Raw genomic sequence first — 112,721 nt, 5'->3', positions numbered from 1 at the left:
GTTTTCCGCCTCACGCGCCGCAGCCGTCGCCAGCACATAGAGCTTCTGCGCCTGCGCCTGCTCGGAAAGGACATGGAAACGCCGAAGCGCCATCAGCGCCCGGCTGACGCCTTCCTCATGCATGCGGCCCGTCAGCGCCAGTCCCTTGCCAAGGCCGCACAGGACCTTTTCATTGAACAGCACCGCAGGCGCGCGGGAAAGACCTTCATATACGACGAGACGAACGGAGTTCGAACCAATATCTATGACGGAAACGGGGGCAAGGCCGGTCAGCCGCCCCTGTGCTTCTGATCGAGTCATTCAGCCTGTTTCTTGCGGGACGAAATCAACCCGGCAATCAATTTGGGCGCACTGGATTTCAAGGCTTCACCACGTCCGGAAAGGCTGGGATTGGTCATGAAATAGTGCTGCGCGTTGAACGGTTCTTCGCCTTTACGCACCTCGATGCGCCTCGACGTTCCGTCCGCAAGTATCTCGTAGCTCTGCTGGTTGTCAATGAGATTGCCCAGCATAATCTGTGAAAGAACCTGCTCATGCACGGTGGGATTGGTGAGCGGAACCAGCGTTTCCACGCGCCGATCAAGGTTGCGCGGCATCATGTCGGCCGAGCCGATATAGACCAGCGCCTTGTCCGACGGCAGGCCGAAACCATTGCCGAAGCAGAAGATGCGGCTGTGTTCGAGGAAGCGTCCGACGATGGATTTGACGCGGATATTGTCGGACAGGCCCGGCACCTGCGGGCGCAGGCAGCAGATGCCGCGCACAACGAGATCGACCTCCACGCCCGCAGCACTTGCGCGGTAAAGAGAATCGATGATTTCAGGGTCGACCAGCGAATTCATCTTCATCCAGATCGCCGCCGGCGCACCGCGCTTGGCGTGCTCGATCTCTTCATTGATGTGCTTTACGATGCGTGCGCGCAGCGTATAGGGCGAAATGGCGAGCTTCATGCCCTCTTCCGGCTCGCCGTAACCCGTGATGAAGTTGAAGATATTCGCCATGTCATGGGCGATCTTCGGGTTGCAGGTGAAGAAGGACAGGTCGGTATAGATCTTGGCGGTGATCGGGTGATAGTTGCCAGTGCCGAGGTGACAATAGGTTCTGAGCTTGCCGTCCTCGCGGCGCACTACCATCGACATCTTGGCGTGGGTCTTGAGTTCGATGAAGCCGAAGACGACCTGCACGCCGGCCCGCTCCAGATCGCGCGCCCAGCGGATATTCGCCTCTTCATCGAAACGCGCTTTAAGTTCCACCAGCGCGGTGACGGATTTACCGGCTTCCGCCGCATCGATCAGCGCGCGAACGATCGGGCTGTCATTGGAGGTGCGGTAAAGCGTCTGCTTGATGGCGAGTACTTCGGGATCGCGCGCGGCCTGCAGCAGGAACTGCACGACCACGTCGAAGCTTTCATAGGGGTGGTGAACCACCATGTCCTTTTCGCGGATGGCGGCGAGGCAATCGCCGGCATGTTCGCGCACGCGCTCGGGGAAACGGGCGTTGTATGGTTCGAATTTCAGGTCGTCGCGCGGCGCGCGGACGATTTCCGAGATGGTGTTGAGCGCGAGAAGGCCGGGCAGAACGGCGACGCGATTATCAGGCACGCCAAGCTCATGCACCACGAATTGCCTGAGCGACTGCGGCATTTCGCTGTCGGTCTCGATGCGGATAACGGAACCGCGGCGGCGGCGCTTCAGCGCGCTTTCGAAGAAACGGACCAGATCTTCCGCCTCTTCTTCGACTTCGATATCGCTGTCGCGGATGATGCGGAACGTGCCGAATCCCTTGACGCTATATCCGGGATAAAGCCGGTGAATGAACAGGCCGACCACATCTTCCAGCGTGATGTAACGGATGGCGTTCTTGTCATCCGGTAGGCGCACGAAACGGTCGAGCGCCGGCGGCAGGCGCAGGAGCGCCGTCATCGGCTCGCGGCCGTTGACGCTGTCGAGCTGCAGGCCCATCGAGAAACCGAGGTTCGGAATGAAGGGGAACGGATGCGCCGGGTCGATGGACAGCGGCGTCAGCACCGGGAAAATGCGTTCCTCGAATTCGGTGCCGAGCCAGGTGCGATCCGCATCCGAAAGTGCGGCCGGCCGCACGATGAAGATTTCTTCCTTGGCGAGATATTGCTGCAGAACGGCAAGCGAGGCCTGCTGCTCCATCTGCAGATTGTCGATTTCCTTCAGAATATCTTCGAGCTGCTCGGCCGGCGTCTTGCCGTCCGGCGTCTTGACGGTGATCTTCTGGCGCACCTGCCCTTCGAGGCCGGCAACGCGGACCATGAAGAATTCATCGAGGTTGGCGGCCGAGATGGAGAGGAAACGCAGCCGCTCCAGCAGCGGATGATCCGTGTTCAGCGTTTCTTCGAGAACGCGGCGGTTGAACTGGAGCCAGGAGAATTCGCGGTTGATGAAACGCGCCGGGCTGTCCCACAGGCTCTCGCCTTCGGTCACCGGCTGAACCTTGTTGAAGTCTTCCTGCGCGATAGCGTCCATTCCCTGTTCCATCCCCTGACCGATTTCCGTCCCGTGATCCTGCTGCATCGCGCGATCGTCCTTCTTGCCCGTATAACAGTTTGACGACGGAACTGTGACAGTCAATCGATGTCCAGTCCGCTGCCCGCTGCTGCGTTGTCCATCGCGTTGAGGACCTCCGCCACCAGCGGCCGTGTAATTCTCGTTCCACGCGAAAGCGCCAGCCGGTCGATCCGGTCCACGATCGTCTGCGCCGTATCGAGCGAACGCTCCATTCTATTGACGATGTAACCTATGAGTTTGTCATCCATGTAAAGCTGCCGGTCGGCGAAGAGTTTCACCAGCACCTGCGCCAACAGCCCCTCGTCCGGCTCGCCGGTTTCCACCACCGTTACGGCTTTGAGGCGCGAGCGCAGGTCGGGCAGCGTCACCGGCCATGCGGCCGGCCATTGCCGGCTCGTCATCAAAAGCGTGGTGCCGTGCTGGCGTACGCTGTTGATGACATGGAAGAGTTCGGTTTCGTTAAAACCGCGCCGGTCGGCGTCCTCGAAAAGAACCGGTCCCGTTTCGGCAGCACGCGCGGCATCGGAGCCCGTCTCGGGGTGAATGTCGCGCGCATCGCTGATATTTTTCCAGATATTGGCGAGATGCGATTTTCCCGAACCCGGCGGCCCGGCCAGCACAACGACGGGCGAGCGCCAGTTCGGCCATTCATCGATGAGGCTGACGGCAGCCGCAAGCGAGGCGGAAACGAGGAGATCATCCCTGCCGGAAGCGGACTGGTGCGAGAATGCGAGCGGCAGCTGCTCGGCCTTCGACCGGGCGTTGTCGGTTTTGATTTGGTCAGTCATCGTCAGCTCTGAGAGTCAACCTTGCCGGAGGACGTTTCCCCTTCTTCCAGGGCAGAATTTGTGTCCCAGGGAAGGTTGGCGGCGTGTCCGTGGTAAAGATCGCTTTCAAGATACCGCGACAAGGCGAAGCGGACAAGCACGCCGACCGCCGCCGCAGCCGGCACCGCGACGAGAAGCCCAACGAAACCGAAAAGCGCACCGAAGGCGAAAAGGGCGAACATCAGCCATACCGGATGCAGGCCGACGCTTTTGCCGACAAGCTTCGGCTGCAGGATGTTGCCTTCGATGAACTGGCCGGAAAAGAACACAACGAGCGTCAGAAACACATAGATGTAATCCGGCCAGAACTGCACGATGGCGACGCCGACGGCGAGGATGAGGCCGACCATGGAGCCGATATAGGGAATGAAGCTGATGAGGCCTGAGAAGAGGCCGATCAGCAGGCCGAAATTCAAACCCACCAGCGACAGGCCGACGGCGTAATAAACGCCGAGAATGATGCAGAGCGACCCCTGCCCGCGCACGAAACCGGCAATGGTCTTATCCATGTCGCGGGCGATCTGGCGGACGGTATGGACATAATCGCGCGGTATCCAGCTATCGACCTTGTCGATCATCCGGTCCCAGTCGAGCAGCAGATAGAAGGCGACCACGGGCGTGACGACCAGCAGCGACATGACATCGACCAGCGATTTGCCGGAATTCCATATCTGCGTCAAAAGCGTACCGATGAAACCCGCGCCTTCGGTCAAAAGCTTCGAAAAATTCTCCTTCACGGCGTCGATCTGGCTGCTGACCCAATCCGGCAGGAGATTGGTGTCGGCGCCGGCAATCAGCTGCTGCAATGACGAGATATATTGCGGGATGCGCGTGATGAATTCCGAGGCCTGGGCGACGATCAGCGGAATGATAATGATGAGCGACAGCGCGAAGAGCAGCACGAAGGAGACGAGGATGACGACGGTGGCCATCAACCGGCTGAGGCCACGCCGTTCCAGCCAGTCGGCAACCGGGTCGAGAAAATAGGCAAGCGCCATGCCCGCCACGAAAGGCAGGAGAATGGAGCTGAAGACCATCAGGAAAAGGACAAAGACGGCAAGCACGCCGATCCAGAAAAACACCTGCCGGCGCAGGCTCGTACCGCTTACATGGGGTTGCATCCGTTCATCCTTTATCGCCGCACCGTCACCGCCCATGATGGAGATAGGATGCGCATATGCACATGGTCAAGACCGGCGCTTTCGCGCGTGGGCAGAAGGAGACTGCCCGCACAGCGGTAAAATCCCTCATTTCCGGCCAACCCATCGCAACGGCAGGTTGACCGTAGATAAATATTAGACAACTATCAAATATTGCCGGGCGGGCCAGCGGCGCTCCTTCATGTCCGGCGGCCGGGGGGCACGATGCAGAGCACCAGTGAAAATGGCATCGCGGAATATAATGCCGGTCTCTTCGATAATCCCGAAGTTGCCGAATGGTATGACAACCAGCAGCTTTACCCGGCCGAACGCATCATTCTCGATCAGTTCCGCCACGCCTATGCGGGCAAGCGGCTGCTTGACCTCGGCGTCGGCACCGGCCGAACGACGAAGCCGCTTCTGCCGCTGGTGGGAGACTATATCGGCATTGACCGTTCGCAGCCGATGCTTGCGCTGGCGCGGCGCAATTTTCCAGCCGCCACGTTTCTCGATATGGATGTACGGGCGATCGGCCAGTTCGGTGCGGAGCGTTTCGATTGCGTGCTCGGCGCGCTCGCGATTCTAAGCGCCTTCGACCATGAGGACCGGCTTGCCATCATCCATGCCGTGCGAAGCATTCTCGCACCCGGCGGATATTTCATCTTTTCGTTTCACAATCGCCAATGGAAGCGGGCGGGCGGCATGCCGCTGCACCGACGCTCCTGGCACCCGCGCGAGGTGGTGAATTCGCTGCATCCGCAAAGCTGGATCAACTATCTGCGCCTGCAACCTTCGACACGGCGAACGCCGGAATATGCCATTCTCGCGGATCAGGCGCATCGCTGGAGCGGCCTGTTTTATTTCATCGACCTTGCCGCCCAGACCCGCCAGCTGGAAGCGGCGGGCTTTGAGATCGCCGCACGTTATGGCGAGAACGGACGGCCGATAGAGGAAAATTCCGATACGTCCAATGACGGCCTGCTCAATCTCGTCTGTCGCGCCGCGTCGCAGCCATGGTGAGCACCCAATCCGGCTAGCCCCGCCAAAGCCGTTAAAAACCGGAGCTTTTGCCACTCAAACCCTTGCATCAGGCCCCGTCCCGTGCGAATGGCGACGCCAAAGGAACCAGCGGAGACGAGAGCCATGAGCCAGTCGGGCAAGAACGGTCTTACCTATAGTGATGCAGGTGTGGATATCGACGCCGGCAACCTGATGGTCGAAAAGATCAAACCGGCGGTGCGTTCGACGCGGCGTCCCGGTGCGGACGGCGAAATCGGCGGCTTCGGCGGCCTGTTCGATCTGAAAGCCGCGGGCTTCACCGATCCGGTTCTGGTGGCCGCCAATGACGGCGTCGGTACCAAGCTGAAGATCGCCATCGATGCTGACTATCACGACACCGTCGGTATCGATCTCGTCGCCATGTGCGTCAACGATCTCGTCGTCCAGGGCGCAGAACCGCTGTTCTTCCTCGACTATTTCGCGACCGGCAAGCTGGACCCGGACCAGGGTGCGGCCATCGTTTCCGGCATCGCCGCCGGCTGCCGCGAATCCGGCTGTGCGCTGATCGGCGGCGAAACCGCTGAAATGCCCGGCATGTATTCCGATGGCGACTATGATCTCGCGGGCTTTGCCGTGGGTGCGGCCGAACGCGGCCAGCTTCTGCCGGCCGGCGACATTGCCGAAGGCGACGTCATTCTCGGCCTCTCCTCCTCCGGCGTTCACTCCAACGGCTTTTCGCTGGTGCGCAAGATCGTATCGGTCTCCGGCCTCGACTGGGACGCGCCTGCCCCCTTCGCCGAGGGCAAGAAACTTGGCGAAGCGCTGCTGACACCGACCCGCATCTATGTGAAGCCGCTTTTGAAGGCGATCCGCGAGACCGGCGCGCTGAAGGCGCTGGCGCATATTACCGGTGGCGGTTTCCCGGAGAATATTCCGCGCGTTCTGCCAAAGCATCTCGCTGCCGAAATCGATCTCGATGCGATCAAGGTTCCCGCCGTCTTCTCATGGCTGGCGAAAACCGGCGGCGTTGAAGCGAAGGAAATGCTGCGCACCTTCAACTGCGGCGTCGGCATGATCGTGGTCGTTTCGGCTGAAAATGCCGGCAAGGTCACCGATGCGCTGACGGCGGAAGGCGAAACGGTTTTCCCGCTCGGCCGCATGGTCGCCCGTGAAGAAGGCGCGCATGGCACGATCTACAAGGGCGCGCTTGGCCTATGATGCGCGCCGCCCTGTCGTCCGGCCGCAAGCGTGTCGTCGTTTTCATCTCCGGCGGCGGCTCCAACATGGTGTCGCTGGCCAAGGCCTGTCAGGCGGCGGATTTTCCGGCTGAAATCGCCTGTGTGATCTCGGACAAGGCTTCTGCGGGCGGGCTGGAAAAAGCCCGTGAACTCGGCATTCCGACGCTCGTCTTCGAGCGCAAGACCTATGCCAGCAAGGCCGAGCATGAGGGCGCCATTCTGGCCGCACTTGGCGAAATCGCGCCGGATATCATCTGCCTTGCCGGTTACATGCGGTTGATATCGGGGGATTTCATCGCCCCCTATGAAGGCCGCATCATCAATATCCACCCTTCCCTGCTGCCGCTTTTCCCCGGCCTGCACACCCATCAGCGCGCCATTGACAGCGGCATGAAGATTTCCGGCTGCACCGTGCATTTCGTCACCGAAGGCATGGATGAAGGCCCGACCATCGCCCAGGGTGCGGTGCCGGTCGTTTCCGGCGATACGGCCGACACTCTGGCGGCGCGAATACTGACAGTCGAGCACCAGCTCTACCCGCTCACCCTGAAGCGGCTTGCCGAAGGCAAGGTTCGAATGGAAGACGGCAAGGCGGTCTCCACGGATGGCGAAAGTAATACTGAGTATTCCAACCTCATATCCGCTTCCTGATAAAGCTATAACTAAAGTACAAAAAGCACCCATAATGGTATTTTTGGGAAAATAAACCGATCGTTTACCATAATCATCTTTAATGCCCGCAACGGCCCTTATTTCGGGCCCTCCGGTCATTCAGGAGCGATTATGCCATTTTCGAGATTTTCCCTGCCGCTTTCGGTTGTCCTGATGGCGGGCGCCAGCCTGCCCGTCGCGGCTGAGCAAAGCGGCATTACGGCCTCAGTGGATGCCGGCTTTCTCAATCTCCGCGCGACGGAAACCGTCCATATCGGTGGGCGCAAGCTGAGCGAACTCGAATGGGAAACCAAAAACGCCGTGGCATTGCGCGGCTCGCTCGGACTTGAACTTGCGTCCGGCTGGCGCGTGAAGGCGGAAGGCCGCGTCGGTTTCGAGGGCGACGGCTACATGACCGACTATGACTGGGTTTGGCCTTTTTCCAGAGATAGCTCGAAGGACAATTGGAGCCACCGTTCCCAGCATGACGACACGCGGCTCGACCATTATTTTTCGGGAAGCCTCGAACTCAATCGCATGTTGCTGGACGATCCGCAGCAATATCTCAGCGCCGGCGTCGGTTTTCGTTATACGGATGTTCAATGGTCGGCTTATGGCGGCAACGCCGTTTACAGCGTTTTCTCCCCCCGCGATTTCTCGGGCAAATTCAAGGATGGCCTCAAGGGGATCACCTATCGCCAGCAAATCCCGGTTTTCTACGGCAACCTGACGGGCGGCCAGAGGTTTGGCAACTGGTCGCTCAATCTGGGCCTCGAAGGCGGCGCCATGGTCTACGGTAAGGCGACCGACGATCACTGGCTGCGCGACATGCGCTTCACCGACAAATTCGACGTCGCCGGCATGTTCGGGGTGAAGGCCGGCGTCGCCTATGACCTGACCGAGAATGCCTCGATCTATCTCGACGGCGCATATGACTATACCAGCCTCGGGCGCGGAGACACCCACTACAGCGGCGCAGGCGCCGGAAACCTGTCATCGGAAAAGAATGCCGGAGGCGGCGATTTGCAGTCGATTTTCGTGGGGATGGGTGTGAGAGGACGCTTCTAGTATCGACAGTTTCACTCGAATTACGAGTTTACCAGATGCGCTCGAATAACCCTGCCCTCAAAGCCGGGCGCGATTTAACATCGCCCATTGCAGCAGAATGATCGTCTTGGAATCGGTGATTTCACCCGATACGATCATCGCGAAGGCTTCATCCAGCCGGTAGGTCAGAACCTCGATATCCTCACCCTCGTCCTCCAGTCCGCCACCGCTGCCGGCCTGCACGTCAAGATCGATGCGGGCGACGAAGAGGCTGACCTTTTCCGTCAGCGTGCCGGGGCTGGCATACATATCGAACAGATAATCGACCTTTTCGACCGCGTAGCCGGATTCTTCCATCGCCTCACGGCGGATGGCGACAGCCGCGTCGTCGTCGTCGAGAAGCCCCGCCGGCACCTCGATCATGAAGCTTTGATCGCCGTTCACGAAGGCGGCGGGGCGGAACTGGCGCACCATTACCACGCTGTCGCGCTTCGGGTCATAAAGGAGAATGGCGGCGGCGCTGCCATGGTCGTGGACTTCCCGGACGATACGGATGGTTTTGCCATCCGGCATGCGCTGGTCGAAAACGAGCTTCTGCATATGCACGAAGCCCTTCCAGACGGTTTCTTTTTCCACCAGCCGGATCCTGCCCGCATCCGTGTCGGCGGGAATGTTTTTCGCCTGCGTCTGTGTCACCGGATATGTCCTTGCCTGTCGTGGAATTTCAGCCTGCCCGTGTTGCGGCGCAATATCAAGCCTCGCGGGCCTCGTCATCGCGGCGGAGCCACACCTTGTTGTCGTGAAAAGCCGCACCGCCATAGGGGGCGACGGCATCGGCGCCGGTCAGCACATTGATGCCCTCGCCATCCAGATGCGCCCTGTTTGGCCATAGCCCTTCGGCGATCAGCACACCCGGTCTTGCACCCTCCACGATTTTCGCATGGAGGCGCACTTCGCCGCGCGCATTGCCGATGCGGACGATGTCGCCATCGGCAATGCCGTTGCCGCTCGCGTCCTCGGGACAGATCATCAGTTCCGGACGGCCTTCCTTCTGCACGGAGGTCTTGGTTTCCGCGAAGGTGGAGTTCAGGAAGTTGCGCGCCGGCGATGTCGCCAGCCGGAAGGGATGGTCACCGTCCACGGTTTCGATAACGTCGACCTGATCGGGGAATTTCGGAAATTGCACAACAGGCCCCATCACACCGATATTTTTCGGCGGCTTGTTCGGAGACGGTCCAGTCGCCCATTCGGGGCTGAAACGAAATTTGCCATCACCGTAACCGAATCCTTCGAGATAATGCGCCACCTCGAAGGAGGGTTGCGCATCGATCCATTTCTCTTCAGCCAGCGTGTCGAAATCGCCCCAGCCGCTGACTTTGAGCATATGGTCGACATGATCGCGGGCCGAAAGGCCGAAGCCCGGCATATGGTCGACGCCGAGGCGTTTTGCCAGTTCCTCGATGACGAAGAGATTGGTGCGCACCGTTTCCGGCGGCTCCACCAGTTTGGGCCCAAGCAGAATGTGGTTCTGGCCGCCGGCGCGGTAGATGTCGTCATGTTCGAGGAACATGGTGGCGGGCAGCACGATATCGGCCACATCAGCCGTCTCGGTCATGAACTGCTCATGCACGGCGACGAAGAGATCGTCGCGCAGGAAACCCTGTTTCACCAGCCGCTGTTCGGGCGCGACATTGACGGGATTGGTGTTCTGGATGAGCAGCGCCGTCACCGGGCCGCCATGGCGCAGCGCCTCCGCGTCCCCCGTCAGCACGCGGCCGATCTGCGACTGGTCGAGCTGGCGCACCTCGGGGTCGGCGTAAGAACTGCCCATCAGCTCCGCCTTGTTGAGCCGGAAGATGTCGCCATTGTTGTGGAACGCGCCGCCGCCCTCATATTGCCAGGAGCCGAGAACCGCGGCGATGGAAAGCGCCGCATGCATGGCGACCGCGCCGTTGCGCTGGCGGGCAAAACCATATCCGAGCCGGAAGAAGGTCTTCTTGGTGGCACCGACCAGCCTTGCGAAATCCTCGATTTCGTCGACGGAAAGGCCGGTGATTTCGGATGCCCATTGCGGCGTTTTCGTCTTCAGATGCGCCTCGAGCCCGGCCGGATCGTCGGCGAAGCGCGCCATATAATCACGGTCGGCGTAACCGTCGCGGAAAGCGATGTGCATGACGGCGCAGGCAAGTGCGGCATCCGTGCCGGGGCGGACGATGAGGCGCATATCCGCCTGCTTCATGGTCGGATTGTCGTAGATATCGACGACGACGATCTTCGCACCGCGTTCCTTGCGGGCTTTCACCGCATGGGTCATGACATTGACCTGGGTGGCGACCGCATTGGTGCCCCAGATGACGACGACATCGGCCTTGGCGATCTCGCGCGGATCCGGGCCGCGCAGTGCGCCGGTGCCCATCACATAACCGGTCCAGGCCATGTTGGTGCAGATCGAACCGAAAAAGCCGGAATATTTCTTGGCGTGGCGCAGGCGCTCAATGGAGTCCCGCTGCACCTGCCCCATGGTGCCAGCGTAGAAATAGGGCCAGATGGCCTCAGTACCATGCCGCGCTTCGGCCTTGACGAAAGCGTCCGCCACCTCGTCCAAAGCCGCTTCCCAGGAAATCTCCTGCCAGTCGCCGGCGCCCTTCGCACCCTTGCGGCGCTTCGGGGTCAGAAGACGGCCGGGATGATAGATGCGCTCGGAGTAACGCGCCACCTTGGCGCAGATCACGCCGGCGGTGTAAGTATTGGCATTCGCACCGCGCACGCGGCCAATGCGGCCATCGGCATTGATATCGACCTCGAGCGCACAGGCGCTCGGACAGTCATGCGGACAGACCGTGTGTCCGATACGGACTTCGGACTTCGGGGCGGCTTTTTCAGCGGAAATCGGGGTCGCAACGTTCATGTCTTTTGTATATTGCATCAACGATGCGGCAAAAAGGCCGAAGTGACGTCCATCAAGAATATTCATCCTGACCATTCATCCGGATAAACGGCAAGCGAGACACATCCATGAACTACCGCCACATCTATCACGCCGGCAATTTCGCGGATGTCCTCAAACATGCCGTTCTCGCCCGCCTCGTGCGCTACCTGCAGAACAAGGACAAGGCCTTTCGCGTGCTGGACACCCATGCCGGCATCGGGCTTTACGACCTGACCTCGGAAGAGGCGCAGAAGACCGGCGAATGGCAGACCGGTATCGGCAAGCTGATGGAGGCCGATCTGCCTGCCCCCATCACCGAACTGCTGGAGCCCTATCTTGACGCCGTGAAGGAACTCAATCCGGAAGGTGGCGTGAAATTCTATCCCGGCTCACCGAAACTCGCGCGCATGCTGTTTCGCCCGCAGGACCGGCTTTCGGCCATGGAACTGCACCCGGATGACAGCCGGGCGCTCGCGCGCCTGTTCGAAGGGGATTACCAGGTGCGTGTCACCGAGCTGGATGGCTGGCTGTCGCTCGGCGCGCATCTGCCGCCGAAGGAAAAGCGCGGCCTCATCCTCGTCGATCCGCCTTTCGAGCTTGAGAATGAATATCAGCGTCTGGCCGATGGCTTGAACAAGGCCTATCGGCGTTTTTCCACCGGCACCTATTGCCTTTGGTATCCGTTGAAGAAAGGCGCTCCGATCAAGGACTTCCACGAGCGGCTGCAATCCTTCGATATTCCGAAGATGCTGTGCGCGGAGCTTTCCGTCAGAAGCGACCGGCTGGATGGCCTGAGCGGCTCCGGCCTCATCATCGTCAATCCGCCCTATACGCTGAAGGACGAGTTGCACACGCTGCTGCTCTACCTGAAGACAACGCTGGCACAGGACAGGTTCGCCTCGCAGCGCGCCTTCTGGCTGCGCGGCGAGGAAAAATCGGAAGATAATTGAGGGGCTATCTCAGCCCTTCCCGCCTCTGCGCCTGCGCAAGCTGTGACCGTTCGAAGAACAGGATCACGAATAGGGCCATGATGAAGGGAATGATGAGGTAGAACAGCCTGAAGACCAGAAGCGCCGCGATGACATCCGCCGGGTTCATATCCGGCAGGCCGGTGACGAAGACCAGTTCCAGCACCCCCAGGCCGCCCGGCGCGTGCGAGATGAGCGCCGCTGAGAAGGAAACCAGAAATATGCCGAGAATGACCATATAACCGGGATTTCCGGCTTCCGGCAGCGCGAAATAGATGATGCCCGCCGCGCCGATCAGCTCGATCGGGCCGATGACGAGTTGCTGCGCAACAAGCTTCGGCGCGGGATACGGTAGCACGAAGGAGCCGATTTTCAGGGGTTTCAGCCTGAGCAGGCTGCCAAGAATATAAAGGCCGACGAAAAGGAGCAGCAGCACGCCTGTGGTGGTGGAGGCTTCGACGGGCAGAATGCCGGTAAACCGTTCGGTGATGTCAGGCTCGTAAAGCAGCACCAGCCCGATCAGCATGATCGTGCCGATGAGGAAGGTGAAGGAGCACAGGCCGACGAGGACGCCCACTTCCGCCACACTCAGCCCCTTGGACGTATAGGCCCGATATCGCACCACGGCGCCGGAGAATACCGAGGCCCCGACATTGTGGGACAGCGCATAGGTGGTGAAAGAGGTGAGCGTGATGAAGAACCAGTTCACTTTGCGGCCAAGATGCTGCAACGCGATGCGGTCGTAACCGGCGAGCGCGGCATAGGCCAGCAGGGTTGCAAGGCCCGAACACAGCCAGTCCCGCACGCGAATGGCTTTCAGACTGTCCCAGAGATCATCGAGCGACAGGCCGCGCAGTTCGTGAAAGAGCAACCATGCGGAAAAACCGATCGTCGCGAAGCCAACGACGGGCCAGATATATTTCTTGAATTTCATGCGGTCATGCCCGCCTATTTCCTCCAGCCTCACCCCAGCCCTGTTCCGTCTTTGCGGAAGATTCGTTCGACTTTATTCGTTATGCGGCAAAGCTTTCAACCTTTTCATCAAAGATTGGCGGTTTGCCCCGTTCACAAGTTGATGTAAGACCGGATCGTCGCCCGCCGGCGATGTGAGGTCGTCCACTTTCCGGAGAACGTACACGGAATGAAGCGTTATGCCGGTTTCATCGCCCTGGGCCTTCTGTCGCTCGGCGCATTGTGGTTCGCGCGGGAAAATCCGGCTCCGACCGACCCCGCCGGCAACCGGCAGACACAATCCCAATCGCAGACCGCCGGCAACTCCCGGCCGGACGCCCCAGGGCGCGACGCTTCCCGACAGGAGACGGGCAAGAACCCTGCGCCCCGCGGAAACGGGTTCGATTTTTACGTGCTGTCGCTCTCCTGGTCACCGGCATTCTGCGCCAGTTCCGAAGGCTCGGGCAACCGCCAGCAATGCGGCAGCGACAGGCGTTACGGTTTCGTGGTGCATGGGCTGTGGCCGCAGAACGAAAACGGCTATCCCGAATTCTGCCAAAGCGGCGAGCCCGACCGTGTTCCGGACTCAATCGGCCGCACCATGTTCGATATCATGCCCTCCATGGGCCTGATCGGCCACCAGTGGCGCAAGCACGGCTCCTGCTCCGGCCTGTCACAGAGGGACTATTTCTCGGCGACACGCGCCGCCTTCGAAGCCATCCGGCTGCCGGGAAAGATCGCCTCGGGCGCCGAAGCCGCCACTCTTTCCGCCGACGCCATAGAAACCGCCTTCACCGACGCCAATCCCGGCCTGTCGAAACGCGGCATCTCCATCAGCTGCGACGGCAGGCGCCTTGAGGAAGTGCGCATCTGCCTCAACAGGGACATGACATTCCGCGACTGCCCCGAGCTTGACCGCAAGGGCTGCCGCGCCAACGCCACGGAAATCATCCCCATTCGCTAGAGCGCATCGAATGTTCCCATTTGCGTTCTTCTACACATTTTCCAGACATAAAACCGCTATGCAGTTTTATTGACTATTCCAGTCCCCAGACGACAACCCACAGGACCCGACCATGGAACTGCTCTACTCGCCCGCCTCCCCCTACTCCGCCAAGGTACGTATGGCCGCGCGCCATCTCGGCATCGACATTACCTCCGTGCGTGTCGATACCAGTGCCGAGCCCGCAACGCTGATGGACAACAATCCGCTCGGCAAAATTCCGGTCCTGCTTCTGGATGAAGGCGGATCGGTCTATGACAGCGTGGCGATCATGCATTATCTCGACCGTCTTTCGGGCGGCAAGCTCTACCCGAAAAAGAACGGCAAGCGCACGGATGTGGAAATTCTCGAAGCGCTGTGCGACGGCATCATGGATTGCCTGCTCGCCATCGTTTACGAGCGTCGTTTTCGCCCGGAAGACAAGATCCACCAGCCATGGATCGACAAGCAGTGGAGCAAGGTGGTCCGCGGGCTTGATTATCTCAACACCAACCTGCCGAAAACCGGCAAGAAGCTGCATGGCGGCCATTTCGCCCTTGCCGCGATGATCGGTTATCTCGACCTGCGTTTCGCCGGCGAATGGGCCGAAGGGCGCGATGCGCTGGCCGGCTGGCCGGAAACCTTCGGCAAGCGTTTCGAAGCCTATGCGGAAATGAAGGCCGCCGCCTGAGGCGGATGCAGAAGGACGCCTGGCCGGAAGGCCGGGCATTCATGCCGACACATAAGAGCGAAAAACAAAAAAGCCGGGGCGAAAACCCCGGCTTTTCCAATAGCGATCCTTGAGGGATCAGAACTTGACGCCGATACCGGCCTTGACGGAGTGATCGTCGAAACCACGCGAGAACGCGCCGGAGTCGAGACCGTAGTCCTTCTTCTGGTAATCGCTGTAGCGATATTCCAGACGAGCGGTGATGTTGTCGGTCACCATGGCTTCTACACCGGCACCGACGGTGTAACCGAGGGCGGTGGCGCTGTCCTTGGAGGTCGCGTCACGTACCTTGTTGTCGGAGACAGCAAGACCGGCCGTACCATAGAGCAGGAACGGGTTCATGTCGTAACCGACGCGGCCACGCAGCGAGCCGTTGACGCCCTGCTTGCCTTCGATGGCGTTACCTGCAACCGTACCGGCAGAACCGCGCTCGTCGCCGAGGTTGACGTCTGCTTCCGCACCGTAAACCAGCTGGCCGTTCTGCCAGTTGTAACCGCCGTAGAGACCGCCGCCAGCGCCCTTGGCGTCACGACCGTCGTTGCTGGAGCTGAAACGGCCCCAATCGTAGTTGACCGTACCACCGAGGTAGGCACCGGACCAATCCTTGACCGGCGCGGGCTGGTCGTAGGAAACCGGTGCCTGCGGCACTTCATTTACGGCGTCAGCGGCGTGAGCAGCCGAAAAGCCGGCGGCTGCCATGGTCGAAGCCATAAGGGTTGCTACGAAAATACGCATGCTATTCTCCTTTCAGGACCGCTCTGTACTCAAAACTATTGTTCTCAGACGCGGTGTAAACTCGTCGGGTTAATCGCCCCTCTGGAAACTGAATTTGATAGGAGAATGCGGAGATCAAAGAGCCAAAATGTGAATTGTTTGGGGCAGCGACGTGACTAGAATTAGACGTTGCCTAATTGCCACAAGGGGTTTATTAACCCTAACAGAAGCCTAACCAGCAATAGATCGCCTTTAAACTTAGTTATATTCAAATTAAACCGAAATTGCATTGTGAATAAAAAATCGCCCAATTCTTTTGGGGTCGATGGACAGCTTGCGATTTGCATTTATATCCAGCAAATAGGGCTGAGATGAGCAAATGCAGGTCCGCCGTGAAAGAAAATATACCGAAGACAGTCTTGATAACGGGGGCCGCCCGCCGGCTCGGGCGGGCAATCGCCACCGATCTGGCCGCCCATGGCTTCGCGATCGCCGTCCATGCCAATGAATCTATGGCGCAGGCCGAGGAATTCGCTAACGAAATAAGGCAAAAAGGCGGCAAAGCCGTTGCCGTCCAGGCGGACCTGACACAATCCGGCCCCACCTCTGGGCTCATCGAACAGGCTGCGTCAGTGCTGGGGCCTATCGGCGTCGTTATCAACAATGCGTCGGTTTTTCTCGACGACTCGGCGGACAAGCCCGATCCGGCGATCTTCGACGCGCATTTCGCCGTGCATGTGCGCGCGCCCTCCCTCATCGCCGCCGCCTTTGTCGAGCAACTGCCCGCGGATAAATCCGGGCTGATCGTCAATATCATCGACCAGCGCGTGCTTGCGCTCACGCCACGGTTTTATTCCTATACGCTTTCGAAATCGGCGCTCTGGACGGCCACGCGGACGATGGCGCAGAGCTTTGCGCCGCGTGTGCGGGTCAACGCCATCGGGCCGGGTCCCACCTTCAAAAGCGAAAGACAGGCGCCCGAGGACTTTCAGGCGCAGATCGACGGCCTTATATTAAAGCGTGGTCCCGCACCGGACGAGTTCGGGCGGACGATTCGCTTTCTTTTCGACACGCCGTCGGTCACCGGACAAATGATCGCGCTCGACGGCGGCCAGCATCTTGGCTGGGAAACCCCTGACGTGGCGGAGATAAATGAATGAACGGAAAGAAGCTGCCTGATGGCGGTATTCTCTTCGATGAAACCGACGACGAAGACGACGATGCAAGCCTTGCCGCGACCGATGCGGCCGAGGCATCGAGCGACGTTGCCGGCATGGACTGGAATGCGGGCTGGAAGAACGAATCCGGCCTGAAGGGCATGGATCTGATCGGCGAATTCGTCAAACACCTGCCGAATGCGCCGGGCGTCTATCGCATGTTCAACGAGGCGAACGACGTTCTTTATGTCGGCAAGGCGCGCTCGCTGAAGAAGCGTGTCGGCAATTACGCGCAGGGCCGCGTGCATTCCAACCGCATTGCCCAGATGGTGCGGCTGACCGCCCATATGGAATTCGTCACCACCCGCACGGAGACCGAAGCGCTTCTTCTGGAAGCGAATCTCATCAAGCGCTTGCGGCCGCGCTTTAATGTGCTTTTGCGCGACGACAAGTCTTTTCCCTATATTCTCATTACCGCAGACAACCGCGCGCCGGCGATTTTCAAACACCGTGGAGCGCGGGCGCGCAAGGGCGATTATTTCGGCCCCTTTGCGTCGGCCGGCGCGGTCGGGCGCACGATCAATTCTCTGCAACGCGCCTTTTTGATCCGCACCTGCACCGACAGCGTGTTCGAAACCCGCACGCGTCCCTGTCTTCTTTACCAGATCAAGCGCTGTTCTGGCCCCTGCACGCATGAGATCAGCGATCAGGGGTATGAAGAACTCGTCAAGGAAGCCAAGGATTTCCTGTCCGGCAAGAGCCAGAGCGTCAAGACCGCGATTGCGCGGCAGATGAACGAGGCGGCCGAGGACCTCGATTTCGAGCGCGCCGCCGTCTATCGCGACCGGCTGGCCGCACTTTCGCATGTCCAGAGCCATCAGGGCATCAATCCTGCCGGCATCGAGGAGGCGGATGTCTTCGCCATCCACCATGAAGGCGGCATCTCCTGCATTCAGGTGTTCTTTTTCCGCACCGGCCAGAACTGGGGCAACCGCGCCTATTTCCCCAAGGCCGACCCTTCCCTGCCCGGTTCGGAAATCCTCAATGCATTCCTGGCGCAGTTTTACGACGACAAGCCGGTGCCGAAGCAAATACTGCTTTCCGAAACGGTGGAGGAGCAGGAACTGCTGGCCGCAGCACTCGGCGAAAAGGCCGGGCACAAGGTTACCATCAGCGTGCCGCAGCGCGGCGAGAAGAAGGACATCACCGACCATGTGCTTGCCAATGCCCGCGAGGCGCATGGCCGCAAGCTGGCGGAAACCTCGTCTCAGGCGCGGCTGCTGAAGGGTTTTGCGGAAACCTTCGGTCTTTCTTATGTGCCGCGCCGGATCGAGATTTACGATAACTCCCATATCATGGGCACCAATGCCGTGGGCGGCATGGTGGTGGCGGGGCCGGAAGGTTTCGTGAAGAACCAATACCGCAAGTTCAACATCAAATCGACCGACATCACCCCCGGTGACGACTTCGGCATGATGCGCGAGGTGATGACCCGTCGCTTCTCGCGCCTGTTGAAGGAAGAGGGAAAGCCCGACCGTGGGCAGACGCAGACGCCGACGCCGGAGGAAGCCGCCGATATGCCCTTCCCCGCCTGGCCCGATGTGATCCTGATCGATGGCGGTCAGGGCCAGATGACGGCGGTACGGGCAATTCTCGACGAACTCGGCATTCGCGACTGTGTGACCGCCATCGGCGTCGCCAAGGGCGTGGACCGCGAGGCGGGTCGCGAGCGGTTCTTTGCGGATGGGCGCAGCGATTTTTCGCTGCCGCCGCGCGATCCCGTGCTCTATTTCATTCAGCGCATGCGCGACGAAGCGCACCGCTTCGCCATCGGCTCGCACCGGGCGCGGCGCAAGAAGGAAATGGTGCGCAATCCGCTCGACGAAATCTCGGGAATCGGTCCGGGCCGCAAGCGCTCCCTGCTGCAGCATTTCGGCACGGCCAAAGCGGTTTCCCGCGCCGGTCTCAACGATCTGATGGCCGTCAGCGGCATTTCGGAGACGGTTGCGCGGCAAATCTACAATCACTTCCACGAGAGCGGCAGCGATTGATGCCGCGCCGTCGTGGCGAACTGCTAAAAAAACATAATCACATGTTGACGCTATGCCCTGGCGGCGGCATCAAGGCAGCTAATCTTAGACTGACAGGTTTCCCATGGCTTCGCGCGCATACAGCATTCCCAACCTACTCACCTATGGCCGCATCCTCGCGGTTCCTGTCATCGTTTTGTGCTTTTTCATCGAAGGGAAACTGGAAAGCTCGGATTTCGCGCGCTGGACGGCATTGTGGCTGTTCATCATCGCCTCGCTGACCGATTTCCTCGATGGTTATCTCGCACGTATCTGGAACCAGACGTCGAATATCGGCCGCATGCTGGACCCGATCGCCGACAAGCTGCTGGTCGCCTCTGTCCTGCTTTTGATGGCTGCGGATGGCACCATTGCCGGCTGGTCGCTCTGGGCGGCCATCACCATTCTCTGTCGCGAAATTCTGGTTTCGGGCCTGCGCGAATATCTGGCGGCGCTGAAGGTCAGCGTTCCCGTCACCCGCATCGCCAAGTGGAAGACCACCATCCAGATGGTCGCCATCGCCTTCCTGCTTGCGGGTCCTGCGGGCGACAAGGTTCTGCCCTACACGACCGAAATGGGCATTACCCTGCTGTGGATCGCGGCGGCGCTGACCATGTATACCGGTTATGATTACTTCAAGGCCGGCCTGAAGCACATCGTGGACGAAGACTGATGACACGGATCGTTTATTTCGCCTGGGTTCGCGAGAAGATCGGCACCGACGAGGAAGAGCTGGACATCCCCTCCTCCGTCACCACCGCCGGCGAGTTGATCGCCTGGCTTGCGACGCGCGGTGAAAATTACGAAGCCGCCTTCGAATTCCCCAATGTGATCCGCGTCGCCGTCAATCAGGAACATGTCGAGCATGATGAAAGCATCGTCGGCGCGCGCGAGATCGGCATCTTCCCGCCGATGACGGGGGGATGAGCGGATGCAGCCGACGGTCCGCGTGCAGGCAGAGGATTTCGACGCTGCGGAAGAAACCCGCCGGCTGACGGAAGGTGACAGGAGCATCGGCGCGGTCGTGGCCTTCACCGGGCTCTGCCGGGATGATGGCGGCACGCTTGCGGCGCTGGAGCTTGAACACTATCCCGGCATGGCGGAGGCGGAAATAACCCGCATCGCCAAACTCGCCATGGAGCGTTTCGGCCTTCTCGGCCTCACCGCCATCCACCGCCACGGCAAGATCGCCACCGGCGAAAATATCGTCCTCGTCATCGCAGCTTCATCGCATCGACAGGCCGCCTTCGATGGCGCCAATTTCGTGATGGATTATCTTAAGACATCCGCTCCGTTCTGGAAAAAGGAACATGGCAAGGATGGCTCGGCGGGCGACTGGGTTGCGGCGAAGACGACCGATGACACGGCGAAGGACAAGTGGCGATAGAGCATTTCCAGGAAAAGTGGAGCCCGGTTTTCCGTCCGGAAATGCGACGAAACAAAGAGTTAGAGCGCTTTCGCGATTCGAAGAAACGCGAAAGCGCTCTAGGGGCCAGACTCAGGGCGCTTCCACCCTGCTGCGCATGACAATCAGCCAGCCGACCAGCATCGCCAGAACCACCGCATCGCGCCAGGCGGCCGGTCCGTAACCGACCCAGAAAGTTTCCGCAAAGCCGACGGCGGCGGCCCCAAGGCCGCAGATGAGCGGACTGGCATAACCGCCCGCCGCCGAAATCAGCACCACCTTCAGCCCAAAGACCAGACCGGCGCCGAAATCCATGGTGCCGTAATAGAATGTGGCCAGCACGCCGGCGATGGCAGCAACGAGGCCCGCCGCGCAATAGGAGACGAGAAATATCCGACCGGCATTCACCCCGCATAAAGCGGCGGCGAAAGCATCGTCCGAGACCGCCTTCCAGCGCCTGCCGAAAGCGGAACGGCCAAGATAAAGCGAGCCTGCGAGAATGAGCAGGCAGAAGGCCGCCGTGTTCAGCATCTGCATCGGCGTCAGGGTCACAGCAAAGCCGCCAGCGGCCCAGAAGCGCACCGGCTGAGATAGAAGCGGCGGCAGCCATAGTTGCCTTGTGTCGGCGGCCAGCCTCGCACTTTCGGTCAGCGCGATCAGCACGCCGACGGAGGCGACGGTCACGGCATTGGGAGAGGCTTTCGCCAGCGGCCGCATCACCGCCCTGCCGACAAAACCCGCCGCCCACAGCCCACCCAACAGGCCCGCCCCTGCCCCGAGCGCCAATGTTGCCGGCAGAACCAGCCACAGCCGGTTCCAGCCGAAATCGGCAAATAACAGGCAGGTCTGGCCGGCAAAGGCGAATATGGCGCCATAGGTGACATCGGCGCGTTTGGTGACCGAAAAAGCGATGGCATAACCAAAGGCCAGAACCGCATAAAGCGACGCGACCGGCACGGCATTCAGCAATTGTTGCAGGAAATAGGCCAAGCGCGTCCTCCCGCCATGATTATAACTGTTAAAACCCATTTTGACAGTTATAATGTGCAGCATGACCTTTCGCTGGACAGAACATCGTTTCGCAGGCGGCGCATTGGCGCTGGATGTCGCCAATAGCGTGATCCTGCGCTCGGATGCGGCAAAATCAGTCGACCGTTTTGCCGCGCCGGCGCAGATCGCGGCCTTTGCCGAAGCGGCCACGAGGCTCGGTGCGGAACGTGACAGGTTTCCCGCGCTCATCGCGCCCGAGGCGGAAAAGCAGGCGGTTTTTCTCGATCTTCGCGAGGCTGTCGACGATTATTTCCGCGCCGCCATTACCGGCGACGACGATGACGACAAGAGGCTGGCCGGGCTTCTCTTCGCTTGCGGCACGGCACTGCGGACGTTTCCGATTGCCGAAAGCCTCGGCAACGCCACCGCCCATTCCGCCCTCTCGCTACTTGCCGGCGAGACACGGGAGCGGCTGCGGATCTGCGGCAATTGCGGCTGGCTTTTCATCGACCGCAGCAAGAACAGAAGCCGTATCTGGTGCGATATGGCGGTGTGCGGCAACCGGCAGAAAGCCAGCCGGCACTATCACCGGAAGAAGGACGTGCGATCATGAGAAGAATTGCCCTTCCCTTGCTGGCGATTGCGGGGATGCTCGCTCTTTCCGGCTGCCAGCGGGACGAGCCGCGCGAAGTGGCGAAGGTTTCCGGCCGGATGTTCGTTTTCAACTATCGCGTCGCCATCGCCACCTATCTGGTGACGCTTCAGCGCATCGCGCCGGTTCGCGATGGCAGCACGGTGGAAGCGACATTCGAAAACCCGCGCGGCGGTCCAGACCTCACCAGCCGCGAGAAGATTTTCCCGAAAGACGAAAAGATCACGGTTCAGAGCCCACCGGTGGAATGTGTGAAGCAGGACCGGCCCTATAAGGTCACCATCCGCATCAAGGGGCCGGAAGGCGACATCCTTCAGACCATCGAAACCACGATCCGCTCCGACACCGACCAGTCGCTTCTTCCCGCCAAGCCGCTGGTGGTCGGCCCGCTTTATACGCCCAATCCGGAGGTGTTCAAACCGGATGGCACGACGGATATGCGACCGGTTCAGGGGTGTCCGGCGTTGTGAAAAAAAAACGGAGCCTTTCGGCTCCGTTTCTTCGAGTCTTTTCAGCAGCTTCACACAATCGCTTGCAACAGCGATTCAAGCCGTTGAGATTTTGAATCAGCCGACGATTTCGGTTTCGGCGAACCAGTAAGCGATTTCCTGTGCGGCGGTTTCCGGGGCGTCGGAGCCGTGAACGGAGTTTTCGCCGATGGAGAGCGCGAAGGTCTTGCGGATGGTGCCTTCAGCGGCCTGGGCCGGGTTGGTGGCGCCCATGATTTCGCGGTTCTTGAGGATGGCGTTTTCACCTTCCAGAACCTGAACGATGGTCGGGCCGGAGGTCATGCCTTCAACGAGTTCGCCGAAGAAGGGACGCTCTTTGTGAACGGCGTAGAAGCCTTCGGCTTCGCGCTTGCTCATCCAGACGCGCTTGGAGGCGACGACGCGCAGGCCGTTGTCTTCAAATACCTTGGTGATCGCGCCCGTCAGGTTACGCTTGGTTGCGTCCGGCTTGATCATCGAAAATGTGCGTTCAATCGCCATATGTCCGTTTCCTTTTCCTTCAGAGAAAGTGGGCGGTCTTTACCCGCCCAAAGGCCCGAAAACAAGGGGGATCGACGAGATTGCGACGATGATGCCAGACATTTCACGCCGCTGTCACACTGCGGCCTCTCGCATCGTAGAGATCGAGGCAGCCTTCGAACCAGTCCCGCACGGGGTCGTTATCGGCGAACAAATCCGCCCCGGTGGTGATCCGCGCCCATTGCAGCGCGCCGAACACGATGTAATCCGCAAAAAGCGGCGATGTGCCGCCGATGAAAGGCTGAAAGCTCAACATACGCCGGATCGGCGCAAGCAATGCCGGAAAGGCTGCGATTTCCGCCTCGCGGTTCGCCACCACATCCTCGAGCGGGCGGCCGAGCGCTTTCGTGCGGCTATCGCGAAAATAACGGCGGTCCGGCTCGTCCAGCATATTATGGATATCGAGCACGGCGATGCGGACGATGGCCGGGTGAAGCACCGTCTGCGACCAGCTTTCGACGAAACGGGCCATGGCCTTGCCGCCCTCGCCGTTAAACAGCGACGGGCGCTCGGGGTAAGCCTCGTCCAGGTAAAGCGCGATTTCAAAACTGTCGCTCACCAGCTCGTCACCGTCGCGCAGGATCGGCACGGTCTTCGAAAACCCGTCCTCCACCGTCGGGATCACCGTGAAGGGTAAAGGCCGCTCCTCGAAATCCAGCCCCTTATGCGCCAGCGAAAGCACGGTTTTCCAGCAATGGGGAGAAAATGGCCGGGAAGTATCGCTTCCGCATAGCGAATAGAGCGTTCTGGAAGTCGTCATGGGCTGCCCCTCTTCTGCAACATCGATGGAGCGATATAAAAACGGTCGCCGCCCGAAATCAAATCAGGATTTGTCATATTATCGATCAAGGAACGCTTGGGGGGACACCCGCCTTCTGCAACGCGGAATTTATGCTTCGTGACGGCAAAATTCTTTGTGGATTTATTCTATTTTAAACCGTCGCTTGTAAGAATAACGTCGTTCAACAATCGGTTATCGCCGGTCTATTCATAATAATCCATTGCTATTGGGGCTGTCAGTGACGACATCGGCGGGCGATAAAAAACGCGAACAGGCAAGAAGCGCTCTTGTCGTTACCAAGATCACGCAGTTCATCGCCAAGATGAATATTGCACCTTTACCGCGCAATTATGAATTGATCTATGAAATATTGTCCGGACACAATCCGGCCATGGGCCGTGACATTCTCGCGCTCGGCAATGCGCCGCAGCAGCATGAAATCGACCTCATCGGCCAGCGGCACAATCTGCCCGGCTTTTCGCGCATCGAAGCCGAACAGATGGCAAGCGAGGCCTTCGATACACTGACGCAGATTTCCGCGCGGCTGGATGCGAGCCTTCAGCGCACCGAAACTTTCCTGGCCAGCCTTGAGCAGGATGAGGATGGCGAGCCGCCCGCAATGGAGCGCTTCGTCGATTTGCTGGGCGATATCCACGAAGAACAGACGAGCCTTCGGCATTTCATCGCCATGGGGCTGGTGAAAATCCGCGAGGTTGAAAGAAACCGGGGGGAGCTTCAGGCCGCCTCGCTGCGCGATGCGCTAACCGCGCTTCCCAATCGGGCTGCCTTTCTTGAAAAACTCGGCGGCCTGTTTTCAAAGGACCGCGCCGCCTCCGCCACCACGCTCGCGCTGCTGGATATCGACCATTTCCGGGAAATCAACGGCAAATACGGCTCCGCCGCCGGCAACAAGGCACTCAGAAGGCTTGCCGCCCTGTTTCGCAAAACCATCAAGAAGGACGATTTCGTCGCCCGTATCGGTGGCGATGAATTCGCCTTCCTGTTTGCCGGCGTGCCGCAGAACACGGCCGAGGCCATTGCCGAGCGGTTGCGGCAAAGCGTGGAGGCGCTGCGTTTCGTGACGCAGGAAGGAGACGGCGAACATCTGACCGTTTCAATCGGCGTCGCCGCGGTGGATGGAACCGCAACGCCCGCCGAATTTTTCAGCCATGCCGAACTCGCTCTGCTTTCGGCCCGCTGCGGCACGCGCAACTGCGTCGTCGGTTATTCGCGGGAGGTGGCGCAGCATAGCCGCAGCAGCTATCTGGCGCAGCTCGGCGATTGACACTTTAATCTCGCCCGATGTGGCGCAGGCGCTCTTGCCTTGGCCAAACAGTTCGGCCAAAACGGCGCCATGATTACGATTACCGATCTTTCCGCCCGTATAGCCGGGCGTCTGCTTCTCGACCATGCCAGCGTGACGCTTCCCGCCGGTGTGAAGGCGGGCCTTGTTGGCCGCAACGGCGCCGGCAAATCCACCCTGTTCCGGGTCATCACCGGCGATTTCTCGGCGGAAAGCGGTTCGGTGACAATCCCGAAACAGGCGCGCATCGGCCAGGTGGCGCAGGAAGCCCCAGGCACCGAAGAATCGCTGATTTCCATCGTGCTTTCGGCCGACAGGGAGCGCAGCGCGCTTTTGGCCGAGGCGGAAACCGCAACCGATCCGCACCGTATCGCGGAAATCCAGATGCGGCTCGTCGATATCGACGCCCATTCGGCGGAAGCGCGCGCCTCCAGCATTCTTGCCGGCCTCGGTTTCGATCACGAAGCGCAGCTTCGCCCGGCCTCCTCCTTCTCCGGCGGCTGGCGCATGCGCGTGGCGCTCGCCTCCGTGCTGTTTGCCGAACCCGACCTTTTGCTGCTCGACGAGCCGACCAACTATCTCGACCTCGAAGGCACGCTCTGGCTGGAGGATTATATCCGGCGTTATCCGCATACCGTCATCATCATCAGCCACGACCGCGATCTTCTCAACAATGCCGTCAACTCCATCGTGCATCTGGACCAGAAGAAGCTGACCTTCTATCGCGGCGGTTACGACCAGTTCGAGCGGCAGAAGGCCGAGGCCGACGAATTGCAGATGAAGGCGAAGGCGAAAAACGACGCCGCGCGCAAGCACCTGCAAAGCTTCATCGACCGTTTCCGCGCCAAGGCCACCAAGGCGCGGCAGGCGCAGAGCCGCATCAAGGCGCTGGAGCGCATGGGCACCGTCGCCGCCGTGATCGAGGATCACGTCCAGCCGATCACCTTCCCGGAGCCGGAAAAACAGCCCGCCTCCCCCATCGTCGCCATCAATGGCGGGGCTGTGGGTTATGAGCCGGGCAAATCCATTCTGAAGCAGCTCAATCTCAGGATCGACAATGACGACCGCATCGCGCTGCTCGGCTCCAACGGCAACGGCAAATCCACCTTCGCGAAATTCATTTCCGGCCGGCTTGCGCCACAGGCGGGCGATCTTCGCGTCGCCCCTGGCCTCAAGATCGGTTTCTTCGCGCAGCATCAGCTCGATGACCTCGTGCCGGATGAAACGCCGGTCGAACATGTGCGCAAACTGATGCCGCTGGCCCCGGAGGCGCAGGTGCGCTCCCGCGTGGCGCAGATGGGTCTTGCGACGGAAAAGATGGCGACGGCGGCAAAGGACCTTTCCGGTGGCGAAAAGGCCCGGCTTCTGATGGGACTTGCGGCCTTCCACGCGCCGAACCTGCTCATCCTCGACGAACCGACCAACCATCTCGATATCGACAGCCGCCGTGCGCTGATCGAGGCGCTGAACGACTACAGCGGCGCGGTCATCCTCATCTCGCACGACCGCCATCTCATCGAGGCGACAGTGGACCGGCTGTGGCTGGTGGCTGACGGCACGGTCAAGACCTTCGAAGGCGATATGGAGGAATATCGCGATCTCGTCGTTTCCTCCGGTAAGAAGAAGGAAGACAAGACCGACGCCGCGGCCGATCAGGCTTCCAAAGCCGATCAGCGCAAGGCAAGCGCGGAAAAGCGCGCCCAGCTCGCGCCGCTCAAGAAAAAGATCAACGAAATCGAATCCCTGACGGCAAAGCTTGAGAAACTGATTCAGTCGCTCGACACGGAACTTGCCGACCCGGCGCTATATGAAAAAGCCCCCGCCAAAGCCGCGCAGAAAGTCAAAGAGCGCGGTGAGGCCGCCAGCAAACTTTCCGACGCGGAGGAGCAATGGCTGCTGCTTTCCAGCGAGTATGAGGAAGCAATGGCGGGGTGATGCGCGGCGAGAAGGGTCTTTTCAGCCCAAGGACTTGGGCTGGCTGGATTCCGGCTCAAGGCCGGAATGACGGAGATTGACAACCCAAGGCATACGGCGACCTCCCATGAAGCCGCCGGACCCTATTGACAATCTTACTTGGCGCCGATGGCGTTGAGGCCTTCGCGGGCGCATTCGGTGTCTATCGCGCCCGACGGCGCGCCGCCGACGCCGATGCCGCCGACCAGCGCTTCGCCGATCTTGATGGGCAGACCGCCAGCCTGAACGACCAGACGGTCATCCATGGTACGCAGCCCTTCATTGGCGGGCTTGGAGGCGACGAATTCGGCGATTTCGCCGGTATCGCGGCCGAGCGATGCGGCAGCAAAGGCCTTGCCGGTTGCGCTGGAGACCGTGTGCGGGCCGGAGCCGTCCGCCTTCAGCACCATCTTGGTGGCGCCGTCGCGGGCGACGATGGCAACGGTGACGGCGTTGCCCTTGGTCGAGCAGGCCTGAAGCGCAGCCTTGGCCGCCTTTTCCGCCATTTCGAGCGGCAGATAAGGCGCGGTCGGCAGCGTCTGCGCCAATGCAGCCGAAGGAGCGATCAGGGCGGAAGCGATGAGAAGGGTGCGGATCATTGAGAGGTCCTCTTGCTTGATGAGGACTGCAGCTTAAGCGGATGGCGTTCCGCCGCTAATCCGTAAGACTTGCCGGCGGCTCGGTAGTTCTACCGATCCGCCCCGGCTTCCAGCCAGAGCCTTGTCATTTCCGCCTGCGAGGTGGTGCCGAGCTTGAGGCCGATGGCGGCGCGATGGCTATCCACCGTGCGCGGCGACAGGCCAAGCCCGTCAGCGATCTGGCGCGAGGTGAAACCGAGGGCGATGCGCTCGAGTATCTCCCTCTCCCGTGCGGTCAGCAGCGATAAAAGCGCCATGGTCTCGGCCTGCAGCGCTTTTGCATCGAGCGTGCGGGCCAATATCCGATGCGCCTTCTGAATCGCGTCGATGAGATCCTGCTCATCCACGGGCTTGGAGAGAAAATCCACCGCGCCATTGTGAAAGGCCCGGCGGCAGGCTTCGATATTGCCGTGACCGGAAATGATGATGACAGGCCAGTCGATCCCTTCTTCCGTCAGCTTTTCCTGCAGCTTCAATCCGGTAATGGCTGGCATACGGATATCGAAGATAAGGCAACCCGGTTCGAGCCCGGATAGCTGACCGAGAAATACCACCGGATCGGCAAAGCCCTTCGCCTTGATGCCGACGGTGGACAGGAGCAAGATCAGCGCCTTGCGCACGGCGTCATCGTCATCGACGAGATAGACGGGCAGCGTCATGGGGTCTGTGCCTCCGCTGCAATCGGCAGGGCAACGCGGAAAAGCGCGCCATTCTCACACTCGACATAGCGGATTTCGCCGCCGGCGCGCTCCACCAACCGCTGGCTGAGGGCAAGTCCCAGACCCATGCCGTTCGTTTTCGTGGTGGCGAAAGGCGTAAACAGCCGGTCGCGCAGGCCCGGTGCGACGCCGGGGCCGTTATCGGCAACTTCGAGAAGGGCCAAATCACCGCTCCGGCTCAATCTGGCGGTAATCGCGCGTCTACCTTCGATGGCAGTGAGCGCATCGAGCGCGTTGCGCAGCAGATTGAACATGACCTGCTCTATTTCAACGGGATCGACCCGCACCAATAGCGGAGCATCAGGCATCTCGATGTCGATGCTGGCCTCATGACGGGCCGCCTCGCCGGCAAGCAGCGCATCGACGTTGCGCAGAGCGGCGCGCAGATCATGCGCCGCCACCGGTTGACGGTGCGGCAGCGACCAATTGCGAAACCGGTCGAGCATATTGGCGGCGCATCGCGCCTGATCGATCATATCGTCGAGGGCACCGGAAAGGGCCGCGACATCCTGACGGGCAAGCAGCCGCCGCCCGGCCTGCGCCTGCGCCAATATCGCCGTCAAGGGCTGGGTCAGTTCATGGGCAAGGCCGCTTGCCATCTCTCCGAGTGCATTGACCCGCGAAGCATGGGTGAGCCTCGCCTCCATGCCACTCAGTTCGGCCCGTCTTTCGGCGGCGCGCATGCGCGTCCTCTGTCTCGCCATGACAGTGCCGAGCAGGAAAACGATGCTCGCCCCAGCCATGCCCGCCAACAGGGCACGCCCCGGCAAGAGATCGCGCCAGGTGATCGAGAGCGCGACTTCGAGCGTAAGCGGCTGGGTGGCGCTGCTGAGCTGCCGGACATATTGCGGTGCTTCCGGCATCGAGGGCGGGCCGAACAGGAGCGTACCGTCAGGCATTTTGAGCCGGATCACCGCCTGTTTCGCCGACCAGAACGGAGTATCGGACGCCAGAAGCCGCGCGGCATCGACGGCAAGCACCAGCACTTGCGAGGCCGTCTCGCTATTGGGGCTGCGCTTGACGATCATGTAGTGGCCGGGCCTGAGATCGCTCGCCACCAGGGCGGGCCGGCCGGTAAAGACTGACGCCGCCTTGCGGATCGCCGCTGCCAACTCGTTTTCCAGCGGCCGGGTGCCGATAACAGGCCCCGCCTCATTGAGGGAAACCAGCTGAACCTCATCGATGCGCGGGTAAAATTGCAGAATGGGTGCCGCGACATCGAGCAGCAGGCCGTAGTCCGCCCCCTGCTCCGTCTGCGCCACCGCCGAAAGCGCCGTCACATGGGCATCATGCTGATCGGCCCGGCGGGATGCCTCGGTCTGCAATGCATCGCTCTGCCGACCCAACTCGCCGAGCAGGCTGACATATTGATAAGCCGCCAGAGCCCAAATGACGGCCGCCATGAGTAATGCCCAGGCCAGAAACAACCTGAGAAAACTCCATCCTGTCAGCAGCCGCGGATTGTCCGCCGTGTGTCTGTCGCCTGATACGGCATGGGCGGCTGCGCGAAGCGAGCGGCCAGCGCTATCCGCGCCCCTGGCAGCCTCATTCGGCAGGTGCTCGGCCGGCTTTCCGGGCATGTCGTTCCATGCATCGTTGTTTTCAAGCATCGGCTCGCCCGCATGACCGGTAAAGAGGGTCATAACATTCGTTCATCAAAGGACTTTTCTCAGCACAGACCGGGAAAACATTCAATCCGGCCCCAGCCGAATTTACCCCTGATCAGGAAGACCCAAAGGGTCCCCTCGCGTTAGGCGCACGCCCTTTGAGGCTGCAACCGGTCGAGCGGTACGGCGGGGGAATAAAGATAACCCTGCCCGAAGCGAATGCCCATCTGCATGAGGAGCCGGCTCTGTTCCTCGGTTTCTATGCCTTCCGTCACCAGCTTTGCGCCGTAACGCTCCGCACTCTCGAAGGCGAGCGCAATGGCCTCCCTGAACCGCGACTGGTCGAGCCTCGATGTCATCCAGTGATCGATCTTGACCTCTTCGAACGGGAACCGCGCCAGCAAAGTGAGGGCGGCATAACCGGTACCGAAATCATCGAGCGCCAGCCGGACGCCTGCGGCAATCAGCGTATCGAAATTCTGCTGTACGACATCGGTGGTCGGTATCCTGCTCATCTCCGTCACTTCGATCGAGAGGCGATGCGCCGGCACCGCCATTTCGTGCAGCAGCGCCACGACCCGGTCTGCGAAATGCGCGCTCGCAAAGGACGAAGCGGAAATATTCACCGCCAGATGAAAATCCGCCTCGAGGCCGTGCAGGTCGCGAAGATCGCGCACGACGGCTTCGATCGTCGACCATTCGAATTCCACCAGCAGCCGATGGCGTTCGGCGATCTCCAGCACATAATAGGGCGAAAGCGCCTGCCCCCGCGCATCGACCGCGCGCAGCAGCGCTTCGGCGCCGATCATCCGGCGATTGCGCATTTCGAATTTCGGCTGGTAAAAAATGGGCGGCGTGCCGGATTTTATCCAGTTGACCAGCATCTGCCGCACCGCCTCGTCCCGTGTCGCTTTCTCGGCAAAGGAGAAGGGGAAAATCTGCACCGGATGATCGCTTCCCTTCAGCGCGAGGCTGAGGTGCCTGAGGAAGGAAGCCACGTTCTGCCGGGAAAGCCGGTCCAGATTCGCCGCCCCGATTTTGAGATGCGGCACCGGCCCCGCCTCCGCCGAGCGGCAAAATGCGCTCAACCCGTCATGCAGATGCATCATGAGTTTCGCACTTTCGGACTTCTCCAGCGAAATGCCGCGCATGACGACCGCAAGTGTCGTATCGCCGAACATGAAGCTGCAGGGCGTATTGGATCTGCACAATAGGCCGTCTTCCCGGTCGCAGATTTCCCGCGCCAGCCTCGGCCAGAAAAGATCGCTCCAGTCCTCGCCCTCGCAGGCGGCGACATCGGCAATATTGACGATCTCGATCAGAATGAGCGCGTGCGGAACGGCCGGCTCCTGCCGCATCGTCGTTTCTATATGGTCCTTGAGGGCGCGCCGGTTGGGCAGGCCGGTCAATGAATCCGTCCGTGCCGCCGCCTCGCGTCTCTTTGTCTCTTCCCGCGCCCGCGCCTCGCTGCGCAGCAGGATGAACAGGCAGACGATGATCGGCAGGCCGACGGTGACCGCGCCCAGGGTTCGGCGACCGATATTGCTGAAAAATACCTCCTGATTGATCGTTCCGAGGCTATATGTCAGCAAAACAGCAAGCAAAACGGCAAAAACTCTGACCGCAAATACACCGATGACATCACGGGCGCCGAGTTCGGCGAGACGACGCTTTCGCATCCAGCCATACATCATGATCCCGAAGGCAGAGATGACGGCCATGTCCATCAGGGCCGGAAAAAACAGGGCAGTGCCGCCGAACAGCAGACGCCCGGCGGCGATAAGGGCAAGACTGATCAGCCCGCCCTGCCAGGACCCCAGCACCCCGGCCAGAAACAGCAGGTCGGAGCGGATATAGGGTTTGGAGGGCAGCTTGATGAACTCGGACACCAGCAGTGTCAGCAGAAAGCCCGCCATTCCAAAAATAATGCCGTAATAGATTTTATAGCGGGGATCCTCGAGGGCTATGTTTCGCCGCAGAAGGATAAACACGGACACCATGCCAACCACGGCGGCCGCCTGAAGCAGCAGGAATGGAAGCTCGGCAGCCGATGCTGCCGCTTGTGCGGCGATCAATTCCATCATCTGCATTCCCCGGTTATTATTTGTTCTGGCGCCGGCATTCCGGCACATGGCCTTCACAAATCCTGCTTCGTGCAGGACAGAATTTATAACACATCGCTCAACTTTCAGGGCCCTAAGCCGATATCGCGGCTTCGACGCCGCAAAGCTCCGCTGGTCCGATAATCGTCGCCATATTCCCGGAGGCGAGCACCAGCCGGTCGCGTCCCTGACGCTTCGCCTCGTAAAGCGCCATATCGGCCCGGTTCACCATCTCGTATATGATTTCCCTGCCGTCACCGGAAACGGCAATGCCGAGGCTGACCGTGACGATTTCCCGCCCGTCGGGACGGTTGAGATGGGGTATGGCCTCGTCGATCACGGCCAATCTGAGCCTTTCGCCGATGGCGAGCGCGGCGGAAACGACGCAATTGTCGAGCAGAACCACAAATTCTTCCCCACCATAGCGTGCGACGAAACTTCTGTCGCCATCGTCCTTCCGCAAGCCGCCGCGCAACCTGCCGGCGATCCTGCGCAGGCAATCGTCGCCAGCCAGATGGCCCTCCGAGTCATTATAGTTCTTGAAATAATCGACATCGATTAAGATGAGCGCGCGGGGCCGGCCGCTGCCGCCCGAAGCCTCGCTCGCCGCCTCGTCAAAGCTGCGGCGGTTGCGAATGCCGGTGAGCTGGTCGGTATTGGAAAGCTGCTGAAGCTCGTGATTTGCGTTCTGGATCCGCTGCAGCAGCGTCTTTTCACGCAACGAGGCGAGATAATCCCGCCTTTCCACCTGCTCGATGCGATAGGCCGCAAACAGCGAGACGGCGCTGATCCCGACCGAGCACATGATGGCCGGTATTCTGGCTACTTCGCTCGTCACGGCGACATATTGCATGCCACCGATGAAAACCGCCATGCAGCCGACCGTTCCGAGGACAGCGAGCGGAAACGGCTTGCGGTGTATCGTATTCATGTAGAGGACGACGGTGACGATGCCCATGTAATATTCGCTCGCCGAGGCGGTCTTCGCACTGGCATATATGTACATCAGTGACGCCACGACCAACATGCAGCCCAGCCCGTGCAGGACCTCATGCGCCACGGCATCGGCGCGCGCCCTGAGCGCATAATACCGGGCTGGAAAATAAAGAAACAGAAGCGGCGTGATGACAAGCAGACGGACCGTCAAATCCAGCCAGATGATCTCCGGCACCAGATTCATGTCTACAAACACGTACAGATTGTAGAGGATGGCGCCGAAAATCAATCCATATGTATTGAATTGACGGCTGCTTTCATTGACTTTGCGAACGAAGCCGGACGAACGGTCATCTTCAAGTAAAATCACCACGCACCCGCTCTTCAAAAATCTACTCAAGCGAAATCTAAAATTATTATGGATATTCTCAGAATATAACTCAAAAAATCAATATTAAAACCACTCAATAGAGAAAAATAACACTTTAAATTACGGAAAAATATTTGTAATCATCGAATATTACATCATCAAAGAATACACATGTCGAAATTTGTTATGACGTTACCGCTTGAAAAAAGACGTGCCGCGTGGAAACGATCACCTTGCTCCTTCGAGCGTTTCTGCTAAAAACTTGTAAAAATCACACTTTATCCCATGCAGCACTCACACGGGTTCCACTTCATGTCAGCCACCAAGCTTGCCATCGTCGGCGTCGGCAAAATCGTTCGCGACCAGCATCTTCCCGCCATTGCAGGCAATCCGGATTTTGAATTGATCTGCACCGCAAGCCGCCACGGTACCGTGGACGGCGTCGCTTCCTATGGCACCATCGAGGCCATGCTGGAGGCTGTGCCCGATATCGATGCGGTGTCGCTGTGCATGCCCCCGCAATATCGTTACGAAGCGGCTTACGCGGCGCTGAATGCCGGCAAACACGTTTTCCTCGAAAAGCCGCCGGGCGCCACCCTTTCGGAAGTGCAGGATCTCGTCCGGCTGGCGGATTCGAAGGGCCTTTCGCTGTTTGCAAGCTGGCATTCGCGTTATGCCCCGGCGGTCGAGGCTGCGAAGGCGTTCCTGGCCTCCACCAAAATCGACAGCGTGCATGTCATCTGGAAAGAGGATGTGCGCCACTGGCACCCGAACCAGGCCTGGATCTGGCAGGCGGGCGGTCTTGGCGTGTTCGACCCCGGCATCAACGCGCTTTCGATCATCACCCATATCCTGCCGCGCGCCCTGTTCCTGACCAAGGCGACGCTCGAATTTCCGGAAAACCGCGACGCCCCGATCGCCGCCGACCTGCATTTTTCCGATGTGACGAAAACGCCCGTCCATGCCGAATTCGACTGGCGCCAGACCGGAAAGCAGAGCTGGGATATCGTTGCCGAAACGGCGGCGGGACGGATGGTGCTTTCGGAAGGCGGCGCAAAACTCTCGATCAACGGCGAAGAAAAACTCTCCCAGCCGGAGCGGGAATATCCGGCCCTTTACGAGCGTTTCTCGGAAATCATCAAGGCAGGCCGCTCCGATGTCGACCTCGCGCCGCTGACCCACGTGGCCGACGCCTTCCTGCTCGGCCGCCACAAATTCGTGGATTCCTTCTACGACTGAGAAGCCGAAACGCTTTCCGAAGGACAATGCCTCAAAGGGCGCGGCTGACGAAACGGTCGCGCCCTGATTTTTTGGCCTGATACAGCGCTTCGTCGACGCTGCATAGCAGTGTTGCCCGGTCTGCACCCGCCTGCGGAGCAAGCGCGCCGCCGATGCTGAGGCGGGCGTCCACCTCCTGCCCGTCCACGTCAAAGGGGTTCCGGAAAGCGGCAAGAAGCCGGTCCGCCAACCCGTTCATGACATCGGGAGCGTGGGGCCGCGGTATAAAGATCGCGAATTCATCGCCGCCCATGCGCACGACGATGTCCTGCTTGCGGATTGCCTTGCGGATACGTCCGGCGGCGGCGGTCAGAACGCGGTCGCCGGCAGGATGGCCGAACGTGTCGTTGATGGTCTTGAAACCGTCCAGATCAAGATAGAGGACACCGAAGGCCTCGTTTGCACGCAGGGCCGCGCCGAGCTGGCCATCGACAATCGCCTCCAGCGCCTTGCGATTATAAAAACCGGTCAGCGGATCGGTCATCGCCGCATCACGCAATTCGCGTTCGGCCAGACTCATGGTGAAATTGGCTTTTTGAAGCCGCAGCAATGCAGCCGCCAGCAACGCGAAGTGTCTGAGATTGTCGATTTCGATGCGGGAAAAATTTCTCGGCACCGTATCGACCAGACAAAAGGCGCCAACAACAAGACCGGGCTCAAGTTCGATCGGCGCACCCGCATAGGAACGCAGCTCCGGCCCCCCTTTGACATAGGACATGAAGCGGAAATGCGGATGCTCGGTCAGATCGGAAATCACCACCACATCCTGCTTGGCGATGACGCGATTGCAGATCGACAGATCGCGCGGGCATTCCGACAGTTCCATTCCGGCCTGCTCGGCGATATGAAGCCAATCCTCATCGACAATATTGACCGCCGCACGCGCCACGCCAAAAACCCCCTGCCCCAGTTGCGACAGCACTTTTAGCTCCGGCATCGCGGCATTCTTGAAAGACATGATCGACCGCACCGCAACCAGACGCTCGGTTTCTCCCTCCGGTCGCGATATCGCCTGTCCCATACTCATGTCCTTCTGCTGTTGCGTTACAGGAAGCCGCCCGAGGCAGAGCAGGTCAAACCAGCCGCCTCGCTCGAAGCGGAAGCCATTCCGCTACGTTTCCTTCGGGCGCATAATGCAAAAACCGGCAATTGACGCCACGTGCGAATTTTTGCCGGTCTGTTTGCGTATGGAACCAATCGTGGGGACGCCCAATCGGCGGTGCGATCAGGCCTTCTTCTGCCAGCGGCCTTCAGGCGACTGCTGCCAGTAGGTCAGGGAATGCCCCTCTGTTTTCAGCCTTTTCCAGTGATTCCGCGCCATTTCGAGCTGGTAGGCATCGTATCCGTCGAACATGAACACGATACGTTCATAGGCTTCCACCGCCGGCGGCTCGGCACCATCGACGAGAAAGCGGACACTTGCCGCGTTGGCGTTCTCGTCGGACGCCGTCAGGAGAATCGGCTGATTTTGCGGTGCGGGCGAAGTATCGGTGGCGTGTGGCAGGAAACTGTCGTCACGAAAGGTCCACAGATGCGTGTCGAGGAAATCACGGCGCTCTTCGCCCACCGTCTGGATCGCGACTTTCCAGCCGCGTTCCAGCGATTTCTCGAGCAAGGGCGGCAACGCATCCTCCAGCTTCGATTCCGTCAGATGGTAAAACAGAATTTCAGTCATCCGCAGACGTGCCGCTCCGCTCGTTTCAATCTTCGTAATGGGCACGAACGAGTTCGTTCAGCAGCCTGACGCCGTAGCCCGATCCCCATGACTGGTTGATCTCGGTCAGCGGCGAACCCATGGCGGTGCCGGCGATATCGAGATGCGCCCAGGAGGTTTCACCCACGAAACGCTTGAGGAACTGCGCGGCCGTGACGGAACCCGCCAGACGGCCCGAGCTGTTCTTCATGTCGGCGAATTTGGAATCGATGATCTTGTCGTAATCCTTGCCGAGCGGCATGCGCCACAGTTTTTCGGCCGTCACATCGCCCGCCTGCGTGAGGCGCGCTGCAAGCTCGTCGTCATTGGAAAAAAGACCGGCCTGAAGATTGCCGAGCGCCACCGTGATCGCGCCCGTCAGCGTGGCGAGGTTCACCATGAATTTCGGGTTGAAGCGATCCTTGGTGTACCAGAGCGCATCGGCCAGAACCAGCCGGCCTTCGGCATCGGTATTGATGATCTCGATGGTCTGGCCGGACATGGAGGTGACGATATCGCCCGGACGCTGGGCATTGCCGTCAGGCATGTTTTCCACAAGGCCGATGACGCCGATCACATTCGCCTTGGCCTTGCGGGCGGCCAGCGCATGCATCAGGCCGGTCACGGCGGCGGCCCCGCCCATGTCGCCCTTCATATCCTCCATATTGAGGCCGGGCTTCAGCGAAATGCCGCCGGTATCGAAAACGACGCCCTTGCCGACGAAGGCAATCGGTTCATCCTTCTTGTTGCCGCCGTTCCACTGCATCACCGCAAGTCTGGGCGGACGCGCCGACCCCTGCGCCACACCGAGAAGCGCATTCATGCCGAGCTTCTTCAGCTCTTTCTCGCCGAGGACTTCCACCTCGACGCCGAGCTTGCGCAGCTCCTCCGCCCTCTCGGCAAATTCGACGGGACCGAGAGCGTTCGGCGGCAGGTTGACGAGATCGCGCGCCAGGGTAACACCGCCCGCAACGGCCTCGGAGACGGCAAAAGCCTTTTCCGCTTCCTGATGGGCGGCCGTGACGATGACGATCTCCACCTTCTTCGGCGTCTTCTCTTCGTCGGACTTTTTCTTGGTCTTGTAGGCATCGAAGCTATAGGCGCGCAGCAGCAGGCCAAGCGCGAAATCCGCAGCAGCCGGCGCACCGACCTCTACGCCCGGCGCATCGAGATAGATGACGACCTTATCCGCCTTCTTGAAACTGGCGGCGGCGGTGCCGCCGGCGCGCAGCCAGTCATGGGCGACCAGCTTCGAGGGCTTGCCGAGGCCGATGACGAGCAGCCGGTCGGCGGCGGAACCCTGCGGCGCGATCACGTCGAGCGTCGTCATGGACTTTGCGGAAAAGCCCGAAATCTTCGCCGCCCTTTCGATCACACCGCCCGGATCGGCCTCGGAGGCGCCGGCAACGGCCTGAGCCTCACCCGAGGCCTGCAGCACAACGGCGAGCGCGTTTTCAAGCGCGGCGGAATTGGCGAAAGAAATATCGAATTTGGCGGACATGTTTTCCTGCTCTTCTTCTACGACTTGCACGATGCGCATGATCATGGCCTTTTCGGCCCCGGGCGCAACCCCGCATTCTTTAAAGGCCTACAGTCGTTAAAGGAAAGGCATTTTTGTGGAATGCGAAATCGCGTCATGAAACCGACAGCTTGTTCCACAAAAAGACACAGGCGATGGAAAAATCATCGCGCAAAACATATTTGTGAGCACGCCGGAATAGCCAATTGCAAACGATGCGATTAGATAGGCGGAAATTCGGCGAGCGATCGCACGGAAAAACAATGTCGAACAGGGCCGTATGAAGCTTCTCGAGAACTATATCCTGCGGCGGACAACGCAGATGTTTCTGGTCGCGCTGTTGCCGGTGCTGGCCATCATCTGGACCATCCAGGTTCTCCAGAGAATCAATCTCGTCACCGATACCGGCCAGTCGATGGGTTCCTTCATGGCGCTCGCGACGATGATCCTGCCGACGCTGATCCCGGTCGTCCTGCCTTTCGCGCTGGTGATCGGCATCACCCAGATCTTCACGACGATGAACAACGATTCCGAGCTTGCCATCATCGATGCGGCGGGATCGCCCCGGTCGATCATGTATCGCCCGGTTCTCATTCTGGCCGCCATTCTGAGCGCGTTTTCCTTCACCATCACCAATTTCATCGAGCCGCCCGCCCGCAGCTCCGCCCGGCAGATGGTGGCCGCCGCCTATGCCGACCTTCTGTCCTCGGTGATCGAAGAAAAGACTTTCCGCACCATTCAGGACGGTCTTTACGTGCAGATCGCCCAGCGGCAGGGCCGCATCCTCAAGGGCCTGTTCGTCGCCGACCGCCGCGATCCGAATTTCGATCTCATCTATTATGCCAAGGAAGGCATGATCGATGAAAGCGGCACGTCGCTGACCATGCGCGACGGCGAAGTGCAGCAGAAGACGCCGGACGGCAAGGTCTCGATCGTCAAGTTCCTGTCCTATGCCTTCGACCTTTCGACCATGTCGGAAAAGCAGGATTCCGAGCCGTCGCTCTCTCCGGGCGATGCCAGCCTCGGTTTCCTTCTTTCGCCCGACGAGAACAATGCGAGCTACAAGCGCTCGCCGGAAGCCTTCCGCAGCGAGCTGCACAAGCGCCTGTCGGACTGGATGTTCGCCTTCTCCTTCGCGCTGATTTCGCTGGTCATCGCCGCCGATGCCCGTTCTCACCGCGAAGCGCGCCTGCATCCGATGGTGGCCGCACTGGTGACGGCCTTCATGCTGCGGTGGCTTGGTTTTTACGTCACCAATCAGATCAAGCAGAGCGCGGCTTTCATTCCGCTGGTCTATGCCGTTCCGGGCCTCAGCGGCGGCGCCGCCGCCTTCATTCTGCTGACCGGCCGCAAGCCGAAAATGCCGAAAATCATCGCCGATGCGATGGGTCGTCTGCGCCGTCTCTTCTCCAGCCGGATGGCGAAAAGCTCTGGGAGCGGCAACGCATGATTTTCAACACGCTCTCCCGGTATTTCCTGAAGCGATATCTGATCACCGCCATCTGGTTCGTGCTCGGCGTATCCTCGATCATTTACCTTGCCGACTTCAGCGAAACGGCACGGCGCATGTCCGGCCTGCCCGGCTATTCCGTTCCGGCCGCCCTTGGCCTGACGGCGCTTCGTCTGCCGCTGATCCTGCAGCAGACCGTGCCCTTCATCGCGCTTTTCGTCGGCATGACGACGCTGATCTCGCTCAACCGGCGTTACGAACTGGTGGTGACGCGCGCCGCCGGCATTTCCGCCTGGCAGTTCATCCTTCCCTTCGTGCTCGGCGCGGTTTTCATCGGCATCCTGTCGGTCACCATCCTGAACCCCATCGCGGCATGGGGCCAGAACAAGTCGCTGGCGATGGAAGCCGGCCTGCGCAACGAAGCGGGCGGCGGTCGCCAGCAGGAGATCATTCCGTGGATGCGCCAGGCAAGCGGCGGCCAGGATACGATCATCGGCGCCAAGAGCTTCGAGGACAATGGAACGCTGCTTCTCGACGTGGTTCTGATCGACATCGACAAGGACGGAAACATCGTCTCGCGTAAGGATGCGAAGTCGGCTAAATTGGAAGATGGTTACTGGCTTCTTAACGGCGTTTCGGAAACCCGCGCCGGGCATGTGCCAGTTCGGCAAGAAAGCACGCGGATCAGTACCAATCTGAGACGGGAATTCGTCCAGGAGCGCATGACGCAGACGGAAACCGTTGCTTTCTTTGACCTTTCTCACAAGATCGAAGTTGCAAAGTCCTTTGGACTATCTTCGAAGGCGCTTGAGACGCAGTATCATTTCCTGCTATCGACGCCCCTGCTTCTGGTTGCGATGACCTTGATCGCCGCGACCGTTTCATTAAAGTTCAGCCGCTTCGCCCAATCGCGCTCCGTGATTCTGGGTGGAATCGTTTCCGGCTTCGTGCTTTATGTAGTAACCGTGCTCGTAAGGGCATTCGGGAGTGGTGGCGTTGTCCCTCCCACCGTCGCGGTCTGGGTTCCAGTCATCGTGGCGTTGGCTTTGGGGGCAACCATTCTGCTTCATCAGGAGGACGGCTAGTGGCGGTATATGACCGCGGGAATATCAGGCGGCTTTGGACGGCCCTTCTGACAGGTGCCGCTGTGTGCGCGTATTTGGCATCCAGCCCGGTCGCTTTCGGCCAGGATGGTTTGCTTGCGTCGGCAAGCCAAGACGATTCGAAACTCCTGCTTACAGCAAATGAACTGACCTATAATCGCGATTCCCAGCGCGTGATCGCGAAGGGCGTGGTTCGCATGAAATATTCGGGCTACCGCATGGTGGCCCAGCAAGTGGAATATAACCAGCAGACCGGCCGTGTGATCGCCCATGGCAATATCGAGCTGATCGAGCCGGGCGGCAACAAGATCTATGCCGACGAGATGGACGTGACCGACGATTTCGGTCAGGGCTTCGTCAATGCGCTGCGCGTCGAGACCACGGACAATACCCGTATCGCCGGTGAAAGCGCCGAGCGCCTCGAAGGCGACCTGATGGTGCTCAACAACGGTGTCTACACCGCGTGTCTGCCCTGCGCCGAGCGGCCCGAAAAGGCGCCGCTGTGGCAGGTCAAGGCCGAGCGCGTCGTTCAGGACGGCAAGACCCATACGGTGCGCTTGGAAAAGGCCCGCCTGCAGCTTTTCGGCCATTCGATCGCCTATCTGCCGTTCCTTACGGTTCCGGACAATACGGTGAAGCGTAAATCCGGCTTCCTGTTCCCGCAGATGAGCATTACCGACAATCTCGGTTTCGGTATCGGTGTCCCCTATTTCCACGTCCTGTCCGACACCTCGGACGTGACCGTCACGCCGACCTATTACACGACGCAGGGTCTGCTGCTGCAGGCGGAATTGCGCCAGCGCTTCGAAACCGGCATGCACACGGTCACGATCGCGGGCATCAGCCAGCAGAAATCCGAAACCTTCACGGCCGGTACCAGCGACGCCCTCAACGACAATCGCGGCATGATCGCAAGTAAGGGTGATTTCTCGATCAACCCGCGCTGGGCTTTCGGCTGGGATGCCATGGTGCAGACCGACAATAACTTTTCGCGCACCTATGGGCTGAAGGGTTATAAAAACGACGTTCAGACCAACCAGATCTATCTGACCGGTGCGAGTGAGCGTAACAGCTTCGAAGCCCGCGGTTATTATTTCAACGTTCAGGATACGGACAACACCGAAACCAAGGAACGCAAACAGGCGATCGTTCATCCGGTCGTCGACTACCGTTATTTCGTGCCGGATCCGGTTTATGGCGGCGAACTTTCGCTGACCACCAACCTGACGAGCATCACGCGCCTGAAGCAGGATGCTTACGCGCTCGGCGGTTATCCGCGTTTCAGCGGGCTTGAGGGCGACTATACGCGCCTTTCCACCGAAGCCGAGTGGAAGCGCACCTTCACGATGGATAGCGGCCTGCAGATCACGCCGATATTCGCCGCGCGCGGTGACGCGCTCTGGACGGACATGTCTCCTGCGGCCTTCACCTCGGGCGGGACCTCCTATGCCTATGAGGGCATGATGCATGACGGCGCGGCTTTCCGCGGCATGGTCACCGGTGGCCTGGAAGTGCGTTATCCCTGGCTGTTCACCGCGCTCAACAGCAGCCATGTGATCGAGCCCATTGCACAGATTTTCGTGCGCCCGAACGAACAATATGCCGGCCGCCTTCCGAACGAGGATGCACAGGCATTCGTCTTCGACGCGACCAATCTGTTCGAACGCGACAAATTCTCCGGTTACGACCGGATCGAAGGCGGCACGCGCGCCAATATCGGCTTCCGTTATAACGGTACGTTCGACAACGGCTACGGCGTTCGCGCCATTGCCGGCCAGTCCTTCCATCTGGCGGGCGAGAATTCCTTCGCCTCCTACGATCTCGTCAATGCAGGCGCCAATTCGGGCCTCGAATCCGACCGTTCGGATTACGTCGCCATGGCCGCTTTCGATGCGCCGATCGGACTTTCGCTGTCGTCGAGCCTGCGTCTCGACAAGGACGATTTCGACATCAACCGCTCGGAAACGGGCATCAGCTATTCGGACCGTCGCCTTACCGGCAAGCTCAGCTATACGCAGGTCAAGGCACAGCCGAAATACGGCTATAACGAAGACCGCGATATCATCCAGGCGTCCGGTTCGCTGCGCATGGACGACAATTGGTCGCTGTTCGGTTCGATCAATTACGATCTGAACGGGAAGTTTGCCGCCGAACGCCGCATCGGCATTGCCTATCAGGATGAGTGCACGATCCTGACGGTCAGCTATTCCGACGAAGGCAATATCAATTCCAGCCGCCAGGCCGCCAATGACTGGTCGATCAATGCCCGTCTGGCCTTCCGTACGCTCGGCGATGTCAGTGTCGGCTCAGCCAATGAGGACTGGAGCGACATGGATATCGGCTGGAAGCCAAACAACTACTGAGTTTAGAGGCAGGTTACGCAGCATCGTGACCTGCCTTTTTACCATTTGGCCAGTAAAGCCACGGTTTCGCCGCAACAACACGCCAATGTCGGCCGCGCATGGAACCTATCGGGTTTTCTTTCAACAAACCGACACATTGCCGTCTTGCGGATCGCGATGATATATACGTGGCAAATTCGCGGTGCGGATGCACAGTTGCAGGTCTGAAAAGCGGGAGAGTTCAATATTCCCCTCATCAGGCAGAACAGATTGGCGGGACAGGGCAACAGGACCCTGCCCGACGAAAGGGAGAAGGATATGATGAATTTCGGAAAGACGGCTTTGCGTGGCGCTGCTTTCGCCTTTGCGATATTCGCCGTTCCCATGGCTGTTGTGCCCTATGCCGGCCAGGCCTTCGCCGATAGCACCGTCAAGATCGTCGTCAACAAGACACCCATCACCAATGACGATATTGCCAAGCGCGTCGCCTTCCTCAAGCTGCAGCGCCAGTCCGGTAATCTCAATGAAAAGGCGCGCGAGCAGCTTGTCGATGAAGCACTGAAGCGCGAGGAAATCGGCCGCGTTAAGATGTCGGTCAGCACCGACGATGTCGATGCGGCCTTCGCACGCTTTGCCGGCAACAACAAGATGACCCCGCAGCAATTGACGAAGGTGCTTGCGCAGGCGGGTGTCGGAGCCGACCATTTCAAGGCCTTCATCGCCGTTCAGATGAGCTGGCCGCGCCTCGTCAACGCCCGTTATGGCGCACGCGGCAAGATGTCGACGCAGGATCTCGTTACCCGACTGAAGGAACGCGGCGACAAGCCCGTCACCACGGAATATTTCCTGCAGCAGGTCATCTTCGTCATCCCGGAATCGAAACGCAACGCCATTACCGGCAAGCGCAAGGCCGAGGCTGAAGCCTCGCGCAAGCGTTATCCCGGCTGCGACCAGGCCATGAGCTTCGCCGCAACCATGCGCGACGTGGCGATCAAGGACCTTGGCCGCATTCTGGCGCCAGAGCTGCCGGAAGACTGGAAGGCGCTGGTGGAGAAGACCAAGGAAGGCGGCACCACCGGCACCCGCGTCACCGAAAAGGGCGTCGAATATCTGGCCATCTGCAAGCAGCGCCAGGTTTCCGACGACTATGCGGCGGAAATGGTGTTCAAGTCCGAAGACCTGATGAAGGCCAAGGACGGCGAAAACCCGAACGAAAAGAAATATATGGATGAGCTGCGCAAGAAGGCGCAGATCGTCAACACCTGATATTGATACGAGAGCCGGGTCTTTCCGTGACATATGCATCCCTGCCGCTTGCCCTGACACAGGGAGATCCAGCCGGTATCGGCCCCGACATCGCCATCACCACCTGGGCTAAGCGCCGGGAGAACGGCGTGCCGCCCTTCATCTTCATCGGCGACCCCGATGTGGTGGCGAGCCGTGCGGCGCTGATCGGCGTGCCGGTCAATATCGAGACCTGCGATGCGGAAAGCGCCGTCGGCCTGTTCGAACACGCCTTCCCCATCCTCTCCCTTCCCGTCGGCTTCGAAGTGCAGGCCGGTCAGCCGCATGTCGGAGCCGCACACGCGACGATCAAGGCCATCGAGACGGCCGTTTCGTTGACGGTCGAGGGCAAGGCTGCGGCCGTCGTCACCAATCCGATCGCGAAATCGGTGCTTTATGAGGCGGGTTTCGGCTTCCCCGGTCATACGGAATTTCTCGCCGATCTCGCCCTGCGCCAGACCGGCGAGCAAGTCATCCCGGTGATGATGATTGCCGGCCCCAAGGTCCGTGTCGTCCCGGTGACGATCCATATCCCCGTGAAAGACGTGCCGGCCGCTCTCACCGAAGAGCTGATCGTCACGACCTGCCGGATCATCGATGCCGATCTCCGGCATAAATTCGGCATCGAGGCGCCGCGTCTGGCGGTTGCCGGCCTCAACCCGCACGCAGGTGAAGATGGCGCACTCGGCACCGAGGATCGCGATATCGTTCACCCGGCGACCATGCGGTTGCGGAAGGACGGGATCGATGCTTTCGGCCCCCTGCCCGCCGACACCATGTTCCACGATGCCGCCCGCAAGCGTTATGACGTGGCAGTGTGCATGTATCACGATCAGGCGCTCATTCCGGCCAAGGCGCTCGGCTTCGACGATTCCGTCAATGTCACGCTCGGCCTGCCCTTCATCCGCACCTCACCCGACCATGGCACCGCCTTCGGCATTGCCGGCCAGGGCATAGCCAATGAGGCGAGCCTCGTGGCGGCGCTGAAGATGGCGGCGGACATTTCCCTCCGCAGCCGGGCCAACGCATAATGGCGGCCATCGACGGACTACCGCCGCTGCGCGATGTCATCCAGCGCCACGGGCTCGACGCGAAGAAATCGCTCGGCCAGAACTTCCTGTTCGACCTCAACCTTACCCAGAAGATCGCAAGGACAGCAGGACCGCTAGACGGCGTGACGGTGATAGAGGTCGGCCCCGGTCCCGGCGGCCTCACCCGCGCCATTCTTTCGCTCGGGGCAAAAAAGATCATCGCCGTCGAACGCGACAGCCGCTGCCTGCCGGCGCTGGCGGAAATCGAAGCGCATTATCCCGGACGGCTCGAAGTCATCGAGGGCGACGCCCTCAAGACCGATTTCGAGGCTCTGGTTCCCGTCGGCGAGCCGGTGCGGATCATCGCCAACCTGCCCTACAATGTCGGCACGCAATTGCTGGTCAACTGGCTGCTGCCGAAACAATGGCCACCCTTCTGGCTCTCCATGACGCTGATGTTCCAGAAGGAAGTCGGCCAGCGCATCGTGGCCGAAGAAGGCGACAACCATTATGGCCGGCTGGGCGTTCTCGCCGGCTGGCGCACGGTCGCCGAAATGGCCTTCGACGTTCCGCCACAGGCCTTCAGCCCGCCGCCGAAAGTAACCTCCACCGTCGTGCACCTGCTGCCGAAGGACAAGCCGCTACCCTGCGATGTCGCCAAGCTTGAAAAGGTGACGGAAGCCGCCTTCGGCCAACGCCGCAAGATGCTGCGCCAGAGCGTGAAAAGCCTTGGCGGCGAAACGCTGCTGGAAAGAGCGGGGATCGATCCCACACGGCGAGCGGAGACGCTGTCGGTGGAGGAATTCGTCACTTTGGCGAACGCGCTGGGATAAATGCGAAGCTCTGAGCCTATACCCAGTTTTCGGCTCGCAAGCCCGGCATACGAATGAATTCGCGCATATTATTGGTTACGACGATCAGCCCCTCGCTACGGGCGTGACCACCAATCTGCATATCATGAACGCCGCATGGCGTTCCAGCCTTGGCAAGTTCGGCCCTGATCTGTCCGTAATGTGCGGCGCCTTTGTCGGCGAAAGGCAGAACGTCCAAACGCGCAGTAAAATTTTCAATGGCGTTGATGTTTTCCTGGCGCCGGATGGATTTTTCAGCACCATAATAAAGCTCGCCAAGTGTGATGCTCGAAATACACAGTTGATCTGCCAGAGCGTTGAATTTCTCCCGCAGCTCCGGAGGATAAGTCTTCATCACATAGATACATATATTGGTATCGAGCATATATGTAAGCATCAGAAGGGCTCGCGCTCATCCAATGCAGGCTCTTCGCGAACGGAAAGAAAATCATCCGTTGCACGTGGGCCGGTCAGAAAGAGATCGTCCCAGCGCTTTCCTTGCGGCACTATAACACGCGCGAGACCGATTTTCAGAACATCGACCTTATGCACGTCATCAGGAAAAGCCACGGCCTTCGGTAGCCTTACAGCTTGACTGCGATTGCTTATAAAAACCGTTGACGTAGCCATTGTCAGAGCCTCGTATATCCTGCCGGGATATACATAACGCCTAACCGCTTCGATTTCAAGATTTTGGGGCCGGTAGCCAGACGCTACCTTCCATCAAAGCTTCGGCTCTTCCTCGAGCAACGCCCGCACGAAATCGAACATGCCGTGGCGGCGGTCGCGGCGGACGCGTTCGGCCTTCACGATGGCTTCGACGGCTTCGAAGGCGGCCTGCAGGTCGTCATTGAGGATGACGTAGTCATAGTCGCGCCAGTGCTCGATTTCGGCACGGGAATTGAGGAGCCGGGTCTTGATGACCTCTTCGGTGTCTTCGGCGCGGCGATGCAGACGCGATTGAAGTTCGGTCATGGTCGGCGGCAGGATGAAGATCGAAACGACGTCCGCCTTCATCTTGTCCTGAAGCTGCTCGGCGCCCTGCCAGTCGATATCGAACAGCATGTCGCGGCCGGCAGCCATGGCATCTTCCACCGGCCCACGCGGGGTGCCGTAAAAATTGCCGTGAACTTCAGCCCATTCCAGCAGCGCATCGCTATCCCGCAGGCGCTCGAAGTCCCGCTTGGAAATGAAATGGTAGTGAATGCCGTCAATCTCGCTCTGGCGGCGCGGACGCGTCGTGACGCTGACGGACAGGCCGATATTCTTGTCCTTGTCGAGCAGATTGCGCGCAATCGTGGATTTGCCCGCGCCGGATGGCGAAGAAATCACCAGCATCAACCCTCTGCGGGCAATCGTGACGGGAGAATTATTCACCGGGACCATGGGGTCTACTCCAGATTTTGGACCTGCTCGCGGAACTGGTCGATCACCACTTTCAGCTCTATGCCTGCTGCGGTTACCGCACTGGCGTTCGATTTGGAACAGATTGTATTCGACTCGCGGTTAAATTCCTGTGCAAGAAAATCGAGCTTGCGTCCTACCGGCCCGCCATTGGCCAAAAGCTCCCGCGACGCCTGAACATGGGCGTGCAGCCGGTCGATCTCTTCGCGCAGATCCGCCTTGGTGGCGAGTAGCGCCGCCTCGGCATGCAGCCGGTCACGGTCGAGACCATGCAAGCCGTCGCCAATGAGGGCGATCTGCTGGGCGAGCCGTGCCGCAATCTGTTCCGGCTGGCGGGAAGGATCGTTTTCAATGATGTCCGCGAGTTGCTCGATCCGGTTGATATGACCGGACAGGATCGCAAACAGCGACGCCCCTTCCCGCTCGCGCATATCCTTCAGCTTCTCGACGGCGGCGGCGAAGCCGGCAAGCACATCGCCGTTGCGCGCGGCCTGCGCCTCCGCGTCATCTTCCGCCTCGCGAAAATCGACGAGCCCGCGCAGTGTGAGCAGCGTGTCGAAGCTCAGCGGCTTGTCTTCCACGACATCGCCAAGCTCCTTCTTCAGCGCCAGAACCGCCGCCAGAGCATCGCGGTTAATCACCGCCTCCAGCCGGTTTTCCGCAATCGCCAGCGTCAGACCCGCCTGGATATTACCGCGGGAAAGATGCTCGCCTGCGATTTCGCGCAGGGCCGTTTCCAGCGCTTCAAGACCGGTCGGCAGACGCAGGCGCACATCGAGCCCCTTGCCATTTACTGAACGCAATTCCCACGCCCAGCGGTAACGGCCGGAGGTTCCTTCGCTGCGTGCGAAGCCGGTCATCGATTGCAATGTCATATCTGGAAGCCCCCCGTCATGCTGTGCAAAACCGGGCCCGTGCAGATCGCAGGGCCCGGTCAGAATTATCAATTGTTGGCCGGCTTTTCCGCCTCGGCCCCGCCCGGCTGACCATCCACGACAACATCGGGATTGGCGCCGGAGGCCGCCTTTTCGGCCTCTATCTTGCGCCAGCGGCGCACATTGGCGTTATGCTCTTCAAGCGTTTTCGCAAACACATGGCCGCCGGTGCCATCGGCAACGAAATAAAGGTCATCCGTGCGCCATGGATTGGCCACGGCCTCAAGCGCCGCCCGGCCCGGATTGGCGATGGGCGACGGCGGCAGGCCCTTGATGACATAGGTGTTGAACGGCGTCTGCTTCTGCAGGTCCGACTGGTAGATCGGGCGGTCCGACGGTTTGCCGTCGCCACCGAACAGGCCATAGATGATCGTCGGGTCGGATTGCAGGCGCATACCCTTCTTCAGACGGTTGTAGAACACGGAAGCGACATGGGCGCGCTCATCATCCTTGCCGGTTTCCTTCTCGACAATCGAGGCAAGCGTCACGAATTCTTCGACGGTCTTGATCGGCAGGTCGGGATCGCGCCGTTCCCAGATCATGTCGATCAGCTTGTCCTGCGCCGCACTCATCTGGTTGATGATTTCTTCGCGCTTGGTGCCGCGGGTAAAGCGGTAGGTATCGGGGCGCAGACTGCCTTCCGGCGGCAGGGCCGAAGGCAATTCGCCGTCCAGCACTTCATCCGCTCCAAGGCGCGCGAACATCTGCTTCACGGTCAGACCTTCCGGCAGCGACACCGAATAAAGGATCGACTTGCCGGACTCCAGCAGCATCATGATGTCCTTCATCGATGCGCCGGCCTTGATCTCATATTCGCCGGCCTTCAGCGTCTGGTCCTTCTGCAGGTAGCTGCCGGTCATCAGGCGGAAGACACGGGCGTTGGAGATGACCTCGTTACGCTCGAGATTATTGGCGATCTCAATGATGCCGGCGCCGTTGCGCACCGTGAAATGTGTGTTCGTCTGGAGCGGACCGGGCTCCTGGAACGCATCGATCATGTAATAGAAAGCGGCAATGGCCAGCACACAGACGGCAACCGCGAGCGTCATCAGAAAATTCAGAAAGATCACAAGCTGGCCGTGGGCCTTGCGGGAGCGCTTGGGCGGAGCCGGCACTTTCTCCGGCCGCAGGGCTTCCGTCGGGGATTTCGGAATGATCGGGCCGCGATTGCCTTCGCCCGCGCCGTTTTGTCCGTATGGTCCCTGGCTGTTCTGGTTCGTGTCGCTCACCGTCGGTCCTTTTCAGTTCGGCGTTGTCAGCGCTTTTTGCGCAGGTAATGCGGCAAAAACAGGTTCGGAATGTCTTCCTGCACCACATAGAGATATCGTGAAGCCTTGCTATTCCGCTTCACGAACATCGTTTCGGACAAAGCCGATGGAGGAAGCAGCCTGCGGCCGGAAATCACCCCGAACCGGCAAACGCTTCCCATAAACGACTACAATATCGGCGCGAAAACCGGAATGGCTTTCGCAAGCCGCAATGCGTTCTTCAAAGGAAAGAACGTCCTTTGTCAGCACCCGGTGGGAGGGCGCCAGCGGCGGCAGAGCCGCCGCCGCAATTATGCTTCGTAACGACGCAGCACGAGGGAGGCGTTGGTGCCGCCGAAGCCGAAGGAGTTCGAGAGCGCCACATCGACCTGCCGCTTGCGTGCCTTGTGCGGCACGAGATCGATCTTCGTCTCCACATCGGGATTGTCGAGGTTCAGCGTCGGCGGAACGATGTTGTCGCGGATCGCAAGCGTCGCGAAGATCGCCTCGATAGCGCCCGCCGCGCCGAGAAGATGGCCGGTGGCCGACTTGGTGGAAGACATGGAAATCTTCGAAGCCGATTCGCCGACAAGCCGCTCGACCGCGCCAAGCTCGATCGTATCGGCCATGGTCGAGGTGCCATGGGCGTTGATGTAGTCGATATCGTCAGGCGTGAGACCTGCACGCTTCAGCGCCATCGACATGCAGCGATAGGCGCCTTCACCGTCCTCGGACGGTGCGGTGATGTGATAGGCATCGCCCGAAAGGCCGTAACCGACGACTTCCGCATAAATCTTCGCACCGCGCGCCTTGGCATGTTCCAGCTCTTCCAGAACGACGATGCCCGCACCTTCGCCCATGACGAAACCGTCGCGGTCGCGGTCATAGGGGCGCGAGGCCTTTTCCGGATTGTCATTGTGCTGGGTGGAGAGCGCCTTGCAGGCGGCGAAGCCGGCAAGCGCGATGCGGCAGACCGGCGATTCGGCGCCACCGGCGACCATGACGTCGGCATCGCCGAGCGCGATCAGACGGGCGGCGTCGCCAATGGCGTGCGCGCCGGTCGAGCAGGCCGTCACCACGGCATGGTTCGGTCCGCGCAGCTTGTGGCGGATGGAAACCTGGCCGGAGACGAGGTTGATCAGGCGGCCGGGAATGAAGAATGGAGAAATGCGCCGCGGGCCCTTGTCGCGCAGCGTATAGCCCGCCTCGACAATGCCCTCAAGGCCGCCGATGCCGGAGCCGATCAGAACGCCGGTGGCGATCTGGTCCTCGTCCGTTTCCGGATGCCAGTCCGCGTCGGCAAGCGCCATGTCGGCGGCAGCCATGCCGTACAGGATGAAAGGATCGATCTTGCGCTGTTCCTTGGGTTCCATCCAGTCATCGGCATTGAAGGTGCCGTTGGAACCATCGCCCACGGGAATACGGCAGGCGATCTTTGCCGGAAGGTCTTCGACTTCGAATTCAGTCACGAGACGGGCGCCGTTCTGGCCGGCCAGCAGCCGCTCCCAGGTCACTTCCGTCCCACATCCAAGAGGAGATACCATGCCGGTACCGGTGATAACGACACGCCTCATCGCCAATGCTCCGCCCTTATCCAAATCATCGGTCTTCATGCAACGCCGGACATCAGGAGATGTTCATCGGATGCTGCAGTATTTCAAATCTCAGCATGACGGTTGTGGGCGCCGTTTCCGGCCCGTGACCCCATGCATTGCCCGGAACACGCACCGTCAGGGGCATGTTACCGTCTGCCTATAAAACATTGGCCCGGACGAGCCGGGCCAAGGACGGGAGGATATTGCACCTCCCCCATCAAGGTCGATCAGGCCTGGGCCTTCTCGATGAACTTTACGGCGTCGCCGACGGTCAGGATCGAGTCAGCTGCGTCGTCGGGGATTTCAACGCCGAATTCTTCTTCGAAAGCCATGACCAGTTCAACGGTATCGAGCGAATCAGCGCCCAGATCGTCAATGAAGCTGGCGCCTTCAACAACCTTGTCGGCGTCAACGCCAAGATGATCAATTACAATTTTCTTTACGCGTTCTGCGATATCGCTCATGTCGGTTTCCTCGACCTTTATTTTGAAGGGAATGCCTTGCGGCACCCTGCCCTGTTAGAAGCCCTCATGCGCCGTTCAAATCCGGCACTGCTGGCAAACCCGTTCAACCCGGTCCAAGCTAGACATCGTCACGCAAAATCGCAACGGCTTCCTGTCTCTCCGGGACGACTGTTCACAGTCTTGGCCCGCTTAACATGGTTTCAATCGGTCGAAAAGCCTGAAAACGCGCTAAGCACAGCGAATGACAGGCAATTTCGCCGAAAACCAGTCGGCGGGGCCTTGCGGCGCCAGCTACCCAAGAGGGTGCTTAAACAGCGCCGCAATCCTTTTCATGACGGCCTTAAGTGCCGTCAGATCATCGCCATGCCGCCGTTGACGTGCAGGGTCTGGCCGGTCATGTAGCCCGCCTCGTTGGAGGCGAGGTAAAGAACGGCCGATGCGACCTCAGCACCGGTTCCCATGCGCTTCATGGGAATGGCGCCCATGATGGCGTCTTTCTGCTTGTCGTTCAGCTTGCCGGTCATGGCGCTTTCGATGAAGCCCGGCGCCACGCAGTTGACGGTGACGTTGCGCGTGGCGATTTCCTGGGCCAGCGACTTCGAAAAACCGATCATGCCTGCCTTGGAAGCGCAATAGTTGGCCTGGCCGGGATTACCGGTAACGCCGACGATGGAGGTGATGTTGATGATGCGGCCGAAACGGCGGCGCATCATCGGATGCGTCAGTTCGCGCGTCAGGCGGAACATCGCCGTCAGGTTCACTTCGATGACATTGTCCCAGTCCTCGTCGCTCATGCGTACGAAGAGGCCGTCCTTGGTGATGCCGGCATTGTTGACGAGGATATCGACGCCTTCCAGCTCGGCTTCGGCCTTTTCGCCGAGCGCCTTCACCTCGGCGCGGTCGGCAAGGTTAGCCGGGAAAATCTTGACGCGCTCGCCAAGTTCCGCCGCCAGCGCTTCGAGCTTTTCAACGCGCGTGCCGTGCAGGCCGACGGTTGCGCCCTGGCTGTGCAGAAGGCGGGCGATTTCTTCGCCGATGCCGCCGGTCGCGCCGGTTACGAGAGCCTTGCGGCCTGTCAGATCAAACATGTCCTATTCCTTCTTTAGAGCTTCGGACTGAAAATGTTCAGCGCAGTTGCGCCCGATGAATGCGGCAGCCGGAGTATCCGTCTCAGCCGATGAGGGTGGCAAGAAGCTGGTCGATATCGGCAGCGCCGTTGACGGCAACGCCGTTCACCGTCTTGTCGATGCGGCGGGCAAGGCCCGTCAGCACCTTGCCGGAGCCGATCTCATACAGCTGCGTGACATTGTTGGCGGCGAACCATTCCACCGTCTCGCGCCAGCGCACCTGACCCGTCACCTGCTCGACCAGCAGGGCGGCGATCTCATCGGCATCGGAAACGGGGGCGGCGCGCACATTGGCGATAACCGGCACGACCGGGTTGTGCTTTTCGACGGCCGCCAGCGCCTCGCGCATGGCTTCCGCCGCCGGCGCCATCAGCGCGGAGTGGAAGGGGGCGGAAACCGGCAGCATGATGGCGCGCTTGGCGCCCTTTTCGGAAGCGATCGCCGCAGCCTTTTCGACGGCGGCCTTGCCGCCGGAGATGACGAGCTGACCGCCGCCATTGTCGTTGGCGATCTGGCAGACGCCGAGAATGGCCGCCTCTTCGCAGATTGCCGAAACGGCGTCATGCTCAAGCCCGATGATCGCCGCCATGGCGCCCTCGCCCACCGGCACGGCGGCCTGCATGGCGTTGCCGCGGATGCGCAGAAGACGGGCGGTATCGGCAACCGAGAAGGTGCCGGCGGCACAGAGCGCCGAATATTCGCCGAGCGAGTGGCCCGCGACATAAGAAACCGTATCGGACAGTTTGAAACCGCGCGCTTCGAGAACCCGCATGACCGCCATGGACACCGCCATGAGGGCCGGCTGGGCGTTGGCGGTCAGCGTCAGCGTCTCTTCCGGGCCGTTCCACATAATATCGGAAAGCTTCTGGTCGAGCGCCTCGTCGACTTCCTGAAACACGGCGCGCGCTTCCGGATAGGTATCCGCCAGCTCCTTGCCCATGCCGACGGCCTGGCTTCCCTGTCCGGGAAATGTGAATGCAATACCCATGGGATGTCGTCCTTCTTGTCTGGCCTTGCCTTTATTCTTTCGGACTTCCATTCACATTCCCGCCAGCGAAGTCAAGGCTTGAAGCCCCATGGCAGGCCCATGTCAGGGGTTTTGCCGTCCTGTTTTCCCCTTTCTTTTCATCATATTTTTTCTTGCACTGCGGCAATTCCCCATTACTTTCACACCACCTTCCAAACTATCTGGCCAAGCACCGGGACATTTCCATGAAACAGAGACTATTGGGCCGCACGGATATCTCCGTGTCTGAAATCTGCCTCGGCACGATGACGTGGGGCACGCAGAACACCGAAGCCGACGCGCATGCGCAGATGGATTACGCCGTCGAAAACGGCGTCAATTTCTTCGATACGGCAGAACTCTACCCCACCACCCCCGTTTCCGCCGAGACCCAGGGCCGAACGGAAGATTATATCGGCACATGGTTCGAAAAGACCGGCAAGCGCGATCAGGTCGTGCTCGCCACCAAGGTCGCCGGTTCGGGACGCGATTATATTCGCGGCGGCCGCGATATCGACGCCGCCGCCATCCGCGAGGCGGTGGATACCAGCCTCAAGCGCCTGAAGACGGATTATATCGACCTCTACCAGATTCACTGGCCGAACCGCGGCACCTATCATTTCCGCGGCGTCTGGAGCTTCGATGCTTCCGGTCAGGAAAAGCAGCGCACGCTCGCCGAAATCACCGAAAAGCTCGAAACGCTCGGCGAACTGGTGAAGGCCGGCAAGATCCGCGCCATCGGCCTTTCCAACGAAAGCGCCTGGGGCACGCAGAAATATATCGACATCGCCGAGGCCAACGGCCTGCCGCGCGTCGCCACGATCCAGAACGAATATAACCTGCTCTATCGCAGCTTCGATCTCGATATGGCGGAAGTCGCCCATCACGAGGATGTCGGCCTGCTCGCCTATTCGCCGCTGGCGGCGGGTCTGCTCACCGGTAAATACCAGAACGGCGCGCGCCCGGCGGGATCGCGCGGCACCATCAACAGAGACCTTGGCGGCCGCCTGCAGCCGCTCCAGGAAGCGCCGGTCAAGGCCTATCTGGAGCTTGCCGCAAAGCATGGAATCGATCCGGCAAAGCTCGCCATCGCCTTCTGCCTGACACGTCCCTTCATGGCCTCGGCCATCATCGGCGCGACGACGATCGAACAGTTGAAGGTGGATATTGCGGCTGCGGATGTGACGTTGTCGGAAGAGGTACTAAAAGCGATTGCGGCGATCCATCGCCAATATCCGATGGCGATCTGACGGCTTTACAGCGCGCTTTTTCACCGCTTGCCCTTGCATTCCGGGCAAAATTGCGTATAAGCGCGCTGTTCACAACACCCGGTCCAATTGGCTGGTGGCTGAACGGAGGGCTGGTTCCGGTAACGGAACAGCAGGAACCATAAGGTTTTTCCGGCCTCCCGTGTCTCCGCTCTCGACCGTCTCGAACAACGCTTTTCTTGCTTCAAGGCCTTACCGCCTTACCCAAGAGCAGTCGTTGAGGCTTAGCGCCGTTGCCGGGTGAAGGACGAAACGCAAGAAAGGCAAAGCTTAAATGGCTCTTTACGAACACATCTTCCTTGCCCGGCAGGATATTTCTGCCCAGCAGGTCGACGCACTTGTCGAGCAGTACAAGGGCGTTATCGAATCGTTCGGCGGCAAAGTCGGACGCATCGAGAACTGGGGTCTGAAGTCCCTCACCTACCGCATCAAGAAGAACCGCAAGGCTCACTACGCTCTCATGGACATCGACGCTCCGGCGGCCGCCATCCATGAAGTCGAGCGCCAGATGCGCATCAACGAAGACGTTCTTCGCTACATGACCATCGCCGTCGAAGCCCACGAAGAAGGCCCGTCCGCGATGATGCAGAAGCGCGACCGTGACGACCGTCCGCGCCGCGATGGCGACCGTCCGGACCGTGGCCCGCGTGAAGATCGTGGCCCGCGCGCACCGCGCGAAGGTGGCTTCGGCGACCGCGAAGACCGTCCGCGCCGTCCGCGCGAAGACCGTGCATAAGAAGGAGTTTTGACCAATGGCTGACGCATCCTCTTCCCAGGCACGCCGCCCGTTCCACCGCCGTCGCAAGACGTGCCCCTTCTCCGGCGCAAACGCTCCGAAGATCGACTACAAGGACGTACGTCTCCTGCAGCGCTACATTTCCGAGCGCGGCAAGATCGTTCCGTCCCGCATCACGGCCGTTTCCCAGAAGAAGCAGCGCGAACTCGCCCAGGCGATCAAGCGCGCCCGCTTCCTCGGCCTGCTGCCTTACGTCGTAGCGTAATGAATTGAAGCGAGGCTGCGTCTTGGCGCGGCCTCGCTTTTTCCTCCCGAAGCTACTGCCTTCTAAGCAGTAGGTTGAAGGTTTCCAAATCCTTCCGCGTTGGGCGCGGATCGATACCATAAAACCCATGTTGGGGATGAGGCTCCAGGGAGCGATCCTCTAACTGCTTTCGTTTCAGCAGGACAGCGAAGTGCAAAAGTTGAACCAGACAGTGCTGATCACCGGCGTTCTCGCCGGCATATGCGCCGCGTTTTTGACGCTTGGCGCAACGGCACAGTCGTCCTTTTCCTTCCTGCTCTATGCCGGTTCCGCCATGCCGATCCTGATCGCAGGCATGGGCTGGGGCAATCGCGCCGCCATCGTCGCTATCATCACCACGGCCATCATCGGCGCTCTCGTCATGTCGCCGCTGTTTGCGCTGACCATCGCGATCTTCACGCTGATCCCGGCGGGCTGGCTTTCGCATCTCGCCAATCTGGCGCGCCCGGCTTCCGAACTCGGCGGCCCGGACGATCTTCTCGCCTGGTATCCGCTCTCCGGCATCGTCCTGCACCTGTGCATTCTGGTCTCCATCGCCGTCGTCATTCTCGGCTGGATGATCGGTTATGGTCCCGATCTCGTCGCCCGCATGGTCGATATCATGATGACCTCGGTGCAGAACCGTGAGCCGCTGTTCGAACCCAATGCCGAGGCGCTCGCCCAGACGAAATCGCTGCTGGTGCTGATGCTGCCGATCGTCCAGGGCGGCCTGTGGGTCATCCTGCTGTTTGCGGCCTATTATTTCGCGACCCGGCTGGTCGGCTCCTTCGGCAAGGGCCTTCGCCCGCGTGAGGATATCGCTTCCGCGCTGCGCATGCACCGCAACGCCATCTTCATTTTTCTGGCCGGTATCGTCGCCATGTTCCTCGGCGGCGTCGCGGCCATGGTCGGCGCGGTCATCTGCGGCACCTTCGGCGCGGGCTTCCTGATGGCGGGTTACGCCTCGTTGCACAAACGCGCCCGCGGCAAGGACTGGCGGCTGCCGGTTCTTATCCTCGCTTATCTCTCGGCGGTCTTTGTCTTTCCGCTGTTCATCATTCTCGTGTTCGGCCTGAGCGACGTGCGCAGCACGATCTCTCTTACTCCGACGCGGAAAACCGACAATACGAACGAAACCAAACCATAGAAAGGATCAAGAAGATGGACGTCATTCTTCTCGAACGCATCAACAAGCTCGGCCAGATGGGCGAAACCGTAAAGGTTCGCGACGGCTACGCCCGTAACTTCCTGCTGCCGCAGGGCAAGGCGCTGCGCGCCAACGCTGCCAACAAGGCACGTTTCGAAACCGAGCGCGCAACGCTCGAAGCCCGTAACCTCGAGCGCAAGTCGGAAGCCCAGAAGGTTGCCGAGGCTCTGGAAGGCAAGTCCTTCATCGTCGTCCGTTCGGCTGGCGAAACCGGCCAGCTCTACGGCTCTGTCGCCGCTCGCGACGTCGTTGAAATCCTCGGCGCAGAAGGCTTCAACATCGGCCGTAACCAGGTTGAACTGAACACGCCGATCAAGACCATCGGCCTGCACAACGTTACCCTTCACCTGCATGCCGAAGTCGAGCTTCAGGTTGAGCTGAACGTTGCCCGTTCGGCTGAAGAAGCTGAGCGTCAGGCCAAGGGCGAAAGCCTCACCTCCGCTGACGCCATCTACGGCGTTGACGAAGACGCGCTGCGTCCGGAAGACTTCTTCGATCCGGAAGCTGATCGCGACGGCGACGACGAATAAGATTTGGCTTAACGGTCAAAGGAAAACCCCGGATGGAGACATCCGGGTTTTTTTTTGTTGGGTTGAATTCGCGGAGGAATACCCCCCTCTGCCCTGCCGGGCATCTCCCCCTCAAGGGGGGAGATCGAATCGTGGCTACCGTTCGGCCATCTCAACGTTGCGATTATGGCGATGTAGGCCCGCCTTGCCGATCTCCCCCCTTGAGGGGGAGATGTCCGGCAGGACAGAGGGGGGTGCCTCTCGGCAAACTCCACGCCCGACTACTTCTCCGCCGTCTCCGCCCCCTCCGGCGCCACGCTTTTGTCCACATGCACCACCACCGACATGCCGGGCGACAGATCCGCGGCAAGCGGCTGATCGGCATCGATGGCGATACGCACGCCGAGGCGCTGGGCGATCTTCACGAAATTGCCCGTCGCATTGTCCGGCTTGATGACGGCGAATTCCGAGCCGGTGGCGGGCGAGAACCGTTCCACATGGCCGGTAAGCTTGCGGCGATGCAGCGCATCCACGGCGATCGTCACCGGCTGGCCGACCTGCATGCCCGCAAGCTGGGTTTCCTTGAAATTGGCGATGACCCAAACGTCATGCGGCACCACGGCCATCAGTTGCGTTCCGGCGGTGACATATTGGCCGGTGCGGACGCCGACTTCGCCGAGCCTGCCATCCACGGGCGCGTGGATTTCGGTATTGGCAAGGTCGATCCGGGCAAGCTCGACGGCCGCTTCAGCATTGGCGACGGCCGCCTGCAGCGAGCTGCGGTTGACGATGATGGTTTGCAGATCCTGCCGCGAAACTTCAAGCGCCGCCTTGGCCTGCGAGAGCGACGCCCGCGCCTTTTCGAGCGCGGCATGGGCCTCTTCCTGAAGGCTGGAGGTTCCCGCACCGCTCTTGATAAGGTTATCCTGACGGTCGGATGCGAGCTGCGCCTGTTTCAGCGAGGCCTGCGCGCTGTCGACCGCCGCCTGGCTGGAAAGAATATTGGCATTGGCCGCATTTTCCTGCTGGCGAGAATTATCGAGCGCCGCCTTCTGCGTATCGAGCGTCGCTTCCGCCTGCGCCTGCTTCTGGCGGTAGATGCGGTCGTCGATCTTCGCCAGCAGCGCGCCCTGCTTGACCTCCTGATAATCCTTCACCGGCACGTCCACGACATAGCCGCTTACCTGCGGGCTCATCGTCGTGACATAACCACGCACGAAGGCGTTGTCGGTCATTTCGACGGTGGAAAGGAACGGCGGCAGCCGCCAGGCGTAAAGCACCAGCGCCACGCCGGCGAGACCGCCGAGCAGCACGAGAATGGAAACGGGGGTAAAAAACTTCTTCAGCATTTTGTCACTCTTGGAATGTTCAAGACTGTGGTGCCGGTGCGGCATCGATTTCTTCCCGGAAAAGGAAAGGACGGATGCGCAGCCATGCAAGGTGGATCAAAAGCGTGGCCAGCGCCAGCGCAGAGACGACGGAGATCAGCAGGAACGTGTCATTATAGGCAAGCACATAGGCCTCCTTGCTGACCTGCTGGCCAAGCAGCGACAGCCCCTCGGCTTTCAGCAATGCCGGATCGGTGATGACATGGCTGTAAGCGCCGGAAAGCTGCGAGACGCGCTGGGCGACCACGGGATTGGTGAGCAGGATATTCTCCACCAGAATATTGGAGTGGAATTTCTCCCGCAGCGTTACGAAACTGCCGAGCAGGCCGGTCATCAGCATCGATCCGGTGATCTGGGTAAACAGGAAAATGGTGATGAAATTCACCAGATAGGGCGCACCCCGGGCCAGAGCGGCGGCAAAACCCTTTGCCATGACGGGCGGCAGGAACATGGCCGCGCCAAAGGCGATCATCATCTGGCTGAGATACATCTCACCCGGCCGCGTCAGATTGTTGGACTGGCTATCCATGAACGAACCGGCGGCGATCAGCGCCAGCGCAATCACGTGGGCGGTATCGACGTATTTCGTGAGCATCAGCCACGCACAGGCCGCACCGCCGAGAACGGTCGCCAACAGCACAAGTGCATAAAGTGTCGTCGTCTGCTCGTTCAGCAGGCCGAGTTGCTGGTAAAAGCTGACCGCCGTTGAAGATTGCTCGGAGGAAACCGCACGGTAGACGAGCAAGACCGCAATAATGTGCAGGTTGGTTTTCGAGAAAATCCAGCGCAGGTCGAGCAGCGGGTTCTTGCGCGGCAATTCGATGAAAGCCATGAGGGTCAGAAGTGCGATCGACGTCGCCAGAAGGACGCCCAGCCACCAGGTTTCGAACCACCAGTAGAACCGGCCGAGCGTGAGCATGACCGCCAGACAGCCGAGACCGCCTGCAAACAGAAGATAGCTCAGAATATCCATGCGCTCGATAACTTTCGCGCGCGGCGGTGGGGTGACTTTCAGCACATAGATCATGGCGAAAGCGACTAGCGCGAATCCCACTTCCATGGAATAGAGCGCATTCCAGCCATCGATTTCCAGCAGGGATGGCGAGACGATGCGCGCGAGCGGCGCCGACAGCAACGTACCGGTCAGCGCTATGCTGAAACCGAGCGAGAATTTCCGCGCAGGCGGAAAGGCCTCCAGAATATAGAGAAAGCCGAGCGACGAGATCGGTGCGGCGGCCATGCCACTGACAAAACGGATAACGATTGCCGAATGCAGGTCTGTCACGAACAGGTTGAGACAGGAAGCGACGACAAACACGATAATCGAAACTTCGGCAAAGGGCCGCAGGCCATATTGCGCCCGGACCTTGAACAGCGCGATGGAAAAGGTGGCATAGGGCGCCATATAGGCGGCGGAGAGCCAGGCGACCTCGGCCACGGTGGCGGAAAACTCGCCCTGCAACTGGTAGATATTGGCCATGACGAGGTTCATGCCCAGACCCTGGGTAATGAAGAACGACAGGCCTGCGAAGATGAAACACAGCCGCAGCCATAGCGGCCGCTCGACCGGCTGAGGTGCGGCGGCGGCAGGCTCTGGCACGGTTTCACCCGCGCCCGAAGCACTCATCGGCGTCACAGCCTCTTCCGGAAGGTCGGCGGGTTTGGAGACCGCCTCAGCATTTCGGGCAGCGGCCTCACCTGCGGTTTGTGGCACCGGGGTACTCACGACTGCGCCCTCCCAGCCGCCAGATTTTGCAGATTGGCCGAAAGCCGGCGCATGACATCGAGCGCCATGGCCAGTTCCTGCGAGGAAATATCGGCGGCAATCTCGGAGCGTAGCGACTTCGCCATCGCCTGCACCGTCTCGGAGGTTTTCTCCCCTTCCGCCGTCATGTGGATGCGTTTGGCGCGGCGGTCGTTCTCATCGGAACGGCGCTCGATGAGGTTCTGTTTCTCCATACCATCGAGCACCCGCACCAGCGTCGGCGTTTCGATTTCCATTTCCTCGGCAAGCTCCGTCTGCGTCAGCGGCCCACGACGCGAGAGTGCAAAGAGCGCTCGCGCTCGCGCAAGCGTCAGCCCGCTCTCCCCCACCCGCGCGTCGAAAAACGCGCGCAGTTTGCGGGTGAAAGCGGAGACTTCATCCAGAAGCTGTTCCTTGTCGGTCTCGCGGGACATGTCAGCAAGCCTTATAATTAGCACACTACTTATTTTCTGCCTATTTATTCGTAAGACTGACGATTTTCAAGTTTCTTTCACGCCGGGTCTGCCATGCGATAAACTCATGGCAGCGAATCACCTTGCCGGAAGGATCCGGCGCCTTGTCCCCAACCCGCCTGTGGATTGCTGGGGACAACTGAAGAAGTGATCGAGCTTCGCAGAGCGGACGTCAGCCTGCCATAGAGTGTTGCAACATTATCATTGACTGCCATGCCCCAGGAAGCCAAACCCGAGGTTCAAGGACAAAGGCAAAGGGAGATCGCGCAAACCATGAACGACGCTGTGAGAAAGATCACCCCCGCGCAGCCGGCGGAACCGCATTACCGCGAAGCGCCGAACAACATCGAGGCCGAACAGGCGCTGCTCGGCGCCATCCTCGTCAATAACGACGCCTATTACCGCGTGTCCGACTTCCTGAAGCCCGTGCATCTTTACGAACCGCTGCACCGCAAGATTTTCGAGGTGGCGGGCGATATCATCCGCATGGGCAAGACCGCCAATCCGGTAACGATCAAGACCTTCCTGCCCGCCGACGACAAGATCGGCGATCTGACGGTGGCGCAGTATCTCGCACGTCTGGCAGCGGAAGCCGTATCGATCATCAACGCGGAAGATTACGGCCGCGCGATCTACGATCTGGCGCTGCGCCGCGCGCTGATCCAGATCGGCGAGGATGTCGTCAACATCGCCTATGACGCGCCGCTCGACATGCCGCCGCAGGCGCAGATCGAAGACACCGAACGCCGCCTGTTCGAGCTGGCGGAAACCGGCCGTTACGACGGCGGTTTCCAGTCCTTCAACGATGCCGTGGCGCTGGCGATCGACATGGCGGGCGCAGCCTTCGAACGCGACGGCAATCTCTCCGGCATTTCCACCGGCATTCATTCGCTCGACGCCCGCATGGGCGGGTTGCAGCGTTCCGACCTTATCGTGCTTGCCGGTCGTCCGGGTATGGGCAAGACCTCGCTTGCGACCAACATCGCCTACAATATCGCCGCATCCTATGAGCAGGAAGTGCAGCCGGACGGGTCGTACAAGGCCAAAAACGGCGGCGTCGTCGGCTTCTACTCGCTCGAAATGTCGTCCGAACAGCTCGCCACCCGTATCATTTCCGAGCAGACCGAAGTGTCTTCCTCGAAAATCCGCCGCGGTGACATTACCGAGGCCGATTTCGAAAAGCTCGTCGCCTGCTCCCAGATGATGCAGAAGGTGCCGCTATATATCGACCAGACCGGTGGTATCTCGATTGCCCAGCTTTCCGCCCGCGCCCGCCGCCTGAAGCGCCAGCGCGGCCTTGACGTTCTGGTGGTCGACTACGTTCAGCTTATGACCGGCTCCGGCAAGAGCGGCGAAAACCGCGTGCAGGAAATCACCCAGATCACCACGGGTCTGAAAGCGCTCGGCAAGGAACTCAACGTTCCGATCATCGCGCTGTCGCAGCTCTCCCGTGCGGTGGAAAGCCGCGAAGACAAGCGCCCGCAGCTTTCCGACCTTCGTGAATCCGGCTCCATCGAGCAGGACGCCGACGTGGTGCTTTTCGTGTTCCGCGAGGAATATTACGTCAAGAACATGGAGCCGCGCGATATTTCCGATCCCAAATATGCCGAATGGGAAGCGCTGTTCGACAAGGTGAAAGGCACGGCCGACGTCATCATCGCCAAGCAGCGTCACGGACCGACCGGCACGGTGAAGCTCGCCTTCCAGTCCGAATTTACCCGCTTTACGGATCTGGCCGATCCGAGCTTCAGCCAGTACGAAGAACATTGAGGCGCAGCCACTCCGGCTATCGGTAGAACCTCCGCCCCGTCCTGCTTCAGGATGGGGCGGAATCTTTTCAATGGCTTGGGACTGACACCTCAGAAGCCGATTCATCGATTGTCCCGCTCGGCAATGCAATGACCTGATCGCCCGTGCGGATGCTACTCTGGCGGTGGGTGATGGCGATGATGGTGATATCGCTGTCGACCAGCCTTAACTGGTCCATGATTTCCCGCTCCGTCTCCTCGTCCAGCGCCGAGCTTGCCTCATCGAGCAGCAGAATGGACGGTTCACCGTAAAGCGCACGGGCAATGGCAACCCGCTGGCGCTCACCGCCGGAAAGCTTCAGCCCCCTTTCCCCGACAATCGTATCGAAACCCTCCGGCATCGCCTCTATCCTGTCGAGTATCGCGGCGCGCTCGGCCGAGCGGCGCAGTTTTTCCCCATCCAGCACCTGCCCGAGCACGACATTGCTGCGCAACGTATCGTTCAGCAATTGCACCTCCTGCGGAACGATGCCGGCAACGGCAAACCAGTCGTCGCGGCCGATTGCGGTCAGGTCGGTGCCATCGATGGTGATACGACCCGATTGCGGCGCCATGGTTTTCTGCAGAAGCCGGAAGAGTGTCGATTTGCCGGAACCGGTCTCGCCGGTAATGAAGGTCAGACGCCCCGGCGTTGCAGTGAAAGAAACACCTTCGACGCCGCGACCGTTTTCGTAGCGAAAACCCACATCGTCGAATTCTATCGCTTTGCCCGATAGCCGCAGCGGGTTGGCATGGGGCGGCTCATCCTCTTCCGGCGCATTCCACATGCGGGCATAGGGCGCGAAATGGGCGAAGGAACGGACTGCCTCGCTGATCGATTGCCCGATCAGTTCAAAAGGCATGTTGAGCTGAAGCAGAAGCGTGTTGAAGAGAACGATATCGCCTATCGACAGGGCTCCCGCCTCGTAACGCGGCAACAGGAGATAAAAGCCGATAACCATCTGCATGGCGAGTGCGAGCGAGATGGTGAAGACGAAGCCGATCCGGCGCAGGGAATAAAGCCGCCAGTTGCGATAGATCGAGCCCGCATTATCCGCAAAACGACGTTTCATCCATGCCGTGCTGCCCGTGTGCCGCAAAGGCTCGATCATGCCGATGGCGTTTCCGACAAAACCGGCATTCTCCTGCCCGGCTTCGATGGCCTTTTCCAGAAAAGGCGTGGTCAGGCGGTTCGAGGCAAGCGTGAGCGCAATGAAGGCCGCGCCGTAAACGACGACGATGGCGACCAGATCCGCACTGAGGACCGTTCCCAGCAACAGGGTGCTGAACAGGAACGTCGCGATGCCCGGCACGAAATAAATAAGGCCGATCTGCATGATCGCCGAGGCGGCCGAAGCGCCCCTTGTCTGCGCAGCCTGAATTTCCGCCGGGTTGTGGTCGTTGAAGAAGGACGGTTTTTTATGGACGATGCGCTCGAAGAAGCGTGTCGTGGCGACATATTCGAGCCGCTCCGAATGGATGACCGACATATATTGCGTGGAGCGCTGAATACCCGTCGCCAGTGCCGTCAGGCCCGCATAGAGCGAAAAACCGAGCATCCATTGCAGCGGCGCATCCGGCAGATCGTCGATCAGGCGGGAAAACACGTAAGGCCCGGCGGTGGCGAGAACAGACCCGAGCAGGATCGTCAGCAGCAAAAAGGTGATGGACGGCCATGACGTCTTCAGGTCTTCGGCATAGATTCGGGAAAGCGGTCCGAATGCAACTTCGCGATTGCCTGTCATCACTCTCTCCGCCCGGCGCTGCTTGAAAGATACGGCAGGCATTGGATAACGGCTTGGAAGCGCTTGCTCAAGTACGGACTATCGTACTCCGTTCACATTCAATATTCCGCATGCAACGGGCCTCAGCCCTATCCCGCCTGTTCTGTTCCCAAGGGCGGAATCTTTTCAACGGTTTGACCGGATTGTCTCACAATCCGATTCCGCGCAGCAGCGCCACGGTGGCAACACCGAGCGTTGCGGCTGGCAGAAGGCTGAGGCGCAGCGCCGCAACCGCGGTGATTGCGCAGGCGATGGTTTCCGCCGGTCCGCTGGCGAGCGCCGTCGGCGTCACCACGGCCATCAGGACGGCGGGCGGCACCACGCCGAGCGCCTTTTTCAGGCGCGGCGTCAGCGTAAAATGAGTGACCAGCAAAAGGCCGCCAAGGCGCGTGGCGACGGTTGCCGCCATCATGGCAAGGATTGTCAGCAGCGTATTCGGGTCGAGCGTCATGCCGGCTGCTCCGCCTGTTCCTCGTGGCCGAAGGCGGCGACGGCCAGACCCGCCAGCGCGCCGGCGGCGATATACCAGGCGCCGGGAACCAGCGCGTGGGTAAGACAGGCAGCGGCAGCGCTTGCCAGAAGCACGAAGCCGGTTTCCCTGCCCTTCCAGAAACCCATGAGCAGCACGATGAAGACGGCGGGAAAGGCAAAATCCAGACCGATGACCGACATGTCCCCCACCACCGAGCCGAGCAGCGCGCCGGCAAGGGTTGCGAGGTTCCAGACGAGATAGATCGAGAGCGCAGCACCGGTGAAGAAACCCGCCGTCAGCCTGCCGGCGATGACACGGAATTCGGACAATGCCCAGGATTCATCCGTCAGCACCAGCATGGCGGCATATTTGCGCCAGCCCCTGAAATCCTCCAGCTTGCCGGCGATGGAGGCGCTCATCAACACATGGCGCAGATTGACCAGCAGCGCCGCAAAGCCGAGTGCGCTCCAGCTTGCCGGGTGCGTCCATAGATCCATCGCCACGAATTGCGAACCGCCGGCAAAGACCAGCAGCGACATCAACGAGGCTTCGAGCGGCGACAGGCCCTTGCCGATGGCGACCGCACCGAACACCACGCCAATCGGCACCATGGCGACCAGCAATGGCGCGGCTGCCCGCAATCCCGCACTGAATTCCGCGCCTTTTCCCGATATCGACATTGCATTCTCCCTTTCGAAAGAGAGGGATTACGCTTGCGACATTTTTCGGTCTTGAACGAAAGTGATGTCAGGCGGTTTTCCGCTGAAGCTTCGCTTTTCCTTTTGTTACATTTCCGAACGAAAATGCGGGCTTTGAACTCAGGCCAACCGGAACTGCCCCGGTGTGACACCGGTGCGGGCCTTGAAATGCCGGGTGAAATGCGCCTGGTCGGCAAAACCGCACATCGCCGCCACCTCGGCCGGCATCTCGCCGACACGCAGAAGCCGGCGCGCCCTGCGGATGCGCACATCCGTCAGATAGGCATGCGGGGTGATGTGAAACTCTTTCCTGAAAGCGCGAATGAGGTGCGCGCGGCTGAGACCGGCGATGGAAGCCAGTTCCTCGAGGCCGATATCGGTCTCGTAATTGTCGGAAAGATAGTCGCGGGCGGTATAAACCGCCGTTTTCTCGCGTGTTTCGACGGGCAGGATAATGGCGCTGCCGTGCCTGCCGAACAGGGCGGCGAGAACCGAGAACATCCCCTCATCCGCCTCCAGAGCGCCGGATTTCTCCTCCAGCCGCCGGTGCGCCATCTGGAAAGCCGCCGCCATCTGCGGATCGCGCGGCAGAAATCTTGGAAAGGAGGGCGTGCCGTGAAAGGCTCTGCCCGTCACATCCTCGATAATATCGCGCAACAAGACGATATCGGGATAGATCATCCGATAGCGATAACCGCCGCCGCCCGGTGCGCCATCGTGAACCTCATCCGGGTTGATGAGATAAAGATGCCCCGGCCCCGTCTGCTCGGTGGTGCCCTGAATGGTGGAGATCTGCGAACCGCTTTCGATCGCGCCGATCGAGAAGGTATCATGCGCATGCGGGGAATATTCATGGGTCAGAAAAGTCGCGCTCAGGCACTCCATGCCGCCAAAACGCCGATCGCGCCAGAAACGGGTGGTTTCCGTCGTCGCAATCGGCATGACATCTATGGCCTGTTCCTGCGAAACATTGTGCATGGAACGAGTTTAAACCAATCGGCCATTACCGTCTTGAACAAAAGTGCCCGCGCTTCATTCCCGCACATTTCCACAAATGCGCGGGAATGAAGCTCTAACACTTTGAATCTACGCATCGTGCTTTGCAAAAATCGATAACGATTTTTGCGCCGATGCTGTAGGGTCCGCGAGGTTCCAATCAACCGGACGCATGGCATGACAGACGACTTCGAAGACAGCTTTCCCGAAAACGAAACCGACACTTTCGAGCACGCGCCGCTGAGGCTGACCGTCGATCTCGGCGCGCTCGCCGATAATTGGCGGGACATGAAGAGGCGTTCCGGCAGGGCGCGGACGGCGGCTGTCGTCAAGGCCGATGCCTATGGTCTCGGGATCGAGGATTGCGGCGCCACCCTCTACCATGCCGGCGCGCGCGATTTCTTCGTGGCGACGGTGGCCGAGGGTGCGACCCTGCGCTCCTATGCCCCGGAAGCGCGCATCTTCGTGCTGTCAGGCATATGGCAGGGCCAGGAACGGCAGGTCTTCGACAACGATCTGGTACCGGTTCTCGCCTCCGAAGAACAGCTGTCCTTCTGGATGGCGACGGTTGCCGAGCGCGGCGATCACCCCTGCGCGCTGCATGTGGACACGGGCTTCAACCGCCTCGGTCTGCCCCTCGACGACGCGCTGTTTCTCGCCGACGACGTGACGCGGCCGGCGAGTTTCGACCCGGTTTTGGTGCTGTCGCATCTCGCCTGCGCCGACACGCCCTCATCGCCAATGAACAGGGTCCAGCTCGAATCATTCCGAAAGGTTAGCGCCGCTTTCGAAGGCATCGAATCAAGCCTGTCGGCTTCTGCCGGTATTTTCCTCGGCTCGGACTATCATTTCGACCTCACCCGCCCCGGCATCACCCTTTATGGCGGCGAAGCGGTCAGCGGCATGGCGAACCCGATGCGGCCCGTCGCCACAGCCGAAGCGCGGATCATTCAGATTCGCGAAGCGGGCGAAGGCCAGACCGTGAGTTATGGCGGCACCTTTCTGCTGAAACGCGCAAGCCGCCTTGCCATCGCTTCCGTGGGTTATGCGGATGGATATCAGCGTTCGCTTTCCGGTTCCGGCATTCCGCTGCGCGAAATGGGCCATGGCGGCGCCTATGGCGTCGTCAACGGCCACAAGGTGCCGGTCGCCGGCCGCGTGACCATGGACCTCACCATCTTCGACGTGACGGATGTTCCGGCCAATGCCATCCGTGCCGGCGACTATATCGAGCTTTTCGGCCCCAATGTGCCGGTCGACGAAACCGCGCGGGCGGCCGGCACCATCGGTTACGAGATGCTGACGGGGCTTGGCCTGCGTTACGAACGGCAATATCTGATGGCCGACGACTGAGCCACGCCTTTAGCCCTTGGAAAGCTGCGGCGACCTGTGCTAGAAGAGAACAAAAGGAGATCGAAATGCCCGAAATCCATTTGAGCGAGCAGGACGAGAAGTTCATCGAAGAACAGGTGGCGGCGGGCATCTACAGCGATGCGGACGCGGTTATTCACGCAAGCCTGCAATTGTTGAGCAGTGATGAGGGAAGAATTGCGGAGCTCCGGAAGATGATTCACGAAGCTGACGCAGAGTTCGAACGGGGTGATTATGTGACCTTTTCGACGGATGATGATCTGACCGCCTACATCATCGAACGCGCCAGAAACGAAAAGTGACAAAGGCCCGCACTTATTCCCTGTCATCGCGTGCCATTCGTGATCTTATCCATCTCTATAAATTTCTGGAGGACAAAAATCCGGTCGCCGGCGAACAGCTCGTATCGGCCATTGAGCGGAAAATCCGGGATACAGCCCGTCTGGGTCTGACCGGAGTTTCCCGTGACTCGATCAGCAGCGGTCTTCGTGCCGTAAATCACAAAAACCGCTGCATCTATTTTCGTGTAAAAGAAAACGAATTGCGCATATTGCGCATCGTCCACGGCCATCAACACATTGGGACTGAAGACGTAGAAGAAGAAAACTGACATAACATGGCCAAAGCCAAGACCCAATTCGTGTGCCAGAACTGCGGCACGGTTCACACCCGCTGGGCGGGAAAATGCGAAGGCTGCGGCGAGTGGAATACCATCGTCGAGGAAGACCCAATGGGTGGCATCGGCTCCGGGCCGGGCAAGACACCCAAGAAGGGCCGGCCTGTCACCCTCACCTCGCTTTCCGGCGAGATCGAGGAAGCGCCGCGCATTCCGACCGGCATCAGCGAACTCGACCGGGCGACCGGCGGCGGTTTCGTGCGCGGTTCGGCGGTTTTGATCGGCGGCGATCCGGGCATCGGGAAGTCGACGCTCCTCATGCAGGCCGCGGCGGCTCTTTCGCGGCGCGGGCATCGCATCATCTATGTCTCGGGCGAAGAGGCGGTGGCGCAGGTTCGTCTGCGCGCCCAGCGTCTCGGGGCGGCGGAAACCGATGTGCTGCTGGCGGCGGAAACCAATGTCGAGGATATTCTCGCCACAATTTCCGAAGGCAAGCGGCCCGATCTTGTCATCATCGATTCCATTCAGACGCTGTGGAGCGATACGGCCGATTCCGCCCCTGGCACGGTGACGCAGGTGCGCACCGGCGTGCAGGCGATGATCCGTTTCGCCAAGCAGACAGGCGCGACCATGGTGCTCGTCGGCCATGTCACCAAGGAAGGCCAGATCGCCGGCCCGCGCGTTGTCGAGCACATGGTCGATGCCGTGCTTTATTTCGAAGGCGACCGCGGACATCATCATCGCATCCTGCGCACCGTCAAGAATCGCTTCGGGCCGACCGATGAAATCGGTGTGTTCGAAATGTCGGATCGCGGCCTCCGGGAAGTCTCCAACCCCTCCGAACTGTTTCTCGGCGAACGCAACGAAAAGTCGCCGGGCGCTGCGGTTTTTGCCGGCATCGAGGGCACGCGGCCCGTGCTTGTCGAAGTGCAGGCGCTGGTCGCTGCCACCTCGCTTGGTACGCCGCGCCGCGCCGTGGTCGGCTGGGACAGTTCCCGCCTTGCCATGATTCTGGCCGTGCTGGAGGCCCATTGCGGCGTGAAGCTCGGCCAGCATGATGTCTATCTGAATGTCGCCGGCGGCTACCGTATTTCCGAACCGGCCGCCGATATGGCTATTGCCTCGGCGCTCGTTTCCTCGCTTGCCGGTCTTGCCCTGCCCGCCGATTGTGTTTATTTCGGCGAAATCAGCCTGTCGGGTGCGGTTCGGCCGGTCTCGCATACGGGCCAGCGATTGAAAGAAGCTGAAAAACTTGGCTTTTCCGCCGCACTTCTGCCTTCTGCTTCGGCTGAATTGCCGAAAGGCGGCAAGGGGCGCTGGACGGAAATCGAAAGCCTTCCGGACCTCGTGGCCCGCATCGCCGGCTCCGGCAACCGGTTCAAACAGGTTGAGGACGACGAATATTGATCCTTTCGCCAAGGGAAACAGTGGTGTAAGAGGATCGCAAAATTGGCAAGGCAGCGTCTGACAAGGCGTCGCACCTCCGGAGTTGGTATATGCCCATTACAATTTTCGACGGCATCGTCATCGCCGTTGTTCTTTTCTCCGCCCTTCTTGCAATGGTGCGCGGTTTTTCACGCGAGATTCTGTCGATTGCGAGCTGGGGCGGTTCGGTCGCCGCCGCCTATTATCTCTATCCGGTCCTGCTGCCCTATGCGCGCAACTATACCGATGACGACAAGATTGCCATTGCCGGTTCGGCAGGCGTGGTCTTCCTCGTCTCGCTGATCGTGATTTCCTTCATCACCTCGCGCATTGCCGATTTCATCATCGACAGCCGCATCGGCGCGCTGGATCGCACGCTCGGTTTCCTGTTCGGCGCGGCGCGCGGCATTCTGCTGCTTGTCGTCGCGGTCGCCTTCTGGAACTGGCTGGTGGATGTGAAGACACAGCCGGAATGGGTGACGCAGGCGAAGTCCAAGCCCTTCCTCGACGGGCTGGTGGGCAAGCTGGAGGCGGTTCTGCCTGACGATATCGAACCGCAGATCCGCGCCCGCATCCTCGGGAAACCACAGGAACCGACAGCCACGCAGGCGCCTGCGGAAGATGTGCCGGCAACAAATCCGCCGGCAACGAATAATTGACACAGTGTCGCGCCTTGCAATGCATGCAAGGCGCGCTATTTGTGCTAAATATCAAGCACGACACAGACGGACCGACCGGGGGAAATACTCACCGGAGAGGTCTTTCTTTTTTTCTCGGTAGAGAGCAAGGGCAAGCCGGATGATTGAGCCGCTTTCGCATTCCCCGTTCCCTGGGGCCACTTTCAAGGAAGAGATCGACGGCGACACGCTGCATGAAGAATGCGGCGTGTTCGGCATTCTCGGCCATGCCGACGCCTCGGCACTGACCGCTCTCGGCCTGCATGCGCTTCAGCATCGCGGCCAGGAAGCGGCGGGTATCGTCTCTTTCGATGGCAAGCGCTTCCATCAGGAACGCCATATGGGCCTCGTCGGCGATCATTATACCGATCCCGCAACCCTTGCCCGCCTGCCCGGCTCCATCGCCATTGGCCACACCCGTTATTCCACGACAGGCGAAGTGGCGATGCGCAACGTGCAGCCGCTGTTTGCCGAACTGGAAGAAGGCGGCATTTCCATTGCCCATAACGGCAATTTCACCAACGGCCTGACGCTTCGCCGCCAGATCATCGCCACCGGCGCCATCTGTCAGTCTACCTCCGATACCGAAGTCGTCCTTCACCTCATCGCCCGCTCACGCCACTCCTCCACAGCCGATCGCTTCATCGACGCCATCCGCCAGATGGAAGGCGGTTATTCGATGCTGGCTATGACGCGCACCAAGCTGATCGCCGCGCGTGACCCGATCGGCATCCGCCCGCTGGTGATGGGCGAGCTTGATGGCAAGCCGATCTTCTGCTCGGAAACCTGCGCTCTCGACATCATCGGCGCGAAATTCGTGCGCGACGTCGAGAACGGCGAAGTCATCATCTGCGAAATCCAGCCGGACGGTTCGATCACCATCGATGCGCGCAAGCCTTCGAAGCCGCAGCCGGAGCGTCTCTGCCTGTTCGAATATGTCTATTTCGCCCGTCCCGATTCCGTTGTCGGCGGCCGAAACGTCTATACGACGCGCAAGAACATGGGCATGAACCTGGCCAAGGAAGCCCCGCTGGAAGCCGACGTCGTGGTCCCGGTTCCCGATGGCGGCACGCCGGCAGCACTCGGTTTTGCGCAGGAAAGCGGTATTCCTTTCGAATACGGCATCATCCGCAACCACTATGTCGGGCGCACCTTCATCGAGCCGACGCAGCAGATCCGCGCTTTCGGCGTCAAGCTCAAGCATTCCGCCAACCGGGCGATGATCGAGGGCAAGCGCGTGGTGCTGGTGGATGATTCCATCGTGCGTGGCACGACCTCGGTTAAGATCGTGCAGATGATCCGTGAGGCCGGCGCCAAGGAAGTTCATATCCGCGTCGCGAGCCCGATGATCTTCCATCCGGATTTCTACGGCATCGACACGCCTGATGCCGACAAGCTGCTCGCCAACCAATATGCCGATGTCGAGGCGATGGCGAAATATATCGGTGCCGATTCGCTGGCCTTCCTGTCCATCGACGGGCTTTACCGTGCGGTGGGCGGCGAAAACCGCAACCCGGCGCGTCCGCAGTTCACGGACCATTATTTCACCGGCGACTATCCGACCCGCCTTCTCGACCAGAATGGCGAGGCGATGGGCAGCAAGATTTCCATGCTGGCCAGCAACGGCTGATACGCCTCACACAAAGCGGCCATCCGGCTTCCGGTGGCCGCTTTTTTCTTGCCTTTTGTTCAGGCCCTCGCATGCGACGATATGATCGCTTGCGAAAAGCCAGCGGCGCTTCGTAGAAGGAAGCGCAACTATTTCGGGGGAGACCATGACTATCGATCTCAAGGGCCGCATCGCTCTCGTTACCGGCGCTTCGCGCGGCATCGGCTATTTCACGGCGCTGGAACTCGCCAGGGCCGGCGCGCATGTCATCGCCTGCGCCCGCACGGTGGGTGGCCTTGAGGAGCTGGACGACGCCATCAAGGCCGTCGGCGGCACGGCGACGCTGGTTCCCTTCGATCTCTCCGACATGAAAGCCATCGATGCGCTGGGCGCAAATATCTTCGAGCGCTGGGGCAAGCTCGATATTCTGGTTGCCAATGCCGGCGTTCTCGGCGTCATCTCGCCGGTTGGCCATATCGAGGCGAAAGTCTTCGAAAGGGTCATGAACATCAATGTCACCGCCACCTGGCGGCTGATCCGCTCGGTCGAACCGCTGCTTCTGAAATCGGACGCCGGCCGCGCGCTGATCCTGTCTTCGGGCGCCGCCCATAGCTGTCGCCCCTTCTGGGGTGTCTATTCCACCTCCAAGGCGGCAGTCGAAGCGCTGGCCCGCACCTGGGCGGCGGAAACGCAGAAGAGCGCGCTTCGCGTCAACAGCATCAATCCCGGTGCGACACGCACGGCGATGCGTGCGCAGGCCATGCCCGGCGAAGACCCGGCTACCGTGCCGCATCCATCGGAGGTGGCCGCAGCCATTCTTCCGCTCGCCTCGCCTGATCTCACCGAAACCGGCAAACTCTTCCTTGTGCGCGAAGGAAAGTTCGTGGATTACCGCCAGCCGGAGTGAATATTTTCCGCTCCGGGCAGCGATAAGGCCACCACGGTTGCTCTTGACCGGGCCGCACCGCCGCGCCATAAAGCAAGATATGAGAACGATGATCTGCACCTGCTGCTGAGATTTTTTTTGCTGGTTCGCCACCGGCCAGATCGTTTTCGTCTCCCGCAAGGTCAAGAAAGATAAACGTTCCGGCCAGGACAATATTCTGCCTTTAGGGAACTGCCGCATGTCCTTGCGCCTGAAATTTCACAATACACTCACACGCGAAAAAGCGGAATTTGCACCGATCGACGCTGACAATGTGCGCATGTATGTCTGCGGCCCGACGGTTTATGATTTTGCCCATATCGGCAATGCGCGCCCGGTCATCGTGTTCGATGTTCTCTACCGGCTGCTGCGCCACGTCTTTGGCGAAGACCATGTGACCTATGCCCGCAACATCACCGATCTCGACGACAAGATCAACGCGCGGGCGTTGCGCGACTATCCGCATCTGCCTCTGAACGAGGCCATCCACGCGGTGACGAAAAAAACCGCCGACCAGTTCCATGAGGATGTGGCCATGCTCGGCTGCCTTCCGCCGACCGTCGAACCGCGCGCCACCGATTATATTGCCGAGATGATCGATCTCATCGAAAAACTGATCGCCCGCGGCCATGCCTATACGGCGGGCGGCGAGGTGCTGTTCGACACCCGCTCGATGGCCGATTATGGCCAGCTTTCCAAGCGGCCGCTGGACGAACAACAGGCCGGCGCACGCGTGGCGGTGGAAGCCCACAAGAAGACCCCCGGCGATTTCGTACTGTGGAAACTGTCCTCGGATAATGAACCGGGCTGGGAAAGCCCGTGGGGCCGCGGCCGTCCGGGCTGGCACATCGAATGCTCGGCCATGGCCGGTCGCTACCTCGGCGAGGTCTTCGATATTCACGGCGGCGGGCTCGACCTCATCTTCCCGCACCACGAGAACGAAATTGCGCAATCGCGTTGCGCCAACGGCACGCATGTCATGGCCAATGTGTGGATGCATAACGGCTTCGTGCAGGTGGAAGGCCGCAAGATGTCGAAGTCCGAGGGCAACTTCGTGACGATCTACGAATTGCTGCACACGGAGAAATTCGGCGACCGGAAATGGCCGGGCGAGGTTCTGCGCCTTGCCATGCTGATGACGCATTATCGCGAGCCGATCGATTTTTCGGTGAAGCGTCTGGAAGAGGCCGAACGCCTGCTCGCCAAATGGCCGGCGGCGGAAGCCTCCGATGCAGCACCGGATGACACCGTGCTCGAAGCGCTTGCCGACGATCTCAACACGGTTGCCGCCGTGCAGGCGCTGCATGCGCTGGCGCACGCCGCCAACACCGATCCATCCAGGCTGCCCGCCTTTGCGGCGAGTGCCGCCCTGCTGGGTGTCTTGCCGAAGAAGGCGGAAATGGATGAGGCCATCGTTTCGGCCGTCGATGCGCTGGTGGAATTGCGTCTGGAAATGCTGAAGGCGAAGAACTTTGCGGAAGCGGATCGTTTGCGCGATGAGCTTTCCGAGAAGGGCATTCAGTTGAAGGATGGCAAGGACAAGGAGACCGGGGAGCGGACGACGACGTGGGAGTTGAAGCGGTAGGCTCCGCGTTCGGGGCTCACCCCCCTCTGCCCTGCCGGGCATCTCCCCCTCAAGGGGGGAGATCAGCTAGAAGCACTACCTCAACTTCACTCGCAAACTGCGAGAGAGTCGAGAGCTCGCCACAGATCGATCTCCCCCCTTGAGGGGGAGATGCCCGGCAGGGCAGAGGGGGGTAAGCCCCACGACACGCCCTTGCTTTCGACCACGCCATGTTCCAATCTCGCGGCACCCCATCAAGCCGCGAGCATCCTGTGCCCCACGCCAAGGTCAATCCTCAACATCGGTCGCATGCCCGGCAGATGCGAAAGGCCATGACCGATGCAGAACTGAAGTTCTGGAACGCCGTCCGCGCTCACCGCCTTGACGGCCTGTCTTTCAGACGCCAGCTGCCGGTTGCCGGATATATCGTTGATTTCGCTTGCCCCTCGCATAAGATCATTATCGAACTGGACGGCTTTCAGCACGCGGACGACGCTGCGGCAGCCTATGACCAAGAGAGAACACGCACGTTTGAGGAACTTGGCTGGACAGTCCTCCGTTTCTGGAACGAGGATATCCTCAAAGACATCGACAATGTCTGTCTCCACATTATCCGAACGGTGAAGGAGGACCGAGCATGACGACATATACCGGCGGATGCCAGTGCGGCGCGATCCGTTTTCGCGCCTCCGGGGAACTGAAAGACAGTTCCATATGCCATTGCCGCATGTGCCAGAAGGCTTTCGGGGCCTATTACGCGCCGCTGGTTTCGGTGCGCGGCGTGGAGTTTGAATGGACCCGGGGAGAGCCGAAACGCTTCCAGTCCTCCAGCGTCGTCAAGCGCGGTTTCTGCCCCGAATGCGGAACGCCGCTGACCTATGAGGCGCCTGACGGCGTGGCGGTGGCGGCCGGGGCTTTTGACGATCCCGCCGCGTTGCCGCCGACCATTCAGTGGGGCGTTGAACGCAAGATCGATTTCGTCGACACGCTTCACACGCTGCCTGCCGTTGCCACCGAGGACGACCTGACGCAGGTGGATTACCTCGCCGATCTCGTTTCCTACCAGCATCCCGACCACGACACCGAAAACTGGCCACCGGAGAAGAAATGATGAGCAAAGCGGGATTTTCCGGCGGTTGCCAATGCGGCGCCGTGCGTTTCCATGCGGGCAAGCTTGGCCGGGCCTCCATCTGCCATTGCCGCATGTGCCAGAAACATTTCGGCAATTTCTTCGGCGCGCTGGTCAGCGCCGATCAGGCGCATCTGACCTGGACACGCGGCCAGCCGTCCCTCTTCCGCTCCTCGGGAAAAATCCATCGCGGTTTCTGCAACAAATGCGGCACGCCGCTGACCTATCATTATCCCGGCGGCGTGGAGATCGCCATCGGCGCTTTCGATGAGCCGGAGCGGATCGAGCCGCAGGTGCAGGTCAATTTCCACAAACGCATGCCGTGGATCGAGCAGCTCTTCGGCAAGCCGGCCGTGGAACAGGGCGTGGACGAGGCGGAAATCACCTCCTATCAGCACCCGGATCACGACACGCAGGTCTGGCCGCCGGAAGACGAGCGCGCATGAGCGGGGCCGAGGGTTTCAGCGGCGGATGCCAATGCGGCGCGGTGCGTTATCGGATAGGGGGCGGTCTTCGTTATCCGCATCTGTGCCATTGCCGCATGTGCCAGAAGGCATCTGGCAATTATTTCATGCCGCTTGCCGCAAGTGCGCTTACGCAGTTTGAAATGACCCGTGGCGAAGCAGCGTGGTTCCAGTCCTCCGATCACGTGCGTCGCGGCTTCTGCGGCAGATGCGGCACGCCGTTGTTCTACGACATGCCGGGCGCGGATTTCATCAATATCACCCTCGGCTCGCTGGACGAGCCGCAGCGGGTAAGGCCCGAGGCGCAATCCAATCTCAGCAGCAAGATGCAATGGTTCGGCGCACTCGATGGCTTGCCGGTGGAGCCGGAACCTGCAACGGATAACCCTCCCCCTCGGGTGAACAATTGCCAGCACCCGGACCATGATACGGCCGAATGGCCAGCGAAGGACGATGACCCATGAGCGAAGAATTGCGCGGCCTTTACCCCGAGATCGAACCTTTCGAGACCGGCATGCTCGATGTCGGCGACGGCCACACGATCTATTGGGAGCGGGTGGGCACGCGCGGTGGAAAACCGGCGGTATTCCTGCATGGCGGTCCCGGCGGCGGGGTGAACCCCACGCATCGCCGCGTCTTCGATCCCGCCCTTTACGACGTCATCCTGTTCGATCAGCGCGGCTGCGGCCGCTCCACGCCGCATGCGGAGCTTGAGGCCAACACCACATGGCATCTCGTTGCCGATATCGAAAGGCTGCGCGCGCTTTGCGGCTTCGAGAAATGGCTGGTTTTCGGCGGCTCCTGGGGCTCGACGCTGGCGCTCGCCTATGCCGAGACCCATCCCGACTGCGTCAGCGAACTGGTTCTGCGCGGCATCTACACCGTCACCAGACCGGAACTGGACTGGTACTACCAGTTCGGCGTTTCCGAAATGTATCCGGATCAGTGGGAAAAATTCATCGCGCCCATCCCGCAGGCCGAACGCGGCGAGATGATGCAGGCCTATAACCGCTATCTCACCGGCGCCGACGAGGCAAAGAAACTCGAATGCGCCAAGGCATGGAGCCAGTGGGAAGGGGCGACCATCTCGCTCGTCAGCGATCCCGACCGGATCGAGGATTTCGGCGAGGATAAATACGCCATCGCTTTCGCCCGCATCGAGAACCACTTCTTCGTCAATGGCGGCTGGCTGGAGGAAGGCCAATTGCTGCGCGACGCCGGCAAACTGAAAGATATTCCCGGCGTCATCGTGCATGGGCGTTATGACATGCCCTGCCCGCTGAAATATGCCTGGCAGCTGGCCAAGGCCTGGCCGAAGGCGGATTTCCACATCATCGAGGCGGCCGGACACGCGATGAGCGAGCCGGGCATTCTTGATCAACTGATCCGCGCCAACGACCGTTTTGCCGGGAAATAACCAGTCCTTTCAGCGCCTTGCAACGGCCGGATAAGACAATGATTCACGCGGGGCTTCCTGCGTGAATCATTTCCTCCTGTCGCAGGGCAGCCCATTTCAAGGGCAGCGCGCCTTTTATTCATGCAGTTTTTCGCATGAACCCTTCACGGAAATGAATTGGCCGCCACTGTGGCGATCCGTTATAAAACGCCATCCGAACAATTGGCGGTACTCCCCATGGCACTCGACAAATCGCTCCCGGCCCAGGAGGGCGGCGACAGCGCGCGCGGTTTTGCTTTCGCGCTTTCCGCTTATCTGCTCTGGGGGTTCCTTCCCTTTTACATGAAGGCGGTTGCGCATATTTCGCCGATCGAGGTCATCGTCCATCGCGTCGTCTGGTCGGTGCCGATTGCGGCGGTCGTGCTGATTGCGCTCGGACGCACGGCGGAAATCAGAACCGCGCTCAGAACCCCGAAGATGCTGGCAATGGCCAGCCTGACGGCCATCCTCATCAGCATCAACTGGGGCGTCTATATCTGGGCTATCGGCGCAGGCCGCGCGCTCGATGCCGCCCTTGGCTACTTCATCAATCCGCTGTTCAGCATTTTCCTCGGCGCTGTTCTCCTCAAGGAAAAGCTTTATCCGGCGCAGATCGCCGCCATCGGCCTTGTGGCGCTGGCGGTTGCCATCCTCACCTGGCATGCGGGCAGCCTGCCCTGGGTGTCCATCGCACTCACCGTGTCCTGGGGTTTTTACGCCTTTTTCCGCAAGACTTTGCCGATTGGCGCGACGCAGGGCTTCCTGCTGGAAGTCATGCTTCTGTCCATCCCCGCCGTACTGGTGATGATCTGGCTCGCCTTCAACGGACAGGCGCATTTCATGGGCGGCAATTCCGCCGATACCTGGCTTCTGGCGACAAGCGGGCTCATCACGGCCGTGCCGCTTATCCTCTATGGCAATGGCGCGAAATTGCTGCGGCTGTCGACCATCGGCATCATGCAATATATCGCGCCGACGATGATCTTCCTCATCGCCATCTTCGTCTTCAAGGAGCCGTTCGACATGGTGCGCATGGCCGCCTTTGCGATGATCTGGGTGGCGCTGGCGATCTATACCGGCTCCAGCCTGCTGCGGCTCAAGCGGTAATCAGAGCCGCTTACCTCATGCCTTTGCTCATCACGGGAATGGGGAGAAGTGGCGTCAATAATCCACCAGCAATTGCGGGTTGGCATCGTAACCGAAACGCGGTTTGACGCCGAGAAGACCTGCCGTCTGGGCGATGATTTCGCGAGTCATGGGGGCTGCGGTGGAGGCCGCCGTGCGCCCGCCGTTCACCCCGGTTCTCGGGGCGTCGATCATCGTCAGCACGACATATTTCGGCTTGTGCATGGGAAAACCGGCCACGAAGGCGTTGAAATTGATATCCTTGGCGTAACGGCCATTGATCACCTTGTCGGCGGTTCCGGTCTTGCCGCCCACATGAAATCCCTCCACCTGCGCGCCACGGCCGGAACCCTTGATGCCGTTCCAGTTGAACAGGTAACGCATATCGGCGCTCGTCCTGTCGTTGATGACGGTGCGCGCGACCGATGCGGCAGCCTCTTTCGAACGCGGCAGGAAGGTCGGCGAAATCAGGTTGCCGCCATTGATCAGCGCGGCAGCGGCCACCGCCGTCTGCAACGGGGTGGTGGCGACGCCGTGGCCGAAGGAGATGGTGACGGAATTGATCTTCTTCCAGTTTCTCGGCTGGGTGGGTGTCGCCACCCCCGGCATTTCCGTGTCCATTCTGGTAAGCAGCCCGAGCTTCGTCAGGAACTGCTGATGGCCTTCGACGCCGACCCTGTCGGCCACCGCCGCCGTGCCGATATTCGATGAATATTGAAACACTTCCGGAATGGAGAGCGGCCGGTTCCGGCCCTTGAAATCCTTGATGGTGAAGCCGCCCATGCGGATCGGCCGCGACGCATCCACCACCGAACTCAGCGTGATCGCCCCGGCATCCAGCCCCATGGCGAGCGTAAAGCTCTTGAAGGTGGAGCCCATTTCGAATGTGGCGTTGCTCATCCGGTTGAACCAGCCCTTTTCGTACTCCTTGTCGATGCTGCCATCGGCAAGGGTGCGGGAAGGCTCGTTCGGATCGTAATCCGGCACGGAGGCCATGGCCAGCACCTCGCCCGTCTCCACATCGAGGATCACCGAACCTGCCGCTTCGGCCTGATAGGCGCTTTTCGCCTTCACGACCACTTCGCGGACGATGTTCTGTACCCTGAGATCGATGGAGAGACGCACCGGCTCCAGCGGCGCGCCGCTGGCAAGACCCACGGCGCGCAGATCGGCCAGGCCCTGCTGGTCGAGGTAACGCTCCATGCCGGCAAGCCCCTGATTGTCGACATTGACGTGGCCGATAATGTGCGAAGCGGTGGGGCCGCCCGGATAAAACCTTCGCTTTTCCGGCCGGAAGCCGATGCCCGGTATGCCGAGATTGAGAATATCCGCCTGCTGCCGGGGCGTCAGCTGCCGTCGCAGCCACTGAAAGCCGGTATCCGAGCGCAATCTTCGGTGCGTTTCACGCCAGTCGAGATTGGGAATGACGGTCGCGAGTTTCTCCACCACCTCATCCGGATCGACGATCCGGCGCGGATCCGCATAAAGCGAGACCATGTTGAGATCGGTCGCCAGAAGCGTGCCGTTGCGATCGACAATATCCGGCCGGGAGGCGACGGCGTTGGCACCGGTATTGATCCATGCGGTCGCCACCGGTTCGGCAAGACCGTATTGGACGAGACGCGCGGCGACGACGCCATAGATGGCGACGAAGACGGCGATCACGATGCCGAGCCTCATGCGCGCATCGACCCTGCGGCGGGCGGCGGAACCGAGGAGTGCCTCCCTGCCCTGCGCGGAATTTCTCTGAATAATAAAATGCGCCCGGCTTTTGAGCCGCACCACAAAAGCAATCATTTCCCGATGACACCCACTCTCATGGCGGCGAAACGAATTCCGCGACAACCAACGCCTTATTGAGGCTGGCACAGGATCAGTCGTGGGGCCATGAAAAGAGCGGGCGGAACGATGCCGCCGTTAAATCTGTATTAATATACACTTAAAATTGTAACGAGCCGTGAGGCGGCCGTTAACGATCGTCACGCCGATCAGGATGAACAGACCGGGATTTAAGGCGAAAACCGCTTACGCTTTTCGCCATCCCGGCCTAGAGGCGGGAAATCACCGAAGGATCGCCTTCCGGGTTCTGCTGCGCCAGCGCCCGGTCGATGATGGCCGGCACGATATCCTTCACCTCGTCGATGACGAGCGGGTTGAGAAGATGCGCGCGGTGGATGAAACCCTGGTCGCGCATGTGCTGCACCAGTTCCAGCATCGGGTTCCAGAAACCGTTGATATTGGCGAAGACCATCGGCTTTGCATGGCGGCCGAGCTGCGCCCAGGTCATGATCTCGACGATCTCCTCCAGCGTGCCGACACCGCCCGGCAATGTCACGAAGGCATCGGAGCGCTCGAACATCATATGTTTGCGCTCATGCATGTCCTTGGTGATGACAAGCTCGTTCAATTGTCCGAGAGAATGGCGCGTCGCCTCCATATCGACCAGAAATTCCGGTATGATGCCGGTCACTTCGCCGCCATTGGAAAGAACGCCGCTGGCAACCGCGCCCATGATGCCCTTGGTGCCGCCGCCATAGACGAGGCGAATGCCGTTTTCGGCAATGGATTTCCCAAGCGCGCGGCCCGCCTCCATATGGGCCGGATCACGTCCGGGCTGGGAGCCGCAATAAACGCAGATGGATCGAATCGCTGTATTTTTGTCCGTCATGAAGGGAAGGAACTATGTGCGATGCGGCACGTCAAGAAAATTTGGGAAATCCCTTGCAAATATGGCCTTTTGGCCACTCGCCGCTTGTCTGGCGCAAGGTAAGACGCTAGCAATCTCAACTCGTGTGAAAAGCTTGAAATACCCGGAGATTCCAGGATGAAAAACAATAAGGCCGGTTTGCTGGCGCTGATCGTGCTGGGCGTTGCGTCCCTGCTCATGATCTTTTTCGTCCTGCCGCGGATTTCAAACGACGGCAAACCGATCGGCGACGCTATCAACGAGGCCGGCAACGCCGTGAAGAACAGCGTTGAAATGGGCGCCGACAAGGCGGGCGACATTCTCTCCGACGCCGCCGAGGAAACCGCCAATATCGCCGACAAGGTCGGGCGGCGGGCGGCTTCCGCCACCCAGTCGATCAAGGATCTGACGACGCTTTTCGCCGATAGCAAGGTTCCCTCCGACGCCGATTTCGCGGCGGCGCGCAAGAAGGTCGAGACCTCGCTCAAGGAACTGACGAATATCGAAATCCCAGAGTCGCTGGACGAAACGACGTCGCGCCTCATCACTACCGCCCGCACGGCCGCCGAACGCACCACGGCGTTCCTGCGCGGCCTGCCCGACAATGCGGCGGCGGCGGCGGCACAGGTGCGTCGTCTGGCAGGCGTTTTCGCCGGCACCGACGATGGCGCGCCCGAACCGGCAAAACCGGCCGCAGCACCCGCCGATGCGGCACAATCGTCTGCCGCCACGCCAACTTTCGACGTGCTGCGCGTCGAGCCGGACGGTTCGGCCGTGATTGCCGGCAAGGCACAGCCCGGCGCAAAGCTCGAAATCTTGAGCAACGGCAAGGTGGTCGCCCAAACGACCATCGACGGCACCGGCGATTTCGCCGCCGTTTTCGACAATCCGCTTCCCCCGGGCGATCACGAGCTGGTGCTGCGTTCGACCGATGCCAGCGGCAAGGCGACGCAATCCGAAGAAGTGGCCACGGTTTCCGTGCCTGACGGCAAGACGGGCGAGCTTCTGGCCATGGTTTCCAAACCCGGCAAAGCAAGCCGCGTGCTGGCCATGCCGGAGGCGGCTCCTCCGGCGCTTCAGCCGCAAGCCGCGCCGTCGCAACAGCCTGCGGCAACATCCGAAACCAGCGCCAACACCGCTTCCGCACCGCTCGCCGGTACTGCGGTTCCGTCCGCTACGGCTCCGCTGACGTCGAGCGTTCAGGTCACTGCCGTCGAGTTCGAGGGATCGAAGATTTTCGTCGCGGGTTCCGCACCTACCGGTTCAACGGTACGCGCACTGGTCGATGACAGGGAAATCGGCAAGAGCATCACGGAAGCCTCCGGCCATTTCGTCGTCGAAGGCGATGTCGATCTTAGCGTCGGCAGCCACATCATCACGGTCGAGGAACTGAATGCCGACGGCACCGCGAAGGTGCGTGTGCGCGTTCCCTTCGAGCGGCCGCAGACCGACCAGGCAACCGTCGCCATGCAGACACCGTCCGCTTCGTCGTCAGCGACAACGACTGCGGCGCCTGCCGAAAACCAGAGCACGGCAAGCGACCGCGCCGCTTTCGAAAAGCTGCGCGCCGATGTCGCCAAGGCCTTCGGCATTCTTTCCAATCTCTACAAGGATCAGGCTACGCCGGCGCTCGATCAGGCCATTGCCGGCCGCTCCGCCGTCGTCATCGGTCTCAAGTCGCTTTCGGAATTCCGCACCGCAGCCGCGACCGAACCCGCCTTCACCGCTTTTGCGGGCGATATTACCGCCAAAGCGCGTCAGTTGCTGACATCGGTTGAAGCATGGCCGAACGATGTGGCGGCAATCGGCAAGGGTATCGCCTCGCTGGCAAGCCGGTTGGCGGAACTCCACATCACAGCACCCGCTGCTCCCGCGCCACAGGCGCCCGCCGGCCCGCAGACCTTCGAGCAGGCGCCGCTTGCCGAGAGCCAGAACAGCGTCATCATCCGCCGTGGCGATACGCTGTGGCAGATTTCCCGTCGCGTCTACGGTCAGGGCGTGCGTTACACCACGATCTACCTTGCCAACGAAGATCAGATCAAAAACCCCGATCTGATCGAGCCCGGCCAGATTTTCGGCGTGCCGAAAGAGGCGCTGCCGAATGCGGAAGAACTTCACCGCAAGCGGCTGAAGGGCGGCTCCTGAGCATTTGAAGCGTTGCGGTGAACCCGCAACGACCCTATCTGTGACACGTGCGGCGGCTTGACCAAAGCCGCCGCCCTGCTGTCGGCTTCCGGCAGTGACCGGAGCGAATGATGGCCACGAAGAAAAAAACCATTTCGGCGGATTCCAGCAATCCCACCCAGACGCTGATCAATCTCTGGCCCTATATGTGGCCGGAGGGACGGTGGGACCTGAAGATGCGGGTGATCTGGGCCACCGTGTACCTGATCGTCGCCAAGCTGGTGCTGATCTCCGTTCCCTATTTCTTCAAATGGGCGACCGATGCGCTGAACGGCCGGCTGGACATGGCCGGGCTTGTTCCCGCCTTCCTGCTCGGCGCCGTCGCGCTGGTGATCGCCTATAATCTGACGCGGCTGATCCAGGTGGGGCTCAACCAGCTGCGCGATTCGCTTTTCGCCAGCGTCGGCCAGCATGCGGTGCGCCAGCTCGCCTACAGGACCTTCGTGCACATGCACCGGCTTTCGCTGCGGTTCCATCTGGAGCGCAAGACCGGCGGGCTATCGCGGGTCATCGAGCGCGGCACCAAGGGCATCGAAACCATTGTCCGTTTCACCATTCTCAACACCGCGCCGACCTTCATCGAATTCCTGCTGACGGCGATCATCTTCTGGGCCTCCTACGGTTTTTCCTATGTGCTCGTCACGGTCATCACGGTCTGGGCGTATATCTGGTTCACCGTGCGGGCCAGCAACTGGCGCATCGGCATTCGCCGCGCCATGAACGACAGCGATACCGACGCCAATACCAAGGCGATCGACTCGCTTCTGAATTTCGAAACCGTCAAATATTTCGGCAATGAGGAGATGGAGGCGCGGCGTTTCGACGTCGCCATGGAGCGTTACGAAAAATCGGCGATCTCGATCTGGACCTCGCTCGGCTGGCTGAACTTCGGCCAGGGCGTGATCTTCGGCATCGGCTCCACCGTCATGATGGTAATGTCGGCGCTTGCCGTGCAGCGCGGCGAACAAACCATCGGCGATTTCGTCTTCGTCAATGCGTTGCTGCTGCAGCTTTCGGTGCCGCTCAATTTCATCGGTTTCGTCTATCGCGAAATCCGCCAGGGTCTGACCGACATCGAACAGATGTTCGATCTTCTGGAGGTGGAGGCGGAAGTCACCGACAGGCCGGATGCAAAGCCGCTCGCAGCCGGACCGGGCGCGATCTCCTTCCGCGACGTGCATTTCGCCTATGACCCCGAAAGACCGATCCTGAAGGGTGTTTCCTTCGACGTGCCGGCCGGCAAGACGGTGGCCATCGTCGGCCCTTCGGGTGCGGGAAAATCGACGATCTCGCGGCTGCTTTATCGTTTCTACGATATTCAGGAAGGCTCCGTCACCGTCGACGGGCAGGATATTCGCGATGTGACGCAGAAGAGCCTGCGCTCGGTGATCGGCATGGTGCCGCAGGATACGGTGCTTTTCAACGACACGCTCGCCTACAACATCCGTTATGGCCGCCCCTCGGCCACCGACGAGGAACTGAGGGCGGCGGCGGATGCCGCGCAGATCAGCGCCTTCATCGGCAAGCTGCCGGAAGGTTACGCCACCATGGTCGGCGAACGCGGTCTGAAGCTTTCCGGCGGGGAAAAACAGCGCGTGGCGATTGCCCGTACCATCCTCAAAGCTCCGCCGATCCTCATTCTCGACGAGGCGACTTCGGCGCTCGATACGCATACGGAACAGGAAATCCAGAGCGCGCTCGACATCGTCTCGAAGAACCGCACGACGCTGGTTATCGCCCACCGCCTTTCCACCGTCATCGGCGCGGATGAGATCATCGTGTTGAAGGAAGGGCAGATCGCCGAACGCGGCACGCACAGCTCGCTGATGGGGCAGAACGGCCTCTACGCTTCGATGTGGAGCCGCCAGCGCGAGGCGATCCGGGCCGAGGAAATGCTGCGCCATGTGCGCGAAACCGACGATCTGGGTGTCATCGACCGCGGGGAACCCGCCCATTGATGGGTATAGCCGGGGTAACAGGGCCGACGGGCGCACCCCACCATTGCCGGGCGGCCCTTTTGGCTGTAACCAGCTAGGCAAAATTTGTCGCATTGCCGTTTGGATCGTGTCGTATCACGACCACATATAGACGCGACAGACGGAAACCGGAGCAAGGAATCTCATGAATCTGTTCGACACCATTCGCAACACCATCGTACCGATCCACAAGGAAGGTTATGTCTTTGTGGCGGCCTTCTTCGTCGCATCGCTGGTGCTCGGCTGGATCGCCGAACCGCTGTTCTGGGTCGGCCTGGTGCTGACGGCCTGGTGCGCCTATTTCTTCCGCGATCCCGAGCGCGTCACGCCGCAGGATGACGACCTCATCATCAGCCCGGCCGATGGCAAGGTTTCCGCCGTGCAGAGCGTCGTTCCGCCGCTGGAGCTGGAACTCGGCAAGGAGCCGCTGGTGCGCATCTCGGTGTTCATGAACGTGTTCAACTGCCATGTGAACCGTTCGCCGGTGCGCGGCCGCATCGTCAATGTCGCCTACCGTCCCGGCCTCTTTCTCAATGCCGAAGTAGACAAGGCTTCCGAAGACAATGAGCGCAACGGCCTCGTCATCGAGACGTCGCACGGCAAGGTCGGCGTGGTGCAGATCGCCGGCATGGTTGCACGCCGCATCGTCTGCTGGGTAAAGCCGAATGAACCAGTCGATGCCGGTGAGCGTTTCGGTCTTATCCGTTTCGGTTCGCGCCTCGATATCTTCCTTCCCGCAGGTTTCGAGCCGCGTGTATCGGTCGGCCAGACGGCGATTGCCGGTGAAACCGTGCTTGCCGAATTCGGCTCCGCCAAGGGTCCGGTCGTCAGCCGCCGTGGCTGACGGAAACAGGAAGGGCATGCGCATGGAAACGCCGATCGCCGAGCCGCAACAGAACGGCAAACCCGAGGGCCGCAGCGACAGCGGCCGTGGACCGCGGCTGAGGGAAATTCCCTTTCGCCTCGTCGTTCCCAATCTCATCACCGTTCTGGCCATCTGTGCGGGCCTGAGCGGCGTGCGTCTTGCCATCGAGGGTCGCTTCGAGCTGGCCGTCGGCATGGTGCTGCTGGCCGCCTTCCTCGACGGCATAGACGGGCGCATCGCCCGCATGATGAAGGCGACGTCCAAATTCGGCGAGCAGATGGATTCGCTGGCCGATATCGTCAATTTCGGTGTCGCCCCTGCGCTGGTGGTCTATGCCTACCTTCTCGACCAGGCGCGCTCCATCGGCTGGATCGCCGCCCTGATTTACGTCATCGCCGCCGGCCTGCGTCTGGCGCGTTTCAACGTCATGATCGAGCGGCCGGTGAAGGCGCCCTGGCAGAATGAGTTCTTCGTAGGCGTTCCCGCCCCGATGGGCGCCATGCTGGTGCTGCTGCCGGTTTATCTCGGTTTCCTCGGCGTCGAGCCGGACAAGCCCTTCGCTTATGTCGCCGCCGCCTATACCGTGCTGATCGGTTATCTCCTCATCAGCCGCCTGCCGGTCTGGTCGGGGAAATCGGGCACCAGCCGCATTCGCCGCGATCTGGTGCTGCCGATGATCCTCGTCGTCGTGCTCTATGTGGCGATGCTGATGAGCTTCACCTGGGAAGTTCTGGTTCTGACGGTTGCCGCCTATCTCATCTTCATTCCCATCAGCGCCCGCCTCTGGCATCGCCGCTACGGCACGCTGACCATCGAGGAAGACGTGCATGACGACGCCAATGGCGGCAACGGCCTCGATCGCGGCATTTAAAACCGCAGGTTTATTTTTTCTCGCACAAGCCGGCGCAGGATGTGACGCAAAATGTCGCAGCCTGAAAAGCCGGCTTCGTTTTTCTTCGCCTCGAATCCGTCAAGATTAGCCGCGAAAGAAGTGGCTCACACGCATCGCAACGGCGATTGGCGTGAATTGTGGAGAGAGAGAAATGACGAACGAGACGAAGGCGCAGCCGCAGGCGAAGCCCGACCTCAACAGCCACTACCGCCCGCTCGGACTGAAGGCCGTTGCGGCCGCAGCCCTGATGCTGAAGCGCAAGCCTGCCGCCAAAACCGCCTGAAAATATTCGATTTTTTTGATTTTTCGAATTTTGCAGACTGTCCGGAAAACGGAACGTTCCCGAAGGAAAATCGACAATCACGCGGCGCCTTTTCCGGGCGCCGTTTTTGTTTCAAACACTGCCGCTAAACTGCAGAGCGTCAGTCTTTCATAAAATCGGCAGCATTCTGTAACGAAGCTGCAACGAAAGTGTAGTAAAAAGCTCGCCTTCCACAAGAAGGCTATACGAACACCGACGTATAGATTAGTGAATACAAAAGAACTTTTCTATTCCGCATTTTTTTCCACAACAATGCATAAGCCGGCTTTCGAATCCGCAGACACGCGGATGACGAATATTCGGCGTTGAGGGAAGATTGTGAAGACAGGCCAGGGGGGCTTGGGACGGCCATGCAGGATAAAATCCTTCTGATTGAAGATTCCGTTGCTCTTTCCATGCTGCTGAAGACGCGGCTTTCGGAAGAAACGGAAGCCGAGGTCGTCCATTGCGACAGCATGGCCGCGGCCGATACCCTCATGCAGGCCCATAATTTCACGCTGGCGCTGACAGGCCTTAACCTGCCCGATGCGCCGAAGGGCGAGATTCTCGCACTTCTATCCGAGCGCAAGGTGCCGGCCATCGTTTTCACCGCCACGGTGGATGAGGAGGCGCGCAAGCGCTACGCCGAAAAGAAGATCATTGATTACATCGTCAAGGACGGCCATCGCACAGTGGATGCAGTGGTCAGAACGGTCCAGCGGATTTTGAGCAACAAGCTCTTCTCCGTTCTGGTCGTCGATGATGTGCGCACAGCCCGTTCCGGTCTCGTGGAAATTCTGGAGCGGCAAAATTTCAGGGTCAGCGAGGCCCATTCCGGCAAGCAGGCGCTGGAAATACTGTCGCAGGATCCGACGATCCAGCTTGTCATCACCGACTACCATATGCCCGATATGGACGGCTATGAGCTGACGCGCCGCATCCGTGACAGCCGGTCCTCCGAAGATTTGCGGGTGATCGGCATATCGTCCTCCACAGACCGGTTGCTTTCGGCAAGCTTCCTGAAGGCTGGCGCCTCGGATTTCGTCTACCGCCCCTTCGTGCCGGAAGAATTGCAGTGCCGTATCGATAACAATATCGAGACGTTGAAGCAGCTCAAACGCCTGCGCGAACTGGCCGAACGCGACCATCTTACCGGCCTGCCGAACCGCCGCTCCTTCTTCGAGCGCACACGCGCGCTGATGGATGTCATCAATGGCAATGACGAGAGCGGCGCCGTCGCCATTCTCGACATCGACCATTTCAAGAAGATCAACGACACGCTGGGCCACGATGCCGGCGACAGGGCGCTGAAAAAACTGGCCGAACTGCTGCATGACATGTGCGGCGAGCAACGCCACATTCCCGCCCGCCTTGGCGGCGAGGAGTTTGCCGTGTTTCTGCGCGGGCTGGATGCGCGCGCCGCCTATCAGTTCTGCGAGGAGCTGCGCGGACAGGTGGAAAAGAACGGCCGGCAGCTGAGCGGCAGCAGCCTCGCCCTGACGATTTCGCTCGGCGTCGTGGAAATCGAAAAGGGCGAACCCTTCGACAACCAGCTGAATGCCGCGGACCAGTTGCTCTATCTCGCCAAGGCGAATGGCCGTAACCGCGTTTATTCCGACATCATGATCCAGGAAGGCCTGCAGAAGATCGGGCGGAACGGCTGAGTTTTCTGAACAAGATAGTCTTGCGTGGGATCGAGCGCGTGCCGCTTGTTTCTTCTCCCCGCCGGGGAGAAGGTCGCGGCAGCGGGATGAGGGGGCAAGCTCTCCGCATGTCTGTTCCGTAGCCCCCTCATCTGACCCTTCGGGCCATCTTCTCCCCGGCGGGGAGAAGAAATATGCGGCGACTTCCAGCTCAAACGATTATGCGCAAATGTGAAGAACATTCTTCAAAACAGCGACATCTGCCCTTCGTCCTTCGCCGGCTTGATCTTCGCCAGCGGCGCGCTTTCCGGCACCGGCTCGATGAGATCCGCGCCGACATTGGCGACCTTGTTGACCTTGTCCGATACCGGGATCATCTCGAAAAAATCATCCTGAACCGGCCGCATCAGATCGGCGACCTCGCGCGGCTCCTGGGTCTTGCAATCCAGCCAGCGGCTGAAATCCTCGGGCGCGATGACAACAGGCATGCGGTCGTGAATACGGCCGATCGCGGCATTGGCGGCGGTGGTGAGGATCGCGCCGGTATCGACCTCCGAGCCATCGGCGGAAGACCAGGTTTCCATGAGACCGGCGAAGGCGACGATGCCGCCGCTTTTCGGGCGGATGAAATAAGGCTGCGGTTTGCCGCCCTCCTCCTTCGGCGGGCGTCGCCATTCGTAAAAGCCGGTGGCGGGAACGAGGACGCGGCGATGGCGCATGGCGGCGCGGAAGGAGGCCTTGCCGATGGCGGTTTCCGACCGCGCATTGATGAGCAGCGGAAAATCCTTCGGATCCTTCACCCAGCCCGGCAGAAAACCCCAGCGGACCAGCACGGCCCGGCGATTGGGCAGGTTGCTGCCGCGCTCCTGTCGTTCGCCCTCCATCACGACCAGAATGGGCTGCGTCGGCGCGATGTTGAAACGGGCGGGAAAATCCTCAAGGCCGATCAGATCGAGATAATCGGCGATCTCTTCCGGCGTCGCCTTCAGCACGAAACGTCCGCACATGGCCTTCTCCTTGAGCATTGTTCACCGGAAATGTTCTAGGCCCTTGGCCCGAACAGGATGATGGCGGTACCGGCAAGGCAGACGGCGCCGCCGGCAATATCCCACCGGTCCGGCGCATGGCCTTCCACGCCCCAGAGCCAGAAGAGCGAAGCGGCAATGTAAATCCCGCCATAGGCGGCATAGGCCCTGCCCGCCGCCTCTGTCGGAACCAGCGTCAGAAGCCACGCGAAAGCGGCCAGCGCCACCATGCCGGGCAGCAATATCCACCCGGTCTTGCCGAGTTTCAGCCAGGCCCAGAAGGAAAAGCAGCCGGCAATTTCGGCAAGAGCCGCCAGGACATAGATAAGATAGACCTTCATTCCACCGTCTTTAACATGCACAATCGCGCCCGTTCCGGACTATAAGCATCGGCACGGAAACCGGAATCGATTTTTCCGAGCCACGTACCACTATAGACAGGCCGGCAACGGCCGAAACAAGCGAAACCATTCATGACCCTCCGTATCAAGCCCCGCCCCGCCTCCTCCGCCATTGTCAGGAACGGCGACCGGCTGCTTCTCGTGCGCCGCATCAACCCGCCTTCCAAGGACATGTTCGCCTTTCCGGGTGGTCGCGGCGAAGACGGCGAAACGCCGGCCGAGACGGCGCTGCGTGAATTGCACGAGGAAACCGGCATCGTGGCGCGCCGGCCGCAGCTTTTCGCGACATACGATCTTCCCTCCCGCGACGCCGAAGGGGTGTTGACGAGCCACTATTTCCTGTCGGTCTTCACCGTGGAAACCGATGCCGATCCGCTCGTGACTGTCGGTGACGATGCGGCGGATGCGGGCTGGTACACATTGGCGGAAATCCGCCTTCTGCCGGCGCCCGAAAGCGTCGTCGAATGCGCCGAACGCCTGCTTGCATGATTGCCAGCCAGCCAGAATCGCTATTATCTAGGGCTGATCCGCCCGCCGGATGGTCACGAGCCAACAGTTCACGAGTATGTGTGGGGCAGAATAGAATTTTGATACGGCCAACCATCTTCCTGTCTCTTTTTCTGACAATGCTTGCCACCGCCGGGCAGCAGGGCATCGCTTATGCGCAGCCTTCAAAACCCGGTTCCGAGGTGCGTCCGGCGGAAGCCGCGCCGCCCAAGCCCGCCCCTTATGACGACAAGCTCGCACGGCTGTCGGAGATACTGGGCGCGGTGCAATATCTCAGAACCCTGTGCCCTTCTTCCGGACCGGAGGACTGGCGCAGATCGATGAGCGATCTTCTGGCTGCGGACACGGCCAACGAACCTGAACGACGTCAGCGCATGACGGCTGCATTCAACCGTGGATACCGCTCCTTTGCGGCCATCCACACCAGTTGCACACGCGCCGCCATCATGGCAGAAGAGAACTACCGTAACGAAGGGGCAACACTCGCGCAGGAAATCGCGTCCCGGTTCGGAAATTAGAGGATTATTAACCTCTTTTCGCCGCAGGCCGTGCCGTTTTGATAAAAGGCTGCTAGTGTTGTTAACAGGGTGGTAAGGACTTGCCCGCCCTGTCGAGGATGAAAGATGCAGACAAGCCGTAACGAAATCGACGATATGATCGTGCATGAAAAGATGCAGGTCGCTCTGGAACACCAGAACGAGGCATGGGCTGACGGCATGGCCGACGGCATCGAGCCGGAGATCATCGCCGATGCCGCCATCGCTCTGGCCATGCGCGAAACCATCCGTATCCATGGCGAGGCCGGCGCTGAAGCAATGCTGGAATCGCTGCGCCAGCGCATGCTTCAGGGCGAATTTTCGCCGCAGCGGGTAATACAGTAAAGCCGGGGTCTATCATGTCTTGCCTGAGCAAGGGGCTTTTGCGCTCTTCCGCCCTGCTGTCCATCCTGCTTGCCCTGACCGCCGGGCCGATTGGCATGCCAGGCCGCGCCTTTGCCCTTTCCGAGCTGAAGCCGGCGCAGAACACCGAAAGCGAGCCGAAGGCTGAGAATGGCGGTGAGCCGCAGCAGGCCCAGCCTGCCGAGCCGGACGAGATCGAAGGCGATTCGGAAGGCATTCCCCTGCCCGACCCGCTGGTGGACCGTTCCGCCAATCAGGCGAACCAGCAATCCTCCAAGCCCGACAACACGCCGGAAATGTCCGTGGTGATCGAGCACGATATTTCCAAGGCGCCGGAACCCGTGCGCAAGCTGCGCCAGCAGATCATCGATGCCGCCGCCTCCGGCGATATCGAAAAGCTGCGGCCCTTCATCGCCGCCGGCCAGAAAGAATTCCGCATCGACGGCAATGACGGCGAAGACCCGATTGCGGCGCTGAAAAGCTATTCCGGCGATCCTGACGGGCTGGAAGTGCTGGCGATCATCATCGACCTGCTATCGACCGGTTATGCCCATATCGATGCCGGCACGCCTGACGAAGCCTATGTTTTCCCTTATTTCGCCGGAAAGCCGCTGAATACGCTGACTGCGCCGGAAAAGGTGGAGCTTCTGCGCATCATCACGGCGGGCGATCTGGCCGACATGCAGGAATATGGCAATTACAGCTTCTACCGGGTCGGCATTTCGCCCGATGGCAAGTGGAAGTTCTTCACCGCCGGCGATTGATCGCATCGCGGTGCTTGCCGTTCTCTGGCAAAAATCCTAACTGTGCGGAATGAGCATTCCGGCAAAGCGCATCTGCTTTTTGCCGGAGATCACAGAGTCTCGACGAACCGAACGGTGACGCCATGCCTTCCGCCCTTCTTGCCGACCGCCGCCTGATCCGGGTTTCCGGCACCGGCGCCGAGGAATTTCTGAACAACCTCATCACCGCAGATGTTGAAAACCTGCCGGAAGGCGAAGCACGGGCCGCAGCCCTTCTGACGCCGCAGGGCAAGATCCTGTTCGATTTCCTGATCTGGCGCGATGGTGGCGATTATCTGATCGAAACGGGCGCCGCCGAACAGGACGCGCTGCTGCGCCGCCTGACCATGTACAAGCTGCGCGCACCGGTCGATCTCAAAGCCGAGACGGTCGAAGGCGTGAGCGTTTTCTGGAACGGGACTGCGCCGACGGCAGGCATCAAAGACGGCCGTTTCGCCAAGGCCGGCATCGATCTTTACCGTATACCGGGCGCATCCGCATCCGGCGACAGCGCGGGCTATGATGCGCTCCGTATCGAGCATGGCATTGCCGAATCCGGTCGGGATTATGCGCTGCAGGATGCTTTTCCCCATGACGTGCTGATGGATGTGAATGACGGTGTTTCCTTTAAGAAGGGCTGCTTTGTCGGTCAGGAAGTCGTCTCGCGCATGAAACATCGCGGCACGGCAAGACGCCGCGTCGTCACCGTTTCGGCCGAAGGCGCGCTTCCCGCCAGTGGGACGGAGATTACCGCCGATGGAAAACCGGTCGGCACGCTCGGAACCGTTTGCGGCAACAGGGCGCTTGCCATCGTTCGGATCGACCGCATTGCCGATGCGCTCGCATCCGGCACGCCGCTTCTGGCGGAGACTGTTCCCGTGACCGTGGCCCTGCCCGCCTGGAGCGGCCTTTCCTTCCCGGCGGCCGATCCGGCAGCGCGGGCGGAGGACTGAGAGTGGCTCCTGCAAAAAGCCCGCGCGCCTGGCAGCGCATGCTGTCCGGCAGGCGGCTCGATCTGCTCGATCCTTCGCCGCTCGATGTGGAAATCGCCGATATCGCCCATGGCCTTGCCCGCGTCGCCCGCTGGAACGGCCAGACGCGCGGCGACCACGCCTTTTCCGTCGCCCAGCATTGCCTCATCGTCGAAACCATCTTCTGTCGCATGTGCACAAGCGCGACGCCTGATGACATGCAGATGGCGCTTCTGCACGATGCGCCGGAATATGTCATCGGCGACATGATCTCGCCGTTCAAATCCGTGGTCGGCGGCGGTTACAAGACCGTGGAAAAACGGCTGGAAGCCGCCGTGCATCTGCGTTTCGGCCTGCCGCCGCATGCATCGCGCGAATTGAAGGACCGCATCAAGAAGGCCGATACGGTCGCCGCCTTTTTCGAGGCGACGGAGCTTGCCGGTTTTTCCACCGCCGAGGCGCAGAAGTTCTTCGGCCTGCCGCGCGGCATTACCCGCGACATGTTCGACATGACGCCCCTGCCCTCAACCGAAGCGCAAAAGCTGTTCATCGAACGTTTCGAGGCGATCGAGGCGATGCGTGCCGTCAAAACGGGGAGTGCGACATGACGGCCATTGTCGTATCGCCACTGTCGCGGATCGCGGAGATGGCCGTCAAACACAAGGCCCGCGAAATGGTGACGCTGATCGCCAAAGAGCAGTCCTTTCACCGCCCCGCCGTCATTGCCGCAGACCGGCATCTGACGCTTGCCATGAACGACATCGCATTCAAGGGCACCGCCGATCTCATCGCGCCTGACGATGCACATGTGCTGAAACTGCTCGATTTTGCCCGCGAATGGGACCAGTCCGCGCCGCTGCTCATCCATTGCTGGATGGGCGTTTCCCGCTCACCCGCCGCCGCCGTCATCGCCGCGCTCAGCCTTTATCCGGATCAGGATGAGATGGAACTTGCGCTGCGCCTGCGCGCCGTCTCGCCCTATGCCACGCCCAATGCCCGCATCATCGCCATCGGCGACCGTCTGCTCGGGCGCGAGGGCAGGCTGGTGGCGGCGATCAAAAAAATCGGCAGGGGCGCGGATACGGATGGTAACGTGCCTTTCGTGCTGCCGCTTGGCAACTGAGGCCGTTTTGGCGGAACCCTCAAGGCGTCCAGTCGTTACCAACCCTGAAGAGCAATGAAAATCACAGGATAATTCATGGAACAACAGGCAACGGATATCATCGTCGCATCGCAGGCGGCGTTGCAGCAGGCAAGCGCGCTTGCGGTGCAATATTCCTTCTCGGTCGTCGGTGCGCTTCTGCTGCTGATCATCGGCTGGCTGGCCGCCACCTTCCTGCAACGCTGGGCATTTCAGGGCCTGTCGCGCATTCGCGGTTTCGATGCGACACTCGCCGGCTTCTTCGCCGGCGCCATCCGCTATGTGGTTCTCATTCTGGTGCTGGTCATGGTGCTTGGCCAGTTCGGGGTGCAGACCGCCTCCATCCTCGCCGCCCTTGGCGCCGCCGGTCTGGCCATCGGCCTTGCGTTGCAGGGCACGCTGCAAAATATTGCCGCCGGCATCATGCTTCTGGTGCTGCGCCCCTTCCGCGTCGGCGAATATATCGAGACCAGCACGGTCAACGGCACGGTGATCGAGATCGGGCTGTTTGCGACCGAGCTGAAGACCAGCGACGGACTTTACCGTCTCGCGCCCAACTCCACGCTCTGGAACGTGCCGATCACCAATTACAGCCGCTTTCCCTCGCGCCGTCACGAACTCAGCCTGACGGTCAAGAATGACGAGGATCTGGCGGCCGCACAGGATATGCTGATGAAAGTCGTGCGTTCGGAGAGCCGGGTTTTGCTGGACCCCGCCCCCGTCACCTTCGTCGATTCGGTCAGCGCCGACAGCGCCACCGTCAAATTGCGCTACTGGGTGCGCAGCGACACTTATTTCGCGACGACCCGCGACGTGACGAAAGCCATGAAACTCGCCTTCGACGAGCGCAAGGCGGAATTGAGCGCCCAGCCGGCCTGAGACCGCACGTCTCCCCTTTTTTCAAGCGCGGTGGCTGCAACAGCCATCGCGCTTTTTCGTTGCGCCACGTTGGAGCGCACACTTGCATCCCGCGAACGCGGCCTCTATAGGTCGATACGTAATGTTATTACGTAACTATCTTTATCGATATGAGAGGGCCGAAACAATGCAGAAGATACTCACCCGCGTCACCGGCGCCGTCGCACTTGGTTCCCTGCTGTTGGCGGCGACCGCGGCAATGGCTGCCGGTGGCGACAAATCCGCAGCCCACAGCCACGACCATGGGCACGATCACGGCCACCAGATGACCGAGGCTGAAAAGCAGATCTACAAGGGTTATTTCGAGGATGCGCAGGTGAAGACGCGCACGCTTTCCGACTGGGAAGGCGACTGGCAGTCGGTCTATCCCTACCTGCTGAACGGCTCGCTCGATTCCATCATGGCCGAAAAGGCAGCGCATGGCGACAAGACGGCGGCGGAGTACCGTGCCTATTACGAAATCGGTTACAAGACCGATGTGAACCGCATCGTCATCAAGAGCGACAGCGTGGCGTTTTATAAGGACGGCAAACCCGCTGAAGGCACCTATGTCAGCGATGGCCATGAAATCCTGACCTACAAGAAGGGCAATCGCGGTGTCCGCTACATCTTCAAGAAAACCGGCGGCGACGAGGCCGCGCCGCAATTCATCCAGTTCAGCGACCACTCCATCGCCCCGGTCAAAGCGGGCCACTACCATCTCTACTGGGGCAACGACCGCAAGGCATTGCTGGACGAAGTGACCAATTGGCCGACCTACTACCCGTTCCTGATGGATGGCGGCGATATTGTGGAAGAAATGGCGGCGCATTGAGAGCGCCCGGATGCGAGAAAGACGCCCTGCCATTGCGCAGGGCGATCGCATTCAGCCAGAGGCCACGCCTGCCCACCTCGGCAAGAAACACCACTGCAAGAGCCGGATGCGAGGCTCTTGCAGGCTCTGGAGCGGTCTCAGCCAACCCTTTCCCAATGCAACATCAGGCCGTAATGGACTGAGTTGCCGCTTCATCCGTATTAAAAGCCATATACGCCTTGGCGATCTCTTCCAGACGCGACAGAAGGTCTTCGATAGCTGTTGCACTCTCTGTCGATTGATCATCCTCGCCAGTCCGACCAGCCGAAATATCCGGCGGCGGCGGACCTTTGGGCGGCGTCATGGCAGACAATTCGTCACTGCTGACAACACCATCGCCATCAGTATCGAGCTGCGTGAACAGGTTCGTCGCCATGTCCTCGCTGACATCCTCTGGGCGTCCAGCAAGGAACTCGCTTACGGAGAGGGAGCCGTCGCCGTCCGTATCCAGGTCGGCAAGCATATCCGCGCTGTCTCGAGCATCAGGCCCACCGGCGGAACCCGGCCGCGGACCCTTGGGCGGCGCCATTGCGGAAAACTCCTCGCTGCTGACAACACCATCGCCATCGGTATCGAGCTGCGTAAACAGGTTCGTCGCCATATCCTCGCTGACATCCTCAGGGCGTCCGGCAAGAAACTCGCTCGCGGACAGGGAACCGTCGCCATCCGTATCCAGCTCAGCAAGCCGATCCGCGCTGCCCGGCGAATTTCCGCCGGATGAATCCGACGATCCGGATGATTGGCCACTCGAAAGATTCATGATCATGTTCACGAGCATCGTGAGCAGCTGGTTCGTCGCCGCACCGCCTGCAGCGCCGCTGTCCTCCTGATCTGACCCCAGCGAGGAAATGCCGTTTCCCGACTTGGCGGACGCCTGGATTTCGTCGGCACTCACGATGCCGTCACCATTCCTGTCAAGGCTGCTATAATTCTTCGCGCTATATTGGTAAGCGCCAAGCGATGAAACGCTGGTCATACAGGTCTCCCGTCAACGGATTTTTCAAAGCTGATTAGTTCAAGGGGGGGACATGTCCGCGTCACGCGATAAAGGCGAACCACTACACAATATCGTGATTTGCTTTATCAGGCAAAAATATTTTCGAGCCGTAAAAAGTTATATTATACAATGAAATAACAATGACCACGCCATTCGCGCAGCGTCGGAATCACCGCTCACTGAGGCTGTAATTAACCGAATCGCTGGCAAAGAGTGGCCGCATCCAGGCGGCCTCCATTACTGCCCCATGGTGGAGCGATGCGCCCAGCCGGTCATGCGCTTTTCAAGCCAGGCCATGATCGCATACATGACGATGCCTTCCACCGCGAGCATCAGCAGGCCGGCAAAGACGAGCGGCACATTGAACTGGCTCTGCGCCGAACTCATCATGTTGCCGAGGCCGTAATTGGAGGCGACGGTTTCCGACACGACCGAGCCGACAAAGGCGAGCGTGATGGCTATTTTCAGCGAACCGAAGAAATAGGGCATGGAGCGCGGAATGCCGACCTTCAGCATGATGTCCATCTTCTTTGCGCCAAGCGCCCGCAGCACATCTTCCGTTTCCGGCTCTATGGTGGCAAGCCCGGTCGCGACGTTGACGACGATGGGGAAGAAAGAGATCAGGAAGGCGGTTAACACGGCGGGAACCGTGCCGATGCCGAACCAGATGACGAGGATCGGCACCAGCGCCACTTTCGGGATGGCGTTGAAGCCGATCATCAGCGGATAAAGCCCGGCATAGATGGTTTTGGACCAGCCGATGAACAGGCCGATAGCGAGGCCGGCGGCCACCGCAATGGCGAAACCCAGCGTCGTGGTATAAAGCGTCTGCAGCGAATTCTTCCAGATCGGCGACCAATATTGCACGATGGCCTGCCCGACCCTTACCGGTGACGGCAGAATGGTGGGCGGCATTTTCAGCGCGTAGACCAACAGTTCCCACAACACGAAAAGCGCCAGCGTATAAAGCCAGGGGGCGGCTTTCACCCAGTTGACGCGGGCAATCAGCGGCTTGCGCGGCTCGGCCGCAACGGTGCTTTCCATGATCGCGCTCATGCCGCCACCCTCGCCTGCGCGATCTCGCCATGCAGTTCCTGCACCATATCGTTGAAACCCTTGTCATACATGATATCGAGCTGGCGCGGGCGGGCAAACGGCACGCGGTGTTCCGCCAGCACCCGGCCCGGCCTTGCGCTCATCACGAAAATCTTGTCGGCCAGAAATGTCGCCTCGCGCAGATCATGGGTCACGAGGATGATGGTGACGCGCTGCGCGGCGTGCAGGTCGCGGATGACGCACCACAATTCCTCGCGGGTGAAGGCATCGAGCGCGCCGAAAGGCTCGTCCAGCATCAGCAGTTCCGGCTCGTGGATCAGGGCCCGGCAAAGATTGGCGCGCTGCTGCATGCCGCCGGAAAGCTGCCACGGATACTTCGAACCAAAACCCTTCAGGCCGACGATTTCCAGAAGGCGCTCGGCTTTCGCGACATATTCCGCCTTGTGGGCGCGCAGGCGTCGGCGATGTTTCTCGACGATCTCCAGCGGCAGCAGGATGTTCTCAAGCGTGGTGCGCCAGGGCAGCATCGTCGGGTTCTGAAACGCCATGCCGACAATGGAAACCGGCTCCGTGACCTGCCGCCCGGCAACGATGACATTGCCCTTCTGCGGAATATGCAGTCCCGTCACCAGTTTCATCAGGGTCGACTTGCCGCAGCCGGAGGGGCCGACCACGGCCGCGAATTCGCCCTTGTCGACCGTGAGATTCAAACCGGATACGGCCAGCGTGCCGGCGGAGCCGCCATAGCGCATGTCCACACTGTCTATTTCCACGAGATGTGACATTGCTGTTCCCTATTTTGGCGCGCGCCCGCGGCCCCATCATCCTCGCCTCAATTTCGAGGCAATCGCTTACGCCCGGCGTCGCTGCTTGTTTCTTCTCCCCGCCGGGGAGAAGGTGGCCCGAAGGGTCGGATGAGGGGGCAACGTCAGCGATAGACCGCACCCTTGCCCCCTCATCCCGCTGCCGCGACCTTCTCCCCGGCGGGGAGAAGAAATTTGCGGCGCCCGCTCGCTCTATCCGCAACGGCTATCCCAATCAGGGAAGCATGCGTTCTTCCTTGACCGGCAGATAGGTCGCGTCGAAGACCTGCTCCGCCTTGACGTTGCCCTTCAGGCCGAGGGAAACTTTCAGCGTCTCGATGGAGGCGGAAAGCCGGGCCGGATCGACGCCGCCCATGCCGTTTTCCACCACATAGGGCGTCTTGATATTCATGCTGTTGGCCATGTTGAGGCGTTCAAGCTCGATGGCGCTGTCGAGCGTCTCGTTACGCTTGAGCACGGCCGCCACGCCCTCTTCGGGGTTCTTGACGGAATCGGCGAAGCCCTTGGCCAGCGCTTTCAGGAAGCCCTTCACGGCATCCGGGTTTTTCTCTGCGAAATCAGTGTTTACCAGCACCGCATTGCCATAGAGATTCAAGCCGTGCTCGGCCATCAGGATGGTCGAGATATCGTCATCGGCGATGCCCTGCTTCTTGAGGTTGAGGATCACCGAAAAGGCAAAGCCGAAAACGGCGTTGACATCGCCCTTGGCGAGCATCGGTTCACGCACCGGAAAACCGATCGATTCGATCTTGATCTTGCTGTCATCGAGACCTGCGACCTGCTTGAAGGCGGGCCATTGCGCAAAGGCGCCATCCGGCGGCGGCGCACCGAGCTTCTTGCCTTCCAGCGACTTCGGATCGCCGGTGACACCGAGCGACTTGCGGCCCACCACGGCAAAAGTCGGGCGCTCATAGACCATATAAACGGCCTTGATCTTCTGGCTCGGATCTTCGTCGAGGAACTTCATCACCGAGTTGATATCGCCGAAACCCATCTGGTAGGCGCCGGTCGCCACGCGCGGAATGGCTTCCACCGAGCCGTTGCCGCTGTCGATGGTGACATCGAGGCCTTCAGCCCTGAAGTAACCCTTGTCGAGCGCCAGCAGGAAACCGGCGGCGGGGCCTTCGAACTTCCAGTCGAGCGTGAATTTCACCGGCGTTTCGGCCCGCGCCTCGACGACCGGCAGCGAAAAACCAGCGGTTACACCGATGGCGGTAATGGCCAGAGCCCTGGTCAACAACCTGCGCGTTAAAATCATCTATTCCCCCTGATGGTTTTGTTGGATTGGTTGCATAAGACCCAATTCCAGCCCTCAAGGCAAGATAAAATTGCATACAAAATAGCCGTTATTTTGTATGCTTATTTTATATGCACAAACGCGCACAAGGCAGGCAAAAAGCCGGCATTTTGCCCATCGCGCATGCAACGAAGCGAAAGCGGGATCGTTCACGCAGAGAACACAGCGTTCTCATTTGCCGGGGTTGCGGATCAGGGGCAGCGTGCGACAAATAGGGCCACGAACAGCAGGCGAAACAGCGGGACGGCAAGATGAATTCTGCACTGGGCATACACCACATCACCATGATTACCCAGAAGGTGCAGGCGAATGTGGATTTTTACGCCGGCTTTCTGGGCCTGAGGCTGGCCAAGCGCACGGCCGGTTTCGAAGACGCCATGCAGCTGCACCTGCTTTATGGCGACGATATCGCCTCGCCCGGCTCGCTTCTCACCTTTCTCGTCTGGGAAGATGGCGGCCAGGGCCGTGTCGGCTATGGCCAGACGCTGGAGATTTCCGTGGCCATCGATCCCGCCGCTATCGGCTTCTGGCTGACGCGGGCGCTGAAATTCGGCATCCGGGCGGAAGGCCCCTCCGATGAGTTCGGCGCTCCGGTCATCCGGCTGAAAGATCCTGACGGCCTGATCGTCAAGCTGGTCGGCACCCACGCCTTTGCCGACGCCACACCGCATGTGACGGACGATATTTCCGCCGAGGACGCCATTCGCCGCATCTATGGCGCGACGGTGCTGAGCGAAGTGCCGGAAGAAACCGTGGCGTTTCTGGAGAAACATTTCGGTTACCGGCAGGAAAGCCAGGCAGGCGCAATCCGCCGGCTCGTTTCCGAAAGCGGCGACATTATCGATGTGCGCGACGCCACCGGCTTCTGGTCGAGCGCGCCGGGCACCGGCACCGTCGATCATATCGCCTTCCGGGCGAAGGACATGGATGAGCTGAACGCGGTTCATACCGGGCTGAAATCGCTGAATTCCAGCACCACCAACGCCCATGACCGCAAATATTTCCACTCGCTCTACGTCCGCGAACCGGGCGGCGTGCTGATCGAAATGGCAACCGACGGGCCGGGCATGACAGTGGACGAACCGTTGGAATCGCTTGGGGAAAAACTGTTCATCCCGCCGCTCTTCATGAAGGACGAGGCGGATGTGCGTGTCGCCCTGCCGCAATTTGCGATGCCGGGCGAAGAGCGCATCGTCTATCGCGACCTGCCCTTCGTGCACCGTTTCTATACGCCCGAGGAGCCGGATGGCAGCACCATCATCCTGCTGCACGGTTCCGGCGGCAGCGAAACCAGCCTGATGCCGCTGGCGCACCGGGCAGCACCGCGCGCAACGCTTCTCGGCGTGCGCGGCCGCAGCACGGAGGAAGACATCGCCCGCTGGTTCCGCCGCAATCCCGATTTCAGCTTCGACCAGAAGGATATCGTCGCAGAAGCAGAAGCCTTCGCCGCCTTCGTGGAGGGGGCGATACGGTCCTATGGTCTCGACCGTTCGAAACTGCGGTTTATCGGCCATTCCAATGGCGCAAATTTCTACGCGGCCTTTGCAGCACTTTATCCCGAACTTGCCGGAGACGCGCTGCTCTATCGCCCGATGCCGGTTCTGGAAACATGGCCGCAGTCCGATCTTTCCGGCCGCAATTTCCTGCTTGTGGCGGGAGAACGGGACAAATATCTCGACAAGGCGCACGAATTGCGGGGCCGGCTGGCGGCGAGCGGAGCAAGAGCCGAAATGGAAACGGTCGAAGACGGGCATGAGCTCGGGCTTGCCGATATCGAAGCGGCGCGGCGCTGGCTGGCGGATGTTTCCTGATTTGAATGCGCAGTGGGCACGCGGGGGCCTCCCGTTTCTTCTCCCCGCCGGGGAGAAGGTGGCCCGAAGGGTCGGATGAGGGGGCAAGCTCTCCGTATATCTCTACCCTTGCCCCCTCATCCCGCTGCCGCGGACTTCTCCCCGGCGGGGAGAAGAAACAAGCGGCTTACTCCCTCGCCAGCCGCATCCGTCATCAACCGGGCCTTGCATAAATTCACCAAAAGGGCTTTAAAAACAGCTTCGTAATTGGAGAGTCCGTTTGGAAATCCCGCTGTTTATCCTCGCCCTCGTTGCGGCCTTCATCTACACGCTGGTCGCGAGCATCCGCAATTCAAGTCGAATCAAGTCGCTGGAACGGGAAGTTCTCAGTCTCAAGCGGCTGATGGCTGCGGGCGTGACGTCGCCTGTGGCGGCGCAGGCGGAGAGCGCGGAATCCACGGCAAAACCGGATTTCGAGGCGGAAGGGGAAAGCAGGACGCCTGCGGAAGACGCAGCCTCCCAGGCTGAATACGCCTCCGAGCCGCAGGAAGCCGCGGCCATGGCGCAGGCGGAAGACGCCGTCCGCGAGGAAGCACCTTCCGCTCCTGCGAGCGATACGGCATCAGCACCGGCAACGAAGGAAAGCTTCGAAAGCCTGCTCGGCGCGCGCTGGGCCGTCTGGGCAGGCGGGCTGGCGCTGGCGCTCGGCGGTATTTTCCTCGTCAAATATTCGATCGAGTCGGGGCTGCTCAGCCCGGCGGTCAGGCTGTCGCTCGCCGCCATTTTCGGCTTCGTCCTCGGACTTGCCGGCGAGGCAGTCCGCCGCAAGGCGGTGCCGGGCATCGCCGCCACCTATTCCAACGCCATGATACCGGGCGTGCTGACGGCGGCCGGCGCCTTGACGCTGTTCGGCGTCGTCTACGCCGCCTATGGCATTTACGGCTATATCGGCCCCGGCGCGGCTTTTGGTCTGCTTGGGCTCGTCGCCTTCGCCACCATCGGGCTTTCGCTGCTGCACGGGCAGGCGCTGGCCGGCCTCGGCCTTCTCGGCTCGATGTTGACGCCGGCGCTGATTTCCACCGAAACGCCGAATATCTGGGCGCTCTTCGTGTTCCTCACCATCTCCTGGCTGGCAACAGCGGCCGCGGCGCGCAGGCAGGGCTGGACCGTGGTTCCCTCTCTCGCCAATGCCGGCCTCGGCCTTTGGGCGCTCGGCTATATCGGCTTTTCCGAAACGATCAGCGCCGAACCGCCAACGCTTGCCCTGCTCGTCATGCTGGCGGGAACCATATTCCTCTGGCCCGGAAAGACATTCGACACGCCGCCTGCCGAGGCCGGCGAAACCGCCGCTCCCGAGCGGCGCGCCATCCGCGCCCTGCGGCTTCTGCTGCGCCCGTCGCTCGCCCTCAATCTCACCGTCTCGATGGCCGTGATCCTGCCGGCCATCGGTTTCCTGTTTGCCGATGGCGGTATCGACACCCATCCGGCGCTCATCGTTTCAGCGCTCATCGCCGCCCTTACGGCCCTTGGTGCCGCCCGCCACTATGCGGTCTGGCCCGCCATTATAGCAGCGCTCGGTGCGCAGGCTGCCGTGTCGCTGATGTCGCGGCAGGGCATCGACTTCATCGGCCTCATCAACGATACGTCCGTGTCCCTTCCGCCCGTATCGGTCGGCTACACGGCGGAAATCGCCATGGCGCTCGGCCTCGGGGCCGTCTTCGTGCTCTGCGCCTTCTCTTTCCTGAAACGCAAAGGCGCTGACGATGCGGATTTCGGCCAGCTCTGGGCCGGTATCGCAGCACTTTTCCCCGTCTGGCTCGCCACCGCAAGCTTTGTCGAATACGGCAATCTCGGCCGCGACTGGCTGCACGCCGCCTATGGCCTTGGCCTCGGGCTGGTGTTGCTTGCAGGCGCCGAGTGGCTGCACCGGCAGAACGACGAGGCCTATCGCACGCCGCTGAACATCCTCGTGCTCGGCTCCTTCGCCGCCTTCGCGCTTTGCCTGCACACGCTGACGCAGGGGCTTGCGACGACCGTGCTGCTCTCCGTCATCGGTTTCGTTTATGTGCTCGCGACACGTTACCGCAACTGGGATGTGCTGCCATGGGTGATGGCGGTGGCAAGCGTTGCCGTTCTCGGCCGCATCGCCTGGGAACCCACCATTGTCGGGCCGCAAAATCTTGGGCTCACGCCGGTCTTCAACGCGCTTCTGCCGGGTTACGGCATTCCCGCACTGCTGGCCGTCGCCTCGGCATGGCTGCTGCGCGACTGGCCGGGGGTCAGGGCGAAGAACTTCCTGCAGGCGATTGCCAGCGTCATGGGCCTTCTCGCCGTCGCCATCCTCATCCGCCACGCGATGAATGGCGGCACGCTGGATGACAGCGTGCCGACGCTTGGCGAACAGTCGATCTACACGCTGCTGACCATCGGCTTCTCGGGCGTGTTGATGACGCTCGATCTCAAGAGCCCCAGCCCCGTCTTCCGCTATGGCTCGATGATTGCTGGCGTGATTGCCGTCATCAACGTGCTGACGATGCATTTCTTCACGCTCAACCCCTATTTCACCGGTGAAAATACCGGCAGCATTCCGTTCCTCAACCTGCTGCTGATCGGTTACCTGTTGCCGGCGCTCGCCTATGGCGGCCTTGCCTATTATGCGCGCGGAAAACGTCCGCCGCCCTATGTCAGCATGCTGGCGGTGGCCGGTGCGGCACTCGGCTTTGCCTGGGCCACGCTTTCCGTGCGCCGTTTCTGGCAGGGCGAGAACATCGCCGACTGGAAGGGCTTTCTGCAGGGAGAGACCTATAGCTATTCGGTGGTCTGGCTGCTGATCGGCGTGTTGCTGCTCGTGCTCGGCTCGCGCTTCAATGCCCGCAGCCTGCGTCTTGCATCGGCCGCCTTCGTGCTGATCTCGGTGGCCAAGGCCTTCCTGATCGACATGAGCAACCTCGAAGGCGTGCTCAGGGCGCTGTCCTTCATCGGTCTCGGCGCGGTGCTGATCGGCATCGGCCTGTTCTACCAGAAAATCCTCACCCGGAAGCCGCAGGCATGATCGCGGCCGAGGCTTTCGCGCCCTATGCGGCGCTTGCGCAGGATTTGATACCGCACGCCGCCGATACGGGCGACGGCTCGCATGATCTTGCCCATATTCACCGCGTCTTCCGCAACGCCATGCGCATCCACGAGGGCGAAGGCGGCGATGGCACCGTGCTGGCCGCCAGCGTGCTGTTGCATGATTGCGTGGCGGTGGAGAAGAACTCGCCGCTCCGCGCACAGGCCTCACGGCTCGCGGCGGAAAAAGCCTCGGGCATTCTCGGGTCTCTCGGCTGGCAACAGGCGGATATCGACGCCGCCGCCCATGCCATCACCACCCACAGCTTTTCCGCCAATATCGAGCCGCAGACGCTGGAGGCGAAAATCCTTCAGGATGCCGACCGGCTGGACGCCATCGGTATGGTGGGGGCGGCGCGCTGCTTTTATATTGCCGGGCGCATGGGTTCGGCGCTTTACGACCCGGTCGACCCGCTGGCGAAGGAGCGGCCGCTTGACGACCGCGCCTTTGCCATCGACCATTTCGAAACCAAGCTGTTCAAGCTGGCCGACGGCTTTCGCACCGAGACGGGCCGGCAGATGGCCAAGGCCCGCCATGAGCGGCTGAAACAGGTGCTGGACCTGTTTCTCGACGAGATTTGAGGAGACCCGAGATGCGTGTGACCGAACTCAACATCTATCCGCTGAAAAGCGCGCGCGGCATTCCCCTCTCCGAAAGCATTGTTTCGGCAGAAGGCCTGCCGGGCGACCGTCGCGCCATGCTCATCGATCCCACCGGTCATTTCATCACCCAGCGCGAATTGCCGGCCATTGCCACGGTTCTGGCCCGGCATGAGGATGGCGGCATGGTGCTTTCGCGGGAAGCGAATGGCGAGGTTCTCGCAAGGCCTTCCGGGGAGCGCATGGATGTGGCGGTGTGGAAATCGATCGTCAGCGCCAATATCGCGGATGGCGAGACCAACGACACGCTCTCGGCATGGCTGGGGCGCGAGGTGAAGCTGGTGTTCTTCGACGACGCCTCGAAACGCATTGCAAGCCTCGAATGGACCGGCAACGAAACGCCGGTCACCTTTGCGGACGGTTACCAGATTCTCGTCACCACCACCGCCTCGCTTGCCGCGCTGAACGACAATATGCGCGCCAATGGCGAGGACGCGGTCGGCATGGAGCGCTTCCGGCCCAATATCGTGCTTGATACGGACGAGCCATGGGCCGAGGACCGCTGGGCGGCCATCGAGATCGGCGGCATTCGCTTCGATCTCGTCAAACCCTGCGCCCGCTGCATCATGACCACGCAGGACCAGACGACCGGCTCCCGCGATGTGCCTTCCCCCATGAAGGCCATGGGCCGTATCCGCATGTCCGGCGACCGGCGCGTGCCCGGCCCGCTGTTCGGCTGGAACGTGACGCCGCGTGGCGAAGGCAGGCTGTCGGTTGGCGATGTGGCGAAGGTGATCGAGGAAAGGCCGGAGGGCTGGGCGATCAAGCGTCGGTAAGCGACTGGTTCGGTCAAACCGAACCCACAACCCACGGCGAAAAGTTTCATAGGCTGGCGCACCTCTCTCCCTCATTCCTGTACTCGTCACAGGAATGAGTACACGGAGGGTTCATCGCCTCACGGCTTGCGCGCTCCGACAATCAGGAAAATCGGGCGGCGATCTTCGTGCCTGAGTTCCGGCCGCTCGGCCATCAAAGCGGGATCCGGCCTCGGTTCCGCCAGCCGCTTCAAAACGAATCCGGCGGCCAGGAGACCGTTGAGAATGCCTGACACCGTGCGGTGATATTTGACCACATTGTCCGCCATCCAGTTGGAATGGCGCACGCCCTCGCTTTGATAATTATCGAGCGGCCAGTGCAGGATTTCGCCATCCTCGCCATAAAACCAGTCCTGTTTTTCCAGCGCCGTGAAAACGGGATGTTCGATGGAAAAGATGAAATCGCCGCCGGATTTCAGCACGGCGAAAATCTTTTCGAATGCCATGTCGAGATCGCGGACGTAATGCAGGGCGAGAGAACTCAGCACCACATCGAAACTTTCCTGCGGAAAATCGATGTCTTCGATAGCCGCGTGACGGTATTCGATGCCGGGCCCGCCATTTATCTCGGCGGCGCGGCGCAGCATATTCTCCGACAGATCGACGCCAACGATATGGGCCGCCCCCTGCTCTGCGGCATAACGACAATGCCAGCCGAAACCACAGCCGAGATCAAGAAACTCCGTGCCTTTCAGGCCCGGCAGCATGGCGCGCAATTCATGCCACTCGCCGGCCTGACGCAGACCTTCCACGGAGCGCGGCATGGCGCTGTAACGCTCGAAAAACCCGGGATCGTCGTAGATATTCTGTTTCATCGTCGTCTCTCCGGTGGCCGGCATGCGAGGGCGTTCCATCAATGGCATGAATAGTGGCCGTCAAGAAAAGTCGCTAGTGGGACCGGCTGACAAAAGATAATATTCATCCCATCGCAGCGGAATCCGCGGCAAGCCATGTCCCTCTTTTTTTGGGACGAGGCGCCGCGATGGGGGAATATTCATGTCGCAAGCCACACGCCAGACCATGCCCTGGCTGATTATCGCCGCCGGGTCGCTGATCGCGGTCATGACCTTCGGCCCCCGTTCGGCCATGGGCTTTTTCCAGCTGCCGATGCTCGCCGATACCGGCTGGGACCGCTCCACCTTCGGTCTCGCCATGGCTCTGCAGAACCTCTTCTGGGGGCTCGGCCAGCCCTTCTTCGGCGCCATCGCCGATAAATACGGCACCGGCCGCGTGCTCGTGCTTTCCGGCCTGCTTTATGCCGCCGGCCTCATCTGCATGTCCTTCGGCACCTCGCCCTTCTGGCTGCATTTTGGCGGCGGCGTGCTGGTCGGGCTCGGCATTGCCGCCGGCTCCTTCAGCGTCATCCTTTCGGCCTTTGCGCGCCATGTCACGCCGCAGCAGCGCTCGCTCGCCTTCGGCATCGGCACCGCGGCGGGCTCAGCCGGCATGTTCCTGTTCGCGCCGATCAGCCAGGGCCTGATTTCCACCTATGGCTGGTCGGACAGCCTCGTCTGGCTTGCCGCGATGATGATGCTCGTGCCGCTGCTCGCCTTTCCGATGCGCGGCAATTCCTCTTCCGGCAGCCAGTCGCAGGCGCAGTTCCAGCAGACGGCGGGCGAGGCGCTGAAAGAAGCGCTCGGCCATAAAAGCTACCTGCTTTTGACCACGGGCTTTTTCGTCTGCGGTTTTCAGGTGGCCTTCATCACCGCGCATTTCCCGGCCTATCTCGGCGATATCGGCATTGAACCGCACTACGCCGTCATCGCCATGGCGCTGATCGGCTTCTTCAACATCATCGGGTCGCTTGCCGCCGGCGTCATCGCCCAGCGTTATTCGAAGCCCTATCTGCTGGCCTATATCTATCTCGCCCGTTCGGTTGCCGTCACCGCTTTCCTGCTTCTGCCGCAATCGCCGCTTTCTGTCATCATTTTCGCCGCCGTGATGGGCATTCTCTGGCTTTCCACCGTGCCGCCGACCAACGCGCTGGTGGCGATCATGTTCGGCACGCGCCATCTCGGCATGCTCGGCGGCGTCGTGTTCCTGTCGCACCAGATCGGCTCGTTCCTCGGCGTCTGGCTCGGCGGCTTCCTTTACGACAGGCTGGGTTCCTATGATCTCGTCTGGTGGCTGGGCGTCGGCATGGGGATTTTCGCGGCCATCGTACATTGGCCCATTCAGGAACGGCCGGCTCCGCGGCCTGCAATGGCCTAGTCAGACAGCCTTATCGAGGGCGGGCGGCATCGCCCTGCCCTCCGTCGCCCTGCGCTCAAGCGCCTTCAGCGCCGCCTGCACGAAACCGTCGCGGGCGGCGTTTTCGTTGAGGCCACGCGGATCGTAGACATGCCGGTTGAGGAAATGAGCGGTGAGGCGGAAAGCCGCCGCGAGGCTGTCAGGATCGGCGGCCTTCGACTGGCCTTCGCTTAAGAAAGCCGGAAGCGACAGCATCCGCTCCGCATAGGGCGCACCTGCCGTGCGGCAAACCGCCCTGCCCGTTTTCGGCGATACATAGATGAGATCGGTGCGCAGCCCCGTCGCCGCGCATTCGGTAAGATCGAGCCCGAAACCGAGTTCGTTCAGCACCGCCAGTTCGAAGCGCACGAATAACTCCCCGGCATCGACGGGGTCATGCAGATTGTCGAGAATGATATCCAGCGCCTGATAGAGATGCGGGTGCGGATCGCGCTCCGGCAGAAGCCTGAGCAACGCGCCCATGGCCTGCACGCCATAAACGGCGGTCGCCGTTTCCATCAGCTGCGCAGCGCGCAATTGCAGCGGCTCAATGCGGAATTCACCCAGATGATCGTGAAGGCGCGCCCGCCAGATGACATCCACCCGGTTGCCCGCCTGAAGCACGGGCTGCATGCTGCGGGAACGGCCGGAACGCACCAGCCCCAGATGGCGGCCACGCGAAGGGGTCATCACCTCGGCGATGACACTCGTCTCGCCATGGCGTTTGACGCCGAGAATGATTGCCTCTTCCTGCCACTGCATGAAACGCGTCCGAATTTCGATTCAGGTCCGATCATACCCGATCTGGCGGCAAAACGTTATTCTTTTACGGCATCGTCGGCCGTGCCGACGAGGTTGAGAACGAAATCGATAATTTCGTTTTCCCCGAAGGGTTTGCCGAGCAACGGCGCGTGCATGAGATCTTCCGGAAAACCCGTCGTGTCGCCATAACCGCTGACAAAACCGAAGGGAATGCCCGCATCGCGCAGCCCGCGCGCGAAATCGTAGCTCTTGCCGTCGGTGAGGCTGACATCGAGAAGCACGCAATCGGCGCCGTCCTCTTCGACGGCCTGCCTCGCCTGCGCAAGCGTGGTGGCGATGGCGACGAATTCCACCCCCATGGACTGGAGAACCGCTTCGACATCGAGCGCCACCAGATATTCATCCTCAACGATGATAACCCGTTGTGGCACCATATGTTTTCTTCTTCCCAAAAAAAGACGACCGCACGGCTCGAAGCTGCGGTCTCCGACATGATTCTCCCGTGAGATATCACGACAGGAGTCGCAAATTACGGCTCCACCGTCATTTAAAAAAGACATGTCAAAGGAAGATCAGATGAAGGGTCTTTGCCGCTTTTCATCGCTTTCCCAACCCGCCACGCTGGTCAAGCCGGCATCGTCCAGCACCAGACAGCCCTTGTCCGTCCAGCGGATGAGACCGCGATCGACGAGCTTTCTCAAGGTCTTGTTGGTGTGAACGATGGACAGGCCGAGCGTATCGGCAACGTGTTGCTGGGTGACCGGGATCGGTGTTTCACCGGGGATGAGATTGACCGCTTTCGCCTTGCGATAAAGAAACGCGATCAGATAGGCGGCGCGTTCCAGCGCGGTGCGCCGGCCGATGCTGAGGAGGTGACTGTCGAGCATGCGTTCCTCGCTCGCCGCAATCCAGGTGAGGTCATAGGCAAGCGTCGGGTGATCCGTGAAAAGGTTATTGAGGCGGGAGCGCTCGAAGACGCAGAGCGTCACCGGCGACAGCGCCTCCACCGAATGCTGCATTTCCCCCATCACCGTGCCCTGAAGACCGACGAGATCGCCGGGCATGACATAGTTGAGGATTTGCCGCCGGCCGTCCTCCAGCGTCTTGTAACGGAAAGCCCAGCCCTGCAAAACGGTGTAAAGATGGGCGCTGTGCGAGCCTTCCATCAGGATCACGGAGCCGCTCTCCACCGCAAGCTCCCCCGTCTTGAAACGCGAGACGAAATCCAGTTCGGAAGAGGAAAAATCCCGGAAATGCGGCAGGTCGCGCAGGGGACATTGCTGGCACGGGGTGGTGGAAATTCCGTTCGGTTTTTTTGGCGACATGAATATCCGTCATCGAAAAAGGTTGCGCCCAATTGTTTTGGAACAACCCGCCCGAACGTATTCGGTTCCCGATGGTGGGTGAAGATATTCAGTTCGTTCAAGGATTGCGTCGCGTCCCCCCCCCCTCGAACACACAAAAGCGAAGGGCTTGGGCAATCTCGACGTTCGCGTTGGTTCGCGACATTTCCCGCCCGTCATTCCGGCCTTGAGCCGGAATCCAGTCGACGCGCGTCGGCGCGGCGAGAGGCCTCTTTTCAGCCCAAGGACTTGGGCTGGCTGGCAACTGTATTGGCGGATATTATTCTCAGGGTGTCCTGAATGTGGTTTTATCCCTGAGCATGGCGTTTGCGATGACGAGCAGTTTGCGGGCGATGG

Annotated in this window: 110 protein-coding genes and 1 tRNA gene (1 of these 111 running past the window's edge); 64 read left to right on the top strand and 47 right to left on the bottom strand. The window is 60.4% G+C overall.

Annotated elements, in window-relative coordinates:
• The 4 genes in view from ppx to ACQZ5N_RS00540 are tightly spaced (at most 2 nt apart) and all read right to left on the bottom strand, a layout consistent with a single transcriptional unit that may run on beyond the window.
• Positions 1-300 carry the start of an exopolyphosphatase gene (gene ppx / locus ACQZ5N_RS00555; protein WP_003520777.1) on the bottom strand. 1,224 nt of this gene lie to the left of the window's left edge, so 300 of the gene's 1,524 nt are visible here — the first part of the coding sequence; it begins with the start codon at positions 298-300; its stop codon lies beyond the left edge, outside the window.
• Positions 297-2,600: an RNA degradosome polyphosphate kinase gene (locus ACQZ5N_RS00550; RefSeq protein WP_371259433.1), complete on the bottom strand. Its 2,304-nt coding sequence runs from the start codon at positions 2,598-2,600 to the stop codon at positions 297-299. The genes ppx and ACQZ5N_RS00550 overlap by 4 nt, the downstream gene beginning before the upstream one ends.
• On the bottom strand, positions 2,597-3,325 hold the full coding sequence (gene hdaA / locus ACQZ5N_RS00545; protein WP_020811530.1) for a DnaA regulatory inactivator HdaA: 729 nt from the start codon (positions 3,323-3,325) through the stop codon (positions 2,597-2,599). The genes ACQZ5N_RS00550 and hdaA overlap by 4 nt, the downstream gene beginning before the upstream one ends.
• A gap of 2 nt (positions 3,326-3,327) precedes the next feature.
• Entirely contained in the window at positions 3,328-4,485 is a 1,158-nt protein-coding gene (locus ACQZ5N_RS00540; protein WP_448731792.1) for an AI-2E family transporter, read from the bottom strand.
• Positions 4,486-4,728: 243 nt separating this feature from the next.
• Here ACQZ5N_RS00540 and ACQZ5N_RS00535 point away from each other — a divergent pair, with 243 nt between their 5' ends.
• The 4 genes from ACQZ5N_RS00535 (at position 4,729) to ACQZ5N_RS00520 (ending at position 8,459) form a co-directional block, all read left to right on the top strand.
• Positions 4,729-5,523, top strand: coding sequence for a class I SAM-dependent DNA methyltransferase (locus ACQZ5N_RS00535; RefSeq protein ID WP_448731791.1), 795 nt, complete (start codon positions 4,729-4,731; stop codon positions 5,521-5,523).
• Positions 5,524-5,646: 123 nt separating this feature from the next.
• Positions 5,647-6,720 (top strand): phosphoribosylformylglycinamidine cyclo-ligase, encoded by a 1,074-nt coding sequence (gene purM, locus ACQZ5N_RS00530; RefSeq protein ID WP_448731790.1) that lies wholly within the window; start codon positions 5,647-5,649, stop codon positions 6,718-6,720.
• Complete coding sequence (gene purN / locus ACQZ5N_RS00525; protein WP_448731789.1) at positions 6,717-7,391, top strand: phosphoribosylglycinamide formyltransferase; 675 nt, start codon at positions 6,717-6,719, stop codon at positions 7,389-7,391. The genes purM and purN overlap by 4 nt, the downstream gene beginning before the upstream one ends.
• A gap of 132 nt (positions 7,392-7,523) precedes the next feature.
• Positions 7,524-8,459, top strand: coding sequence for an omptin family outer membrane protease (locus ACQZ5N_RS00520; RefSeq protein ID WP_448731788.1), 936 nt, complete (start codon positions 7,524-7,526; stop codon positions 8,457-8,459).
• A gap of 57 nt (positions 8,460-8,516) precedes the next feature.
• On the opposite strand, the gene ACQZ5N_RS00515 is transcribed toward ACQZ5N_RS00520, so the two are convergent.
• Together ACQZ5N_RS00515 and ACQZ5N_RS00510 are read right to left on the bottom strand one after the other, a co-directional pair.
• On the bottom strand, positions 8,517-9,134 hold the full coding sequence (locus ACQZ5N_RS00515; protein WP_448731787.1) for an NUDIX domain-containing protein: 618 nt from the start codon (positions 9,132-9,134) through the stop codon (positions 8,517-8,519).
• Positions 9,135-9,189: 55 nt separating this feature from the next.
• Complete coding sequence (locus ACQZ5N_RS00510; protein ID WP_448731786.1) at positions 9,190-11,412, bottom strand: molybdopterin-containing oxidoreductase family protein; 2,223 nt, start codon at positions 11,410-11,412, stop codon at positions 9,190-9,192.
• A gap of 41 nt (positions 11,413-11,453) precedes the next feature.
• On the opposite strand from ACQZ5N_RS00510, the gene ACQZ5N_RS00505 reads away from it, so the two are divergent.
• Positions 11,454-12,317 (top strand): 23S rRNA (adenine(2030)-N(6))-methyltransferase RlmJ, encoded by an 864-nt coding sequence (locus ACQZ5N_RS00505; protein ID WP_448731785.1) that lies wholly within the window; start codon positions 11,454-11,456, stop codon positions 12,315-12,317.
• Between the two features lie 4 nt (positions 12,318-12,321).
• Here the strand turns inward: ACQZ5N_RS00505 and ACQZ5N_RS00500 are convergent, their stop codons facing one another.
• Positions 12,322-13,269, bottom strand: coding sequence for a lysylphosphatidylglycerol synthase domain-containing protein (locus ACQZ5N_RS00500; RefSeq protein ID WP_003520764.1), 948 nt, complete (start codon positions 13,267-13,269; stop codon positions 12,322-12,324).
• Between the two features lie 207 nt (positions 13,270-13,476).
• Between ACQZ5N_RS00500 and ACQZ5N_RS00495 the strand changes: the two genes are divergently transcribed.
• Positions 13,477-14,250 carry a ribonuclease T2 family protein gene (locus tag ACQZ5N_RS00495; protein WP_448731784.1) on the top strand — a complete coding sequence of 258 codons (774 nt, stop codon included), beginning with the start codon at positions 13,477-13,479 and terminating at the stop codon, positions 14,248-14,250.
• Positions 14,251-14,362: 112 nt separating this feature from the next.
• Entirely contained in the window at positions 14,363-14,959 is a 597-nt protein-coding gene (locus ACQZ5N_RS00490) for a glutathione S-transferase (protein WP_059752466.1), read from the top strand.
• A gap of 117 nt (positions 14,960-15,076) precedes the next feature.
• Here the strand turns inward: ACQZ5N_RS00490 and ACQZ5N_RS00485 are convergent, their stop codons facing one another.
• Positions 15,077-15,733, bottom strand: coding sequence for an outer membrane protein (locus ACQZ5N_RS00485; RefSeq protein ID WP_448731783.1), 657 nt, complete (start codon positions 15,731-15,733; stop codon positions 15,077-15,079).
• Positions 15,734-16,083: 350 nt separating this feature from the next.
• On the opposite strand from ACQZ5N_RS00485, the gene ACQZ5N_RS00480 reads away from it, so the two are divergent.
• The 5 genes from ACQZ5N_RS00480 (at position 16,084) to ACQZ5N_RS00460 (ending at position 20,325) form a co-directional block, all read left to right on the top strand.
• Entirely contained in the window at positions 16,084-16,872 is a 789-nt protein-coding gene (locus tag ACQZ5N_RS00480) for an SDR family oxidoreductase (protein WP_448731782.1), read from the top strand.
• On the top strand, positions 16,869-18,920 hold the full coding sequence (uvrC, locus tag ACQZ5N_RS00475; RefSeq protein WP_448731781.1) for an excinuclease ABC subunit UvrC: 2,052 nt from the start codon (positions 16,869-16,871) through the stop codon (positions 18,918-18,920). The genes ACQZ5N_RS00480 and uvrC overlap by 4 nt, the downstream gene beginning before the upstream one ends.
• A 103-nt stretch (positions 18,921-19,023) precedes the next feature.
• Positions 19,024-19,611, top strand: a complete 588-nt coding sequence (gene pgsA, locus ACQZ5N_RS00470) for a CDP-diacylglycerol--glycerol-3-phosphate 3-phosphatidyltransferase (RefSeq protein WP_059752461.1) — start codon at positions 19,024-19,026, stop codon at positions 19,609-19,611.
• Positions 19,611-19,865: a molybdopterin converting factor subunit 1 gene (gene moaD / locus ACQZ5N_RS00465; RefSeq protein ID WP_065654069.1), complete on the top strand. Its 255-nt coding sequence runs from the start codon at positions 19,611-19,613 to the stop codon at positions 19,863-19,865. The genes pgsA and moaD overlap by 1 nt, the downstream gene beginning before the upstream one ends.
• 4 nt (positions 19,866-19,869) lie before the next feature.
• On the top strand, positions 19,870-20,325 hold the full coding sequence (locus ACQZ5N_RS00460; protein WP_059752456.1) for a molybdenum cofactor biosynthesis protein MoaE: 456 nt from the start codon (positions 19,870-19,872) through the stop codon (positions 20,323-20,325).
• 111 nt (positions 20,326-20,436) lie between these two features.
• Here ACQZ5N_RS00460 and ACQZ5N_RS00455 read toward each other — a convergent pair whose 3' ends face one another.
• A complete protein-coding gene (locus tag ACQZ5N_RS00455) occupies positions 20,437-21,333 on the bottom strand; it encodes a branched-chain amino acid ABC transporter permease (RefSeq protein WP_448731780.1) in 897 nt (298 codons plus the stop codon).
• Positions 21,334-21,385: 52 nt separating this feature from the next.
• On the opposite strand from ACQZ5N_RS00455, the gene ACQZ5N_RS00450 reads away from it, so the two are divergent.
• Both ACQZ5N_RS00450 and ACQZ5N_RS00445 read left to right on the top strand, forming a co-directional pair.
• Positions 21,386-21,946, top strand: a complete 561-nt coding sequence (locus ACQZ5N_RS00450) for a CGNR zinc finger domain-containing protein (RefSeq protein WP_448731779.1) — start codon at positions 21,386-21,388, stop codon at positions 21,944-21,946.
• Complete coding sequence (locus ACQZ5N_RS00445) at positions 21,943-22,455, top strand: hypothetical protein (RefSeq protein WP_448731778.1); 513 nt, start codon at positions 21,943-21,945, stop codon at positions 22,453-22,455. The genes ACQZ5N_RS00450 and ACQZ5N_RS00445 overlap by 4 nt, the downstream gene beginning before the upstream one ends.
• Before the next feature lie 96 nt (positions 22,456-22,551).
• Here the strand turns inward: ACQZ5N_RS00445 and ndk are convergent, their stop codons facing one another.
• Both ndk and ACQZ5N_RS00435 read right to left on the bottom strand, forming a co-directional pair.
• Positions 22,552-22,974, bottom strand: coding sequence for a nucleoside-diphosphate kinase (ndk, locus tag ACQZ5N_RS00440; protein ID WP_003496769.1), 423 nt, complete (start codon positions 22,972-22,974; stop codon positions 22,552-22,554).
• A gap of 103 nt (positions 22,975-23,077) precedes the next feature.
• Complete coding sequence (locus ACQZ5N_RS00435) at positions 23,078-23,773, bottom strand: glutathione S-transferase family protein (protein WP_020813408.1); 696 nt, start codon at positions 23,771-23,773, stop codon at positions 23,078-23,080.
• A gap of 259 nt (positions 23,774-24,032) precedes the next feature.
• Here ACQZ5N_RS00435 and ACQZ5N_RS00430 point away from each other — a divergent pair, with 259 nt between their 5' ends.
• Both ACQZ5N_RS00430 and abc-f read left to right on the top strand, forming a co-directional pair.
• A complete protein-coding gene (locus ACQZ5N_RS00430) occupies positions 24,033-25,079 on the top strand; it encodes a GGDEF domain-containing protein (protein WP_448731777.1) in 1,047 nt (348 codons plus the stop codon).
• A 69-nt stretch (positions 25,080-25,148) separates the two neighbouring features.
• On the top strand, positions 25,149-27,032 hold the full coding sequence (abc-f, locus tag ACQZ5N_RS00425; protein ID WP_448731776.1) for a ribosomal protection-like ABC-F family protein: 1,884 nt from the start codon (positions 25,149-25,151) through the stop codon (positions 27,030-27,032).
• Positions 27,033-27,166: 134 nt separating this feature from the next.
• Here the strand turns inward: abc-f and ACQZ5N_RS00420 are convergent, their stop codons facing one another.
• The 5 genes from ACQZ5N_RS00420 to ACQZ5N_RS00400 all read right to left on the bottom strand — a co-directional run bounded on the left by ACQZ5N_RS00420 (position 27,167) and on the right by ACQZ5N_RS00400 (position 33,425).
• Positions 27,167-27,649 (bottom strand): GlcG/HbpS family heme-binding protein, encoded by a 483-nt coding sequence (locus tag ACQZ5N_RS00420; RefSeq protein ID WP_020813405.1) that lies wholly within the window; start codon positions 27,647-27,649, stop codon positions 27,167-27,169.
• 89 nt (positions 27,650-27,738) lie between these two features.
• Positions 27,739-28,347 (bottom strand): response regulator transcription factor, encoded by a 609-nt coding sequence (locus ACQZ5N_RS00415; RefSeq protein WP_448731775.1) that lies wholly within the window; start codon positions 28,345-28,347, stop codon positions 27,739-27,741.
• Entirely contained in the window at positions 28,344-30,050 is a 1,707-nt protein-coding gene (locus tag ACQZ5N_RS00410; RefSeq protein WP_448731774.1) for a sensor histidine kinase, read from the bottom strand. Before ACQZ5N_RS00410 ends, ACQZ5N_RS00415 begins: the two co-directional genes overlap by 4 nt.
• A 107-nt stretch (positions 30,051-30,157) precedes the next feature.
• Entirely contained in the window at positions 30,158-32,098 is a 1,941-nt protein-coding gene (locus tag ACQZ5N_RS00405) for an EAL domain-containing protein (protein ID WP_448731773.1), read from the bottom strand.
• A gap of 112 nt (positions 32,099-32,210) precedes the next feature.
• Entirely contained in the window at positions 32,211-33,425 is a 1,215-nt protein-coding gene (locus ACQZ5N_RS00400) for a GGDEF domain-containing protein (RefSeq protein ID WP_448731772.1), read from the bottom strand.
• Between the two features lie 309 nt (positions 33,426-33,734).
• Between ACQZ5N_RS00400 and ACQZ5N_RS00395 the strand changes: the two genes are divergently transcribed.
• On the top strand, positions 33,735-34,661 hold the full coding sequence (locus tag ACQZ5N_RS00395; RefSeq protein WP_003520747.1) for a Gfo/Idh/MocA family protein: 927 nt from the start codon (positions 33,735-33,737) through the stop codon (positions 34,659-34,661).
• A 31-nt stretch (positions 34,662-34,692) separates the two neighbouring features.
• Here ACQZ5N_RS00395 and ACQZ5N_RS00390 read toward each other — a convergent pair whose 3' ends face one another.
• The 3 genes from ACQZ5N_RS00390 to ACQZ5N_RS00380 form a co-directional block, all read right to left on the bottom strand.
• On the bottom strand, positions 34,693-35,721 hold the full coding sequence (locus tag ACQZ5N_RS00390; protein WP_448732094.1) for a sensor domain-containing diguanylate cyclase: 1,029 nt from the start codon (positions 35,719-35,721) through the stop codon (positions 34,693-34,695).
• Between the two features lie 204 nt (positions 35,722-35,925).
• Positions 35,926-36,375, bottom strand: a complete 450-nt coding sequence (locus tag ACQZ5N_RS00385) for a DNA polymerase III subunit chi (protein ID WP_003520745.1) — start codon at positions 36,373-36,375, stop codon at positions 35,926-35,928.
• Positions 36,376-36,400: 25 nt separating this feature from the next.
• Positions 36,401-37,894 (bottom strand): leucyl aminopeptidase, encoded by a 1,494-nt coding sequence (locus ACQZ5N_RS00380; RefSeq protein ID WP_448732093.1) that lies wholly within the window; start codon positions 37,892-37,894, stop codon positions 36,401-36,403.
• 298 nt (positions 37,895-38,192) lie between these two features.
• On the opposite strand from ACQZ5N_RS00380, the gene ACQZ5N_RS00375 reads away from it, so the two are divergent.
• The 6 genes from ACQZ5N_RS00375 to rsmA all read left to right on the top strand — a co-directional run bounded on the left by ACQZ5N_RS00375 (position 38,193) and on the right by rsmA (position 45,955).
• Positions 38,193-39,362, top strand: a complete 1,170-nt coding sequence (locus ACQZ5N_RS00375; RefSeq protein ID WP_035263025.1) for an LptF/LptG family permease — start codon at positions 38,193-38,195, stop codon at positions 39,360-39,362.
• Positions 39,359-40,447: an LPS export ABC transporter permease LptG gene (gene lptG / locus ACQZ5N_RS00370; protein ID WP_035263022.1), complete on the top strand. Its 1,089-nt coding sequence runs from the start codon at positions 39,359-39,361 to the stop codon at positions 40,445-40,447. Before ACQZ5N_RS00375 ends, lptG begins: the two co-directional genes overlap by 4 nt.
• A complete protein-coding gene (locus ACQZ5N_RS00365) occupies positions 40,447-42,828 on the top strand; it encodes an LPS-assembly protein LptD (RefSeq protein ID WP_059752428.1) in 2,382 nt (793 codons plus the stop codon). Before lptG ends, ACQZ5N_RS00365 begins: the two co-directional genes overlap by 1 nt.
• A gap of 297 nt (positions 42,829-43,125) precedes the next feature.
• On the top strand, positions 43,126-44,073 hold the full coding sequence (locus tag ACQZ5N_RS00360) for a SurA N-terminal domain-containing protein (RefSeq protein ID WP_003520739.1): 948 nt from the start codon (positions 43,126-43,128) through the stop codon (positions 44,071-44,073).
• A 26-nt stretch (positions 44,074-44,099) separates the two neighbouring features.
• Positions 44,100-45,122: a 4-hydroxythreonine-4-phosphate dehydrogenase PdxA gene (pdxA, locus tag ACQZ5N_RS00355; RefSeq protein ID WP_448731771.1), complete on the top strand. Its 1,023-nt coding sequence runs from the start codon at positions 44,100-44,102 to the stop codon at positions 45,120-45,122.
• On the top strand, positions 45,122-45,955 hold the full coding sequence (gene rsmA, locus ACQZ5N_RS00350) for a 16S rRNA (adenine(1518)-N(6)/adenine(1519)-N(6))-dimethyltransferase RsmA (protein ID WP_448731770.1): 834 nt from the start codon (positions 45,122-45,124) through the stop codon (positions 45,953-45,955). The genes pdxA and rsmA overlap by 1 nt, the downstream gene beginning before the upstream one ends.
• Positions 45,956-45,971: 16 nt before the next feature.
• On the opposite strand, the gene vapC is transcribed toward rsmA, so the two are convergent.
• The 9 genes from vapC to fabD form a co-directional block, all read right to left on the bottom strand.
• Complete coding sequence (vapC, locus tag ACQZ5N_RS00345; protein WP_448731769.1) at positions 45,972-46,370, bottom strand: type II toxin-antitoxin system tRNA(fMet)-specific endonuclease VapC; 399 nt, start codon at positions 46,368-46,370, stop codon at positions 45,972-45,974.
• Positions 46,370-46,603 (bottom strand): type II toxin-antitoxin system VapB family antitoxin, encoded by a 234-nt coding sequence (vapB, locus tag ACQZ5N_RS00340; protein ID WP_031233980.1) that lies wholly within the window; start codon positions 46,601-46,603, stop codon positions 46,370-46,372. The genes vapC and vapB overlap by 1 nt, the downstream gene beginning before the upstream one ends.
• Before the next feature lie 93 nt (positions 46,604-46,696).
• Positions 46,697-47,359: a guanylate kinase gene (gmk, locus tag ACQZ5N_RS00335; protein ID WP_003502089.1), complete on the bottom strand. Its 663-nt coding sequence runs from the start codon at positions 47,357-47,359 to the stop codon at positions 46,697-46,699.
• Positions 47,360-47,364: 5 nt separating this feature from the next.
• A complete protein-coding gene (locus ACQZ5N_RS00330; RefSeq protein ID WP_125145877.1) occupies positions 47,365-48,252 on the bottom strand; it encodes a YicC/YloC family endoribonuclease in 888 nt (295 codons plus the stop codon).
• 68 nt (positions 48,253-48,320) lie between these two features.
• Positions 48,321-49,541, bottom strand: coding sequence for an endolytic transglycosylase MltG (gene mltG / locus ACQZ5N_RS00325; RefSeq protein ID WP_020810689.1), 1,221 nt, complete (start codon positions 49,539-49,541; stop codon positions 48,321-48,323).
• Between the two features lie 329 nt (positions 49,542-49,870).
• Positions 49,871-51,133 carry a beta-ketoacyl-ACP synthase II gene (gene fabF, locus ACQZ5N_RS00320; RefSeq protein WP_003520727.1) on the bottom strand — a complete coding sequence of 421 codons (1,263 nt, stop codon included), beginning with the start codon at positions 51,131-51,133 and terminating at the stop codon, positions 49,871-49,873.
• Positions 51,134-51,381: 248 nt separating this feature from the next.
• Positions 51,382-51,618 carry an acyl carrier protein gene (locus tag ACQZ5N_RS00315; protein ID WP_003502080.1) on the bottom strand — a complete coding sequence of 79 codons (237 nt, stop codon included), beginning with the start codon at positions 51,616-51,618 and terminating at the stop codon, positions 51,382-51,384.
• A 350-nt stretch (positions 51,619-51,968) separates the two neighbouring features.
• The gene (fabG, locus tag ACQZ5N_RS00310) at positions 51,969-52,706 is read right to left on the bottom strand and encodes a 3-oxoacyl-[acyl-carrier-protein] reductase (RefSeq protein ID WP_003520726.1); all 738 of its coding nucleotides are present in this window, start codon (positions 52,704-52,706) and stop codon (positions 51,969-51,971) included.
• Between the two features lie 82 nt (positions 52,707-52,788).
• Positions 52,789-53,733: an ACP S-malonyltransferase gene (gene fabD / locus ACQZ5N_RS00305; protein ID WP_020811982.1), complete on the bottom strand. Its 945-nt coding sequence runs from the start codon at positions 53,731-53,733 to the stop codon at positions 52,789-52,791.
• 224 nt (positions 53,734-53,957) lie between these two features.
• On the opposite strand from fabD, the gene ACQZ5N_RS00300 reads away from it, so the two are divergent.
• The 6 genes from ACQZ5N_RS00300 (at position 53,958) to rplI (ending at position 57,775) form a co-directional block, all read left to right on the top strand.
• Positions 53,958-55,001, top strand: a complete 1,044-nt coding sequence (locus ACQZ5N_RS00300; protein WP_448731768.1) for an aldo/keto reductase — start codon at positions 53,958-53,960, stop codon at positions 54,999-55,001.
• 292 nt (positions 55,002-55,293) lie between these two features.
• A complete protein-coding gene (gene rpsF / locus ACQZ5N_RS00295) occupies positions 55,294-55,755 on the top strand; it encodes a 30S ribosomal protein S6 (RefSeq protein ID WP_003520723.1) in 462 nt (153 codons plus the stop codon).
• Positions 55,756-55,771: 16 nt separating this feature from the next.
• Complete coding sequence (gene rpsR / locus ACQZ5N_RS00290; RefSeq protein ID WP_003502063.1) at positions 55,772-56,020, top strand: 30S ribosomal protein S18; 249 nt, start codon at positions 55,772-55,774, stop codon at positions 56,018-56,020.
• Between the two features lie 10 nt (positions 56,021-56,030).
• Positions 56,031-56,123: transfer RNA gene (locus tag ACQZ5N_RS00285), tRNA-Arg, on the top strand.
• A gap of 87 nt (positions 56,124-56,210) precedes the next feature.
• On the top strand, positions 56,211-57,185 hold the full coding sequence (locus ACQZ5N_RS00280) for a DUF2232 domain-containing protein (protein ID WP_080852341.1): 975 nt from the start codon (positions 56,211-56,213) through the stop codon (positions 57,183-57,185).
• Positions 57,186-57,199: 14 nt separating this feature from the next.
• Entirely contained in the window at positions 57,200-57,775 is a 576-nt protein-coding gene (gene rplI / locus ACQZ5N_RS00275) for a 50S ribosomal protein L9 (RefSeq protein WP_003520720.1), read from the top strand.
• A 260-nt stretch (positions 57,776-58,035) separates the two neighbouring features.
• Here the strand turns inward: rplI and ACQZ5N_RS00270 are convergent, their stop codons facing one another.
• The 3 genes from ACQZ5N_RS00270 to ACQZ5N_RS00260 are packed head-to-tail and all read right to left on the bottom strand — an operon-like array spanning position 58,036 to position 61,320.
• Positions 58,036-59,103: an HlyD family secretion protein gene (locus ACQZ5N_RS00270; protein WP_059762576.1), complete on the bottom strand. Its 1,068-nt coding sequence runs from the start codon at positions 59,101-59,103 to the stop codon at positions 58,036-58,038.
• Between the two features lie 19 nt (positions 59,104-59,122).
• Positions 59,123-60,868 carry an MFS transporter gene (locus ACQZ5N_RS00265; RefSeq protein WP_448731767.1) on the bottom strand — a complete coding sequence of 582 codons (1,746 nt, stop codon included), beginning with the start codon at positions 60,866-60,868 and terminating at the stop codon, positions 59,123-59,125.
• Positions 60,865-61,320 (bottom strand): MarR family winged helix-turn-helix transcriptional regulator, encoded by a 456-nt coding sequence (locus tag ACQZ5N_RS00260; RefSeq protein ID WP_003520717.1) that lies wholly within the window; start codon positions 61,318-61,320, stop codon positions 60,865-60,867. The genes ACQZ5N_RS00265 and ACQZ5N_RS00260 overlap by 4 nt, the downstream gene beginning before the upstream one ends.
• 312 nt (positions 61,321-61,632) lie before the next feature.
• Between ACQZ5N_RS00260 and ACQZ5N_RS00255 the strand changes: the two genes are divergently transcribed.
• The gene (locus tag ACQZ5N_RS00255; RefSeq protein WP_003520716.1) at positions 61,633-63,129 is read left to right on the top strand and encodes a replicative DNA helicase; all 1,497 of its coding nucleotides are present in this window, start codon (positions 61,633-61,635) and stop codon (positions 63,127-63,129) included.
• 67 nt (positions 63,130-63,196) lie between these two features.
• Here the strand turns inward: ACQZ5N_RS00255 and ACQZ5N_RS00250 are convergent, their stop codons facing one another.
• The 4 genes from ACQZ5N_RS00250 to ACQZ5N_RS00235 form a co-directional block, all read right to left on the bottom strand.
• Positions 63,197-64,891 carry an ABC transporter ATP-binding protein gene (locus tag ACQZ5N_RS00250; protein ID WP_448731766.1) on the bottom strand — a complete coding sequence of 565 codons (1,695 nt, stop codon included), beginning with the start codon at positions 64,889-64,891 and terminating at the stop codon, positions 63,197-63,199.
• A gap of 187 nt (positions 64,892-65,078) precedes the next feature.
• Positions 65,079-65,381 carry an AzlD family protein gene (locus tag ACQZ5N_RS00245; RefSeq protein WP_448731765.1) on the bottom strand — a complete coding sequence of 101 codons (303 nt, stop codon included), beginning with the start codon at positions 65,379-65,381 and terminating at the stop codon, positions 65,079-65,081.
• Complete coding sequence (locus ACQZ5N_RS00240) at positions 65,378-66,082, bottom strand: AzlC family ABC transporter permease (RefSeq protein WP_174035854.1); 705 nt, start codon at positions 66,080-66,082, stop codon at positions 65,378-65,380. The genes ACQZ5N_RS00245 and ACQZ5N_RS00240 overlap by 4 nt, the downstream gene beginning before the upstream one ends.
• A 138-nt stretch (positions 66,083-66,220) precedes the next feature.
• Positions 66,221-67,078, bottom strand: coding sequence for an AraC family transcriptional regulator (locus ACQZ5N_RS00235; protein WP_448731764.1), 858 nt, complete (start codon positions 67,076-67,078; stop codon positions 66,221-66,223).
• 195 nt (positions 67,079-67,273) lie between these two features.
• On the opposite strand from ACQZ5N_RS00235, the gene alr reads away from it, so the two are divergent.
• From alr to rarD, 14 genes are all read left to right on the top strand, one after another.
• Positions 67,274-68,449, top strand: a complete 1,176-nt coding sequence (gene alr, locus ACQZ5N_RS00230; RefSeq protein ID WP_448731763.1) for an alanine racemase — start codon at positions 67,274-67,276, stop codon at positions 68,447-68,449.
• Between the two features lie 65 nt (positions 68,450-68,514).
• A complete protein-coding gene (locus tag ACQZ5N_RS00225; RefSeq protein ID WP_448731762.1) occupies positions 68,515-68,769 on the top strand; it encodes a type II toxin-antitoxin system ParD family antitoxin in 255 nt (84 codons plus the stop codon).
• Positions 68,766-69,077, top strand: coding sequence for a type II toxin-antitoxin system RelE/ParE family toxin (locus ACQZ5N_RS00220; RefSeq protein ID WP_448731761.1), 312 nt, complete (start codon positions 68,766-68,768; stop codon positions 69,075-69,077). Before ACQZ5N_RS00225 ends, ACQZ5N_RS00220 begins: the two co-directional genes overlap by 4 nt.
• A gap of 6 nt (positions 69,078-69,083) precedes the next feature.
• Positions 69,084-70,490: a DNA repair protein RadA gene (gene radA / locus ACQZ5N_RS00215; RefSeq protein ID WP_003520708.1), complete on the top strand. Its 1,407-nt coding sequence runs from the start codon at positions 69,084-69,086 to the stop codon at positions 70,488-70,490.
• An 89-nt stretch (positions 70,491-70,579) separates the two neighbouring features.
• Positions 70,580-71,167, top strand: a complete 588-nt coding sequence (locus ACQZ5N_RS00210; protein WP_003520707.1) for a CvpA family protein — start codon at positions 70,580-70,582, stop codon at positions 71,165-71,167.
• Between the two features lie 139 nt (positions 71,168-71,306).
• Positions 71,307-72,815 (top strand): amidophosphoribosyltransferase, encoded by a 1,509-nt coding sequence (gene purF, locus ACQZ5N_RS00205; RefSeq protein ID WP_003520704.1) that lies wholly within the window; start codon positions 71,307-71,309, stop codon positions 72,813-72,815.
• A 145-nt stretch (positions 72,816-72,960) separates the two neighbouring features.
• Positions 72,961-73,701 carry an SDR family NAD(P)-dependent oxidoreductase gene (locus ACQZ5N_RS00200; protein ID WP_003520702.1) on the top strand — a complete coding sequence of 247 codons (741 nt, stop codon included), beginning with the start codon at positions 72,961-72,963 and terminating at the stop codon, positions 73,699-73,701.
• A 217-nt stretch (positions 73,702-73,918) separates the two neighbouring features.
• A complete protein-coding gene (gene cysS, locus ACQZ5N_RS00195; protein ID WP_448731760.1) occupies positions 73,919-75,304 on the top strand; it encodes a cysteine--tRNA ligase in 1,386 nt (461 codons plus the stop codon).
• Positions 75,305-75,615: 311 nt separating this feature from the next.
• Complete coding sequence (locus tag ACQZ5N_RS00190; RefSeq protein ID WP_448731759.1) at positions 75,616-75,924, top strand: endonuclease domain-containing protein; 309 nt, start codon at positions 75,616-75,618, stop codon at positions 75,922-75,924.
• Positions 75,921-76,394, top strand: coding sequence for a GFA family protein (locus ACQZ5N_RS00185; RefSeq protein ID WP_065654104.1), 474 nt, complete (start codon positions 75,921-75,923; stop codon positions 76,392-76,394). The genes ACQZ5N_RS00190 and ACQZ5N_RS00185 overlap by 4 nt, the downstream gene beginning before the upstream one ends.
• Complete coding sequence (locus ACQZ5N_RS00180) at positions 76,394-76,858, top strand: GFA family protein (protein WP_448731758.1); 465 nt, start codon at positions 76,394-76,396, stop codon at positions 76,856-76,858. The genes ACQZ5N_RS00185 and ACQZ5N_RS00180 overlap by 1 nt, the downstream gene beginning before the upstream one ends.
• Positions 76,855-77,340 carry a GFA family protein gene (locus tag ACQZ5N_RS00175; protein ID WP_448731757.1) on the top strand — a complete coding sequence of 162 codons (486 nt, stop codon included), beginning with the start codon at positions 76,855-76,857 and terminating at the stop codon, positions 77,338-77,340. Before ACQZ5N_RS00180 ends, ACQZ5N_RS00175 begins: the two co-directional genes overlap by 4 nt.
• Positions 77,337-78,293 (top strand): prolyl aminopeptidase, encoded by a 957-nt coding sequence (gene pip / locus ACQZ5N_RS00170; protein WP_448731756.1) that lies wholly within the window; start codon positions 77,337-77,339, stop codon positions 78,291-78,293. The genes ACQZ5N_RS00175 and pip overlap by 4 nt, the downstream gene beginning before the upstream one ends.
• 216 nt (positions 78,294-78,509) lie before the next feature.
• On the top strand, positions 78,510-79,418 hold the full coding sequence (rarD, locus tag ACQZ5N_RS00165; RefSeq protein WP_035237103.1) for an EamA family transporter RarD: 909 nt from the start codon (positions 78,510-78,512) through the stop codon (positions 79,416-79,418).
• A gap of 54 nt (positions 79,419-79,472) precedes the next feature.
• On the opposite strand, the gene ACQZ5N_RS00160 is transcribed toward rarD, so the two are convergent.
• Positions 79,473-81,233 (bottom strand): peptidoglycan D,D-transpeptidase FtsI family protein, encoded by a 1,761-nt coding sequence (locus ACQZ5N_RS00160; protein ID WP_448731755.1) that lies wholly within the window; start codon positions 81,231-81,233, stop codon positions 79,473-79,475.
• Between the two features lie 250 nt (positions 81,234-81,483).
• Positions 81,484-82,104: an LOG family protein gene (locus ACQZ5N_RS00155; RefSeq protein ID WP_003520687.1), complete on the bottom strand. Its 621-nt coding sequence runs from the start codon at positions 82,102-82,104 to the stop codon at positions 81,484-81,486.
• Positions 82,105-82,260: 156 nt separating this feature from the next.
• On the opposite strand from ACQZ5N_RS00155, the gene ACQZ5N_RS00150 reads away from it, so the two are divergent.
• The 6 genes from ACQZ5N_RS00150 (at position 82,261) to ACQZ5N_RS00125 (ending at position 90,004) form a co-directional block, all read left to right on the top strand.
• A complete protein-coding gene (locus ACQZ5N_RS00150) occupies positions 82,261-84,267 on the top strand; it encodes a LysM peptidoglycan-binding domain-containing protein (protein ID WP_448731754.1) in 2,007 nt (668 codons plus the stop codon).
• A 110-nt stretch (positions 84,268-84,377) separates the two neighbouring features.
• Positions 84,378-86,264, top strand: coding sequence for an ABCB family ABC transporter ATP-binding protein/permease (locus ACQZ5N_RS00145; RefSeq protein ID WP_020809120.1), 1,887 nt, complete (start codon positions 84,378-84,380; stop codon positions 86,262-86,264).
• Positions 86,265-86,427: 163 nt separating this feature from the next.
• Complete coding sequence (locus ACQZ5N_RS00140) at positions 86,428-87,126, top strand: phosphatidylserine decarboxylase (RefSeq protein ID WP_003520681.1); 699 nt, start codon at positions 86,428-86,430, stop codon at positions 87,124-87,126.
• A 22-nt stretch (positions 87,127-87,148) separates the two neighbouring features.
• Positions 87,149-88,018, top strand: a complete 870-nt coding sequence (pssA, locus tag ACQZ5N_RS00135) for a CDP-diacylglycerol--serine O-phosphatidyltransferase (RefSeq protein WP_269830734.1) — start codon at positions 87,149-87,151, stop codon at positions 88,016-88,018.
• Between the two features lie 172 nt (positions 88,019-88,190).
• Positions 88,191-88,322 (top strand): hypothetical protein, encoded by a 132-nt coding sequence (locus tag ACQZ5N_RS00130; RefSeq protein ID WP_003496883.1) that lies wholly within the window; start codon positions 88,191-88,193, stop codon positions 88,320-88,322.
• Positions 88,323-88,711: 389 nt separating this feature from the next.
• Positions 88,712-90,004 (top strand): GGDEF domain-containing response regulator, encoded by a 1,293-nt coding sequence (locus ACQZ5N_RS00125; RefSeq protein WP_020811513.1) that lies wholly within the window; start codon positions 88,712-88,714, stop codon positions 90,002-90,004.
• A gap of 224 nt (positions 90,005-90,228) precedes the next feature.
• Here the strand turns inward: ACQZ5N_RS00125 and ACQZ5N_RS00120 are convergent, their stop codons facing one another.
• Together ACQZ5N_RS00120 and ACQZ5N_RS00115 are read right to left on the bottom strand one after the other, a co-directional pair.
• Positions 90,229-90,990, bottom strand: coding sequence for an SOS response-associated peptidase (locus ACQZ5N_RS00120; RefSeq protein ID WP_020811514.1), 762 nt, complete (start codon positions 90,988-90,990; stop codon positions 90,229-90,231).
• Between the two features lie 35 nt (positions 90,991-91,025).
• Positions 91,026-91,349, bottom strand: a complete 324-nt coding sequence (locus ACQZ5N_RS00115) for a YnfA family protein (RefSeq protein WP_031234127.1) — start codon at positions 91,347-91,349, stop codon at positions 91,026-91,028.
• Between the two features lie 132 nt (positions 91,350-91,481).
• Here ACQZ5N_RS00115 and ACQZ5N_RS00110 point away from each other — a divergent pair, with 132 nt between their 5' ends.
• The 9 genes from ACQZ5N_RS00110 (at position 91,482) to ACQZ5N_RS00070 (ending at position 97,441) form a co-directional block, all read left to right on the top strand.
• Positions 91,482-91,898 (top strand): NUDIX hydrolase, encoded by a 417-nt coding sequence (locus ACQZ5N_RS00110; protein WP_003520673.1) that lies wholly within the window; start codon positions 91,482-91,484, stop codon positions 91,896-91,898.
• 98 nt (positions 91,899-91,996) lie between these two features.
• Positions 91,997-92,434: a TIGR02301 family protein gene (locus ACQZ5N_RS00105; RefSeq protein ID WP_080852380.1), complete on the top strand. Its 438-nt coding sequence runs from the start codon at positions 91,997-91,999 to the stop codon at positions 92,432-92,434.
• Positions 92,435-92,539: 105 nt separating this feature from the next.
• On the top strand, positions 92,540-92,797 hold the full coding sequence (locus ACQZ5N_RS00100) for a hypothetical protein (protein WP_003501987.1): 258 nt from the start codon (positions 92,540-92,542) through the stop codon (positions 92,795-92,797).
• Between the two features lie 14 nt (positions 92,798-92,811).
• Positions 92,812-93,579 carry a hypothetical protein gene (locus ACQZ5N_RS00095; protein ID WP_142778972.1) on the top strand — a complete coding sequence of 256 codons (768 nt, stop codon included), beginning with the start codon at positions 92,812-92,814 and terminating at the stop codon, positions 93,577-93,579.
• Between the two features lie 122 nt (positions 93,580-93,701).
• The gene (gene ygfZ / locus ACQZ5N_RS00090) at positions 93,702-94,550 is read left to right on the top strand and encodes a CAF17-like 4Fe-4S cluster assembly/insertion protein YgfZ (protein WP_448731753.1); all 849 of its coding nucleotides are present in this window, start codon (positions 93,702-93,704) and stop codon (positions 94,548-94,550) included.
• 2 nt (positions 94,551-94,552) lie between these two features.
• On the top strand, positions 94,553-95,176 hold the full coding sequence (locus tag ACQZ5N_RS00085) for a YfbR-like 5'-deoxynucleotidase (protein WP_448731752.1): 624 nt from the start codon (positions 94,553-94,555) through the stop codon (positions 95,174-95,176).
• A complete protein-coding gene (locus tag ACQZ5N_RS00080) occupies positions 95,173-95,691 on the top strand; it encodes a tyrosine phosphatase family protein (protein WP_448731751.1) in 519 nt (172 codons plus the stop codon). The genes ACQZ5N_RS00085 and ACQZ5N_RS00080 overlap by 4 nt, the downstream gene beginning before the upstream one ends.
• A 75-nt stretch (positions 95,692-95,766) precedes the next feature.
• Positions 95,767-96,588 carry a mechanosensitive ion channel family protein gene (locus ACQZ5N_RS00075; RefSeq protein ID WP_448731750.1) on the top strand — a complete coding sequence of 274 codons (822 nt, stop codon included), beginning with the start codon at positions 95,767-95,769 and terminating at the stop codon, positions 96,586-96,588.
• Between the two features lie 166 nt (positions 96,589-96,754).
• Positions 96,755-97,441 (top strand): metal-binding protein ZinT, encoded by a 687-nt coding sequence (locus tag ACQZ5N_RS00070; protein WP_448731749.1) that lies wholly within the window; start codon positions 96,755-96,757, stop codon positions 97,439-97,441.
• A gap of 163 nt (positions 97,442-97,604) precedes the next feature.
• Here the strand turns inward: ACQZ5N_RS00070 and xopAW are convergent, their stop codons facing one another.
• From xopAW to ACQZ5N_RS00050, 4 genes are all read right to left on the bottom strand, one after another.
• The gene (gene xopAW, locus ACQZ5N_RS00065) at positions 97,605-98,456 is read right to left on the bottom strand and encodes a XopAW family type III secretion system calcium-binding effector (protein ID WP_448731748.1); all 852 of its coding nucleotides are present in this window, start codon (positions 98,454-98,456) and stop codon (positions 97,605-97,607) included.
• 258 nt (positions 98,457-98,714) lie between these two features.
• Complete coding sequence (locus ACQZ5N_RS00060; protein WP_269830728.1) at positions 98,715-99,533, bottom strand: ABC transporter permease; 819 nt, start codon at positions 99,531-99,533, stop codon at positions 98,715-98,717.
• The gene (locus ACQZ5N_RS00055) at positions 99,530-100,318 is read right to left on the bottom strand and encodes an ABC transporter ATP-binding protein (protein ID WP_003520663.1); all 789 of its coding nucleotides are present in this window, start codon (positions 100,316-100,318) and stop codon (positions 99,530-99,532) included. The genes ACQZ5N_RS00060 and ACQZ5N_RS00055 overlap by 4 nt, the downstream gene beginning before the upstream one ends.
• Before the next feature lie 253 nt (positions 100,319-100,571).
• Positions 100,572-101,615, bottom strand: coding sequence for an ABC transporter substrate-binding protein (locus tag ACQZ5N_RS00050; protein ID WP_448731747.1), 1,044 nt, complete (start codon positions 101,613-101,615; stop codon positions 100,572-100,574).
• A 290-nt stretch (positions 101,616-101,905) separates the two neighbouring features.
• On the opposite strand from ACQZ5N_RS00050, the gene ACQZ5N_RS00045 reads away from it, so the two are divergent.
• The 4 genes from ACQZ5N_RS00045 to ACQZ5N_RS00030 all read left to right on the top strand — a co-directional run bounded on the left by ACQZ5N_RS00045 (position 101,906) and on the right by ACQZ5N_RS00030 (position 107,991).
• The gene (locus ACQZ5N_RS00045) at positions 101,906-103,465 is read left to right on the top strand and encodes a VOC family protein (protein WP_448731746.1); all 1,560 of its coding nucleotides are present in this window, start codon (positions 101,906-101,908) and stop codon (positions 103,463-103,465) included.
• Positions 103,466-103,724: 259 nt separating this feature from the next.
• Entirely contained in the window at positions 103,725-106,496 is a 2,772-nt protein-coding gene (locus ACQZ5N_RS00040) for a DUF2339 domain-containing protein (RefSeq protein WP_448731745.1), read from the top strand.
• The gene (locus tag ACQZ5N_RS00035) at positions 106,493-107,137 is read left to right on the top strand and encodes an HD domain-containing protein (RefSeq protein WP_448731744.1); all 645 of its coding nucleotides are present in this window, start codon (positions 106,493-106,495) and stop codon (positions 107,135-107,137) included. Before ACQZ5N_RS00040 ends, ACQZ5N_RS00035 begins: the two co-directional genes overlap by 4 nt.
• A gap of 11 nt (positions 107,138-107,148) precedes the next feature.
• Positions 107,149-107,991 carry an MOSC domain-containing protein gene (locus tag ACQZ5N_RS00030; RefSeq protein WP_003521137.1) on the top strand — a complete coding sequence of 281 codons (843 nt, stop codon included), beginning with the start codon at positions 107,149-107,151 and terminating at the stop codon, positions 107,989-107,991.
• Between the two features lie 119 nt (positions 107,992-108,110).
• Here the strand turns inward: ACQZ5N_RS00030 and ACQZ5N_RS00025 are convergent, their stop codons facing one another.
• Positions 108,111-108,845: a class I SAM-dependent methyltransferase gene (locus ACQZ5N_RS00025; RefSeq protein WP_448731743.1), complete on the bottom strand. Its 735-nt coding sequence runs from the start codon at positions 108,843-108,845 to the stop codon at positions 108,111-108,113.
• A 181-nt stretch (positions 108,846-109,026) separates the two neighbouring features.
• Between ACQZ5N_RS00025 and ACQZ5N_RS00020 the strand changes: the two genes are divergently transcribed.
• The gene (locus tag ACQZ5N_RS00020) at positions 109,027-110,241 is read left to right on the top strand and encodes an MFS transporter (protein ID WP_448731742.1); all 1,215 of its coding nucleotides are present in this window, start codon (positions 109,027-109,029) and stop codon (positions 110,239-110,241) included.
• On the opposite strand, the gene recO is transcribed toward ACQZ5N_RS00020, so the two are convergent.
• The 3 genes from recO to ACQZ5N_RS00005 all read right to left on the bottom strand — a co-directional run bounded on the left by recO (position 110,242) and on the right by ACQZ5N_RS00005 (position 112,346).
• Entirely contained in the window at positions 110,242-111,021 is a 780-nt protein-coding gene (recO, locus tag ACQZ5N_RS00015; protein ID WP_003521134.1) for a DNA repair protein RecO, read from the bottom strand.
• A 56-nt stretch (positions 111,022-111,077) separates the two neighbouring features.
• The gene (locus ACQZ5N_RS00010) at positions 111,078-111,455 is read right to left on the bottom strand and encodes a response regulator (RefSeq protein WP_448731741.1); all 378 of its coding nucleotides are present in this window, start codon (positions 111,453-111,455) and stop codon (positions 111,078-111,080) included.
• Between the two features lie 138 nt (positions 111,456-111,593).
• A complete protein-coding gene (locus ACQZ5N_RS00005; RefSeq protein WP_448731740.1) occupies positions 111,594-112,346 on the bottom strand; it encodes a Crp/Fnr family transcriptional regulator in 753 nt (250 codons plus the stop codon).
• Positions 112,347-112,721 lie beyond the last annotated feature (375 nt).

This window comes from Agrobacterium sp. 22-221-1 (genome assembly GCF_053522445.1).
Note: the sequence above shows the minus strand (reverse complement) of the source record. Positions and strands in the feature narration are given on the sequence as shown.

Excerpts from the sequence above, each read along its gene's own strand:
- hdaA (WP_020811530.1), bottom strand. The coding sequence starts at position 3,325 with ATGACTGACCAAATCAAAACCGACAACGCCCGGTCGAAGGCCGAGCAG.
- ACQZ5N_RS00540 (WP_448731792.1), bottom strand. The coding sequence starts at position 4,485 with ATGCAACCCCATGTAAGCGGTACGAGCCTGCGCCGGCAGGTGTTTTTC.
- ACQZ5N_RS00535 (WP_448731791.1), top strand. The coding sequence starts at position 4,729 with ATGCAGAGCACCAGTGAAAATGGCATCGCGGAATATAATGCCGGTCTC.
- purM (WP_448731790.1), top strand. The coding sequence starts at position 5,647 with ATGAGCCAGTCGGGCAAGAACGGTCTTACCTATAGTGATGCAGGTGTG.
- purN (WP_448731789.1), top strand. The coding sequence starts at position 6,717 with ATGATGCGCGCCGCCCTGTCGTCCGGCCGCAAGCGTGTCGTCGTTTTC.
- ACQZ5N_RS00520 (WP_448731788.1), top strand. The coding sequence starts at position 7,524 with ATGCCATTTTCGAGATTTTCCCTGCCGCTTTCGGTTGTCCTGATGGCG.
- ACQZ5N_RS00510 (WP_448731786.1), bottom strand. The coding sequence starts at position 11,412 with ATGAATATTCTTGATGGACGTCACTTCGGCCTTTTTGCCGCATCGTTG.
- ACQZ5N_RS00505 (WP_448731785.1), top strand. The coding sequence starts at position 11,454 with ATGAACTACCGCCACATCTATCACGCCGGCAATTTCGCGGATGTCCTC.
- ACQZ5N_RS00500 (WP_003520764.1), bottom strand. The coding sequence starts at position 13,269 with ATGAAATTCAAGAAATATATCTGGCCCGTCGTTGGCTTCGCGACGATC.
- ACQZ5N_RS00495 (WP_448731784.1), top strand. The coding sequence starts at position 13,477 with ATGAAGCGTTATGCCGGTTTCATCGCCCTGGGCCTTCTGTCGCTCGGC.
- ACQZ5N_RS00490 (WP_059752466.1), top strand. The coding sequence starts at position 14,363 with ATGGAACTGCTCTACTCGCCCGCCTCCCCCTACTCCGCCAAGGTACGT.
- ACQZ5N_RS00485 (WP_448731783.1), bottom strand. The coding sequence starts at position 15,733 with ATGCGTATTTTCGTAGCAACCCTTATGGCTTCGACCATGGCAGCCGCC.
- ACQZ5N_RS00480 (WP_448731782.1), top strand. The coding sequence starts at position 16,084 with ATGAGCAAATGCAGGTCCGCCGTGAAAGAAAATATACCGAAGACAGTC.
- uvrC (WP_448731781.1), top strand. The coding sequence starts at position 16,869 with ATGAACGGAAAGAAGCTGCCTGATGGCGGTATTCTCTTCGATGAAACC.
- pgsA (WP_059752461.1), top strand. The coding sequence starts at position 19,024 with ATGGCTTCGCGCGCATACAGCATTCCCAACCTACTCACCTATGGCCGC.
- moaD (WP_065654069.1), top strand. The coding sequence starts at position 19,611 with ATGACACGGATCGTTTATTTCGCCTGGGTTCGCGAGAAGATCGGCACC.
- ACQZ5N_RS00460 (WP_059752456.1), top strand. The coding sequence starts at position 19,870 with ATGCAGCCGACGGTCCGCGTGCAGGCAGAGGATTTCGACGCTGCGGAA.
- ACQZ5N_RS00450 (WP_448731779.1), top strand. The coding sequence starts at position 21,386 with ATGTGCAGCATGACCTTTCGCTGGACAGAACATCGTTTCGCAGGCGGC.
- ACQZ5N_RS00445 (WP_448731778.1), top strand. The coding sequence starts at position 21,943 with ATGAGAAGAATTGCCCTTCCCTTGCTGGCGATTGCGGGGATGCTCGCT.
- ndk (WP_003496769.1), bottom strand. The coding sequence starts at position 22,974 with ATGGCGATTGAACGCACATTTTCGATGATCAAGCCGGACGCAACCAAG.
- ACQZ5N_RS00435 (WP_020813408.1), bottom strand. The coding sequence starts at position 23,773 with ATGACGACTTCCAGAACGCTCTATTCGCTATGCGGAAGCGATACTTCC.
- abc-f (WP_448731776.1), top strand. The coding sequence starts at position 25,149 with ATGATTACGATTACCGATCTTTCCGCCCGTATAGCCGGGCGTCTGCTT.
- ACQZ5N_RS00420 (WP_020813405.1), bottom strand. The coding sequence starts at position 27,649 with ATGATCCGCACCCTTCTCATCGCTTCCGCCCTGATCGCTCCTTCGGCT.
- ACQZ5N_RS00415 (WP_448731775.1), bottom strand. The coding sequence starts at position 28,347 with ATGACGCTGCCCGTCTATCTCGTCGATGACGATGACGCCGTGCGCAAG.
- ACQZ5N_RS00410 (WP_448731774.1), bottom strand. The coding sequence starts at position 30,050 with ATGACCCTCTTTACCGGTCATGCGGGCGAGCCGATGCTTGAAAACAAC.
- ACQZ5N_RS00405 (WP_448731773.1), bottom strand. The coding sequence starts at position 32,098 with ATGATGGAATTGATCGCCGCACAAGCGGCAGCATCGGCTGCCGAGCTT.
- ACQZ5N_RS00395 (WP_003520747.1), top strand. The coding sequence starts at position 33,735 with ATGTCAGCCACCAAGCTTGCCATCGTCGGCGTCGGCAAAATCGTTCGC.
- ACQZ5N_RS00390 (WP_448732094.1), bottom strand. The coding sequence starts at position 35,721 with ATGGGACAGGCGATATCGCGACCGGAGGGAGAAACCGAGCGTCTGGTT.
- ACQZ5N_RS00385 (WP_003520745.1), bottom strand. The coding sequence starts at position 36,375 with ATGACTGAAATTCTGTTTTACCATCTGACGGAATCGAAGCTGGAGGAT.
- ACQZ5N_RS00380 (WP_448732093.1), bottom strand. The coding sequence starts at position 37,894 with ATGTCCGCCAAATTCGATATTTCTTTCGCCAATTCCGCCGCGCTTGAA.
- ACQZ5N_RS00375 (WP_035263025.1), top strand. The coding sequence starts at position 38,193 with ATGAAGCTTCTCGAGAACTATATCCTGCGGCGGACAACGCAGATGTTT.
- lptG (WP_035263022.1), top strand. The coding sequence starts at position 39,359 with ATGATTTTCAACACGCTCTCCCGGTATTTCCTGAAGCGATATCTGATC.
- ACQZ5N_RS00360 (WP_003520739.1), top strand. The coding sequence starts at position 43,126 with ATGATGAATTTCGGAAAGACGGCTTTGCGTGGCGCTGCTTTCGCCTTT.
- rsmA (WP_448731770.1), top strand. The coding sequence starts at position 45,122 with ATGGCGGCCATCGACGGACTACCGCCGCTGCGCGATGTCATCCAGCGC.
- vapC (WP_448731769.1), bottom strand. The coding sequence starts at position 46,370 with ATGCTTACATATATGCTCGATACCAATATATGTATCTATGTGATGAAG.
- vapB (WP_031233980.1), bottom strand. The coding sequence starts at position 46,603 with ATGGCTACGTCAACGGTTTTTATAAGCAATCGCAGTCAAGCTGTAAGG.
- gmk (WP_003502089.1), bottom strand. The coding sequence starts at position 47,359 with ATGGTCCCGGTGAATAATTCTCCCGTCACGATTGCCCGCAGAGGGTTG.
- ACQZ5N_RS00330 (WP_125145877.1), bottom strand. The coding sequence starts at position 48,252 with ATGACATTGCAATCGATGACCGGCTTCGCACGCAGCGAAGGAACCTCC.
- fabF (WP_003520727.1), bottom strand. The coding sequence starts at position 51,133 with ATGAGGCGTGTCGTTATCACCGGTACCGGCATGGTATCTCCTCTTGGA.
- ACQZ5N_RS00315 (WP_003502080.1), bottom strand. The coding sequence starts at position 51,618 with ATGAGCGATATCGCAGAACGCGTAAAGAAAATTGTAATTGATCATCTT.
- fabG (WP_003520726.1), bottom strand. The coding sequence starts at position 52,706 with ATGTTTGATCTGACAGGCCGCAAGGCTCTCGTAACCGGCGCGACCGGC.
- fabD (WP_020811982.1), bottom strand. The coding sequence starts at position 53,733 with ATGGGTATTGCATTCACATTTCCCGGACAGGGAAGCCAGGCCGTCGGC.
- ACQZ5N_RS00300 (WP_448731768.1), top strand. The coding sequence starts at position 53,958 with ATGAAACAGAGACTATTGGGCCGCACGGATATCTCCGTGTCTGAAATC.
- rpsF (WP_003520723.1), top strand. The coding sequence starts at position 55,294 with ATGGCTCTTTACGAACACATCTTCCTTGCCCGGCAGGATATTTCTGCC.
- rpsR (WP_003502063.1), top strand. The coding sequence starts at position 55,772 with ATGGCTGACGCATCCTCTTCCCAGGCACGCCGCCCGTTCCACCGCCGT.
- rplI (WP_003520720.1), top strand. The coding sequence starts at position 57,200 with ATGGACGTCATTCTTCTCGAACGCATCAACAAGCTCGGCCAGATGGGC.
- ACQZ5N_RS00270 (WP_059762576.1), bottom strand. The coding sequence starts at position 59,103 with ATGCTGAAGAAGTTTTTTACCCCCGTTTCCATTCTCGTGCTGCTCGGC.
- ACQZ5N_RS00260 (WP_003520717.1), bottom strand. The coding sequence starts at position 61,320 with ATGTCCCGCGAGACCGACAAGGAACAGCTTCTGGATGAAGTCTCCGCT.
- ACQZ5N_RS00255 (WP_003520716.1), top strand. The coding sequence starts at position 61,633 with ATGAACGACGCTGTGAGAAAGATCACCCCCGCGCAGCCGGCGGAACCG.
- ACQZ5N_RS00250 (WP_448731766.1), bottom strand. The coding sequence starts at position 64,891 with ATGACAGGCAATCGCGAAGTTGCATTCGGACCGCTTTCCCGAATCTAT.
- ACQZ5N_RS00245 (WP_448731765.1), bottom strand. The coding sequence starts at position 65,381 with ATGACGCTCGACCCGAATACGCTGCTGACAATCCTTGCCATGATGGCG.
- ACQZ5N_RS00240 (WP_174035854.1), bottom strand. The coding sequence starts at position 66,082 with ATGTCGATATCGGGAAAAGGCGCGGAATTCAGTGCGGGATTGCGGGCA.
- ACQZ5N_RS00235 (WP_448731764.1), bottom strand. The coding sequence starts at position 67,078 with ATGCACAATGTTTCGCAGGAACAGGCCATAGATGTCATGCCGATTGCG.
- alr (WP_448731763.1), top strand. The coding sequence starts at position 67,274 with ATGACAGACGACTTCGAAGACAGCTTTCCCGAAAACGAAACCGACACT.
- ACQZ5N_RS00225 (WP_448731762.1), top strand. The coding sequence starts at position 68,515 with ATGCCCGAAATCCATTTGAGCGAGCAGGACGAGAAGTTCATCGAAGAA.
- radA (WP_003520708.1), top strand. The coding sequence starts at position 69,084 with ATGGCCAAAGCCAAGACCCAATTCGTGTGCCAGAACTGCGGCACGGTT.
- ACQZ5N_RS00210 (WP_003520707.1), top strand. The coding sequence starts at position 70,580 with ATGCCCATTACAATTTTCGACGGCATCGTCATCGCCGTTGTTCTTTTC.
- purF (WP_003520704.1), top strand. The coding sequence starts at position 71,307 with ATGATTGAGCCGCTTTCGCATTCCCCGTTCCCTGGGGCCACTTTCAAG.
- ACQZ5N_RS00200 (WP_003520702.1), top strand. The coding sequence starts at position 72,961 with ATGACTATCGATCTCAAGGGCCGCATCGCTCTCGTTACCGGCGCTTCG.
- cysS (WP_448731760.1), top strand. The coding sequence starts at position 73,919 with ATGTCCTTGCGCCTGAAATTTCACAATACACTCACACGCGAAAAAGCG.
- ACQZ5N_RS00190 (WP_448731759.1), top strand. The coding sequence starts at position 75,616 with ATGACCGATGCAGAACTGAAGTTCTGGAACGCCGTCCGCGCTCACCGC.
- ACQZ5N_RS00185 (WP_065654104.1), top strand. The coding sequence starts at position 75,921 with ATGACGACATATACCGGCGGATGCCAGTGCGGCGCGATCCGTTTTCGC.
- ACQZ5N_RS00180 (WP_448731758.1), top strand. The coding sequence starts at position 76,394 with ATGAGCAAAGCGGGATTTTCCGGCGGTTGCCAATGCGGCGCCGTGCGT.
- ACQZ5N_RS00175 (WP_448731757.1), top strand. The coding sequence starts at position 76,855 with ATGAGCGGGGCCGAGGGTTTCAGCGGCGGATGCCAATGCGGCGCGGTG.
- pip (WP_448731756.1), top strand. The coding sequence starts at position 77,337 with ATGAGCGAAGAATTGCGCGGCCTTTACCCCGAGATCGAACCTTTCGAG.
- rarD (WP_035237103.1), top strand. The coding sequence starts at position 78,510 with ATGGCACTCGACAAATCGCTCCCGGCCCAGGAGGGCGGCGACAGCGCG.
- ACQZ5N_RS00160 (WP_448731755.1), bottom strand. The coding sequence starts at position 81,233 with ATGATTGCTTTTGTGGTGCGGCTCAAAAGCCGGGCGCATTTTATTATT.
- ACQZ5N_RS00155 (WP_003520687.1), bottom strand. The coding sequence starts at position 82,104 with ATGACGGACAAAAATACAGCGATTCGATCCATCTGCGTTTATTGCGGC.
- ACQZ5N_RS00150 (WP_448731754.1), top strand. The coding sequence starts at position 82,261 with ATGAAAAACAATAAGGCCGGTTTGCTGGCGCTGATCGTGCTGGGCGTT.
- ACQZ5N_RS00145 (WP_020809120.1), top strand. The coding sequence starts at position 84,378 with ATGGCCACGAAGAAAAAAACCATTTCGGCGGATTCCAGCAATCCCACC.
- ACQZ5N_RS00140 (WP_003520681.1), top strand. The coding sequence starts at position 86,428 with ATGAATCTGTTCGACACCATTCGCAACACCATCGTACCGATCCACAAG.
- pssA (WP_269830734.1), top strand. The coding sequence starts at position 87,149 with ATGGAAACGCCGATCGCCGAGCCGCAACAGAACGGCAAACCCGAGGGC.
- ACQZ5N_RS00130 (WP_003496883.1), top strand. The coding sequence starts at position 88,191 with ATGACGAACGAGACGAAGGCGCAGCCGCAGGCGAAGCCCGACCTCAAC.
- ACQZ5N_RS00125 (WP_020811513.1), top strand. The coding sequence starts at position 88,712 with ATGCAGGATAAAATCCTTCTGATTGAAGATTCCGTTGCTCTTTCCATG.
- ACQZ5N_RS00120 (WP_020811514.1), bottom strand. The coding sequence starts at position 90,990 with ATGTGCGGACGTTTCGTGCTGAAGGCGACGCCGGAAGAGATCGCCGAT.
- ACQZ5N_RS00115 (WP_031234127.1), bottom strand. The coding sequence starts at position 91,349 with ATGAAGGTCTATCTTATCTATGTCCTGGCGGCTCTTGCCGAAATTGCC.
- ACQZ5N_RS00110 (WP_003520673.1), top strand. The coding sequence starts at position 91,482 with ATGACCCTCCGTATCAAGCCCCGCCCCGCCTCCTCCGCCATTGTCAGG.
- ACQZ5N_RS00100 (WP_003501987.1), top strand. The coding sequence starts at position 92,540 with ATGCAGACAAGCCGTAACGAAATCGACGATATGATCGTGCATGAAAAG.
- ACQZ5N_RS00095 (WP_142778972.1), top strand. The coding sequence starts at position 92,812 with ATGTCTTGCCTGAGCAAGGGGCTTTTGCGCTCTTCCGCCCTGCTGTCC.
- ygfZ (WP_448731753.1), top strand. The coding sequence starts at position 93,702 with ATGCCTTCCGCCCTTCTTGCCGACCGCCGCCTGATCCGGGTTTCCGGC.
- ACQZ5N_RS00080 (WP_448731751.1), top strand. The coding sequence starts at position 95,173 with ATGACGGCCATTGTCGTATCGCCACTGTCGCGGATCGCGGAGATGGCC.
- ACQZ5N_RS00075 (WP_448731750.1), top strand. The coding sequence starts at position 95,767 with ATGGAACAACAGGCAACGGATATCATCGTCGCATCGCAGGCGGCGTTG.
- ACQZ5N_RS00070 (WP_448731749.1), top strand. The coding sequence starts at position 96,755 with ATGCAGAAGATACTCACCCGCGTCACCGGCGCCGTCGCACTTGGTTCC.
- xopAW (WP_448731748.1), bottom strand. The coding sequence starts at position 98,456 with ATGACCAGCGTTTCATCGCTTGGCGCTTACCAATATAGCGCGAAGAAT.
- ACQZ5N_RS00060 (WP_269830728.1), bottom strand. The coding sequence starts at position 99,533 with ATGAGCGCGATCATGGAAAGCACCGTTGCGGCCGAGCCGCGCAAGCCG.
- ACQZ5N_RS00055 (WP_003520663.1), bottom strand. The coding sequence starts at position 100,318 with ATGTCACATCTCGTGGAAATAGACAGTGTGGACATGCGCTATGGCGGC.
- ACQZ5N_RS00050 (WP_448731747.1), bottom strand. The coding sequence starts at position 101,615 with ATGATTTTAACGCGCAGGTTGTTGACCAGGGCTCTGGCCATTACCGCC.
- ACQZ5N_RS00045 (WP_448731746.1), top strand. The coding sequence starts at position 101,906 with ATGAATTCTGCACTGGGCATACACCACATCACCATGATTACCCAGAAG.
- ACQZ5N_RS00035 (WP_448731744.1), top strand. The coding sequence starts at position 106,493 with ATGATCGCGGCCGAGGCTTTCGCGCCCTATGCGGCGCTTGCGCAGGAT.
- ACQZ5N_RS00030 (WP_003521137.1), top strand. The coding sequence starts at position 107,149 with ATGCGTGTGACCGAACTCAACATCTATCCGCTGAAAAGCGCGCGCGGC.
- ACQZ5N_RS00025 (WP_448731743.1), bottom strand. The coding sequence starts at position 108,845 with ATGAAACAGAATATCTACGACGATCCCGGGTTTTTCGAGCGTTACAGC.
- ACQZ5N_RS00020 (WP_448731742.1), top strand. The coding sequence starts at position 109,027 with ATGTCGCAAGCCACACGCCAGACCATGCCCTGGCTGATTATCGCCGCC.
- recO (WP_003521134.1), bottom strand. The coding sequence starts at position 111,021 with ATGCAGTGGCAGGAAGAGGCAATCATTCTCGGCGTCAAACGCCATGGC.
- ACQZ5N_RS00010 (WP_448731741.1), bottom strand. The coding sequence starts at position 111,455 with ATGGTGCCACAACGGGTTATCATCGTTGAGGATGAATATCTGGTGGCG.
- ACQZ5N_RS00005 (WP_448731740.1), bottom strand. The coding sequence starts at position 112,346 with ATGTCGCCAAAAAAACCGAACGGAATTTCCACCACCCCGTGCCAGCAA.